This is a genomic window from Shewanella sp. AS16 (genome assembly GCF_021412365.1).
Lineage (GTDB): Bacteria > Pseudomonadota > Gammaproteobacteria > Enterobacterales > Shewanellaceae > Shewanella > Shewanella salipaludis.
On sequence record NZ_JAKCLK010000002.1, the window covers coordinates 749374 to 860365 of the forward strand.

The 110992-nt window shown below is 54.6% G+C and carries 93 protein-coding genes (1 of these 93 cut by a window edge); 35 read left to right on the top strand and 58 right to left on the bottom strand.

Features of this window, described 5'->3' with window-relative positions:
• Nucleotides 1–958: the 3' portion of an acyltransferase family protein gene (locus LZP73_RS08050; protein ID WP_234234035.1), read on the top strand. Its footprint begins 275 nt before the window's first position; the window shows 958 of its 1233 coding nt (coding positions 276–1233); the start codon falls outside the window, past its left edge; it ends in the stop codon at nucleotides 956–958.
• Between the two features lie 13 nt (nucleotides 959–971).
• Entirely contained in the window at nucleotides 972–1274 is a 303-nt protein-coding gene (locus LZP73_RS08055) for a hypothetical protein (RefSeq protein ID WP_234234037.1), read from the top strand.
• Between the two features lie 561 nt (nucleotides 1275–1835).
• Here LZP73_RS08055 and LZP73_RS08060 read toward each other — a convergent pair.
• Complete coding sequence (locus LZP73_RS08060) at nucleotides 1836–2870, bottom strand: transposase (protein ID WP_234234039.1); 1035 nt, start codon at nucleotides 2868–2870, stop codon at nucleotides 1836–1838.
• On the opposite strand from LZP73_RS08060, the gene LZP73_RS08065 reads away from it, so the two are divergent.
• Together LZP73_RS08065 and LZP73_RS08070 are read left to right on the top strand one after the other, a co-directional pair.
• Complete coding sequence (locus tag LZP73_RS08065) at nucleotides 2869–3456, top strand: hypothetical protein (RefSeq protein ID WP_442800722.1); 588 nt, start codon at nucleotides 2869–2871, stop codon at nucleotides 3454–3456. The genes LZP73_RS08060 and LZP73_RS08065 overlap by 2 nt on opposite strands.
• A gap of 902 nt (nucleotides 3457–4358) precedes the next feature.
• Entirely contained in the window at nucleotides 4359–4775 is a 417-nt protein-coding gene (locus LZP73_RS08070) for an ester cyclase (RefSeq protein WP_234234043.1), read from the top strand.
• Nucleotides 4776–4951: 176 nt separating this feature from the next.
• On the opposite strand, the gene exeM is transcribed toward LZP73_RS08070, so the two are convergent.
• A complete protein-coding gene (gene exeM / locus LZP73_RS08075; protein WP_234234044.1) occupies nucleotides 4952–7564 on the bottom strand; it encodes an extracellular exonuclease ExeM in 2613 nt (870 codons plus the stop codon).
• Nucleotides 7565–8317: 753 nt separating this feature from the next.
• Between exeM and LZP73_RS08080 the strand changes: the two genes are divergently transcribed.
• A complete protein-coding gene (locus tag LZP73_RS08080; RefSeq protein ID WP_234234045.1) occupies nucleotides 8318–9268 on the top strand; it encodes a YeiH family protein in 951 nt (316 codons plus the stop codon).
• A 56-nt stretch (nucleotides 9269–9324) separates the two neighbouring features.
• Here the strand turns inward: LZP73_RS08080 and LZP73_RS08085 are convergent, their stop codons facing one another.
• From LZP73_RS08085 to LZP73_RS08095, 3 genes are all read right to left on the bottom strand, one after another.
• Nucleotides 9325–9483: a hypothetical protein gene (locus LZP73_RS08085; protein WP_234234046.1), complete on the bottom strand. Its 159-nt coding sequence runs from the start codon at nucleotides 9481–9483 to the stop codon at nucleotides 9325–9327.
• A gap of 102 nt (nucleotides 9484–9585) precedes the next feature.
• A complete protein-coding gene (locus LZP73_RS08090) occupies nucleotides 9586–10206 on the bottom strand; it encodes a paraquat-inducible protein A (protein WP_234234047.1) in 621 nt (206 codons plus the stop codon).
• 60 nt (nucleotides 10207–10266) lie between these two features.
• Nucleotides 10267–11451: an HD-GYP domain-containing protein gene (locus LZP73_RS08095; protein WP_234234048.1), complete on the bottom strand. Its 1185-nt coding sequence runs from the start codon at nucleotides 11449–11451 to the stop codon at nucleotides 10267–10269.
• 413 nt (nucleotides 11452–11864) lie between these two features.
• On the opposite strand from LZP73_RS08095, the gene LZP73_RS08100 reads away from it, so the two are divergent.
• Nucleotides 11865–13220, top strand: a complete 1356-nt coding sequence (locus tag LZP73_RS08100) for an isochorismate synthase (protein ID WP_234234050.1) — start codon at nucleotides 11865–11867, stop codon at nucleotides 13218–13220.
• Here the strand turns inward: LZP73_RS08100 and LZP73_RS08105 are convergent.
• Nucleotides 13188–13889 carry a substrate-binding periplasmic protein gene (locus LZP73_RS08105; RefSeq protein WP_234234052.1) on the bottom strand — a complete coding sequence of 234 codons (702 nt, stop codon included), beginning with the start codon at nucleotides 13887–13889 and terminating at the stop codon, nucleotides 13188–13190. The two genes, LZP73_RS08100 and LZP73_RS08105, sit on opposite strands and share 33 nt — an antisense overlap.
• Before the next feature lie 226 nt (nucleotides 13890–14115).
• Between LZP73_RS08105 and LZP73_RS08110 the strand changes: the two genes are divergently transcribed.
• From LZP73_RS08110 to mutM, 4 genes are all read left to right on the top strand, one after another.
• Nucleotides 14116–14778 carry a 7-cyano-7-deazaguanine/7-aminomethyl-7-deazaguanine transporter gene (locus tag LZP73_RS08110; protein ID WP_234234054.1) on the top strand — a complete coding sequence of 221 codons (663 nt, stop codon included), beginning with the start codon at nucleotides 14116–14118 and terminating at the stop codon, nucleotides 14776–14778.
• Between the two features lie 60 nt (nucleotides 14779–14838).
• Nucleotides 14839–15297 (top strand): GNAT family N-acetyltransferase, encoded by a 459-nt coding sequence (locus LZP73_RS08115; protein WP_234234056.1) that lies wholly within the window; start codon nucleotides 14839–14841, stop codon nucleotides 15295–15297.
• Nucleotides 15298–15602: 305 nt separating this feature from the next.
• Entirely contained in the window at nucleotides 15603–16052 is a 450-nt protein-coding gene (locus LZP73_RS08120) for a hypothetical protein (protein ID WP_234234058.1), read from the top strand.
• 50 nt (nucleotides 16053–16102) lie between these two features.
• Nucleotides 16103–16918, top strand: coding sequence for a bifunctional DNA-formamidopyrimidine glycosylase/DNA-(apurinic or apyrimidinic site) lyase (gene mutM / locus LZP73_RS08125; RefSeq protein WP_234234061.1), 816 nt, complete (start codon nucleotides 16103–16105; stop codon nucleotides 16916–16918).
• A gap of 60 nt (nucleotides 16919–16978) precedes the next feature.
• Here mutM and LZP73_RS08130 read toward each other — a convergent pair whose 3' ends face one another.
• The 5 genes from LZP73_RS08130 to coaD form a co-directional block, all read right to left on the bottom strand.
• Nucleotides 16979–18703 carry an ArnT family glycosyltransferase gene (locus tag LZP73_RS08130; protein ID WP_234234063.1) on the bottom strand — a complete coding sequence of 575 codons (1725 nt, stop codon included), beginning with the start codon at nucleotides 18701–18703 and terminating at the stop codon, nucleotides 16979–16981.
• On the bottom strand, nucleotides 18700–19377 hold the full coding sequence (locus tag LZP73_RS08135) for a TVP38/TMEM64 family protein (RefSeq protein WP_234234065.1): 678 nt from the start codon (nucleotides 19375–19377) through the stop codon (nucleotides 18700–18702). Before LZP73_RS08135 ends, LZP73_RS08130 begins: the two co-directional genes overlap by 4 nt.
• A gap of 1 nt (nucleotide 19378) precedes the next feature.
• The gene (locus LZP73_RS08140; protein WP_234234067.1) at nucleotides 19379–20110 is read right to left on the bottom strand and encodes a glycosyltransferase family 2 protein; all 732 of its coding nucleotides are present in this window, start codon (nucleotides 20108–20110) and stop codon (nucleotides 19379–19381) included.
• Nucleotides 20111–20472: 362 nt separating this feature from the next.
• Entirely contained in the window at nucleotides 20473–21987 is a 1515-nt protein-coding gene (locus LZP73_RS08145; protein ID WP_234234069.1) for a capsule assembly Wzi family protein, read from the bottom strand.
• A gap of 25 nt (nucleotides 21988–22012) precedes the next feature.
• Complete coding sequence (gene coaD / locus LZP73_RS08150; protein WP_234234072.1) at nucleotides 22013–22519, bottom strand: pantetheine-phosphate adenylyltransferase; 507 nt, start codon at nucleotides 22517–22519, stop codon at nucleotides 22013–22015.
• Between the two features lie 296 nt (nucleotides 22520–22815).
• Here coaD and LZP73_RS08155 point away from each other — a divergent pair, with 296 nt between their 5' ends.
• Nucleotides 22816–23886 (top strand): glycosyltransferase, encoded by a 1071-nt coding sequence (locus tag LZP73_RS08155; protein ID WP_234234074.1) that lies wholly within the window; start codon nucleotides 22816–22818, stop codon nucleotides 23884–23886.
• Between the two features lie 165 nt (nucleotides 23887–24051).
• Here LZP73_RS08155 and LZP73_RS08160 read toward each other — a convergent pair whose 3' ends face one another.
• From LZP73_RS08160 to LZP73_RS08175, 4 genes are read right to left on the bottom strand one after another with little or no spacing between them, the layout of a single operon-like run.
• Complete coding sequence (locus LZP73_RS08160; protein ID WP_234234076.1) at nucleotides 24052–25131, bottom strand: CDP-glycerol glycerophosphotransferase family protein; 1080 nt, start codon at nucleotides 25129–25131, stop codon at nucleotides 24052–24054.
• A 22-nt stretch (nucleotides 25132–25153) separates the two neighbouring features.
• Nucleotides 25154–26239 (bottom strand): glycosyltransferase, encoded by a 1086-nt coding sequence (locus LZP73_RS08165; protein ID WP_234234078.1) that lies wholly within the window; start codon nucleotides 26237–26239, stop codon nucleotides 25154–25156.
• Nucleotides 26230–27321 (bottom strand): hypothetical protein, encoded by a 1092-nt coding sequence (locus tag LZP73_RS08170; protein ID WP_234234080.1) that lies wholly within the window; start codon nucleotides 27319–27321, stop codon nucleotides 26230–26232. The genes LZP73_RS08165 and LZP73_RS08170 overlap by 10 nt, the downstream gene beginning before the upstream one ends.
• Nucleotides 27299–28393, bottom strand: a complete 1095-nt coding sequence (locus tag LZP73_RS08175; protein WP_234234082.1) for a glycosyltransferase family 9 protein — start codon at nucleotides 28391–28393, stop codon at nucleotides 27299–27301. Before LZP73_RS08175 ends, LZP73_RS08170 begins: the two co-directional genes overlap by 23 nt.
• Nucleotides 28394–28479: 86 nt before the next feature.
• Between LZP73_RS08175 and LZP73_RS08180 the strand changes: the two genes are divergently transcribed.
• A complete protein-coding gene (locus LZP73_RS08180; RefSeq protein ID WP_234234084.1) occupies nucleotides 28480–29208 on the top strand; it encodes a 3-deoxy-D-manno-octulosonic acid kinase in 729 nt (242 codons plus the stop codon).
• Here the strand turns inward: LZP73_RS08180 and waaA are convergent.
• Complete coding sequence (gene waaA / locus LZP73_RS08185) at nucleotides 29197–30456, bottom strand: lipid IV(A) 3-deoxy-D-manno-octulosonic acid transferase (protein ID WP_234234086.1); 1260 nt, start codon at nucleotides 30454–30456, stop codon at nucleotides 29197–29199. The genes LZP73_RS08180 and waaA overlap by 12 nt on opposite strands.
• Before the next feature lie 128 nt (nucleotides 30457–30584).
• Here waaA and LZP73_RS08190 point away from each other — a divergent pair, with 128 nt between their 5' ends.
• From LZP73_RS08190 to glpG, 5 genes are all read left to right on the top strand, one after another.
• Nucleotides 30585–31223, top strand: coding sequence for a TetR/AcrR family transcriptional regulator (locus tag LZP73_RS08190; RefSeq protein ID WP_234234088.1), 639 nt, complete (start codon nucleotides 30585–30587; stop codon nucleotides 31221–31223).
• Between the two features lie 289 nt (nucleotides 31224–31512).
• Nucleotides 31513–32706, top strand: coding sequence for a glycine C-acetyltransferase (locus LZP73_RS08195; RefSeq protein WP_234234091.1), 1194 nt, complete (start codon nucleotides 31513–31515; stop codon nucleotides 32704–32706).
• 10 nt (nucleotides 32707–32716) lie between these two features.
• Complete coding sequence (tdh, locus tag LZP73_RS08200) at nucleotides 32717–33742, top strand: L-threonine 3-dehydrogenase (protein ID WP_169565432.1); 1026 nt, start codon at nucleotides 32717–32719, stop codon at nucleotides 33740–33742.
• 97 nt (nucleotides 33743–33839) lie between these two features.
• Nucleotides 33840–34148: a thiosulfate sulfurtransferase GlpE gene (gene glpE, locus LZP73_RS08205; RefSeq protein WP_169565433.1), complete on the top strand. Its 309-nt coding sequence runs from the start codon at nucleotides 33840–33842 to the stop codon at nucleotides 34146–34148.
• Entirely contained in the window at nucleotides 34145–34984 is an 840-nt protein-coding gene (gene glpG, locus LZP73_RS08210; RefSeq protein WP_234234093.1) for a rhomboid family intramembrane serine protease GlpG, read from the top strand. The genes glpE and glpG overlap by 4 nt, the downstream gene beginning before the upstream one ends.
• A gap of 27 nt (nucleotides 34985–35011) precedes the next feature.
• Here the strand turns inward: glpG and elbB are convergent, their stop codons facing one another.
• Nucleotides 35012–35665: an isoprenoid biosynthesis glyoxalase ElbB gene (gene elbB, locus LZP73_RS08215; RefSeq protein WP_234234095.1), complete on the bottom strand. Its 654-nt coding sequence runs from the start codon at nucleotides 35663–35665 to the stop codon at nucleotides 35012–35014.
• Between the two features lie 386 nt (nucleotides 35666–36051).
• Here elbB and polA point away from each other — a divergent pair, with 386 nt between their 5' ends.
• Complete coding sequence (gene polA / locus LZP73_RS08220; protein ID WP_234234097.1) at nucleotides 36052–38814, top strand: DNA polymerase I; 2763 nt, start codon at nucleotides 36052–36054, stop codon at nucleotides 38812–38814.
• 619 nt (nucleotides 38815–39433) lie between these two features.
• Here polA and yihA read toward each other — a convergent pair.
• Nucleotides 39434–40090 (bottom strand): ribosome biogenesis GTP-binding protein YihA/YsxC, encoded by a 657-nt coding sequence (gene yihA, locus LZP73_RS08225; protein ID WP_234234099.1) that lies wholly within the window; start codon nucleotides 40088–40090, stop codon nucleotides 39434–39436.
• 167 nt (nucleotides 40091–40257) lie between these two features.
• Here yihA and LZP73_RS08230 point away from each other — a divergent pair, with 167 nt between their 5' ends.
• The 5 genes from LZP73_RS08230 to hemN all read left to right on the top strand — a co-directional run bounded on the left by LZP73_RS08230 (nucleotide 40258) and on the right by hemN (nucleotide 45074).
• Nucleotides 40258–40881 carry a c-type cytochrome gene (locus LZP73_RS08230; protein ID WP_234234101.1) on the top strand — a complete coding sequence of 208 codons (624 nt, stop codon included), beginning with the start codon at nucleotides 40258–40260 and terminating at the stop codon, nucleotides 40879–40881.
• An 829-nt stretch (nucleotides 40882–41710) separates the two neighbouring features.
• Nucleotides 41711–42376, top strand: coding sequence for a class I SAM-dependent methyltransferase (locus LZP73_RS08235; RefSeq protein ID WP_234234103.1), 666 nt, complete (start codon nucleotides 41711–41713; stop codon nucleotides 42374–42376).
• 64 nt (nucleotides 42377–42440) lie between these two features.
• Entirely contained in the window at nucleotides 42441–42986 is a 546-nt protein-coding gene (yihI, locus tag LZP73_RS08240; protein WP_234234106.1) for a Der GTPase-activating protein YihI, read from the top strand.
• Nucleotides 42987–43066: 80 nt separating this feature from the next.
• A complete protein-coding gene (locus LZP73_RS08245) occupies nucleotides 43067–43534 on the top strand; it encodes a DUF2489 domain-containing protein (protein ID WP_234234107.1) in 468 nt (155 codons plus the stop codon).
• A 163-nt stretch (nucleotides 43535–43697) separates the two neighbouring features.
• Entirely contained in the window at nucleotides 43698–45074 is a 1377-nt protein-coding gene (gene hemN, locus LZP73_RS08250; protein ID WP_267960102.1) for an oxygen-independent coproporphyrinogen III oxidase, read from the top strand.
• Nucleotides 45075–45138: 64 nt separating this feature from the next.
• Here the strand turns inward: hemN and add are convergent, their stop codons facing one another.
• Complete coding sequence (add, locus tag LZP73_RS08255; protein ID WP_234234109.1) at nucleotides 45139–46134, bottom strand: adenosine deaminase; 996 nt, start codon at nucleotides 46132–46134, stop codon at nucleotides 45139–45141.
• Nucleotides 46135–46366: 232 nt separating this feature from the next.
• Here add and LZP73_RS08260 point away from each other — a divergent pair, with 232 nt between their 5' ends.
• Nucleotides 46367–48151 carry a DUF885 domain-containing protein gene (locus LZP73_RS08260; RefSeq protein ID WP_234234111.1) on the top strand — a complete coding sequence of 595 codons (1785 nt, stop codon included), beginning with the start codon at nucleotides 46367–46369 and terminating at the stop codon, nucleotides 48149–48151.
• A 47-nt stretch (nucleotides 48152–48198) separates the two neighbouring features.
• On the opposite strand, the gene LZP73_RS08265 is transcribed toward LZP73_RS08260, so the two are convergent.
• The 24 genes from LZP73_RS08265 to flgB form a co-directional block, all read right to left on the bottom strand.
• A complete protein-coding gene (locus LZP73_RS08265) occupies nucleotides 48199–48486 on the bottom strand; it encodes a hypothetical protein (protein ID WP_234234113.1) in 288 nt (95 codons plus the stop codon).
• Between the two features lie 10 nt (nucleotides 48487–48496).
• Nucleotides 48497–48937 carry a pilus assembly protein PilZ gene (locus tag LZP73_RS08270; RefSeq protein ID WP_169565445.1) on the bottom strand — a complete coding sequence of 147 codons (441 nt, stop codon included), beginning with the start codon at nucleotides 48935–48937 and terminating at the stop codon, nucleotides 48497–48499.
• A gap of 8 nt (nucleotides 48938–48945) precedes the next feature.
• On the bottom strand, nucleotides 48946–49947 hold the full coding sequence (locus tag LZP73_RS08275) for a flagellar motor protein MotB (RefSeq protein ID WP_234234115.1): 1002 nt from the start codon (nucleotides 49945–49947) through the stop codon (nucleotides 48946–48948).
• Nucleotides 49937–50803, bottom strand: a complete 867-nt coding sequence (gene motA, locus LZP73_RS08280) for a flagellar motor stator protein MotA (RefSeq protein WP_234234118.1) — start codon at nucleotides 50801–50803, stop codon at nucleotides 49937–49939. The genes LZP73_RS08275 and motA overlap by 11 nt, the downstream gene beginning before the upstream one ends.
• 25 nt (nucleotides 50804–50828) lie before the next feature.
• Nucleotides 50829–51545, bottom strand: a complete 717-nt coding sequence (locus LZP73_RS08285; protein WP_234234122.1) for an RNA polymerase sigma factor FliA — start codon at nucleotides 51543–51545, stop codon at nucleotides 50829–50831.
• Nucleotides 51546–51555: 10 nt separating this feature from the next.
• On the bottom strand, nucleotides 51556–52014 hold the full coding sequence (locus LZP73_RS08290; RefSeq protein WP_234234124.1) for a flagellar basal body-associated FliL family protein: 459 nt from the start codon (nucleotides 52012–52014) through the stop codon (nucleotides 51556–51558).
• A 15-nt stretch (nucleotides 52015–52029) separates the two neighbouring features.
• Complete coding sequence (locus LZP73_RS08295) at nucleotides 52030–53196, bottom strand: flagellar hook-length control protein FliK (RefSeq protein ID WP_234234126.1); 1167 nt, start codon at nucleotides 53194–53196, stop codon at nucleotides 52030–52032.
• A complete protein-coding gene (locus LZP73_RS08300) occupies nucleotides 53186–53512 on the bottom strand; it encodes a hypothetical protein (protein WP_234234129.1) in 327 nt (108 codons plus the stop codon). The genes LZP73_RS08295 and LZP73_RS08300 overlap by 11 nt, the downstream gene beginning before the upstream one ends.
• Nucleotides 53481–53861 (bottom strand): flagellar export chaperone FliS, encoded by a 381-nt coding sequence (fliS, locus tag LZP73_RS08305; RefSeq protein WP_234234130.1) that lies wholly within the window; start codon nucleotides 53859–53861, stop codon nucleotides 53481–53483. Before fliS ends, LZP73_RS08300 begins: the two co-directional genes overlap by 32 nt.
• A 13-nt stretch (nucleotides 53862–53874) precedes the next feature.
• Nucleotides 53875–55227 (bottom strand): flagellar filament capping protein FliD, encoded by a 1353-nt coding sequence (gene fliD, locus LZP73_RS08310; RefSeq protein WP_234234133.1) that lies wholly within the window; start codon nucleotides 55225–55227, stop codon nucleotides 53875–53877.
• 297 nt (nucleotides 55228–55524) lie between these two features.
• Nucleotides 55525–56322 (bottom strand): flagellin N-terminal helical domain-containing protein, encoded by a 798-nt coding sequence (locus LZP73_RS08315; RefSeq protein WP_169565454.1) that lies wholly within the window; start codon nucleotides 56320–56322, stop codon nucleotides 55525–55527.
• A 198-nt stretch (nucleotides 56323–56520) separates the two neighbouring features.
• On the bottom strand, nucleotides 56521–59256 hold the full coding sequence (locus tag LZP73_RS08320) for a hypothetical protein (RefSeq protein WP_234234135.1): 2736 nt from the start codon (nucleotides 59254–59256) through the stop codon (nucleotides 56521–56523).
• A 231-nt stretch (nucleotides 59257–59487) separates the two neighbouring features.
• A complete protein-coding gene (locus LZP73_RS08325; RefSeq protein ID WP_234234138.1) occupies nucleotides 59488–60501 on the bottom strand; it encodes a hypothetical protein in 1014 nt (337 codons plus the stop codon).
• A gap of 11 nt (nucleotides 60502–60512) precedes the next feature.
• Entirely contained in the window at nucleotides 60513–61430 is a 918-nt protein-coding gene (gene flgL, locus LZP73_RS08330; protein ID WP_234234139.1) for a flagellar hook-associated protein FlgL, read from the bottom strand.
• 11 nt (nucleotides 61431–61441) lie between these two features.
• Nucleotides 61442–62815 carry a flagellar hook-associated protein FlgK gene (gene flgK / locus LZP73_RS08335; RefSeq protein WP_234234141.1) on the bottom strand — a complete coding sequence of 458 codons (1374 nt, stop codon included), beginning with the start codon at nucleotides 62813–62815 and terminating at the stop codon, nucleotides 61442–61444.
• Entirely contained in the window at nucleotides 62812–63216 is a 405-nt protein-coding gene (locus LZP73_RS08340) for a rod-binding protein (RefSeq protein ID WP_234234143.1), read from the bottom strand. The genes flgK and LZP73_RS08340 overlap by 4 nt, the downstream gene beginning before the upstream one ends.
• Nucleotides 63216–64331, bottom strand: a complete 1116-nt coding sequence (locus LZP73_RS08345) for a flagellar basal body P-ring protein FlgI (RefSeq protein ID WP_234234145.1) — start codon at nucleotides 64329–64331, stop codon at nucleotides 63216–63218. Before LZP73_RS08345 ends, LZP73_RS08340 begins: the two co-directional genes overlap by 1 nt.
• Nucleotides 64332–64345: 14 nt before the next feature.
• Entirely contained in the window at nucleotides 64346–65011 is a 666-nt protein-coding gene (flgH, locus tag LZP73_RS08350; protein ID WP_234234147.1) for a flagellar basal body L-ring protein FlgH, read from the bottom strand.
• Nucleotides 65012–65021: 10 nt separating this feature from the next.
• Complete coding sequence (gene flgG / locus LZP73_RS08355; RefSeq protein ID WP_169565461.1) at nucleotides 65022–65807, bottom strand: flagellar basal-body rod protein FlgG; 786 nt, start codon at nucleotides 65805–65807, stop codon at nucleotides 65022–65024.
• 11 nt (nucleotides 65808–65818) lie between these two features.
• On the bottom strand, nucleotides 65819–66553 hold the full coding sequence (locus LZP73_RS08360) for a flagellar basal body rod protein FlgF (RefSeq protein ID WP_234234149.1): 735 nt from the start codon (nucleotides 66551–66553) through the stop codon (nucleotides 65819–65821).
• An 11-nt stretch (nucleotides 66554–66564) separates the two neighbouring features.
• Nucleotides 66565–67773, bottom strand: a complete 1209-nt coding sequence (gene flgE / locus LZP73_RS08365; protein ID WP_234234151.1) for a flagellar hook protein FlgE — start codon at nucleotides 67771–67773, stop codon at nucleotides 66565–66567.
• A 22-nt stretch (nucleotides 67774–67795) separates the two neighbouring features.
• The gene (locus LZP73_RS08370; RefSeq protein WP_234234153.1) at nucleotides 67796–68452 is read right to left on the bottom strand and encodes a flagellar hook assembly protein FlgD; all 657 of its coding nucleotides are present in this window, start codon (nucleotides 68450–68452) and stop codon (nucleotides 67796–67798) included.
• Nucleotides 68453–68872 (bottom strand): flagellar basal body rod protein FlgC, encoded by a 420-nt coding sequence (gene flgC, locus LZP73_RS08375; protein WP_169565465.1) that lies wholly within the window; start codon nucleotides 68870–68872, stop codon nucleotides 68453–68455. It abuts the gene before it with no gap.
• Nucleotides 68873–68880: 8 nt separating this feature from the next.
• The gene (flgB, locus tag LZP73_RS08380; protein WP_234234156.1) at nucleotides 68881–69231 is read right to left on the bottom strand and encodes a flagellar basal body rod protein FlgB; all 351 of its coding nucleotides are present in this window, start codon (nucleotides 69229–69231) and stop codon (nucleotides 68881–68883) included.
• A 95-nt stretch (nucleotides 69232–69326) separates the two neighbouring features.
• On the opposite strand from flgB, the gene flgA reads away from it, so the two are divergent.
• The 3 genes from flgA (at nucleotide 69327) to LZP73_RS08395 (ending at nucleotide 70904) form a co-directional block, all read left to right on the top strand.
• Entirely contained in the window at nucleotides 69327–70064 is a 738-nt protein-coding gene (flgA, locus tag LZP73_RS08385) for a flagellar basal body P-ring formation chaperone FlgA (RefSeq protein WP_234234158.1), read from the top strand.
• Between the two features lie 110 nt (nucleotides 70065–70174).
• A complete protein-coding gene (gene flgM, locus LZP73_RS08390) occupies nucleotides 70175–70447 on the top strand; it encodes a flagellar biosynthesis anti-sigma factor FlgM (RefSeq protein ID WP_234234160.1) in 273 nt (90 codons plus the stop codon).
• Nucleotides 70440–70904 carry a flagellar protein FlgN gene (locus LZP73_RS08395; protein ID WP_234234162.1) on the top strand — a complete coding sequence of 155 codons (465 nt, stop codon included), beginning with the start codon at nucleotides 70440–70442 and terminating at the stop codon, nucleotides 70902–70904. Before flgM ends, LZP73_RS08395 begins: the two co-directional genes overlap by 8 nt.
• 11 nt (nucleotides 70905–70915) lie before the next feature.
• Here LZP73_RS08395 and LZP73_RS08400 read toward each other — a convergent pair whose 3' ends face one another.
• The 8 genes from LZP73_RS08400 to LZP73_RS08435 are packed head-to-tail and all read right to left on the bottom strand — an operon-like array spanning nucleotide 70916 to nucleotide 78606.
• Nucleotides 70916–71335 carry a flagellar FliJ family protein gene (locus LZP73_RS08400; RefSeq protein ID WP_234234164.1) on the bottom strand — a complete coding sequence of 140 codons (420 nt, stop codon included), beginning with the start codon at nucleotides 71333–71335 and terminating at the stop codon, nucleotides 70916–70918.
• Complete coding sequence (locus LZP73_RS08405) at nucleotides 71316–72650, bottom strand: FliI/YscN family ATPase (protein WP_234234166.1); 1335 nt, start codon at nucleotides 72648–72650, stop codon at nucleotides 71316–71318. Before LZP73_RS08405 ends, LZP73_RS08400 begins: the two co-directional genes overlap by 20 nt.
• Nucleotides 72640–73350, bottom strand: a complete 711-nt coding sequence (gene fliH, locus LZP73_RS08410; RefSeq protein WP_234234168.1) for a flagellar assembly protein FliH — start codon at nucleotides 73348–73350, stop codon at nucleotides 72640–72642. Before fliH ends, LZP73_RS08405 begins: the two co-directional genes overlap by 11 nt.
• Nucleotides 73350–74336 (bottom strand): flagellar motor switch protein FliG, encoded by a 987-nt coding sequence (locus tag LZP73_RS08415; RefSeq protein WP_234234274.1) that lies wholly within the window; start codon nucleotides 74334–74336, stop codon nucleotides 73350–73352. Before LZP73_RS08415 ends, fliH begins: the two co-directional genes overlap by 1 nt.
• Before the next feature lie 19 nt (nucleotides 74337–74355).
• Nucleotides 74356–76041 carry a flagellar basal-body MS-ring/collar protein FliF gene (gene fliF / locus LZP73_RS08420; protein ID WP_234234170.1) on the bottom strand — a complete coding sequence of 562 codons (1686 nt, stop codon included), beginning with the start codon at nucleotides 76039–76041 and terminating at the stop codon, nucleotides 74356–74358.
• A 12-nt stretch (nucleotides 76042–76053) separates the two neighbouring features.
• Nucleotides 76054–76392, bottom strand: coding sequence for a flagellar hook-basal body complex protein FliE (fliE, locus tag LZP73_RS08425; protein WP_169565475.1), 339 nt, complete (start codon nucleotides 76390–76392; stop codon nucleotides 76054–76056).
• Nucleotides 76393–76417: 25 nt separating this feature from the next.
• Nucleotides 76418–77728 carry a sigma-54 dependent transcriptional regulator gene (locus LZP73_RS08430; protein ID WP_234234276.1) on the bottom strand — a complete coding sequence of 437 codons (1311 nt, stop codon included), beginning with the start codon at nucleotides 77726–77728 and terminating at the stop codon, nucleotides 76418–76420.
• Between the two features lie 14 nt (nucleotides 77729–77742).
• Complete coding sequence (locus tag LZP73_RS08435) at nucleotides 77743–78606, bottom strand: MotY family protein (protein ID WP_326490333.1); 864 nt, start codon at nucleotides 78604–78606, stop codon at nucleotides 77743–77745.
• Nucleotides 78607–79270: 664 nt separating this feature from the next.
• Here LZP73_RS08435 and LZP73_RS08440 point away from each other — a divergent pair.
• The 8 genes from LZP73_RS08440 to LZP73_RS08475 all read left to right on the top strand — a co-directional run bounded on the left by LZP73_RS08440 (nucleotide 79271) and on the right by LZP73_RS08475 (nucleotide 86652).
• Nucleotides 79271–80152 (top strand): FliM/FliN family flagellar motor switch protein, encoded by an 882-nt coding sequence (locus LZP73_RS08440; protein ID WP_234234173.1) that lies wholly within the window; start codon nucleotides 79271–79273, stop codon nucleotides 80150–80152.
• Nucleotides 80145–80501, top strand: a complete 357-nt coding sequence (gene fliN / locus LZP73_RS08445) for a flagellar motor switch protein FliN (protein WP_326490334.1) — start codon at nucleotides 80145–80147, stop codon at nucleotides 80499–80501. Before LZP73_RS08440 ends, fliN begins: the two co-directional genes overlap by 8 nt.
• Before the next feature lie 2 nt (nucleotides 80502–80503).
• On the top strand, nucleotides 80504–81232 hold the full coding sequence (fliP, locus tag LZP73_RS08450) for a flagellar type III secretion system pore protein FliP (protein WP_169565480.1): 729 nt from the start codon (nucleotides 80504–80506) through the stop codon (nucleotides 81230–81232).
• Between the two features lie 3 nt (nucleotides 81233–81235).
• Nucleotides 81236–81505 (top strand): flagellar biosynthetic protein FliQ, encoded by a 270-nt coding sequence (locus LZP73_RS08455; RefSeq protein WP_169565481.1) that lies wholly within the window; start codon nucleotides 81236–81238, stop codon nucleotides 81503–81505.
• Between the two features lies 1 nt (nucleotide 81506).
• Entirely contained in the window at nucleotides 81507–82286 is a 780-nt protein-coding gene (gene fliR / locus LZP73_RS08460; RefSeq protein ID WP_234234176.1) for a flagellar biosynthetic protein FliR, read from the top strand.
• Nucleotides 82283–83413, top strand: a complete 1131-nt coding sequence (gene flhB, locus LZP73_RS08465) for a flagellar biosynthesis protein FlhB (RefSeq protein WP_234234178.1) — start codon at nucleotides 82283–82285, stop codon at nucleotides 83411–83413. Before fliR ends, flhB begins: the two co-directional genes overlap by 4 nt.
• Nucleotides 83414–83428: 15 nt before the next feature.
• The gene (gene flhA, locus LZP73_RS08470; RefSeq protein WP_234234179.1) at nucleotides 83429–85510 is read left to right on the top strand and encodes a flagellar biosynthesis protein FlhA; all 2082 of its coding nucleotides are present in this window, start codon (nucleotides 83429–83431) and stop codon (nucleotides 85508–85510) included.
• Between the two features lie 131 nt (nucleotides 85511–85641).
• On the top strand, nucleotides 85642–86652 hold the full coding sequence (locus tag LZP73_RS08475) for an alpha/beta fold hydrolase (protein WP_234234181.1): 1011 nt from the start codon (nucleotides 85642–85644) through the stop codon (nucleotides 86650–86652).
• Nucleotides 86653–86930: 278 nt separating this feature from the next.
• On the opposite strand, the gene LZP73_RS08480 is transcribed toward LZP73_RS08475, so the two are convergent.
• The 7 genes from LZP73_RS08480 to LZP73_RS08510 all read right to left on the bottom strand — a co-directional run bounded on the left by LZP73_RS08480 (nucleotide 86931) and on the right by LZP73_RS08510 (nucleotide 110936).
• A complete protein-coding gene (locus tag LZP73_RS08480; protein WP_234234184.1) occupies nucleotides 86931–87842 on the bottom strand; it encodes a transglutaminase-like domain-containing protein in 912 nt (303 codons plus the stop codon).
• Nucleotides 87823–88578, bottom strand: a complete 756-nt coding sequence (locus LZP73_RS08485) for a hypothetical protein (RefSeq protein WP_234234186.1) — start codon at nucleotides 88576–88578, stop codon at nucleotides 87823–87825. The genes LZP73_RS08480 and LZP73_RS08485 overlap by 20 nt, the downstream gene beginning before the upstream one ends.
• Nucleotides 88579–88601: 23 nt before the next feature.
• The gene (locus LZP73_RS08490; protein WP_234234189.1) at nucleotides 88602–93656 is read right to left on the bottom strand and encodes a golvesin C-terminal-like domain-containing protein; all 5055 of its coding nucleotides are present in this window, start codon (nucleotides 93654–93656) and stop codon (nucleotides 88602–88604) included.
• Nucleotides 93657–93705: 49 nt separating this feature from the next.
• Nucleotides 93706–94059, bottom strand: a complete 354-nt coding sequence (locus LZP73_RS08495; protein ID WP_234234190.1) for a glutaredoxin — start codon at nucleotides 94057–94059, stop codon at nucleotides 93706–93708.
• Nucleotides 94060–94127: 68 nt separating this feature from the next.
• Nucleotides 94128–94721 (bottom strand): DUF4304 domain-containing protein, encoded by a 594-nt coding sequence (locus LZP73_RS08500; protein WP_234234192.1) that lies wholly within the window; start codon nucleotides 94719–94721, stop codon nucleotides 94128–94130.
• Nucleotides 94715–99574: an RHS repeat-associated core domain-containing protein gene (locus LZP73_RS08505; protein WP_326490338.1), complete on the bottom strand. Its 4860-nt coding sequence runs from the start codon at nucleotides 99572–99574 to the stop codon at nucleotides 94715–94717. The genes LZP73_RS08500 and LZP73_RS08505 overlap by 7 nt, the downstream gene beginning before the upstream one ends.
• Nucleotides 99474–110936: a fibronectin type III domain-containing protein gene (locus LZP73_RS08510; RefSeq protein ID WP_234234195.1), complete on the bottom strand. Its 11463-nt coding sequence runs from the start codon at nucleotides 110934–110936 to the stop codon at nucleotides 99474–99476. The genes LZP73_RS08505 and LZP73_RS08510 overlap by 101 nt, the downstream gene beginning before the upstream one ends.
• Nucleotides 110937–110992: the final 56 nt, after the last annotated feature.

Sequence of the window (110992 nt, forward strand, 5' to 3'; positions counted from 1 at the left end):
GCCCTTCGCCTTGTTCTGGCCCCTGCTTTTTGTGGCCATGTCCTTACTGATCAATGTGTATATCCAACTGATGAAAACCGGCCAGCCCGGCCTGGACCTGTCGCTGCTGGGTAAAGGGACCGACACCCGGGCGCCGGGGGGCGATCGCCCCTTTATCAATACCTTGCACTTGTGGTTTATCTACTACCTCTTGTTATATTGCCTGCTGGCGTTGCCCGTCAGTCGCCTGATGGCAAAGCTGGGCAGCGGTTTCAAGCGCAATCTGAGCGGTATTGGTGACACCTTGATTGGCCATTGGTGGGGGTTATTGCTCTTGTCTGTGCCCCTGGCGCTGGTGGGCAGTGCCTACCCCTATGGCATGGTGACGCCGGATGGCTCCTTTGTGCCCAACATCTATGAATTTCTACACAGCGGGGTATTTTTCCTGGTGGGCTGGCGTTGCTATCTGTGCCGGGAAAGTCTGTTTGCGGCCTGGAACAGATACCTTTGGCGCTTGCTGACGGCCGCCATCCTTTTCTTTATTGCATCCTTGGTCTGCTTCGAGATAGCCAAGCAGGGAGTGCTGCCGCAATGGCAGGGGCGGCTGTTGATAGCCTATGTGTACAACTGTTCAACCTGGCTGTGGAGCTTCTTCTTCATCGGCCTGTTCTTGCGCTATGCATCGGGCAACAACAGGGTAATGCGCTACCTGTCTGACAGTTCCTATTGGGTCTATCTGGTGCATATGCTGGGCACCCTGGGGTTTGGCATCTTGCTGTATCAGGCGCCGCTGTCGGCATTGGAGAAGATGGCCGTCAATACTGTACTGACAAGCTTGGCTTGCCTCATCAGTTACCATCTCATGGTGCGTTATTCTGTCATCGGCAAACTGCTGAACGGGCGAAAATATCCGCGCAATCAAAGCGGGCAAGTGCAACAGGGGACTGGTGCCCCGGATTTAAACGAAAATAAGGGGTAACTAAGGGGTAACAATGACAAAGGAATACATCAGGAGCACCCATGCCATAGTGCACAAGGGCATGGCCAGAGCCGACGGCAGGCTGACACTGAGTGACGCAGCCTTGTGCTTCGAACCGCTCAATAAACAGTTCGGGCTCGGCCCCTACCGGATCCCCTTGGGCGACATAGCCAAGGTCGAGACGTACAGCCTGCCGCCCTTTATTCCCGAGGGCATCAAAGTCACCCTGAGCGACGGCAGCTATCGCCGTTTTGTGATGACAGATTCCAAGGGCTGGGTCGTAATGCTCCGAGAAACCTTGGCGGCGCAAGGTTAACTGACATGGGCAGTTTGTAACTCCAAGGCCTCACAGCTCACTGCTCACTGTATTAGGTGCTGTGGGGCTGTGGGCCGTCTTCATAGGGGAGCCACTGAAAGACAGGGCATCCAGTTCTGCCAAGGCAAGTCAAGCTCTATGCCGCCACGATCAACAGGCACACGGCGAGTGAAGCAAAGCTTCGAGCTTACGAGCGGGAGGCAAGGATGAGCATGGCGTCACCCGTATAACGCGAACGAGAGGCCGGGAAACCGAGCTGGCCGTTTTATATGGACATGTTTCCTAACTGGCTGTTAAACATGGATGTGGTTGCGAGTCCTTCCATGGAGCAGCACGTATACAGGACATCCTAAACTTCTTGCACTTTGTTTGATATCCCCTCGTTGCACGCGGAAACCTGTCACAATCTATGTCTGAGACAGGCAATGGATGAAATGACCAGGAAGTGCCGGTTATTCTTGGGACCTAAGAAGTCTAAGCTGCTTTAGGTGCAATTCGGCATGCATTGGGCCACAGAGCGGGCCTCTGTAACAATCATTATTTGAGGGGTAACCGAAGATGTCAGTGCGAAGGATGCAAGGCTTCACTCTGCTGTTTGCCCCGGCACCATTTACCACCGACCTTGGCCTTCAGCGCGCACATGGCATCCCAGCGGCCGCTGATACCGCTGTACTGACGCCGGAACTCCTTCGCTGAAGTTATCCAGGCATCCAATTCGATACCCAACTCGTTCAAAAGCTTTGGTCTTGTGCTATCAATGAAGCCCCGCTTGTCCTCCCGTACGGCCCTGCCGGTCCAGTCAATCAGTTCCAGATAATCGGCAAAGTGAAACGGAATGCCACTTTGCTCTGCAAAGTGGACCGCACCATCAAACGCTAACAGGGGGTTGAGGGGAAATGCCGCTTCTGCTTCTCGTCGCGATACAGCTTGGGGTGGTGTTTCTGTCGGGCTAGCCTCAGACAATTCGATGAGGCGCTCTTGGATTGAAGTAAAATCAGAGTCTTGCAATGAGTCAGCAATACCTGCCCGAATGGGATTCAAATCCACATACATCATGCAGGCCAGCAGTGCTTGCTCATCCAACAACGCCAGGGACTTGAACCGCCCTTCCCAAAATACCCCTTTACAAGCATCTTCCTTATTAGCCTTGCGGGCTATTTCCTCGTTCAGACAACGCATAAACCAGGAAATACTGCCAAGCCGCTCCTGCCACTCAGCGATAAGGCCATCAAGCAACATGTGTTCACCGTCAGACACACTGTCACCGTTGAGATATTGGGTTGCCACAGGATGCCCACTGAACAACTGCGTCCAACGGGCTATCACCTGGTGGGGCGACAAAGCCCGCTGGGCCGCCACGTCAATCTTCAGTACCAGGTGGTAATGATTGGACATCACCGCATAGGCGCAGATGTCGATACAGAAAATGGCCGACAAGACCTTGATTTTATCGACAATCCAGCCGCGCCTGTGCTCATAGCTCTTACCGGTGAGTTGATCCTCGCCACACAAGAAAGCCCTGCGTACACAACGATTTATCACGTGATAAAACGGCGTCGCCTGTGGATCGATCAACTGTCTTCGTGCGGAAGTCATGGCACACACCTTTCAGGTCAATTCCAGTGACCTTAAGCCTAGCCAGGATGGCACGAAAGCACAAAATGTTTTGGCTGTCCTGTCTCCTCTTCACGGGCCAATCGCGGCTCTTTGCGGCCAGGCATTTGAGGGCCGGGTCGTCTCCAATGACAGCGCAGATAAAGACATGGCGCAGCAACGCCTGGTCATGCACGTGCGGGAGTGCACCGAGACCGAGCTGAAGGTGCCTTTTCATGTGGGTGAGGACAGCTCACGTACCTGGGTCATCAGCAAAACGGCTAACGGCTTACAGTTGAAGCATGATCACAGGCACAAAGATGGCAGCCCGGATGCCGTGACCTTCTATGGTGGTGAGACACTTCCCGGGGATCTGGGTAGCCCTATAGCCCAGTCTTTCCCCGTGGACGCCGAGTCCATCGAAAGCTTCAATGCCAACGGGCTGGCAAAGTCTGTGACCAACGTATGGCACTTGTATCTTTCACCCCAGATGTTCACCTACAGACTGAGCCGGGAGGACAGGGAGTTCAGGGTGGATTTTGACCTGAGAAATCCGGTCACCACACCAGCGGCGCCCTGGGGGCATTAAGCGCAATTATTCAGATGCCCCATCCTGAGAGAAACGCAGACAGCCATAGATATTCCAGCAAAGCTACAAACCTTAACGCTTAACTCTCCGCGCCATGGGTGAGCATCGCGAAGCAATACACGGGAGCGACTATGAGTAACTGTATCAGGTCAAATTTAATCCAGTACAGCTTATCGTCGCACCTTTTCCTGCGCTTTGTGCAATCGCTTTCTTTCCCGTGCCGCGTCCATGCAATCGACACATTTGTTGGTGAAAAATGTCTTCCAGTTAGACGGGGCATCGGCCCATATGAGCCCCCTCTTACAGCTAGGGCATTTTACCCAAGCCATACCAACAAAGTTCATCCCCAATATCCATATCAGGAAGAACACCACAGAAAACCAAGGATACATGAAGGAAATCATTAACCCAGATATCCCTACACAAAATAGTAAAAAATAGTAAGTTCTGTATTTCATGTACGACACTGCACTCCGTCAGTCTTTAGTTTGGCCTTGTTTAGTGGGCAGCCAGGACAGGCCAGGCTTTCTCGCCATCCCCGGCGTATACAGGACGGCGTATACAGGACATCCTAAACTTCTTGCACTTTGTTTGATATCCCCTCGTTGCACGCGGAAACCAGTCACAATCTATGTCTGAGGTAGCCAATGGATGAAATGACCAGGAAGTGCCGGTTATTCTTGGGACCTAAGAAGTCTAAGCTGCTTTTGGTGCAATTCGGCATGCATTGGGCCACAGAGCGGGCCTCTGTGACAATCATTATTTGAGGGGGGCCCGAGGGTGTCAGTGCGGAGGATGCAAGGCTTCACTCAAACCATAACGCCATTATCAAATTTCCAGCGGCGCGGGGAAATTGTCATAGACTTGATGATACGAATAGCTGCGTCACCAAGGGGCATGAAATGAGTGCAATGTTGGAACAGGCCAGGCAGTTTTTTGAGGCATGTGAAACGGGTCAGGGTTGGGAGGTGTGCAAGGCATATTGCCACCCGGATGCGAGCTTCTCGGCACAAGCGGCAGCCTTGGCCGATATCGACAGCCTGCAAGCTTATACCGAATGGACGAAGAACATACTCACACCCATACCGGATGGGCATTACGAACTGCGCTGCTTTGCCGAAGATAAAGAACGCCATTGTGTTATCGCTTACGCCGTATTTCATGGCACCCAAACCGGCCCGGGTGGCCCGGGTGAGCCTACAGGTAACACCATAGCAGCCGACTATGTGTACGCCATGCAATTCGAAGGCAACCTCATTCGCCACATGACCAAGATCTGGAATGATGCCGTCAGTCTGCAGCAGTTGGGGTGGGTATAGCGCGACTGGGGCCGAAAGCGCCTGAAAAGCGCACGAACAGCCGGGTGGAGCGGATATCTGAATAGTAGCTTTTCAGCTAAAAAAGCTGCCATGGAAACCCATGGCAGCTTGATTCAGCATGTCAGCTCGGCGCGGTTGCCGACCCTGTCAGTCGCCGCGCCTGAACCTACCGGCCGTTAGCGGCGACGGCGCTGCAAACCCAGCAGAGACAGCAACATGAGTCCGAAGGCACCCAGGGCGCCGCCGTTGTTGCCCGCTTCAGGAGCCGGTTCCACAGGGGCGACGGGAGCCGGGTAACTCAGGGCCAAGATCACAGGATCATGGTCCGAAGCCGAGAAGGCGTTGGCCGATTTCTCCAGGCTGCCTGTGTATTTACCCGAATATTCGAACAGGTTGGATTCCACCGCATTGATATGCCAGTCTTCGATATCCACCAGCCTCGCCGCCAGGCTGGTATTGCCCAGGGCATGGTCCAGGTTACCCAATTCGCCGTTATAGCTGTAGGAATAGGTATCGACACCGTGCGCCTGGGTGTTGAGGTTGACCAGGCCGAAGCCCTTGTCAATCTTGCTGCCCTGACGCTCGAATACCTTACCGTCCAGCGTGGTCCAGGAGGCTGTCATTATGTCGCGGTCCGATTTGGCGGCGTCGAAATCTGTCAGCACCCGGATAGGATCTTCCAGGCCATAGGAATTCATGTCGCCAATCACCAGCAGATCGCCTTGCACATCCTTGAGCGCATCGCCTATGACCTTGGCCGCCGATACGCGGAAGGCATTACACTTGCCCTGCATATCCGCGGGATCTGTCTTGTCTTCGAAATTCTGCCAGTCCTCAACACAGCCCGAACCCTTGGACTTCAAATGATTCACTACGACGGTTAGACGCTCGTCATGGATCTTGAAGCTTTGTGCCAGGCTGTGGCGTTGGTACTTGTCATACGCAGGGCTGGTTTCGAGCTTGTCATCCTTTTCCCGGCTGGCCGCGCCTGCGCCGGCGTGCTGCTCAGGGGTGGCTATCACCCTGGCGGCGCCATCCAGGCTCACCCGCGCCGCACGATACAGCATGCCGACAGTGATGGCATCCGAGCCGAAATATTTGCCATCGAACTTATCTTCATCGGCTATCTCGACGAAGCTATAGGCCTCATCGGCAGTCAGTTCGGCATTCAGGGCATCGAGCAGATTCTGAATGGCACTGTCGGCACCGAAACCATTGTTGCCAATCTCCATCAGGCCGACGATATCTGCGTTCATGGCCGTGATGGCACTGACTATCTTGGCGCGCTGCAGCAACATGTCCGCTTCTGTCAGGGCGCCCCGGTTATCACCGGATGGATTGGCCGCGCCACCGACCACATCGTTAAAGAAGTTCAGTACGTTGAAACTGGCAACCCGGATATCTCCCTTGGTCGCTATCTCAGGGGCCGAGGTTCTGTCATGGGTGCGGAGGAAATCACCCGCGGTTATGCTGTTGGTCGCCACCAGGCGATAGGCACCATAGCTGTAGCCGACCATACCTTGCAGATTGGTCAGTTGATCGCCGACACGGATATAGCCGGTTTCCGCATTGAAATCTGGGAAGTAGGGCACTACACCGGCGGTGGCCTTATGGTCGGACTCGACGAAGAGCTGGTTCACGCCGTTGGCTTTGGCCAGGGCCAGGGCTGCGTCTGACATGGCAGGGTACATCTGGGTCGGCTTCATCAGCGGAGCCTGGTATGACAACAGCAGGTTGTTTCTGCCGGCGGCATAATCGAAGCTGAAGCTGCGACTGACCTTCATGTCGCTGCCGGCATCCAGCATGATCTTCATGCCTTCGTAGCGCTCCAGCGCCTGCGCCAGGGTTTCGCCATCGGCAACATAGAAGGCCGCCGGGGCGGGCGCCTGAGTCGTGGCACCAAGCTCAAACTTCTTGTCTGCCTTTATGTCTATCTGGGTCAGACCATAGTATTCCTTGACCTTGCCCTGGACACAGACTTCCACGCCAGGCTGGATCGCCTCGGGAGCGGCCTCGCCCAGGAATACGAACACCCCGTCCGAGGTGAAGGGAGAATTGTCACCCTGGAGATCCTGCAGGTAGAAACCCTTGAACAGGCTGTCGCCGCGGGCCGTAACCACACCGCGAACCGTGACTTCGGCATCGGACTCGAAACTCCCTGCCGGCACCAGGGGGCTGGACTCACCGGCGCCCTGCACTTCATAGATGGGCACCAGCTGCGCGCCGCTGCAACTGAACAGCGGCGTTTCCGGCTCGGCGGCAACGGTTAAACTGCCAAGACCCGAGAAGCTGTCCTTGGCCACTGTGTCCCATTTCGCCGGGGCGAAAACCGTGTCAGGTGTCAAGGCATCCAGCTTGCGCTGAAAACCTGTGTCCTGACCCCATCCCGCCGGCGTTGGCACTTCACCCAGGATGTCGACCACCACATCATCTTTCACCAGGGCAACGGCATCACCGCCATTGAAATATAAATCACCCGTCATGGAGTCGACGCCGGCGGCCAGGGTTATGGCGGCGCTCGGATGCAGTATCACCTTGGTGGACTCGGCCGCGATTTGCTGACCGTCGAGTGTCACCATATCGAGTGAGGTGCTGGCGCCGTCTTTATAACGCACCAATTTATAGCCTGCTAAATCGACAGCGGCAGCGCCGCTATTATAAAGTTCGATCGCCTTATTATTTGAGCTGCCTTCGACATACTCGCTGATCATCACGTCGGCACTTGCCATCATAGGCAAAGCGGCGGCTACTGCCAGCGAAATAGCCGTCAGCTTGTTAACATGTTCCATTTTCCAACCCCATTATTATAATATTCGCGTTAACTATTATTAACGTGCGCGGGATTGTCCCAGAGATGCAACCCGAAAAGAAGCAGCCACAACGGCAGCTTTCGAAAAACTAAAACACTATGCCACTGATATTAAACAATAAGATTGTTCTCCCATGAAAACGGGCTGCCGGGTAACATTGCCCAAACCCAGATGAGACAAGCATAACCAGAAAACAAATGCCAAGATCAAGCCTGGCTGAAAGGATATTTCAAACAAGGCATACCAGATATTATTTTTATATGAGATGAACCGATTGACGATATTTCAGACTGAAATATATAGCATGGCAAACCGTATATTGAGGCGGCTGTTTTCCAATATTCGCGATTAAGGTTATTTAGGCAGCCTGAGCCTTCAGGCGAATAAAAAATGTCGATTAAAAGCAAAGGCAAAATGACCGGCAAGAATCACAGATAGCAATGCGTATGCTCTCCCAGAGCCCCTGTTAATTTAAGCACTGCTTCCCTGGGATAGGCGAGCCGGCTTAAATCCGGCTTATGGCGACTGCCGGGCAGAGCCGGCACCTTGAACCTGCGCCCGAGTCGCTACCTGTGCAGGCATGGCTCATGATATTCAAAATCCAAGATATTCAAAATCCAACGCATTCAAAACTCAATGCATTCAAAAATAATTACTGGCTGAATAAGTTCAATTGATTTCATTGAATCTTCATGAGGCCTTATACTGACGTCTCATTCCTGAGGCCTGTATATGACAAGTTACATCCGCCACTTCCGCGACATCCGGCTTACATCCTGGCTATTTATCCTGGTCGGACTCCTATGCCTGACGCCTGTGATCTCATCGCCCATGGCGCTGGTGCTGGGGTTCAGCCTGGCGAGCCTGGGTTGGGTACCGGAACAGTGGCCGATAGCCACCCTGACCAAGAAGTTGCTGGCCTATTCTATCGTGGGCCTGGGATTCGGCATCCAGCTGCAAACGGCAATAGCCATCAGCCTGGATAACCTGGGGCTCATCTTAGGCTCTATCCTGTTCACCCTGGCGCTGGGCTCACTGCTGACCCGACTGCTGAAACTGGATATCAAGACCGGCCACCTTATCGCCTGCGGCACAGCCATTTGTGGTGGCAGCGCCATCGCGGCTGTGGCACCGGCCGTCGAGGCCCGCAGCGAACAGACGGCGCTGGCACTGGCCTGCGTGTTTATCCTCAATTCTGTCGCCTTGTTTGTGTTCCCGGCCATAGGCCACCTGTTGCAGCTGAGCCAATATGAGTTCGGCGTCTGGAGTGCCATCGCCATCCACGACACCTCATCCGTGGTGGGCGCCGCCTCGGCCTATGGCGATGAAGCCCTGACGACGGCAACCACCATCAAGCTCGCCAGGGCCCTGTGGATAGTGCCTGTCGCCCTGTTAAGCGCCCTCGCATTTGGTGGCAGCAGCCGCAAGATAGCTGTGCCTTACTTCATCCTCTTTTACTGTGCGGCGATCGCCATGGCCCAGCTATTTCCCCAGGGAGAGGTGTGGTACCAATTGGCGTTCGGCCTGTCCAAGCGGATGCTGGTCTTGTGTTTATTTCTGATAGGTGCCGGGATCACGGCCAGGAAGATGCGGGCCAACGGACCCAAACCTTTGCTGCTCGGCGTGCTCTTATGGTTGGCCATAGGCAGTGGCTCGCTGCTCTATATTCTCTATTGGCATTAAGATGCCTGAGCCCAGGCGCGAGTCAGGAGGGATGGGAAGGAGCTGGGACATCAAGACTAGTGTGTTTTTTGAGACGAGTCTCTCTGGCCGCCCAGCACCAACCAGAGCAGACAGCCGAAGGCAGCCAATTCTATGACTGAACGCAGCAGGCCCGTGGTCTGGGTCGAAGCCAACAAGGCCCCCAGGCAGGATGAGATGATTAACCACTTTTTCAATAACTTGCTCCACTGAGATACTCAGGGATTATTATTGGGCAGTTCCTGGCTCGTCACCAATATCGATTTCCACTAACAAATAGCCATAAGGGCTAAGCCGGCTCACTTGTCCAAGGCGCGCATACGTCTGCCCAGCAGATAGCCGCTCAGGATGGAGAAGAGGCAATAAGAGGTGAAGTAGTAGAAGCCCACTTCAAACTGGCCCTGGGTCTGCAACCTTTCCCCCATACCCGCCGAGGCATTTCCCGTCATGTAGGTGATGATCAGCGCCACCACAAACACATCCGCCATTGACCACTTGGCTATCAGGTCGATCACCCTGGCGAGCCTATGCTGCAGCTGCAACCTCATAGGCAAGTGCATCAGCAGCATGAGGCAGAGTTTCAACCCTGGCACCGCCACACTGAATAAGATCACCAGCGCGGCCACCAGACTGTTGCCCGACTGGTGCAGCTCGGTGGCCGTCCCCCAGATGCTGCGGGTCTTCTGGAATACTTCCACCTCCCCCTGAGCCCTATCCATCCCCAGCATGCTACTGACAAAGCCCAACATACCGCGGGTGTTGTCCGTATCACCCAGGTTTTCGGCCAGCATATCCAGGCCGGCGGCGGTCAATTGGGACTTTTCTATGCTGCCGCTGATGCTCAGAATAGGTTGGGTCACTCCTGGGATCAGCAGGGCGAGCGAGATGAGTATGACTGAGATAGATAAAGATGATTTCATATGTAATCCAAGAAGATAGCAATCGCAGGCCAGCCTGGACCTGCGTGGCGCTGCCAGGGCTCAATAAAAAGGAGTGGGGTCTATCTCCAGGCTGCTGGGTGATACGCCCCTGTCTATATTGAGATCGACCTTGAGCAAGTCGACCATGGTGACGTCGATATAGCGTTTATGTTTGAGAGAATAGAAACATTTTACCACAGGGTGCAAGGCGTCCCGCCCAGTGGATTCCCAGACGATGCCTATGCGTCCATCTGAGAGCATCACCAGAGAGCCCACGGGATAGATGCCGATACAGCGGATGAACTCATAGACCAGGCCCTGATCCAAATGAAAGGGGGTCAGGCTGAGCAAGATCTTGAAGGCGGCGGCCGGGCTCATGGCCTCCTTGTAACAGCGGGTCGCGGTCAGGGCATCGAAAATATCGACTATGCAACTCATGCGGCCATGCAACGGCAGCTGTTCGTCTTTCAGGCCCCTGGGGTAGCCCTTGCCATCAAGCTTTTCATGGTGCATCAAGCATACGTCTTTGCTCGTCTGGGACAGGCCCTGGGTTTCGGCCATGATCTCCAGGGCATACACCTGATGCAGCTTTATATGTTCAAATTCTTCCTGGGTGAGCTTGCCGGGTTTATGCAGCACCTCATTGTCTACCTTGATCTTGCCTATGTCGTGCAGGATCCCGCCTATGGCCATCTGCCGCAGGGTTTCCCGCTCGAGTTTAAGGTATTTGCCGAAGGTGACCAGCAGGAAGGCGACGTTGACCGAATGCTCGAGCAAATAGGCATCCTTGGATCTCAGCGCCGACACACACTTGAGCGCATCGGCATCCAGGAGCACGGCTTCGATCATGTTGTCGGCCAGGGCCTCAAAGGGGGCCACTTCTATGGCCTTGCCCTCGAAGGTTTCAGATAAGACCTTACGAATGAGGTGTTTGGCTTCGCCGAGAATTTTTTTGGCTTGGGTCTGCTGCAGATCGCGACTCGGGACAAGCTTTTCGGCACTCGGCCTGGGCGGCGTGATGGTTTTTTTCTTCAGGCCACAGCAGTCTGAAGAGCGCTGGGCGTTGACCCAAACATGTTTGATGCCATTCTTCACCAGCTTGGTGATGGCCTCTTGCCCCCGTATCCGGCCGGCATTGGCTATGGCCACCTTGCCGTGATTATCGACGGCGCAGACAAACATGCCCAGCGTCAATTCAGACACGGGAACCTTGATCAACGCCTGAGATTCAGTCGAATCACCCATATATACCCCCCAGGTGACAAGGGCTCGAGTCGAGCCCCGTCCGGCATGCTTGCGCGCCTCGGTGGCGCAGCTTGTTATCATGATATTATCAAGCGCCAAGACGCTCATTCTATTCCCGGGTGAACAAAACCACCATAGCCGGCTCGCTCGAAACGCAACCCAAGTCTGCCGCCCAGCCCAGAAAATGGCATGGCATGGCTCATGCCCGCCGCCCCCATATGTCGCGTTTCGCTAAGGGCAAACCCGATCCTGGTTCGTGTTAAAAATAAAAAATAATGATATATTCACAACAGGTTAGCTAAGTTATTGACAGAAAATACCTGGCTGCTTAAGTTGAAACCTCTGAGTCATTCCCCGGCTAAAATCCCCAGGACTCAGCTCTGTCCATGGCCACTCTTTATTTGGAGTCTTATTTGTCAACCGCCGTTTTTTTAGCCGCCTTAGGCACGCTCGAGGACAGACTCAAACGCCTGCCGGCCTCATCTCAGCCACGGCTCCGACTGACGGTCGACTGCGGCGCCGTCAACCCCATGGAGTGGCTGGCCGGACAAGCCCTCTACCCTCGCCTTTACTGGTGCGGGCGTGACAATGGGGAAGAAGTCGCGGCCGTGGGTATCTGTCAGGACTTTCGCTTCGAGTCTGCCGATGATCCGGGGCTCGCAGCCCTGTTGCAGCACACTGCGGCTCACACCGGCAACGCCCGTCTCTACGGCGGCGTCGCCTTCGATGCCACCGGCCCTGCCTGGTCAGAATTCGGTTATGCCAGATTTGTGTTGCCGCGGGTTGAACTCACACGCCGGGCTGGCAACTACCAGCTATCCGTCAACCTGAATAGCGAAAACGCGGGACTGGCGGCCGAACGCGAGGCGGCGCTGGCGGCCCTTCTGAGTCTGTTGCCGCCTCGGCCACTGCCCCAGAGGGAAGCCTCTGCCGTTGTGGGCCGCAGCCATAACCCTGAGTTTCCCCGTTGGCAGACGTTGGTGACGCAGATCACCTCGGCCAACTTCAACCGCCATACCCCCAAGGTAGTGCTCGCGCGCCAGACCCGGCTCGACTTCGAACGGGATCTCTGTCCCTGGAGTCTGCTGCGCCGCTGGCAGCAACTGAACCCCGGCTGCTTTCAGTTTGGTTTTCAATTCGGTCCAGGCGCCAGCTTCATCTCCTGCTCACCCGAGCGCCTGTACCTGCGTAGGCGCAACTTGCTCCAGAGCGAAGCCCTGGCAGGCACCGCCCGCCGCGGTGCCAACGAGGCCGAAGACACCAGCCTGGCCAATGAACTCTTGGCAGACAGCAAGAATGCCGAAGAGAACCTCTGGGTCAAACAGGATATTCTGACCGCCCTGGCACCACTGAGCGAACGAGTCGAGGCCGAGGCCCATCCCAGGATATTCAAGCTCGCGCATGTGCAGCATCTGCATACGAGCATTCACGCCCGGCTCAAACGGGAGACGGGGGATCGGCAATTGCTGCAGGCATTGCATCCCACCCCTGCCGTCGGCGGCTATCCCCGCCAATCGGCGATGACCTTCATCCGTGGGCACGAGACAGAGCCCAGGGGCTGGTATGCCGGCGCCTGTGGTTATTTGAGTGCGGATGAAACTGAGTTTGCCGTGGCCATTCGCAGCGCCTACCTCCAAGGTAAGCAGGTATGCCTGTATGCCGGGGCCGGCATAGTCGCAGGCTCTCGGCCGGAAGCCGAATGGCGGGAACTGGACAATAAGTTGGCGACCGTACTGTCAATTCTGCTCGACGGCAAGGCGCTGGCTTAGCTTCTGCTGCCATGCGTCGAATAACGCCGCCCGCTCGCCGGAGGCTATCAGGGCCTTATGTTGCAGATCGAAGTGAGCCTTCAACCTCCTGCCCTTGGCGTTGTCGGCGAAACCGAAATACACTTCGGCCCTGAGCACATCCGGAATGAGCACATAAGCCTGAGGACGCTTCAGTTGCCGGCTCAAGCGCCGGATCTCCACCCGGTAGTCCAGGACGGCATCTATGCTGCCGGCATTCAACTGATTCAACATGTCCAACAAGTTGCTGCCTTCCTGATAGTCCATGGCGATCTTGGTCAGGGAGTCGTACCTATAGCCCTTCATGGCTCGCACCTTTTTCGCCTTCAGGCTAGCGACGCCTTGCCAGTTGGCGGCGAGTCCGGGGCCAACCGCGGCATCTATCGTCTCAACTTCGACCCAATCCTCGCTGTAGAGACCCGAACCCAAGTCGCCTCGGTAGACGCTCAGCACTATGTCGGCGCGCTGCCTGTCCAGCATATACAGGGTGCGGGCGAAAGGCAGGAAGTGCACCCGCAGCGTCCAGTCCTCGGCGGGAAACACGCGCTCGAGCAAGGCCAGGTAGTAACCTTGCTCAGCTTCATCTACCGCGTACCCTTGCCAACTGGCCGTGACCACATCCACAGGCATGGGCCCGGCCCCGACAGTCATTGACAGAGCACTCCAAACCAACGCCCAGAAACACGCCCAAATCGGTTGCATACTTTGGCCTCCCAGACTCCAAGTGTAGGCGCCACTCTGGTATTTGCTATGCTTGACCGGCAGGCAACTTGCATCATGGGCCAGCATCTCTATAATGTGCCGCCCTGAACAAGGGCAGATTGTCTGCCAGCTGCGGGTTCCCTCACCCCGCCGGACTCACTAAAAAGGCCACAAGATGTTAACGCTATCGACCGCGCAATTTCGCCGCGCCCTCATCCTATTGTCGGGGTTCCACATACTCGTCATTTGCGCCAGTAATTACCTGGTACAGCTACCCTTTCAGATAGCAGGACTGCACACCACCTGGGGCGCCTTCAGCTTCCCCTTCGTCTACCTGGCATCCGATCTTACTGTGCGCATTTTCGGTCAGGATGCCGCTCGCCGTATCATCTTTCGTGCCATGCTGCCCGCGCTTGTCATCTCCTATCTGGTCGGTGTGCTGTTCCACCAGGGTGACTTTCAGGGTGCCCAGACACTGAGTGAATTCAATACCTTGGTATTTCGCATCGCCTTCGCCAGTTTTGCCGCCTATCTCCTGGGACAATTGATGGACATACGGGTATTCGCCCACCTGAGACGCAGTGCTTCATGGTGGCTGGCGCCGACGGCTTCGACCCTGATAGGCAATCTGCTGGATACTTCGGTATTTTTCGGCCTCGCCTTCTACGCTTCCTCGGATGATTTCATGGCACGGCATTGGCCGGAAATCGCCACGGTGGACTATGGCTTTAAACTCGTCGTCAGCCTGGGACTCTTCCTGCCAGCCTATGGCCTGCTGTTGAAATACTTGCAGGACAAGATCTTGCATGAAACGCCCGTAAACCTGCTCTCCCGTTGAGATCTAACTGGCCGGACCTGTTATAATACGGCCGGTGTTATCCCCAGGATGAGAGTTAAGATGTATTCCATAGAAATTGAAGCTATTACCCAAATTGATGCCGCTCAGCTATCCCTGCTGGGTGACCTGTTTGCCCAGATCCCCGAGTTTGACTCGCCCAGATCCCACGAGGAATACAGCGAGCGCTTGCCGTCGGGGCACAGCCTCTTGCTGTTGGCCAAGATCCAAGGGGAACCAGCCGGCTTCAAGTTGGGCTATGCGCTGGATGACAGCACTTTTTACAGCTGGTTGGGGGGCGTCTTGCCCGACTTCAGACAACTGGGACTGGGCAAAGCGCTCCTGACCTGTCAGGAAGACTGGGCCAGGACTCAGGGTTATAGGAACATTCAAGTCAAGAGCCGCAACCGCTTCCCCGCCATGCTCGGCATGCTGCTGAGCCAGCAATATCGCGTGACATCATTGCAGACGGACGCACGGGACACGCTGGATAATAGATTGACGTTAAACAAAAATATTTAACGCTCAGGCTATTTCACATCATTTCCAACAATTAGCTTGCAAACACAAATGATAATGATTATTATTTGCTTGCGTTCCAAAACTCACCTCGCTCAGAGTATCAATGGTCTTCTCCGGGTGCAGGGCTCCTGAGTTTGCAAGCACGACATTGCTCACACACTCTTTGTGGCCGGATTAATCATCCGGCTTTTTTTTATGTCATGCCACGGCAGCGCTCGCCGGCATAGCCTCCTTTCGAAGCAGGTTTTTTCTCCCATAGAGTGATAGACTTAGCCTAAGTAATAATCGCCCCAGTCTCATCCATCATGGCATTCACCCGTAGACAGTGGAACAACATCATCATCATCGCCAGCATTGTCATGGTCGCGGTACTGTCTTTTCTGCAATCCAAAACCGGACAAATGCCCGCCGATACCAGGCCACTGTTCGACGACGCGGCCCCCCTGGCCCAGCTGCAGCTCGACGGCCTCTGGTTACAGCGCCGGGCCACGGGTTGGCAATGCGACCCCCAGGTACTCAACTGTGAACAATGGGCAAATGCCTGGCAGGCGGTGAGCATATCGGCATTGGAAGGCACTCCCACAGTCGGCGGAGAACCCCGGGAATTGCTCATCCAGATCGCCGGAATTCCCCAGTCACAACTTTGGCTCTACTTCCCGGCCTCCGGACTGCTCAAATCCCCCGCCGGCAATTGGTATCAGATCCCCCCCAGCCTCAGGGAAACACTGCAACCCATTCTCAGCGCCCAGCCATAAACGAAAGTCATAAGCGAGAGTCATAAGCGAGAGTCATAAGCGAGAGTCTAATGCCAGAATTACCCGAAGTCGAAGTCACCCGCCAGGGAATAGCCCCTCATCTGCTCGAGCAGCGAGTCACAGATCTCATCATACGCAATGCCTCGCTGCGCTGGCCCGTGCCCGAGATAGCCAGACAGATCGTAGGCCAGACCATACGCGCCGTGCGGCGCAGGGCCAAGTACCTGCTGATAGACACAGATGCGGGCACTACGATAGTCCATCTGGGCATGTCCGGCAGCCTGCGCATCCTGCCGCGAGGCACCCAAGTCGAGAAGCACGATCACATAGATCTCGAGCTGGCCAACGGCCGCATATTGCGCTTCAACGATCCCCGCCGTTTCGGCGCCTGGCTCTGGTGTGAATTGCCCGAGGAAGCCCATCCCCTGCTATCCAAGCTGGGACCCGAGCCCTTGACCCTGGGGTTCAATCCGCAGCAGCTGGCCGCCGCATTGAAGGGCAAGAAGAAGGCTATCAAGCTATGCCTGATGGACAATCACATAGTGGTCGGCGTGGGTAATATCTACGCCAACGAGGCCCTGTTTGCCGCCGGCATACACCCACAAGCCGAGGCCGGCAGGATAGACATGGAACGCCTGACCCTGCTGACCGCCGAGGTGAAGCAGATTTTGGCCAATGCCATCCGCCAGGGCGGCACCACCCTCAAAGATTTCACCAACGCCGACGGCAAACCCGGCTATTTCGCCCAGAAGCTGCATGTCTATGGCCGCGGCGGCGACAGCTGCACCGCCTGTGGCAACCTGCTGAGTGAGATTCGTCTGGGCCAGCGCACCACAGTCTTCTGCGGCATCTGCCAGACAAAATGACCCTGCCGGTGACACACATAAAAAACGCCTGCGATTGCAGGCGTTTTTAGTTGTTTGCAGCTACTCTGTCATCCAGCGACCCGGATGCTCAGTGAAGTAACGATACTCACGCTCGGGCGCCTGGCACTCAGGCAAGCGATTGGCCTCGGACAGGAGGATCCAGTTATCCCTGTGGGCCATGCCCATGTTCTGCCCGGCAGCCAGGTCGAAGCAGCTCAAGGTGGCTGTGTCGGGCACCAGCAGATAACGCCTTTCACCCTGTTGGATCCATTGCCAGGCATTGCGCTCCTGCTCTTCGACACTCGCCAGATAGCTGAAGTGGGTGATGCTGACGGGTGAGAACAAGATAAATTGTTCCTTGAACTTGATCAGTCCCAACTCGGCATCCTCACCTATCACCCGGGCCGTATGTGCCATCAATGCCTGAGGCGTGCGCACAGGATCCAGCAAGCTGTAACCCCAGGTACTGATCAACCCCCAGGCCAGCGCCATGACGGCCGCCACCCGCACCAGGGAAAGCTGCTTTCTCAGGAACCAGAGCAAGGCGGCCCACAGCAGTGCCAGGCAGATGAACAGATAGCCAATGCCAGACAGATCGTCGCTGTAATCCCTCAGCGCCTTGACCAGTGCCGGATAATGGCTCAACGCCAGCACCCCGGCCAGCATAAGCACACAGCCCAGGAACCACAACAGGCCGGATACCAGCGTCTCGAACCACCTGCGCGGCGCCTCGCCTGTCAGGGCGGCAGAGATGAGCAGCGCCATCATGGGCAGGGCCGGCAGTATATAGACATCGCGCTTACCCGGACTGATGCTGAAAAACACCAGTACCAGCACCACCCAACCCAAGAGTATCGCGATATTCGGCTCGGCCTTGACCTTGGTCACTAAGCGTTGCCAGTGAGCCAGAACGAGCAAGGGAATGGGAAACCACATCATGGGGATCACGGTCAGGATGAAGTAATACCATGGCTTGATATGATGCCAGGCGTGGGCATAGCGTTCACCCGTTTGCTTGAAGAGTATGTTGTTCTGATACTGGAGCAACTCGTGACTGCCCTGGGATTGCACCGTCAGCACCATGGGTACCAGCCAGCAGGCGATCACCGCCAGCATGGCCACAGGCCCTGCCAGGCAAGTCCAGGTCAGCCTTCCCTTGAACAGGGATCTGTCTTTCAGACCATAGGCCAGGATAGGGATCAGCATCAGCAAAGGCAGGAAACCTACGCCCTTGGTGATCACCCCCAGTCCCATGAAGGCCCAGCCGGTGAAATACCAGCGCCAATGGGGGCCGAGCATGAAATGACGTATCAGGCCATAACAGCCGACGGTGATCCAGCACATCACCATGGCATCTATCTGGGCATTCTTGGCCTGTATCAGGAACTGGGGCACTATCAGCAGCAGCAAGGCGGCATTGCGGCCGACCCGCACGTTCCACAGCCTGGCACCCAGGTCGAACACCAGAAATACGGTCAACAGGCCACAGAGGGCGTTGGGCAGCAGGAAGGCCATTTTAAGGCTGCCGGTCAGCAGATAAAACAGGGCTATGGCCCACATGAATACCGGCGGCTTGTCTGGATAATACTCACCGCCCCGGGTCGGAAACAACCACTGGCCCGAGGTCACCATCTCCCTGGCGACTTCGACAAACCTGGGTTCGTCGGCGGGCCAGGGGGAACGAAAACCTATGCCAACGAATAAGATCAACAGCGACAGGGTGAGCAAGGGCCAGAGTACCTTGTAATAGTCCTGACTATTCAATGCCTTCAGTGGCGAGGTCATACACTTTCCTTATCCAGAGTCTCTATGTCTTCCACCTGCTTGCGCAGCCGGCTACGGTAAAGATGGGCACCTATCAGGGAGGAAACCACGAACAGGCCTATGCTGGTCGCCAACTGATAATGATCCGACAGGCCGATACCGGCACCGGCAAAGCTGAAGATCAACATCTGCGGCAGGTAACCTATGAAGCTGCCGAGCAGGAAGCCGGTTGCCCCTACATGGGTGGCACCGGCAAACAGATTGGTCAACAGGTTACTGCCGACAGGCAGCAGGCGCACCATCAGCACCTTGACCCAAGTCTGCTCTATCAGCAACGCCTCGAGCCTGTTGATACGGCGCCCGAAGCGTCGCTGCAACGGCTTGCGTATGGTGAAGCGTGCCAGATAAAAAGAAATGCCGCAGCCCAGCAGGGTAGACAGAGTCGACACCAGGGCGCCGCTCGGGCCTCCCAGGGCGAAGCCGAAGACGAAAGCGATCACTTGCCTCGGACCACCGACTGCGGTGAACAGGGCGCCGGCGGCAAACAACACGGCCAGGGCCTGCAAGCCTTGCTCACGCACATAGCCTGCGACCCAGTTGCTGTCGGTAATATGTTCGAACATGCCCTGCTGGGCGGCTATCGTCAGCAGCAAGAGTATGCCGACGACCACACACGCCTTGAGTAACCGCTTCATCTTATTGAGCCTTGGTCGTCTCGGTTTTTATTACCTTGGGCAGACGGGTGCGACTGTTGAGCCACATGACCCCGAAAATATCCACTATGCCGACCCAGACACGATTCCAGGCTGTGTATTTGGACACACCTTCCATGCGGTCCCTGTGATTGACCACCACCACATGCACCTCGCCACCATGACGGCGTACCAGTGCGGGTATGTACCTGTGCATATGATCGAAATAGGGCAGTTTGAGGAAAGTCGACTTGGGAAACAGCTTCAGGCCACAGCCCGTGTCGGGCACACCATCGTTCAACATGGCGTTACGCACCTTGTTGGCCAACTTGGATTGGAAACGCTTCCAGGCGGTATCCTTGCGGTGCTTGCGGTAACCCGCAATGCAAAAATCGACCTCATGAATGCCGTCGAGTAACGCCAGCATGGCAGGAATGTCGGCCGGGTCATTCTGACCGTCGGCGTCCATGGTGACTATGTATGTGCCTTCGGCATTCAATATGCCTGTATGCAGGGCCGTACTCTGGCCTGTGCTCTTCTCATGGCGTATGGCCTTGGTGGCACAACCCAGGCGTTCACCCGTGCGCAGCAACTCACCGAAGGTATCGTCACTGCTGCCATCGTCGACAACCACCACTTCGAAAGGGGTCTTGCCCTGCAATGCCTGGTGAATTTCTGTGACTAACTGGCCTATGTTGGCCTGCTCGTCTTTGGCTGGTATTACGACTGAAATCAACTTGTTACTCCCGACATAACTCATAGGTTATGTTAATATTGCCAGATAAAATACCCTTTCATTCGGGTGATTTGTCCCTTATCCGGCGTCCAAAACCCACTCGAATGCCAACACAAACAGACCCCAAATAACCAGAGTTCATCCGGGTTTATGGCTTCTTCGAACCACCTATCCTGAATGAATCTTGAATAGGATACTCATCTATCCTGAAGCGTCAACATGATATCTAGGTGACAAGCCTGGCGGGGCGCGTCATCAATCGCCGTTAGCTCAGCACCAGGTAAGCGCTATTTGTGTCATTCCTGAGCACTACACAACAAAAAGCCAGGATAAATATCCTGGCTTTAGGGCAAAGCTCAAACTTAGAAACGATACTCATAGGTACCAAACAGGCTGGCATGGGTCTTGGTATCTTGAGTCACAAAGTCGGACTCGGACAGAGTCCCCCCCAGGCTCGCCATCCCCCTCCAGAGCGGCAGGCGGTAGCTGAGCTCCAACATGAGTATGTCTTCCTTGAGCGGTTGCGGTGCCCAGAGGCCGCCACGATTTTTGCCGTCGTTATTCAGCTTGGCGTAGCGCAAGATGGAAGTGAAGCCCTGACTGTCGGCGAACTGGCCCACCAAGCCCAAGGCATAGACCTTGGCATCACTGTCGTAGGTGCTGCCCAAGGCGCGGCCATAATAACGCGAGCCGCTCTGATAGGTACTGTGCTCATAGAAGCAGTTAAAGGCATTGAGGTTTTCACCACAAGCCACCAGGGTATTGGTGTATTCGAAGAACAACTTGTATTGCTGCTGCTCAAAATTGATGCGGGTATCGGCACCGAGCAACTTAGCGCAGTCGGCCAGGTTCCAGGGCATAGAGCCACTGGAGTCTTCACAGGTGCGCTCCAGATACAGGCCAACCGGCATGCCGAACCAGGTATCGCCATAACGGGCATCGAAGCCGGCCATCTGGTTGCCAATCTTGGTATGCATTGCGGGATCGCAGCTTGCGCTGCCATCGGCGCATTCGGTGCCGCCGGAAATCGCATCAAAAAAGGTGCCGGCATCGCATTCCTGCCCTTCACCACAGAACTGGGTGGTCCAGGACACGCCCATTTCCAGCTGCCTTATGGGTCTGATGCCTGCGCGAAAACTCCACAGCGCGGTTCTGGGCACTGCGCGTTCCTTCTCCAGCAGGCTGAAACCCGTCGTCAGGGTCCAGGGACCTATCCAGGACAACCAGGGGGTCTCGAAGCCGGCGGCATTGTTGCGGCTCAGCATCAGGGACGGCAGGGGTCTGGCATTGGTGGATTTGTGCAGCGCCGAGTCGAAGCCGGGTCCCCACCACTGCTCTATGGCGCCGGCGGACATCACCCAATTACCCAAGATCACCGCCAGATAGGAATCATCCAGACGAAAATTCCTGCCATCCTCGGGATCATAGCTACCCGAGGCCGCCGCCTTGAAAGCAAAATTCCCGCCCAGATACTCATAGGAGCCTTTCAGCTCGCCCTGCTCGCGGCTATCTGAGCCGAAATGGCGAAAGCGGGCGGCGTCGGATGCCGCCACGGCCTTGATACTGGCATTGCCGCGGTTTGCGACTGCGTTGCGATAATAAAAATTCACCCGGGCGAAGGCTTGAGCGACGCTGGGAGAGAGGGTCTCAGGTTCCACCTTGGCCAGATCTGCACCTATGCCGGACCACATGAGTGGGAAAGTATTGACAGGTACTGTAATGGCACCGGCATCGGCCAGAGCCTGGATGTCTGCGCGCAGATAGATGTCAGAGGCATCTATCCAGGGAGCGGCCATGGCCGCCGATGAAAAACACAGACCTATGCCCCCCACAAAAGTAACGAGAGAGGCAACGACAGAGGTATAAAAAGCTTTCATGATATCCTTTACTACAACTTGAGGTTCAGTCCTTCGAAGATGACTTATTGGTGGATGATGTTTTTGACGCCAGGGCCAAGGCGACTTCAGGGTGAACAAACTGGCTGACATCTCCTCCATGGAGTGCCACTTCCTTGACCAAGGTAGAGGAAATAAATGAATTTTCTTCTGCCGGAGTCAGGAATACACTCTCAAGCTCAGGGCTTAACCTGCGATTCATGTTGGCCAACTGAAATTCGTATTCGAAGTCGGATACTGCGCGCAGGCCACGCACCAGCACGCTGGCCTTCTGCTCCCGGGCAAAGTCCACCAGCAAGCCGGTAAAACCTACCACTTCGACATTGTCCAGGTGGGCCGTAACTGCATTCACCAGTGCGACCCGCTCTTCCAGGGTGAACCTGGGCTGCTTGGACGGATTGGCGGCTATGCCTATGACCACATGCTGGAATAACTTGGCAGCACGTTCGATCAAATCGGCATGGCCATTGGTGATGGGATCGAAGGTTCCCGGATAAATCGCTCTGGTATGCACTTTACTGACTCAACTCACCTAAATGCCCTACAATCATTGCCGCCAGTCTACTCGTTTTAGCCAGGCGAGTGAATAGTTAGGGCAAAAACGCCGCTATATGTCCGTGAGAAACCCAAATATCCTTAAGCACTCCGGCAATTGAACCCAAGTCAGGCTGCAAACTGATATAATGCCCCCACGCAACATACTGGACTGAAGCTAACCAGAGATGATGTCACTTTGTCAGTCAACTCGCGCCTCGCGCAACAGCTTGATGCCACATGACGACATTCAGCTCCATGCATAAGAGCACTCATATGAAGAAAATCGCAATTTTTTGCCATAATTTTTTCTCCAACGGAACGGTTAAAGTCGCCCTATCTCAGGCGGAAATGTTACAGGACGCAGGCCAAGAGGTGCATTTGTTTGTGTTTCATCAAGCAGGAGATTTCAGGCCACCAGAAAACGTGACCATTCACTACCTATTCGACGCAGATCAAAAGCCTTCGCTACATGAACAAAGAGCACAACTCGAGGCGAAGGTGAGTGCCGCCGAAACAACCGGCAAATTCTCCCTCTTCCTAAGTAATTCAACCGATTGTGATATCGTGGTTTCCGGCTGTCATTTCGAACCTTGTTACTACTTCTGTCACTGTGCTTTAAAACAAGAGTTGCTGATGGAATTAAAACGCGGGCCGGTACACTTCTGGCGGCGCTGGAAAAAGGCCAAGGCGCTGATCGGCAAACAAATCATCACTGTCTCCCATGGCATTGCCGATGAACTCAGACGTACCTCATGGTTAACCCCCCGGAGCGTGCAAACCATATACAACCCCTTCCGTTTAGCTGAGATCACAGCGAAAGCCCAGGAAGTGATCGCCGAGATCCCACGCGAACCTTATATGATCCATGTGGGGCGGGTCACCCGGCAGAAACGCCATGACATTCTCTTCAAAGCCCTCAGAGAGATGCCAATGGCCCCCAAACTGGTACTGCTATGTAACAGGCCAAACAAGGCACGCAAACTGGCCAAAAAATATGGCGTCGAACACCGAATTATCACCCCAGGATTTCAACAAAATCCCTATGCGTGGATCGCCAAGGCGGAATTAATGCTGTTGAGTTCCGATTTTGAAGGTTTACCCACAGTATTGATCGAATCTTTGGCCTGTGGCACCCCTGTGGTCAGCACAGACTGTCCGCACGGTCCCAATGAAATCCTCACCGGGCACTTAGCCAACTACTTAGTGCCTGTGCGTCAGCCGGCATTGCTGGCACAAAAGGCGCTGGAATGCCTGGCATCCCCGCCATCACTCGAAGATCTTGATATTCTGAAAGCCGTGGACAGCCAATACATTGCCCAGCAATACTTGAACTTGGCCGGATAAATCGCCTGACGCTGACCAGACGGCAACTCTGTCTCTGCCACCGACAGGCTTGCTGTCTCTTTGGCCGCCGCGCTTCAGGCCGGGGCCAAGTGAGTCCAACACCGCTCAGCGCCTAAAGACCCGGTACCGCATCCTCCTCGACTCATTCTCAACGAGGATCACTTGTCATATTTTCCAATAACCCAGCTTGCGGCGCATTTTAAAATGCCGCAATAAGTTCAATGGCTTAGCCTTGAGCCAATCCGTGCCCTTGTCAATCAAGGCGTCTGTGGCGGCCAGAACACGCTGGCTTGACCGGCCATCGCCCGTGGGATGAATTTGATTACAGTAATCATGAATATGCGCCATCAAGTCATCAGGACGGCTCAGTGCCCGCATCAAGGCAGGCTCTATATCATCGACCTTGCGAATATCGATTAAGTGCGCTTTAGGTGACTGATTCTTAAAGGTCACGACCGGCTTACGCTGCATCAAGAACATCAACAGGATAGAGGAAGTATCACACAACATCACATCCCCAGCTTGCAGTAAGGGGATCACATTGTCAGTCTCAACAAACTGTAAATTCTCGTTCTCCAACGCCTTGTATTGGCTAACTATGTCAGGGTTCATTTTGGGATGAAACTGCACTAACCAGCGCCATTGCCCCTTCTGTGACAAGGCCTTGATCTGCTCAAAGACCACAGGAGCGCAGGTCAAGCTATGGGAGAATGTCGAACAAAAAAGCACCACTGGCCGCGGATCATCCGGCTTAATATAAGGATTGTCCTGATGCTCAAGAAACAGGGGGTCGAGCGCCGGCCAGCCCGTTTCTGCCACGGTAAAGGTCCTAAACTTTTTCTCAAGCTTCAGAAAAGGCAGCGTCGTTGCCGGTCCTTGGGTGCAGTACAGATCGAAACAATCGCGAATTTCGAAGTGGTCCTCGCGGCCCTTGTGATTCATTTTTCCTGCGTTAAAGCCATGGAAAACACCGACCTTAACGCCAGGAATAAAACTGGGTACCACGTTCCCCGGGACAAATACCGCATCGGGTTGCCAAGCTTTCACTGCGTCGATGTCAGGCAAACGTTGCTCATTGGCCTTTAGAAATTTAGGATCAACCTCCCCCCCCTCTAAAAACCAACTCACCTCGTCGCCTCTATCCAAAATAACTTGCTGAAGCGGCCTTAACATCGCATAGGAATAGTTCTGCGCTATATAGAATAAATAACGTCTTCTGGCTTGTTTTAACACTCCCACAAGCATCCTCCCTCAACACACTATTGAATTACTTTGCTAATGCCACATATTGTTCAGCGATCAAGCTGGCATCCACCTTGGCCAAGATCTCAACCTGCTCAAGGGACGGCGGCTGGTTAAGCACTTCATCTATCTTTTGGGCCAAGGCTTGAGGGGCACGGCGCGGCACCAGGTAAGGCGCTAACTTCCCGGTTAAAATTTCGCTAGGTCCATGGGGGCAATCGGTACTGACGACAGGGGTGCCACAGGCCAAAGATTCGATCAAGACTGTGGGCAAACCTTCAAAGTCAGAACTTAACACCAATGCCCTGGCCCGCTTTATCCATGGGAAAGGATTGCTTTGAAAACCGGGAATAATCACGCGCTTTTCAATACCAAATTTTTTAGCCGCTTTCATTGCTTTCTTGTGGTTATGGCACAGAAGCACCACAGGGAGTTGGTTTTGCGTTAATCTCAGCGCTTCAAACAACACATCATGGCGTTTTTGCTTGGCGAAGCGACCGACATGAATAAGATAATCCCCCTGCGGGATCTGGGAATTTTCTTGCCGGGATTGAGCGCCTATCTCGTCAAACTCGAATGGATTATAAATGGTCTGCATAGAGGCGGGATGTAAACGGCCTTTGTCCTTAATTTCCTTCGCTATGCCATTTGATACAGTGATCAGATGTTGGCCATTGAGGGCTTTTTTGGCGCTGAGTTTCTTCAAATAGGCAAAGGGCCCCAGCTTCAATTGGCGACTCAGCTCCTCTTCAACGGAAGAATGCACTATCACATACAGTGGAGACACACACGTTTTGGTCATCATCAAGTTGGTTTTATCTAAGTTAGACAAGAATAAGTCGAATTTCCCCACCTGAGATTCGATCTCTGTGATTTTGGCCCTGAGTTTATTCACCGAAGCCTTCAGGCGGCCAAAGTGATCGAAATCTTTGTCCTTAGGAGCAAAACATTGATGAACGGGTAAATTTTCCGGTGTGTCATAATAACGATTGTCTTCCATGACTAAAAAATGCGGCTCATGCCCTAAGCGAATAAATTGCTTGGCCAAGGTAATCATCACCTTCTCGGCTCCGCCACCCGCTAAACTGTCGATGGCAATGGCTATCCGCATGATTTGTCTCCTAAATGATCATATACATTTTTCATCTCACGCATTGCAACGACTAAGCCATTTAATTCTGTGGTGCTGCATTGCAATGCCTGTCCACTTTTGTCTTTTACTTTTTTGATTAACATGGCGACTGCGGCTTGTATTTCAGTCGATTTACCCGCACAGGTCATCACCAGCAGTCTTGATGCACAAGCCGCAATTCTATCGGACTGATCTTTGGAAATGGGCACTGCCAATATGGTTTTATGCAATGTGATTGCCTGTAACAGTGTATCCCCACCGCCCAATACCGCCGCTTTGGCTGCAGCTAACAGATTGATAAACTGCTTATTATCCAGCTGAGATATCCAGATGACGCCGGCTGCGTTAGGTAATTTTTTAGGATAGTTAGGTCCAAACACCATCACACTGACGATGCCAGATTCAACGAAGCAGTCCTGAGCCGCTTTAGCAAAAATATCGGCGGCCAACTGGCCATTAATTTTATGACCACCGGAGCCGGCATTGAATAATACAAACTCATTGCGAGTCAGTTGATATTGTGCCAATAGCCTGGATTGAGTGTCATTATCGGGTGGAGTAAAAACAGGGCCGATATTCAGAGGTTCTGGTTTCTTAATTAACTTCAACTTAAGACGATCTAACCAACTGATAGGGCCTATCACAAACTCAGGTTGCACAACCCAATGACAATCTGTCACTAAGGCGCGACCAATTTTCATGCCGCGATTGCGTTTACGCCTGTGCTGACTGAGAAATATGACCTTGGCGCCCATTTTATGGGCATGCGCCAACTGTGATTTTCGACCAGAGGCGTCAAACAACACTATGTCTGGTCGAAAATCAGACATGATTTGATTCACTGCTTTAACTTGTTTGGTCGGCGTATCTTCAAGCAATTCGACGGGATAATGGCATTGAGCCGCATAGGGTGCTTGTTTACTCAAAATAAACTTGATGTCTGCCGTGGGCCACACTCGTTTCACCTCATCGGCGATAATCATAGAACGCATATATTCACCAATGCCTTCAGCCGACGAGACGGGAATAAATAAAAACTTAGAGACCATTTTGGCTGTCATAAATAACCTTATTACACATAAGTTCAGTCTGGTGCCTGCTAGCATTCGCCACAAGGTCAAACTTTTCGATTACGGCCTCAATACTAATCAACGCCATCAAATCCCCGCCCTTGGCACGGGTCCCCCAGGGCACTGGGCCCTGGTGCTGCGATGCCATGGCCTCATCATAGACGCTGACCACAGAGTCGCGAAACAAATAGGGACCGGTGCGCCCCGGATTCGAGTGGGCATACAGGCCTATCACCGGGGTGCCTTGGGTCACTGCCATATGAAGCGGGCCTGTATCAGGTGCCAGCACTATCGAGGCGCGCTTGAGCAAGGCCAGCAGTTGGGTCAGGGAAGTCCTGCCCACCAGGTTTTCCAGGCTGGCAGCGCAGGCCTGCTCTATGGCACCTGCCAGATCTTTCTCCAGTGCTGTGGGGCCGCCACAGAGCAGCACCCTATAGCCTTTACCCGCCGCATGCTCGGCCACGGCGGCGTAGCGCTCGGGCAACCAGTTGCGCTCGGCCTTGCTGGCGGCGGCGCAGATGACCAGCACCTTTTCACCATCGGCAATCAATGCTTGGGCAAATTCGCTATCCGCCGGGGGCACGGGAATATCCCACCTAGGGGTCAGATCTGTCACCCCGAGTTCGCGGGCAAAGCCCATGAAGCCATCGAGCACATGGGGCTGCGCCAGGGGCGCGACCCTGTGGTTGGTGACCAGCCACTGACCTTCCTTGGCCCTGGCCCTGTCGAACCCCATGCGCACCCTGGCCGAAATCGCCAGGGAAGCTATGCTGGCCCTCAGTGCCACCTGCATGTGCAGCAAGACGTCGAAGCGCCTGCCCTTCAGGGCCCGATATAAGTTCAGGTAACTGCGCCAGCCCTGGGACTTGTCGAAGATCACAAATTCGATACCGGGCAGGTGCTTGAGCAGTTGGTACTCGACCTTGCCCAGCACCCAGGTGATCTCTATGCCGGGCTTTTGCCTCTGTATCGCCTGCACCATGGCCACCGCATGGCAGACATCGCCGATGGCGGACAGACGCAACAGACAAAGGGATTCTATGGTATTCAGATTCAAGCTCATGGGCACTAAGGTTATTTGGCGCAAGCCGAGGATCTTAATGTAGAATGACCGCTTGTGCCACGCTTTGACTAACATTTATCCCTATTATGCAGATTAATCACACCCGCAATGGCGTTATCGCACTCTGTCAGGATACCCCTGCCACACTGGCACGGGACTGGTTCAGCGTCGATTATTGGCGGGCGAAAAATGCCGTGGTAGGTTCCTCCAAGGGCAGATACACCACCTGGTTCGTACAGGCATACGCACAGGCAGAGCGTCCGCACTGGGTGCTGCGTCATTACTGGCGCGGCGGTCTGATGGAAAAAATCAGCCGGGACGCCTACTTCTATACCGGCCTGAGCCACACCCGCGCCATGGCTGAACTCGCCTTGCTGGATATTCTCTATCGCGAGGGCTTCTCAGTGCCCAAGCCCATAGCGGCCAACATAGAGCGCCACGGCTTATGCTATCGCGCCGATATCATCATAGAGCGGGTTGCCGGTGCCGAAGATCTGGTCGCCAGATTGTCCAAGACACAGATGAGCGACTCGGAATGGCAGCGGCTCGGCGCCAAGCTGGCCCAGTTTCACCGCCGCGGTGTGTACCATGCGGATCTCAATGCCAAGAATATCCTGATCACAGCCACAGACTTCTACCTCATAGACTTCGACCGCGGCGAGCTGCGCTCCCCCTCGAAAGGCTGGCAACAGGCCAACCTGCAACGTCTGCTGCGTTCCTTCAATAAAGAAAAGTCAAAATGTCCTGCGCTGGCGTTCACCGAGGCGAACTGGCAACTGTTATTGGCCGGCTACAATTCAGCCTTAGCCGATTAACGCTGCAACCAAGGCAAATTGCTTGTCCAGGGCGCCACGATTGCGGTTCACTACTTCCATGGCGGCCCGACTCGCCTGCTTCAGTGCACCGGGTTCGGCAAAATAGGCCTGCAATGCCTGCCCCAGTTCTTCCCCTGAGCCCACCAGCCTGAGGGCGCCGGCTGCATGCAAAAGAGCTGTGATCTCGGCGAAGTCCCAATGGTTGGGGCCCATCAACACCGCCAGTCCCATGGCGGCCGGTTCCAGCGGATTATGGCCGCCGTTGGCTATCAGGGTACCGCCGACGAAGGCCTGATCCGCCGCGCCGTACAGGCTAAGCAACTCCCCCATGGTATCGCCGAGCAACACCTGGGTTCCGGCGGTCAGCTGCTGCCGACTGCGGCGGGTCAATTCCAGGCCCATTTGCCGTATCTTCTCGGCGGCGGCCTCGAATTGTTCCGGATGACGCGGCACCAAGATCAGCAGGGCATCCGGCCAGACTGACAACAAGTGTTTATGGGCACTCAATACCGCCTCGAACTCCCCAGGATGAACACTGCCGGCGACCCACACGGGCGCAGCTTGCCGGCCCCAGCTCTGTCGCCAGGCGAGCGCCCGGGCGCGCTGTTCCTCGAGGATCTGGATATCGAATTTGACGCTGCCACAGACATGCAGCCTGTCGGCCGCCACGCCGAGCGCCTCGAAACGCTCCGCCTCGGCCCGGGTCTGCACCGCCAGCAGATCCAGTGTCTGCAACATGGGGCAGTTCAAACCCGGCCAACTTTGATACTTGCGTGCCGACTTGGCGGACAAGCGGCCATTGGCCAACATCAATTTGACCCCGGCCTTAGCGGCATGGTGCAACAGGTTCGGCCACAGCTCGGTTTCCATTATGATGCAATACTTGGGCTGCAACTGCGCCAGGAAGCGTCTGACACTCATGGGAAAATCCAGCGGCAGATAGCAATGCTGCACTGTGTCGCCAAGGGCCTTGAGCACCTCCGCCGAGCCCGTCGGACTTGTGGTGGTGACTGTGATATGCAGCCCGGGATAAGCTGCCTGAATGCGGCGGATCAGGGGGATGGCCGCCAGGGTTTCCCCCATGGACACAGAATGCACCAGCAAGTCGGTCTTCTCGAGCCTATGGCAGCCGAAACGCTCGCCCCAACGGCCACGATAGTCGGCACTCTTGAGGGCGCGAAACGCCAGATACAGGACAATCAGGGGCGACATAAGATAAAGAAGCGCCGAATAAAGGATACGATGCATGGAATGAGCTGCTTAATTGGGTTTTGCCTGATGAATGGCCACAATGCTAACATAACCGCCAAATTAGGGATAATGTACCGGCAACGACGGTAAATCTCCCGTCCCGCCGACACTTCAGTGGAAACAAGATGAAAACCCGTGACAAGATAATCCATGCCAGCCTGGAGCTCTTCAACGAGCACGGCGAGCGCAGCATCACCACCAATCACATAGCCGCTCATTTAGGCATAAGTCCGGGTAACCTCTATTATCACTTCCGTAATAAAGAAGACATAATCCGCTCCATTTTCAGCTTGTATGAGAGTCACTTGGAGTCTGGGTTCCAACCCTATGAAGACGGGCCAGTGGATGTTGAATTGCTGATCGGCTATTTCGACGCCATGTTCTATACCCTGTGGCAATTCCGCTTCATGTACGCCAATCTGGCCGACATTCTCGCCAGGGATGAAGTGCTCAAACAGAGATACCTCAAGGCGCAGCAACAAGTGCTGAGCCGTTCCAGCCATGTGCTGCATAAGCTGAAACAGGATGGCTTCCTGAATGTGGACGAGGACAAGATCACCCCTCTGGCCGATACCATAAAGATGCTGGTCAGCTTCTGGATAGGCTATCAGCTGACCCAATCCAGCACGTCCAGCATCACCAAGGCCACCCTGTATGAAGGCGTGTTGAGGGTGCTGATGATCTTCAAGGCCTATGCGACCCCGACCTCGGTCGATACTTTCAGCCGCCTGGAACAACATTATCTCGCCCTCGCCGGCCAATGAGCCAAGTGCGGATGCCACCCGGCATCCGGGCTTACAAAACCGTCAATAGCTTCTACAATCAGACTAACCATGAGACGCAGCAACGGCGCTTTTTCCAGGTATTGGAGTGAGCGTGCCGCGTCGAATCGGGTTCGGCATAGATTAGTTTTTTAGATGCGAAAATCCCATTAGCCCTAACCTGAATTATCCGGCCCGCGCCCTTGAAAAAAAGGCTGTAGGGCGATTGGGTTTAAGGTTAGAATGCCGCCACTCCCAAAACCAGAATAAAGTTTAACTAAGGAGATTCACGTTGGCCTCAACCTCATTCTACGACCAAATCAATCAACAGCTTGCCGAAGTCAAAGCGGAAGGCTTATACAAGAGCGAGCGAGTGATAGTTTCTCCTCAGCAGACTGCAATCCGGGTAAATGACAAGGAAGTAATCAACTTCTGCGCCAATAACTACCTGGGGTTGGCAAACCACCCTGAGCTGATCAAAGCGGCCCAGCAGGGCCTGGCGGATCACGGTTTCGGTATGGCATCGGTACGCTTCATCTGCGGCACCCAGGACATACACAAACAACTCGAGGCCAGCCTGAGCGAATTCCTCGGCATGGAAGACACCATACTCTATTCTTCTTGCTTCGATGCCAATGCCGGCCTATTCGAGACCCTGCTCGATGGCGAAGACGCCATCATCTCGGACGCCTTGAACCATGCCTCCATCATAGATGGTGTACGCCTCTGTAAAGCCAAGCGTTTCCGCTACGCCAACAACGATCTGGCCGATCTCGAAACTCAGCTAATCGCCGCCAAGGCCGCCAACGCACGCAACATACTGATCGCCACCGACGGGGTATTCTCCATGGATGGGGTGATAGCCAACCTCAAGGGCATCTGTGATCTGGCGGACAAATACGGCGCCCTGGTCATGGTCGACGATTCCCACGCAGTCGGCTTCATAGGCCAGAATGGCCGCGGCACCCATGAGTATTGCGACGTCATGGGCAGAGTCGACATCATCACAGGCACCCTGGGCAAGGCACTGGGTGGCGCCTCGGGTGGTTTCACCGCGGCGAAGAAGGAAGTGGTCGACTGGTTGCGCCAGCGCTCACGCCCTTACCTGTTTTCCAACTCTCTGGCCCCTTCCATCGTCACGGCCTCTATCCATGTGCTGGAGATGCTGAAATCCGGCCAGGCGCTGCGGGAAGCGGTATGGGAAAACAGTCGTTATTTCCGCGAGCAGATGTCGGCGGCCGGTTTCACCCTGGGCGGCGCGGATCACGCCATCATCCCTGTGATGATAGGCGATGCCAAGCTGGCCGGTGATTTCGCCAATCGCCTGCTGAAAGAGAATATCTATGTGATAGGTTTCTCCTTCCCTGTGGTCCCCAAGGGCCAGGCACGCATCCGTACCCAAATGTCGGCGGCACACAGCCGTGAGCAGTTAGATAAAGCAATCTCTGCCTTTACCCGCATAGGCAAAGACATGGGCATTATTTAGGACACACAAGATGAAAGCTCTCAGTAAGTTAAAAGCCGAAGAAGGCATTTGGATGGTCGATGCGCCCAAGCCGGAAATGGGTCACAACGATCTGCTGATCAAGATTAAGAAGACCGCCATCTGCGGCACCGACGTGCATATCTACAACTGGGATCAGTGGTCACAGAACACTATCCCAGTCCCCATGGTCGTGGGTCATGAATATGTCGGCGAAGTGGTCGGCATAGGCCAGGAAGTGCGTGGTTTCACCATAGGCGACCGCGTATCGGGTGAGGGCCACATCACCTGTGGCCATTGCCGCAACTGCCGTGGAGGCCGCACCCATCTATGCCGCAACACCTCGGGTGTCGGCGTAAACCGCGATGGCGCCTTCGCCGAATACTTGGTGATCCCGGCGTTCAACGCCTTCAAGATCCCGGATGATATCAGCGACGAGCTGGCCTCCATCTTCGACCCCTTCGGTAATGCAGTGCATACCGCCCTGTCGTTCGACTTGGTGGGTGAAGACGTGCTGATCACGGGTGCTGGTCCCATAGGCATAATGGCGGCGGCCGTGTGTCGTCATGTCGGTGCCCGTCACGTGGTGATCACGGATGTGAACGAATACCGCCTGGAGCTGGCCCGCAAGATGGGGGCTACCCGAGCCGTCAATGTGGCCAAGGAGAACCTCAAGGAGGTGATGCAGGAACTCGGCATGACCGAAGGCTTCGACGTGGGCCTGGAAATGTCCGGCGTACCTGCGGCCTTCCACTCCATGCTGGATACCATGACCCACGGCGGCAAGATTGCCATGCTGGGGATCCCTGGCGGCGAGATGGCGATCGACTGGAGCAAGGTGATCTTCAAGGGACTGGTCATCAAGGGGATTTATGGCCGCGAGATGTTTGAGACCTGGTACAAGATGGCGAGCCTCATCCAATCGGGTCTGGACCTTTCCCCCATAATCACGCATCACTTCAGTGTCGACGACTTCCAGCAAGGCTTCGATGCCATGCGCTCGGGACAATCGGGCAAGGTCATACTCAGCTGGGATTAAGCCAGCTTCTGTTGCCCTAAAGCAAATCCTCAAGGGGCTGTACACTCACAGCCCCTTGTTGCACACTAACCCTATCGAATTTGTCATAGGTTTTATTATGTCCGCCTTCACACACCTGAGCATCAATCAGCTCATCCAGATGCATGAGTCCCAGCCTGAGCTGCAAATTGTCGATATCCGCGATCCCGCCAGCTTCGAGGCCGGCCATATTCAGGGGGCGACGCACCTGAACAATGAAAACCTGGCGCATTTCATCGCCGATGCGGATATGGATAAGCCCCTGGTGGTGGTCTGCTATCACGGCATGAGCAGCCAGAACGCCGCCCAATATCTGCACGAACAAGGCTTCGATCAGGTTTACAGCCTGGATGGTGGCTACAGCGCCTGGCATGAGGCCCATGCATGACAGAAATAGGCCGACTCCCCAACAGCAGAGCCGCTCAGGCATTTGTCGATTACCTCAAGGGGTTGGACATCGACTGTCGAGTGGTGCCGTTGGAACGGGGTTTCGCCTTGATGGTCACCCAGGATAGCCAGCTGCAGCAAGCGCAACAAGAATTTGCCCACTTCATGGCCCACCCTTACGACAACAAATACCTGCAGGCCTCGTGGGAAAATGGCGATACCCATACCAAGCTGGATTACGGTGCCCCGACCCTGCAGCTCGTCAGCCAATTCATCACAGGTTCGGGCCCGGTCACCCTGGTCATCTTTTGTGCCTGCGTGCTGATCTTTGCCGCCATGAACCTGGGCCTGGCCGAAGAGGTATTCAATGCCCTGTCTTTCTTCGGCGCCGTGCCCGAAGCCGATTTTGGCCAGTTCTGGCGCCTGTTCACCCCTAGCCTGCTGCATTTCTCCGCCATGCATATCATCTTCAACTTGCTCTGGTGGTGGTACCTTGGGGGCAAGATAGAGACCCGGCTCGGCAGCAAACCTTTGCTCATACTCTTGGTGGTGGCCGGCACCCTGCCCAACCTGGCACAGTTCTATGTCGGCGGCCCCTATTTCGGCGGCTTATCCGGCGTCGTCTATGCCCTGGTGGGTTATACCTGGATCTTGGGTCAGAGGAGGCCAGACGCCGGCATAGGGCTGCCACCCGCCTACATGGGCTTCATGCTGTTGTGGCTGGCACTGGGCTTTACCGACATATTCGGCCTGGCAATCGCCAATGGCGCCCATATCGCCGGCTTGCTGATCGGCCTGGCTCAGGGCCTGCTGGACAGCAGCAGACGCCCGGCCTGAGCCGTCCGCTGCCCGACTGATACCCGGCTATGCCATGGCCAGCACCTTGGCCACCAGCTTTTCTATTCCCGAATGTGCCTCGGCGATGGAACCCGCCAACATATATGCCGGCGTACTCACCACCTTATTGACTTCATCGACCACTATCTCATGCACGTTGGCATTCTGGTGCTCGCCGCCCATCAGGGTAAAGGCCTCGGCCGTGTCCTTATCCGTGCCTATGGTGCCCTTGGCCCCATGACCGTACAGCAAGGGGATCATCACGGGCGAGATACAGATGAAACCTACGGGTTTCTTGCTCAGCACGAACTCGCTGATGAAGGCGGCAACATCCGGGTTGATGCTGCATTCACTGCCATTGGTGGCGAAGTTGCATAGATTCTTCGCCGCACCGAAGCCACCCGGGAGGATCAAGGCATCGAATTGAGTCACATCCAGGCTATTACAATCCTTAATCTCACCCCTGGCTATACGTGCGGATTCCACCAACACATTTCTCACGGCGCCTGACTCCACCTGCCCCGTCAGATGATTAACCACATGCAGCTGCTCCATGTCGGGAGCGAAACACTGATAATCCGCACCCGCCTTGGACAGAGACAACAGGGTCAATACTGATTCATGGATCTCTGAGCCGTCGAATACGCCACATCCACTAAGAAGAACTGCGATGTTTGTCATTAAAAATTCCCTCTTATGCCATTAAGGTTTAACAAATGGATTACAAATGTGTTGATCTGATTAAAATTCATGCTAAGTTAGTCCCTCGAATCTAGCAAGTGCTGCAAAATAAGCCAGGATTTATCCTCTTTAGTACCAAGGAAGAAAAAAATCCACATACAAGGAAGATATTTATAAATCAATGACTCATCACACAAAATAAAAAAAACAATTATAAATCAACGTTATAAATTTGGTTTTACCTGTCGTAAATAAAACCCTCATTCTTTGTTGACTTTTTCACTCACAGACTTATCCACAGGCTGGGAGCTATTTTGCCGTGGCCGAAACCCAGCGTCTGTGGCATGCTAGCCCACCTCAGACCAATGCAAAACGAATACTGACTTATGCCGACAATTGCCAATAACCCACTCGTGCTGGTGGACGGTTCTTCTTATCTCTACCGTGCCTATTATGCGCCACCTCACCTGACAAATTCGAAGGGCGAAGCCACTGGGGCAGTCTATGGCGTGGTCAACATGCTCCGCAGCCTGCTCAACCGTTATCACCCTAGTCATATCGCAGTGGTATTCGATGCCAAGGGCAAGACCTTTCGCAACGACATGTACAGTGAATATAAGGCACATCGCCCCGCCATGCCCGACGATCTGCGTTCGCAGATCGAGCCATTGCATCGCATCATCAAGGCGCTGGGGCTACCCCTGGTATGTGTTCCCGGCGTCGAGGCCGACGATGTCATAGGCACCCTGGCCCGCAGTGCCAGCGCCGAGGGACGGGCGACCCTGATCAGCACAGGCGACAAGGACATGGCGCAGCTCGTCGATACCAATGTCACACTGATCAATACCATGACAGATACCATAATGGGGCCCGAGGAAGTGCAAACCAAGTTCGGTGTCGGACCGGATCTCATCATAGATCTGTTGGCACTGATGGGAGATAAGGCAGACAACATCCCGGGGCTTCCCGGTGTGGGCGAGAAAACCGCACTGGCCATGATCAATGGTGCAGGCAGTGTCAGTAAGTTGTTGGCCGAGCCAGACAAGGTCGCCGAGATGGGTTTCAGGGGCGCCAAGACAATGCCCACAAAAATCAAAGACAACGCCGAGATGCTCAAGTTGTCCTATGAACTTGCGACCATAAAGACGGATGTCGAACTCGAACTGGATTGGCATGAGTTGACAGTGCAGCCGGCGGACAGGGATGAGCTGATCAAGTCCTACGGTGAGATGGAATTCAAACGTTGGTTGGCCGAAGTGCTGGACAACAAGACGGACACCAAGACCCAGGCAGCAGATGCTGCCACGGCGCAAAGCCCAACCCCTACTGTCGCCATAGACACTCAGTACGACACCCTGCTGACGGAAGAAGAGCTGGATGCCTGGTTGGCCAAATTGCAACAGGCCGAGCTGGTCGCCGTCGACACTGAAACCACCAGCCTGAATTACATGGAGGCCGAACTGGTCGGCTTGTCTTTTGCCATCGAAGCAGGCAAAGCCGCCTATCTGCCTTTGGGTCATGATTATCCCGACGCCCCGGCACAACTGGACAGGAACCTGGCGCTGGAAAAATTACGCCCCTTCCTGGAAAATCCCGGAATTAAGAAAGTCGGCCAAAACATCAAGTACGACATGAGCATACTGGCCAACGCCGGAATAGCGCTGCAAGGCGTAGCGTTCGATACCATGTTGGAATCTTATGTGTTCAATTCGGTCGCCTCACGCCACGATATGGATGGCTTGTCACTCAAGTACCTGGGTCATAAGAATATCGGCTTCGAGGACATTGCCGGCAAGGGGGCCAAACAACTGACCTTCAATCAGATCCCACTGGAGACGGCGGCGCCTTATGCGGCCGAAGATGCGGACATCACCCTGAGGTTGCATCAGCACCTATGGCCGCGGCTGGCAAAAGAGCCGGAACTGGCCTACGTCTTCAGCGAACTCGAACTGCCACTGGTCAGCATACTGTCCGACATAGAAAGACGCGGTGTATTGATCGACAGCATGTTGCTCGGACAACAGAGCGGCGAGTTGGCACGCAAGATAGATGAGCTGGAACAAAAAGCCTACGAGATAGCCGGCGAGAGCTTCAACTTGGGCTCACCCAAACAGTTACAGGCACTGTTTTTCGACAAGCTGGGTTATCCCGTGCTCAAGAAGACCCCCAAGGGGGCACCCTCGACGGCGGAAGAGGTGCTGGTCGAGCTGGCGCTGGACTATCCCTTGCCCAAGATCATTCTCGAGCACCGCAGCCTGTCGAAGCTCAAGAGTACTTATACAGATAAACTGCCACTGATGGTCAATGCCAAGACGGGCCGGGTGCATACCAGCTACCATCAGGCCAATGCCGCCACCGGCCGTTTATCCTCCAGCGATCCCAACCTGCAGAACATTCCCATCCGCACCGAGGAAGGCCGTCGCATACGTCAGGCCTTCATAGCCCCGGCAGGCAAAGTCATACTCGCCGCGGATTACTCACAGATTGAGCTGCGCATCATGGCGCATCTGTCACAGGATGCCGGACTGCTCAGCGCCTTCGCCGCGGGCAAAGACATCCACAGGGCCACGGCAGCGGAAGTCTTCGGGGTGGATTTCGATTCGGTCACCACAGAACAGCGCCGCCGCGCCAAGGCAGTCAACTTCGGCCTCATCTATGGTATGTCGGCGTTTGGCCTGGCACGCCAGCTCGATATTCCCCGCAACGAAGCCCAGAGCTATATAGATACTTACTTCGCCCGTTATCCAGGAGTGCTCAAGTATATGGAAGAAACCCGGGCGAGCGCCGCCGAATTGGGCTATGTATCGACCCTGTTCGGTCGCAGGCTCTACCTGCCCGAGATCCGGGATCGCAATGCCATGCGCCGTCAGGCCGCCGAACGCGCGGCGATCAACGCCCCCATGCAAGGCACGGCCGCCGATATCATCAAGAAAGCCATGATCTTGATTGCCGATTGGATATCCCAGGATACCCAGGGCGAGATCGCCATGATAATGCAGGTACACGATGAACTTGTGTTCGAGGTCGATGCGGACAAGGCCGATGAGATTAAACTCAAAGTGTGCGAACTGATGGCAAAAGCCGCCAACTTGGACGTGGAGTTGCTGGCCGAGGCAGGCACGGGCAACAATTGGGACGAGGCACACTAGTCCCCAACAGCCCCGCCCGGGCAGTACAAAAACTCGCCAACCAGCCCTCGAGAGATCAGTTTTGAGGGCTAAGGTACTTAAAAGCGTCATTTCCCATGCAGAATAGGCCCTTAGCTGAAAGTTTCAGATCAAAAGCAGGCGATTTTTGCCGCATCTTTTGAGAGGAAATTCACACTATTATCGTTTTTTATGAAAAACAGTTTTTCATATTGTGATAAATGGGGTATTATTCTCGGCGTAGGGTACAGAGGTTAAGATGTTCTATCTTTCAAACCTTTATTTCACTTGATAGTGAGTAAGCCAAATTCTGGCGCCCCAGCAAGTATTTGCTGGGGCTTTTTTTATGCCCAAAATAATTTTTAGAGTAATTACTTTAATTGTGCCGAGACTTTAGGTATGCTGTCTGTATTGAGGGTCGTTAGAGCGATTTAGTGACACTTGAGTCTTGTTGAATTTAGCTTCTCCCCAAAAGAGCTAATTATTTTTTGCCGGTGACTCTGTCGTCGGCTTTTTTTTGTCTTAATTCAGCCAGATGAGGCAAGAGATGAGCGGGAGGGGACGTTCTACTATAACGGGCAAAGAAGGACGCCCGAACGGGCCGCCCTCTTGCCGGTGAAGCTCACTCTTCCAGACTGGCCTGATCTTCTTCTGTCAGCCACTGGGGGTGGCACCACTCATTGAGTATGTTCAATACCTTAGGCTTGCCCGTGCCCTTGAGCGATGAGAAAGGCTCCACCTGTACCCAGTCACCGAAGTCGGCCAAGGCCTTGCGCACTTCATTTACCGTCTTCATCTTGGCGCTCTGGGCCAGCTTGTCTGATTTGGTTAACAGGGCCAACACAGGGATCTCGCTGGCGACGGCCCATTCGATCATCTGCATGTCCAAGTCTTTCAACGGGTGGCGTATATCCATCAAGACCACCACGCCACTCAAACAGGCGCGCTTCTGCAAATATTCGCCCAAGGCTTGCTGCCACTTATGCTTCATCGCCAGCGGCACCTGGGCAAAGCCATAGCCGGGTAAATCCACCAGCCTGCGTTGCTCATCCAGTTCGAAGACGTTGATCAACTGGGTTCGCCCCGGGGTTTTACTGGTACGCGCTAAGCTCTTTTGTTCAGTCAAGGCATTGAGCGCGCTCGACTTTCCTGCATTTGAACGTCCTGCGAACGCAATTTCAATTCCCAGATCACCAGGGAGATATTGGTCCAGATGTGCAATGTCCGGTGCACTGATTAAAAACTTCGCCCTGCGAAAGTCGATCCGAGATTCAGTCACTGTTAACTCCAATTTTTTGCTACGCAATACCATAATTATTGAACAATGGCTTACTTTTCCACGTTTTCGTGTAAAATATTCACCGATCACATTGAATCTATTTTACCACGCTTGCGGGTCAGCCTAGTAAGCTCAGGACAATAATCTTAACAAGAAGTTGGAACGCCATGAAAAAGTTAGCTCTTGCGTTGTCTGTCGTCATCGCCACCTTATCTTCATCAGCTATGGCTGAAGGTAATGCTGAAGCGGGAAAAACCAAGGCGATCATGTGCTCTGCCTGTCACGGTATGGACGGCAACAGTATGATCGACATGTACCCGAAACTCGCTGGTCAACATGCCACTTACTTACAGAAACAGCTGCAAGATTTTCGTGCTGCAGCCCAGACTGGCGGTAAAGAAGGCCGTATGGATCCTATCATGGGTGGGATGGCGGTCGGACTGAAAGACCAAGATATTGAAGATATTGCCGCCTTCTTCTCCAGCCAGACTAAGCTGGTTGCCGACGTTAAAGACGTGCCCGTCCAGGGCGAACAGCTTTACAAGGGTGGTGATGTCAGTCGCGGTATCACAGCCTGTATGGCTTGTCATGGCCCAGAAGGCAAAGGCGCCGGGCTGGCCGGCTTCCCTGCGATTGGCGGTCAACATGCCAATTACATCAAGATCCAGCTGACCAAGTTCCGTAATGCCGGCCGTCATAACGATTTAAACGGTATGATGCAGGATATCGCCAAGAAGTTGAATGATGCGGATATCGAGGCATTATCCAAATATATATCAAGCATTAAGTAAAATTTTGCTTGCTTAAAAAGGGTGGTAATCCACCCTTTTTTACCCAAAAAAGTTTACGTTTACGTCAACTTACCACATTCTTGCTTGACATAGATCACAGATTTAGGTCTAATAGCGCCGTACCGGGATAAACCCATCTGTATGTACAAAAATAAGCATTCCAACATGCAGTTTTCGGTATATTTACATTTAAGATATAAGAATAAAGTCAAACAATAACAATAATATACTTAAGACCACTCACCAATAATAACAATGAGTCGTGATTTCAATTTGAAATCCAGGTCAGAACAACTTGTAAGGATTAGGCCGATAACGCCAACTGCTGCTTAGCACTGCCTTACATTTCAGGGAAACTCGCTCCATCAGGATGCAATTTGAATGATTCAAATTGTGGCATAGGAAGCTAACGCTTTGGATGCACTGGCCGGACGCTGGTTATCACTGGAAGATACTTAGCTCTGACATGGATTGTTCACTAAAGGTCACAGATGACGCCGAGATATGATGAGTCGCAAGACCATCTACGGAAACTGTTGTCAGGATGGCGACGGAATACTAATAAAGTGTCGGGACGACCACGAACTAAAGCGGCGCACGGAAAGCAGCAAAAAAAAGATGGATAATGACCGGGAAAGTCGCATAGCAAGTACGGATACTTGAACTCAGAATAAGGTGCATCAAGCACTGTTTATAAGGCGGCAGTCATACTGCCGCCTTTTTTCTACCTGCTATTTTAAGATAACGCCTGTAAGATCAACACGCTTCCTTATGCTCAGCCGCTTGTGCTGGTATACTCAACTATCCCATAGCAGCTCCGTACCACTCAATGCGTCGATGCCCCCTCTGTCACAGCCAAGATGCCGCTTTCTTCCACCAAGACAAGAAACGTGCCTTCTATGCCTGTGAACATTGCGGCTTGATCTTTGCCGATGCAGGTTCCCACCTGCCACCTGCGGCCGAAAAGCATAGATATGGACGCGCCAGGGCAAACGCCAAGCAACGGCAACTGGCACAGTTTATCCTGCCTTTGCTGTCACAACTGGCGCAGCAGCAGGCGGGACGGCTCAGGGGGCTGAATTTTGGCAGGGTGTTGGATGATGCCAGCCTGAGTAACCTGGAGGCCGCCGGACATACACTCAAGCAGTACGATCCCTTCTTCGCACCGGATCATGAGGCACTGCGCCAGCGCTATGACTTCGTCTGCAGTTACCGGGTCTTCGAACATTTCCAAGATCCCCTCAAGGAATGGTCACTGATCTCACGCCTGCTCAATCCCGGCGGCTGGCTGGCCATTAGTACCCCCTTGCTGACGGACTTAGCCGGCTTCGCCAAGTGGCATTACAAGAACAATCTGACCCATGTCAGCTTCTACCAGAGACGCACCTTCGAATTTCTGGCACAGAAAGGCGATTTTGCGCTATTATTTGCCGCAAAAGACCTCATTTTGATGCAAAAAACATCTGAGTCTGGTATAAATCGCGACCCTATTTAGTACCAGAGAGAGTGACTCACACTCAAGCTTTCTGGCCACACCTTGTAAACCAATTGAGAAAACCATGTCTCGTAGCAAGAAAACGCGCAAGGGCGGCGAGAACAGCCCTAAGTTGCAGCCCAGAACAAAGAAGCAAGACCGTACCAGCGTAATGGCCAAGCGCAAGGAGTCAGGCAACAAGTCCGGCAGTCGTCATAACGAGAGTCTGATCCAACAACAGGCTCCCCAGAGCGACCTGGCCAAGAAAAAAGATCCCCGTCATGGCAGCAAGAAGGCCGTGGTACTGGAATTGCCGGTCAACAAGGTCGAAGCAGCCAAGCCCAAGGCGAAACAGCCTAAGCTGAGCGACGAGCAGAAACTGCTCCAACTCGAAGACGATCCAAGATTGAACGGCTTGCTGGATATGCTCGAAGAAGGCCGGGATCTCAAGGATAGCGACCAAAAGTGGCTGGATCAGCAACTCAACAAGATAGAGGCCCTGATGCATAAGCTGGGGATCACGGATGGGGATGAACCCCAAGCCAAGCCCAAGAGCCTCTCGGATGACGACTTGCTGGAAAAATTTGAATCCGGCGCCGATTTGCTCAAAGATTACCAAGACAAAGACTAGTTCAGCGTTTGGAGCCGATGCCGGCCATGACAGCGGCATCGGAACCCTGCGTATATACGTCATCCCAGAAGGAGTCTCCTGTGTCCACGGCACTCATCATACTCGGCCTCATAGTCATAGTCGCACTGAGTGGTTACGCCACTTCACTCTTGCTCAGACTCAGACGACAGACCCACAGTCAGCGGGAGGCGGCCCTCCTCCGCAAGGCCGAAGCCGATGCCAAACGGGCCGGAGTACTGGACGACATTCGCTACATAGCCACCGCCATGGTGGAAGAGCGCTGTGAGATCTCCGAGGGTGTGGTGCGCATAGTCAAACTGTTCGAGGCCATCTCCTTGAGCGAAAGGGTCAGCCCGGATTATCCGACCTTATTCATGCACTTCGACCGCATCAAGGCACACCCTATAATGGAAGCCCGTCAGGCGCTGCCTAAGCAGGAAAGGATGAAGCTGGATCTGGCCAGAATGAAGTCCGAGGCCGAGCTCGAGGAAGGCATTCTCCATGATGCCCGCAAGCTGATGGATTACCGCCCCAAGGCCATGCACTAGCCAGTCCGCTCGCCTCTCCCCCTAGGTCGCGACTCCCAAGTCAAATTGCGGCCCACTGGGCACCCAGGGTGCGTTTTGCACCCTTTTGCCTGTCTAGATCAAAGTAATTAGTGGCTGCAAGCCCCATACTGACGTCGTTATTACTAGACTCGGGAGAAACGCCTTGCAGCAGCCAACACAAGATCATTGGGATAGTGCCATGATAGAGAAGTATAATTACAGCGGCCCCCGCTATACTTCCTACCCGACGGCGTTGGAATTCGACACAGGTTTCACCGAGCCCGACTTGCTGGCGGCGATCGAAAACAGTGAGACCAACAGACTCTCGCTCTATCTCCATATCCCCTTCTGCGCCAAGCTCTGCTACTACTGTGGTTGCAATAAGATCATCACCCGCCATGCCCATAAGGCGGAACAGTATCTGGCCTACCTGGCAACGGAAATCATAGAACGCGCGCCCCTGTTCAAAGACTATACAGTGACCCAGATGCATTGGGGTGGCGGCACTCCGACCTTCTTGCAGCCGGAACAGATACTGCAACTGACCACTTTGCTTAAGACCCATTTCAACTTCGCCGAGCAGGGGGAGTTTTCCATCGAAGTGGATCCGAGGGAAATAGAACTCGAGATGCTCGACACCCTCAAGCAGGCCGGCTTTAACCGTATCTCGGTTGGCGTGCAGGATTTCAATAAGGAAGTACAAAAGGCGGTCAACCGCGAGCAGGACGAGCAGTTTATCTTCGATCTGATCGCCAGGGCCAAGGCGTTGGGATTCGTGTCGACCAATGTGGATCTCATCTATGGCCTGCCACTGCAGACCCCTGAGAGCTTCGCCAAGACCATAGCCCGTACCATAGAGCTGTCGCCGGACCGACTGTCGGTATTCAACTATGCGCATCTGCCGTCGCGTTTCGCCGCCCAGCGCAAGATCAAGGAAGATGACTTGCCCTCCGCCAGGGCCAAGCTCGCCATGCTGCAACAGACGATCGACGCCTTAACCCAGGCCGGCTACCAATATATAGGCATGGATCACTTCGCCAAGCCGGAGGATGAACTCGCTGTGCTGCAACGCGAAGGCAAGCTGCACCGTAACTTCCAGGGATACACCACCCAGCCAGAGTGTGACCTATTGGGACTCGGAGTCTCCTCCATCAGCCAGATTGGCACCTGTTATGCCCAGAACCAGAAAGACATACAGGCCTATTATCAGTCGATAGATGCCAGCCGCCAGGCATTATGGCAAGGCTGCAGCCTGAGCCGGGATGATGAAATCCGCCGTCAGGTCATCAAGCAGTTGATCTGCCATTTCGAACTGGACATGGCCAAGGTAGACGAGGCCCTAGGGATCGACTTCGAAGACTACTTCGCCGAAGATCTCAAACTGCTGCAGACCTTCCTCGACGATCAACTGGTCAGCATCCAGGACAGAAAGATAAGCATCAATCCCACCGGGCGCCTGTTGATCCGCAACATCTGCATGTGTTTCGATGTTTATTTCCGCCAGAAGGCGCGCCAGCAGCAATTTTCCCGGGTGATTTAATTTCTCGGCAACATAAAAAAACCGGCAAGCATGCCGGTTTTTTTATGCAGACAGAACCAGGACATCAGGCCTTGGCGGCGTAGAGCGCCTTGCGTTCGCTGTCCGACAGGAAAGCCATCTCGACACCATTGCGCTGCAACTGTGCCAGCTCGCTGTCGCTGAAGCCCATCTCGGACTTGGCCACCCGATATTCATGGGCTATATCTATGTTGCTCACCCCGGGATCGTCTGTGTTGAGGCCGATAAGCACCCCGGCTTCCATGAAGGTACGCAGCGGATGAGTATCGTAGGAGGCCACGGTGGAGGTGTGCAGGTTGCTGGTCGGGCAGGACTCTATGCCGATCCTGTGCTTCGCCAGATACTCCATCAGCTTGGGATCATGCACAGCATTCACCCCATGACCTATACGGGTCGCCCCCAATTCCTGGATAGCCTGCCACATGCTCTGGGAGCCGGCAGCCTCACCCGCATGGGCCGTGATAGCCAAGCCGGCATCGCGCACCCGCTTGAAGTGATCATTGAACAACTCACCCGGGAAGCCCAGCTCGTCGCCGGCAAGATCCATGGCCACCAGATGATCTCTATGTGCCAGCAGACCATTCAGCTCCTGCATGCAGGCTTGCTGTCCGAAGGAGCGGGACAGTATGCCTATCAGCTTGACCTGGGCCTTATGGTCCTGCAAACCGGCACGCACACCGTCGATCACAGCCTCGACCACGCCTTCGATGGGCAGTTTATGATTCATCGCCATGTAATAAGGGCTGAAACGCAGCTCGGTATAATCCAGTCCGGAAAGAGCGGCATCGGCCACGTTTTCGTAGGCGACCCGCTTCACGGCATCGAGATCGGCGAGCACGGCCACCATCCAGTCCAGCTTCTTCAAGAAAGCCACCAGACTCGATTCTTTACCCTGAATTTGTACGAAAGGCGCCAAGCCGGCCAAGCTGTCGGCGGGTAAGGCAATGCCATGTTGGTGTCCTAAATCCCAAATCGTCTCGACCCGGACATTGCCGTCCAGATGACGATGCAGATCCACCAACGGAATGGATGTATCAATCATAATTAACCCCTTGTGAACTACCCTGCCAATGCTGTTGTTATTTGGTCCTGGGTGGAAGGCTAGTTTAACACGCATTCGCCGCCACTTTTTGGCCTGTGCCGATATTTATCTGAGGGGCGACGAGCCGGCCGAAATACATTTGGTCACATTTGCCCCGGCCCCATGGGCTGCCCTCTCGGCTGACGATAGGGCATAATCGGCCAGACTAGAATGAATAATAAAGGAAAATTGCATGTACAAGCCTCTCATGCCCCTGCTGCTGGCCGCTTCCCTGTGCGCCTGCCAAACTCTGCCCCCTGCCGACGCCGGCCAGGCCCCCTGCACTCAAATCCAACAACCAATAGCGCCTGGCTTGCAGGCGATCATCGACAGAGACTGGCAAATCCAGTTGCAGACCAGCCCCGACCTGGCCTACGGCCAAGGAGATGAGAGCGCCGCGGCTAAGCTGCCGGACTTATCTCCCGAGGCCCTGGCCGGCACCCATGAAGCGCGGAAACGCTTGCTCGACGAGCTCAAGCGACTGGATAAGACAGGCTTCAGCAAGGCCGACAAGATCAACGCCAAGATACTCCAGGATCAGCTGCAAAATAGCGTCGACCTGTACCAGTATAAGGATCACTACCTGCCGATCACCGCCGAGAGCGGCTTCCATGCCGAGATTGCCAACATAGCCACAGCGCGCTTCGCCACCATGGCGGATTATCAACACTATCAGGCTAAATTGCGCGCCCTGCCAGACTACTTCGCCCAGCAGACCCATTGGCTGCGCCAGGGGCTGGCCGCCGGCATCACGCCCCCCAAGGTCACCTTGAAAGGTTTCGAAGACAGCATCAGCGCCTTCATGGTACCTGTAGAGCAGAGCGGTTACTTCAAGCCCTTCACCCAGTATCCGAGTCACTTCAGCGCCGCCGAAAAGGCCCGGCTGACGGCGGAAGGGCGGCAGCTGGTACAGACGCTCGTCTTGCCCTTATACCGGCAGTTTTACGACTTCATGACCCAGGAGTACATTCCCAACGCCCGCACCGACATAGCCGCGTCCAGCCTGCCCGAGGGCGAGGCGTTTTACGCGAACCGGGTCCGTTACTACACCACCCTGGATATGACCCCAGAGCAAGTCCATCAACTTGGGTTAGCCGAAGTGCAGCGCATCCGCGCCGAAATGGATAAGGTCATTGCCAAGGTGGGCTTCAAGGGCAGCTTCGCCGAGTTTTTGCATTTCCTGCGTACCGATCCGCAATTTTACCCCACAAGTGCCGAGCAGCTGCTCAAGGAAGCCGCCTATATCGCCAAGAAGGCCGATGCCATGCTGCCCAAGTATTTCGGCCACCTGCCACGCATGCCCTATGGCATAGCGCCTGTGCCGGCGGAAATTGCCCCCAAATACACCACGGGGCGCTATTCGGGTTCCACCCGCGACGACGAGCCGGGGTATTACTGGGTCAACACCTATGCCCTGGATAAGCGGCCACTATACGAACTGGAGGCGCTGACACTGCACGAGGCGGTGCCGGGACACCATTTGCAAATCTCCCTCAATCAGGAGCTGGACGCCCTGCCGGATTTTCGCCGCTACGGTTATATCTCGGCCTTCGGCGAAGGTTGGGGCCTGTATTGCGAATATCTGGGGCTGGAGGCAGGCTTCTACCAGGACCCCTACAGCAACTTCGGCCGCCTGACCTATGAGATGTGGCGCGCCGCCCGTCTGGTGGTGGACACAGGCATGCATGCCAAGGGCTGGAGTCGGCAACAGGCGATAGACTTCATGGCCGGCAATACGGCACTGTCGATGCACAATGTCACCACGGAAATTGACCGCTACATCACTTGGCCGGGTCAGGCACTGTCCTACAAGATAGGCGAACTCACCATCAAGCGCCTGCGCCGACAGGCCGAAGCGGCCCTGGGGGAGAAGTTTGACCTGCGTAAGTTCCACGATGCGATTCTCGAGAACGGCTCTGTGCCCATGTCGATCCTCGAAGCCCAGATCTCAGACTTCATAGCGTCACAGCGCAAGTAGCCAAACTAAACGGCAAGCAGGCCTATCGCCTGCCTGCCCTAGGAATGTCAGATGAAGAAGAAAAAATAGGTGACCAGCAGGAAGGAGATCAGGGCGCCGGTCATGACAGGGTAGATCATATAGGCATCGTTGGCACGTCGCGCCCGGATACGGCAGAGGTGAGTTAGAAACACGTTATAAACCAGCAGCATAACTGAAATAATCGCGCCATAGCGAAAACTCAGCGACTGCATTTCTATGGCTGTAATGAGCAGCAGCACCCAATCGAGCAATATGAGATACAGGAAAAACTTCTGTAATTTGTCTGCGCCCCTGCGATGGAAAGCAACAGTCATAGCAAACCTCCTAGTCGGCCAGTTGCGGTCTGACACTGTGGATCAAGGCCAGCACCTTGGTAGTATCTGCATCCAACCAGCGTGCGCCAAAGAAATTGAGTCTTCCCTGAACCCTGTGAGTTCGGGTTACCTCGCACCAAAATTTACCCTGCTCGAACTCCAGACAGATATGCTGGCCGATCACCAAAGCCACGCTGCTCAGCAGACCGACACCACTGATACTGAGATCTTTCACACTGGCTGTGCCCAGTTGGCTGACAAGAAACCAGTTTGTCTTCAATATCTTGACTCTTATACCATCACAGGCGAGCGCCAGCGGCACTCTGGGGTTGAGCCTGAGACTGAACCTCTGGTGTTCACGTCTGTTGTCCTGCGGCTCGAGCTCCACCTCGGACACTGCCTGGCCGCCACTACCCGCTTCAAAATGAACAAATTCTTCATGCTTGCTCATGGTATCATTCATTGCTGCTGATATCTCATTCTGGGTTGATTCGCTGTGGCCCGCTGTTTCGCATCCTGCACCTGCACCCCGGCTTCCAGCACTTCTGCCGGCACCCCGACCATGTCGCGGATCAATTGCTCGGTCGATGACGTCAAGATCAAGACTTCGATGCGGCGGTTGGCGGCCGCGGCCGTATCTGCAGCCACATAGGGCACCTGGTCCGCCATCCCCGTCACCTGGATCACCTGCTGGCGTTTAACGCCGCCGTATTCCAGCACACGTCTGGCGAGCAGCGCACGTTTGCTGGACAGCTCCCAGTTGGTAAATAAGCTGCCGGCATAAGGGGCCGAGTCGGTATGACCGGAAATCACCATGCTGTTGTGTATCTTGCCAAGCACGGGCCCGAGGGCCAGCAGCAAGTCCTCGAAGTAGGGTTGCATCTGGGCACTGCCGCGGGTAAACATAAACTGGTCGACGTTGTCATGGATAAGGATGCGTATCCCCTGGGGAACCAGGGTCACGGCTATGTTATCGGCCATGCTGGAACTCTGCACCACGCGGTTCAGCTCGCGGGCCAGCACCGTCAGCTGCGCCTGAGTATCGAACTGCCCTGGGATCATGGCATTGGACTCAGGCCCCAAGCCTGCGTTCGCTTCCGCCTCCCCCACAGGCACATTATTGTAGAGCGCCGGGCCGGCGCGTTCGGCACCGCCGCCGGCGGCCGAGGGCAGCACGGCTTGCTGAATGGCCATGTTGCCTTCCAGGTCGATCAGGGAAGACGACTGGCTCAAGTCGAAGGGGTTCATGGCTCCTGTGGCATACATATCGCCACGCAAATATTGCACTATCCTGGTACGCTCTTCCTGATCGGCAATCTGCATGATCCACAACACCATGAAGAGCGCCATCATGGCCAAGGTAAAGTCGGCAAACGCCACCTTCCAGGCCCCGCCGTGGACCGTATTGCGCTTCTCCCGCCGGCGCCGCTTGATGATGACAGGCTCATTTCTATGGAGCATCGGCTTTTTGCTCCTCCATCCAACGCTCCAGCTCGATGAACGACGGTCGGTTCTCACTCTGGATCTGCTTGCGGCCGGCGTCTATGGCCATCATGGGCGGCTTGCCCTTGGCAAAGGCAGTGAGCATGGCGGCCACGCATCTCAGCTGAGCGGATTTACGCTCGACCAGATGCTCCAGCGCCTTGGACATGGGATCGAAGAAACAGTAACAGGCGAAGATACCGACGAAGGTCCCCACCAGTGCCGCTGCCACCTTGACCCCTATCATGGTGATGGGACCGTCTATGTTGGACATGGTGATGATGATCCCCAGCACGGCAGCCAAGATACCGAATCCCGGCATGGCTTCGCCCACCTTGCTGAATGCCTCCGAGGGTCTGAGTCTGTCTTCCTCGATGCGGTGGATCTCCTCTTCGAGCATGTGCTCGAGATCATGGGGTGAGATCTTGCCTATGGATTGGATACGTAAGTTATCTATCAGAAACAACAGCACATTCGAATGCTTGAGTACCGCCGGATACATGAGAAACAGCGAACTGTCCTGGGGATTCTCTATGTGCTCATCGAGCACCTTCAGCCCCTGGACCTGGATCTTGGCCATCAACACGCCCATCAGGGCGAATAGCTGAGGATACAATTCGGGATCTTCCTGTTCCCGGCTGAAGAGCTCTCTCACCTGGGTCAACATCTCCAGCAGCACCGGCTTGGGGTTGGCTATGACGATAGCACCTACACCCGCGCCAAAAATAATCAAAATCTCGGCCGGTTGCCACATGGATGCCAAGGCGCCACCGGCCCAGACATACCCCCCGAATACCGACATGAAAATAATTATCAAGCCTATTAATTTGCTCATTGCGCTCCCGCCACTCCAAAACTTCTCACTGCTGCAGTATGCTTTTCAGCTGTACTACGGCCAATTTATGTAACTGACAAATCCGGGTCTCGGTTAACCCCAAGGTCATGGCAATTTCTTTTAAATTGAGTTCATGCTGGTAATAAAGCGACAGTATCAGCCGTTCTCTTTCATTTAATTGCGACATGGCCTTGATCAGACTCTTCTTCAACATGAAATGTTCGACGCCACCGGCGGCCGCCACGGGATCATTTCCCAGGCTCAGCATCTCATCCAGGCTCTTCATGGTTTCGGCCTGGGTCGCGTATAAACGCTCCCGGTAAGCCTGCTGATCCAATCCCATGGCCTCGGCCACTTCGAGATCCCCAGGCTCGCGTCCCAGCTGCCGGCTGAGCTGGCGCACTGTATCGTTCAGTTCATGGGCCTGCTGCCTGACGGGTCTGGGACGCCAGTCCTGACGCCGCAGCTCATCCAGGATGGCGCCACGTATCCTCTGTCCGGCGAAGGAAAGGAAACCGTTGTCATACTCGCCCGGATAACGACGCGACGCCTCCAGCAGCGCCATCATGCCTATCTGCTCCATGTCTTCCAGTGCCAGCATGGCCCCACAATGACTGCGCAGCTGAGAAACGGCCCGTTTCACCAGCGGCAAATATTGGCGGATAAGCTGCTGTTCGGACAGGCGCCGCACCGGCGGCTCGTCACATACTTGCTGATAGGCTAACTGACCGGCAGTATTCATCCTCAATCCCTCATTGCATCACCATGCGGGTAAACAGCACTTCGTCGACATCTGAGGCAAAATCATTGTCAGACAAGACCTTGGCTATCAGCACCAAGGCCTCGGCCTGCAGGCTATCTAGCTGATCCGAATCGTTCAATTGCTCGAAACGCTTGCGGGAAAACATCTTCATCAGCGAATTGCGAATGACGGGGTCCGCCTCATCCAACACGCTTTGCAATGCTGGATTGCGGCTCTTGAGGGTCATCTCCAGCAGGAGATAGTGGGGGTACTTATCTCCCGGGATCGAGATGATGAACTTGTCCAACGGATAGTACTTGGCCACCTTGACCTGATCTTCCTCGGAGGGAAAGTGACTCTCGAACCAAGCGGGTCCATGCAAGCCCAACCAGAGCACCGCGGCGGTCCATCCCAGGGCCACTCCCACTATCAGTATCCATCTGACCAAAGCCTTTCTCGCTATTGCCATGCCACTACTCCTGCATTAAGCCAGTAAATTCAATTGACGTTCATCATGGAACGCCTGTCGATGCGCCTGTGTCTCTTGGTCCTGTTCATTCACGCCGGCCATGATGGAGCCGCCCGGCTGTTGCCGGCCTTGCTGCCGTGCCTCTCCCCGGCCCGAGCCTATGTCCAGCTGGATCTGACCACCGTGATCCATGGCCAGCTCGGCCCGCAGCCGCTCCAGTCCGGTCGAGAGCGCATCGCGCACCGCGGGGTTCACCGCATGCATCTGCACATGCAAACGATCGCCATCCAGGCGGATATTGAGTTCGACCTTACCCAGCTCGGGCGGATCCAACCTCAATTCGGCATGCTTGATCTGCTGATCTATCTGGAATCTGAGTTGCTCCCGCAGCGGCGTCAGCATCTCCTGGGCCTGCTGGGTCATGGCGGCATTCGGGGAAACAGACACAGGCCCCCACTGACTGACGCCTGTTTGCAATGCGGCCAGTTGTTGCCCATTCGGGTGCTGCCCACTCAGTTGCTGATAGGACTGGCTGTCGGCCAAGAGACTCGAAACAGGGTCTGACAGGCCAGACGCAAGAGCTGCTGACGTAACCCCCTTGACGCCCGCCGCCGGCAGGGATGCCAACAGCGCGGCGGCCGGGGAAGAAGATGCTGCAGCAGGCACCAAGTCAGAGCCGGCGCCAAAGCCTGTGCCAAAGCTCATGGCGCCGGCAGTGGCTGCCACCGGCACTCCGGTCGGCATGGCACTCACAACAGGGTACGAAGGCGCCGACTGCTGCCTCTGTTCGGGGAAGAGATTGGCGGCATTCGCTGGTGTCGACGCCACTTCGGGGGCGCCACCCCTGGCCAGGCCGGTCGTCACAGACATAGGTGCCAAGGCACTCGCAAGCGACTGGCTCGAGGCCAATGTCGGCTGCGACCTTGCCTCCTGCTGAGCAACAGGGGTAAAGCTCGATGGCATGCCAGCCGCCGTATCTTGGGTGTAGAGGGGGAAGGGCGCCATGCCATAGGCCTGTTCGCCCCGGGCCTCGCCCCCTGAGTCCTGTCCCTGTGGGCGGGCAGGCCTTTCCCCGGAAGCCAGCGCAAACTGTTCCTCGGCGGGCGCGCCGGCGGCGGCTTGTATGCCACTGCCGGTCTGGGCTGCGCCGACCGGACGTGCCGTAATAAGATCAGATATCATCCACTGCCCCACTCATACGGGTTAATTGGTAGGCCGCCAGGCCCTCTTGTTGGTCCTTGAAGCGCTTCATCTCACAGGTCAGCTCGTCACGGGCCTGCATCAGCTCGGCCAGCACTTGGGCATGCAGACGGCGCAATTCGGCTCTGGCCTGCTGCTGCGCCGGACTGGCCGGTGCACCGGCCCGATTCAGCGCCTGGATAAGCAGTTCATTGAGTCTCCCCAGGGCCTGCCAGTCTCCGGTATCGGCATGCTTGCGCATTGCCTGACCGAACTTGCGCCACTGCTCAATTGAGATTGGCCCATCCAGCTCTGACATCTGTGATCACCTGAGTTACCGGGAGGAGCGCCTGCACGCTGTTTTCGACGCTGGCACTGACGAGCTGGCGACTGCAATATTCATAGAGACGATTGAGACTGCCGGCCACCTCGCCGCCATTGTCCAGATCCAACATGGAGTCCAGGCCATGGACTATGTTGAGGCACTTGTTGATGCTGACGCCCTTGGCCTCATAGCGTTGACGCTCCATGTGACCGGCGGCGCGCTCCAACTCCTCCAGCAATCCCTCGAGCAACATGCGCACCATGTCGTGGGGGTTGGCGGCGGCGACTCTGGCGTCCAGCGACGCCTGTTGGTAGGCATTGAAGGGATCGTGCTCATTTAACATTTAGTTTGATTTCCTATTGAAACAAATCGCTGGCGGCGCTCAGTTGGTTGATCGTCGCCTCCATGGCGGTAAACTGCGTCAGGTAGATCTGGTAACGCTGTTCCATCAGATGGTCGTGGCGCGCCATGTTGTCTTCGACCCTGTCTATCTGACTATCCAGGGTCTTCTCTTTCATATCCATGAAGCCATTGAACTCGGTAAAAGGCTTCATCACCTGCTCCAGACGATCGACATAGCTGCCGCCGTCGGTAAACATCGCCTGCACGGCACCGGGATCGTTCTTGAGGGCCTCGGTCAGCTTGGTCTCATCGACCTGCAGCTTGCCGTCGCGGCCCATCTCTATGCCGATATCCGACAACCTCATGCCATTGGGAGCCGCGGCAAACACGCTGTCGCGCATCCTGGCCTGTAACATGCGGATCGAGGAGTCGCCCTTGAGCACCCCTATTTGCGATTCTTTCACCGAGGTCGAGATCTTGTCTTTGTCCTCGCCATCTTTGCTTTTTTCGCTGTCCAGCACTGTGGTGCCCATGGAGCGCGTCAGCTGATTGATCTGGGTCAGCATGCCATTGAAGGACTCGACGAAGTCCTTGACCGCCTCGCTGCTGGTGGCGGAATCGTCCTCGACCTTGATGGTGCTGCTCTCGCCCAGCGCATGGGTCTTGGTCAGTTCCAGGGTCACGCCATCGACCACGTTTTCCAGGTAGTTGCTGGCGCTGCTGATGTCTATGCCATTCAGCGTCAGCTGCGCATCCTGGGCCGCACGGCGCTCTGTCATGCCCCAGTCGACACCATCGAGCTGCACGGTAAGACTGTTGGCGGCACCTGATTCGTTGGCCGACAACATGAATTCTATCTGGCCGCCGGTGCGCACCAGCGAGGCCTGCACCCCGGGGTTAGCGGCATCTTTATTGATCAAATCCCGCAGCTGGGCGACCGTGATGCTTGCGCCGCCGTTGACAGTGGCCAGGTCTATCTCGATGCGATCGGCAACATCTGCGCCCAGTTGAATACTCAGCACGCCGGAGGCCGGCAACAGCTCGTCTTCGGTGGCATAGCTCTTGCTCAGCTGCTGCGCCTGTGCCAGCTGGTGTATGCTGAGATCATAGAGGCCCTTGGGCGCATCTGTCTTGACAGTCACCAGCGCCTTGTCGTCGCTGATGCTGGCTGTCTTGCTCTTGAACGCCTCGGTGTCGAAGGATGTCAGCTTGGCTGTCAGCTTCTTCATGCTGCTCTCGAGCAGTTTGTAGGCATCCAGCTTGGTGTTATAGGTGTTGAGGCTATTCTTGAACAGCTGATCCTTACCCATGCGGTCGGCCGAAATTAATTGCTGGGCAAACTGCGCCGCATTCATACCAGAAATCATGACAATCCCTCCAGGTTGACAGGCTTACAGCAAGCCTAATGCCAATAATTTATCTACTTGTTTTGATATGGATTTTTTAAAAATCAGTCGATGAAAGCTGCGAAGCGTCTTCCGTTGCCGCAATGCAACTGGAAGCTAGGCTTCCGCCCTGGTTTGCCGGGGCGAGGCGCGAATCACTCGATACACTATGAAAAGGCGACCGGAACCGGGCAGAACTGAAATGAAAAGCACTGGGGTTTCGCCGAAACGAAAAAAATAAAAAAGGGGCCGTAGCCCCTTGTCTTGCAACAAAACGGATTAACGCAGCAGACCCATGACCAGGCCAGTGTTCTGGTTGGCCGAAGACAGGATAGTGGTACCTGCCTGCACCAGCATCTGGTTCTTGGTCATGTTGGCAGACTCGACGGCGAAATCGGCATCCATGATGCGGCCGGCGGCCGTCTTGGTGTTTTCCACTACACTGGTCAGGTTGGCAGCCGTGTGGCCCAGGCGGTTGATGTTGGCACCCAGTTTAGAGCGGGCAGCACCCACGTCATCAATGAAAGCATCTACGGCGGCGATGGCTGTTGCAGCATTGCCCGCCTTCACGTCGCCAGCCACGTTAGTAATGGTACCTACTTGTACGTTCAGGGTCTCGGTAGCGCCAGCACCAATTTGAAAATTTACACCAGTGTTCAACACGTCGAACAGATCGTTACCCGCATAGGTAGTTTCAGTCATGATACGATTAGATTCTTTTATCAGCTCTTGGAATTCGGCATCCAGAGCATCCAAGTCGGCGGCCGAGTTCACGCCGTTGGCGGCCTGGGTCGCCAGTTCTTTCTGACGGTTGGCTATTGTGGTCAGCTCATCCATGGCGCCATCGGCGGTCTGCAACATGGAAGTGGCATCTGAAATGTTACGGCCGGCCGCTTCCATGCCCTTGACGTTGGCATTCAAGCGGTTAGCAATCTGCAGGCCGGCGGCATCGTCGGCGGCGCCGTTGATGCGCAAACCGGTAGACAGGCGCTGCATGGCGTCGGTCAACAGGCTGTTGCTCTTGGAAACCGCGTTTTGTGAAACCAGTGAAGCATAGTTAGTGTGAACTGAAAGCATAATTGTTACTCCGGGAAATTAAGTGTTTTTGTTATCCAAAGTAATAAAACGACACTGGTCGGTAAAACTGAAAAAAAACTTGAAAAATATTTTGTCCCTCATGGCTTCTCTCGAAAAAACTTCACTATGGGCCAATATCCAGACAAAGAAAGGCCCGCACTCGGCGGGCCTACTTATTTACTTATTGCCAAGCCAAGACTAAAGACAGAGCTGTGGCTCTCCCCCACCCAAGATAATGGGCTTGTTGGGCTGCCCGGTCGCAATCAGCTTGCCATAGATTTCCACCTTGGCACCGGCTGCAACGGTCAGAGAAGTGTCGGCATTCATGGTCAAGGCGTATCCCTCATCCACCACCAAGAGCGCATTTACCTCCAGTGCCAGCCTGGCCGATTCGGCCACCAGAATATTCCCCTTCGCATTCAGCACGGCAGAGGCGGACACTAAGAGCTGACCCTCTTGCTCTATGGAAAGATCCGCATTGAGCTCGCTGTAACCAACGATCACCAACTCATCCGTGAGTTGCATTCCCGAGTCGATGTTGCCCACAAAGGCACTCGTCATCACCTGAACACCCGCTCGATCCAGCCAGAGTGAGCCGAAGTTCAGCCAGAGGCCGAGCGAAACAGAATCGGCTCTATCATAAAACAACGCATTGATGATGCCGATATCCTGAGCACCCCACCAGTTAAACCTGGCGTCGATCAGGCCTGTGTAGAAACTGGCATCTGTCTGCTCGGCATAGATATTAAACTGGTTGTTCTCCTCGAAGACGTTGTAGTGGGCCCAGAACTTCAGGGTTTGTACGCTCTTATCCAGGTAGATATGAACCGCCTCTAGGTTCTGGGTCAGTCTGGAGTGTTCTATGCTCACATCGCCGTCGGACAGCATGTAGATCCCTGTCTGGGCGTAGGCAATATGTGCATATTCGAAGCTCAGCCGGCTTTGGGCCTTGGCGACTATCCCACGCCAGTATCCCTTACCTACATACTCCTGTTGAAGACCTATATAAGCCAAGGCCGTCTCACTGCCCTGGGCAATCAGGTTCCCCTCAAGGGTGATTTGCGTTCCTATAGCAGTGTAGAGATTGCTGCCTGCCGTGACATTGATTGTCAGGCCGCTGCCTATCACAAAGTCCGCCGACCTAACGATAAGATTTCCTCTAACCTCTATTGAAGCATTACCGCTCACCTGAATTTCGGCACCATCTTCAATGATCAAATCACCCTCGATTACCAGGTTAACGCCGTCATTCAGGGATAGCCTGTTGCCGGCCGAGAGGGTCAGGCTGGCGCCTGCGGCTATGCCCAGGGAATTGGAGATATAGACATCGCCCAGAGTAATGACCGACTCGCTGATATCCCGGTCGAAATAATAGACGATGTCGCCGATGGCTTCCGAGAGACGAATGGCACTGAGATCCACCAACATACCGCCAGCGGCATCCTGACGGTCGTAGATGGCCGCACGGATGGTGGCGATATCGGCACTGCCCCACCAATTATAGCGTGCATCTATCACCCGTTCATTGTTGACATATTTAGCCGTATAGAGGTGATAGTCGTTGTCACTGAAACTGTTGTACTGCAGCACGGGGATTGCACCATTACCCGCATAGTATTCGTAAACATACACGCCATAGTGGTTGTTGCTGAAACGGCTGTACTGCACATCCACAGTGACATTGCTGTTTAACTGATTATTGTAGGCATAGAGGCCATAGTTGGCGTACTGCACATTCACATGACGCCAGCTGACATTCGCACCCGAGTAGGCCCACACCCCCTGCCAGCTCTGGTTGGTCGGCGATGCCAGGCTGGAGGTGAACACTATCTCCTCGACCTCGGTCCCTTCCGCGACCAGGCTGCCGTAAACCTCAAACTTCACCGCCGCGCCGGCACGTATGACGGCACCGGGAGCGATTTCCCAACTGCCATAGACACCAATACCGCCGTTGTCTTCCACAATCAGGGTCGCACCCTGCTCGATGATCAACTTGGCGCCGACGGCAATCTTGAGACTGGTGCCCGCACTTATGGTCAGCGTCGACCCCGAGGTCAGGCGCACCACCTGGTCGGCGGCGATATCCGTGTCAGCAACCAAGCTGTAGCTGCCATTGAGATGAAGCTCCTGCCCGACCAGTAAGGACTCGGGCCAAGTCACCGCGATGCGGCTCGGGTCGATATCGTCCCAGGCGGCGGACAGGCGGTATTGGCCGTAGCCCACCAACATGCCCTTGCTATTTTGCTGACGGTCATAGATTTTCGCACGGATGGCCTCTATGTCGGCGCTGCCCCACCAGTTATAACGCGCATCCACTACCCGTGAGCTTGGAAGCCATTGCAGGGCATAGAGGTGATAGTCATTGTCGCTGAAACTGTTGTACTGCAGCACGGGGATTGCACCATTACCCGCATAGTATTCATAGACATACACGCCATAGTGGTTGTTGCTGAAACGGCTGTACTGCACATCCACAGTGACATTGCTGTTTAACTGATTATTGTAGGCATAGAGGCCATAGTTGGCGTACTGCACATTCACATGACGCCAGCTGACACTCGCACCCGAGTAGGCCCACACCCCCTGCCAGCTCTGGTTGGTCGGCGATGCCAGGCTGGAGGTGAACACTATCTCCTCGACCTCGGTCCCTTCCGCGACCAGGCTGCCGTAAACGCTGATCACAGCGCTCTTACCCGCCTTGACCCTGGCACCCGGCTCGATCAGCAGCTGTGCCCCGGCGGCCACTTTGAGGGAGGCGGACTCTGCCAGCTCGATAGAGCTGCCCGAACTCAGGATCGCCACATCCCCCGTTTGAATCGTCTGGCTACCCTCGACCAACCAGCCGTCCGTGATGACGTACTCCTCTCCCCAACACAGGGGCGAAAGCATCAAGAGTAGGGCGATAAGAAATCGCTGTAATAGCTGTCCTTGCAAAATAGTTACCTCTAAGGTTAAAAAATTAACATGCACTCGAATGCCTGCCGGCATTGAGAAACATTTAGCTCATTGAAAATAATAGATATCCAAGTCATATAGCGACCGGAGAAGGAATAACTGAAACGTGAACTGACGACTCCCCAGGGCTTAGTCTATAGGGTCGACTCAAGATAAAATCCCCCAACAAAAAAGGGGCCTGAGCCCCTTTCCGGTAAAAACTATTTAACCTCAACCGAGCAGGGCCGTCACCTGGTCCCTGTTGGTATTGCCTTGGGCCATCAAGGAGGTCATCTGGTAGGCGAAGGGCTGAGGTTGCATAAACTTATGCAGCTGCTGCAAATCCAGCTGCGGCTGGGCCGATGCCGTCGAGGCTTGCGCCTTGGCGAGCAGCACAGCATGTGACGCGAGTATTTCCTGGATTTGCGTGGTGACTTTTTGTCGCGTCTTGATGATCTTGGCCAGGCTCTGCTTCAATTCCGCCCCGGGTTGCAGCTGCCACTCGCGTGGATCCTGCCAGCCGTATCTCTCCTCGAGGCGGATATTGCGCAGCTCACCGGCCGGCAACCTCTGGCCTTCGCCCATCATCAGCACCCCTTCCTGCAGTCGGGCCCAGGTGGGTCCCAGGGCCTTGAATATCGCCTCACCGGAAGATGAATCGATACTCAGGCCAAGGCTCGCCAACGCCGGCGCCAAGGTGGCGTTCAGTGCTTGCCTGTCTTTGCCCGCAGGCAACAACAGCTGCAGCGACTGCTTGCCCAGCTGGATGAGGATGTTTTCATCCCTCTGTTTGGGCGAGGTTAAATCGACGGACTTGAAGCCGAACACATGGGGCGCGGCGGCCCTGGAGGGGCTCAATAAATTGAGCTGATGATCCAGCAGGGCCCTGCCCTGATACTCGGGCCGGATCCGGGTCAGCTGTCCGCGCAACTGCTCTGCCTGGGTCAGGCTGTCTTCTTGCGCTGCGCCATGGGTCGCGCTCAAGGCCGTCTGCAACTGCGCCTTTAACTGCCCAAGCAGAGTATCAGCCTGCTGCAGGGCTTGCAGCGCGACCTGAGAAGCGCTGATGCCGTGTTGCTCCCGCGCCGTCCTGGCCCAGCGCCCGTAACTGGCCAATCTATGTCTGGAGATCGCCGGTTGGCGCTTCGACGCCACCTGGCTCGGCAGCGCTGGGCCTGCATTGCCCGCCGCCAAGGTTTGGCTCTGGCGCAGCACATTGAGCGAATCGCCTATCCCTTTGATCATCTAATCCGACCCTAGAGGTTGTTGAAGAGCGTGAGCTGGCTTATCTGCACGAAGGTCTGTTGGGTCACCTTCAGGGAAGTCAGCTTGACGTTGAACTCTGCCGTGGCCTTGGCGTAATCCAGCTCCTGGGTCTCGCCTATCACCTGTTTGTTGAACAACACCATTTCCTCATGGGAGCCCTTGGCCAGCGACAGGCTGTTTTGCTTGCCGCCCATCTCTGTGATGGCGCTGTTGATGCTGTCCAGGGTATCGTTCAGCGCGGTCTGCATATCCACACTGACCGCCTGAAAAGCGGGATCGCCCGGTGCCAGACTGGGGTCCTTCAGCACGGCAACATAGTCGAGGGTCTGATTCAGCAGATCCTGACTGGCATTGGAGAAGAGGAAGGCTTCGGCTGTGACGTTGGCCGTCATCCAAGAAGAGGCCGAGGTCTGTACCTCCCGCTGTTTGCTGTCGCCTTGATAGACATAACGGCCGGCAGCATCCGTGCCTACAGTGACCTTATCGACACTGTTGCCGGAAAACAACGAGTTGCCCACATCGTCCTTGGCGTTGACCATGTCTACCATGGATTTGAGCAACTCTTCCATCTCCAGGGCATAGGCGGCCCTGTCTTCCTCCGACAGGCTGGAATTATTGGTGGCGACGCTGAGCTCCCGCATCCTCTGTTGCAGGTCCACCATGCCCGACAGGTAGGTTTCGGCCCTATCCATGCTGGTGCTGAGGGAGTCGATATTCTTCACATACTGCTCGACCGAGGCCAGGTCCCGCTGACTGGCCATGACCCGCACTGTGCCTATGGGGTCGTCCGAAGGTCGCAATATGGACATGCCGGTGGAGAGCATCTGGTTCAACCGGGCAACGGCCGCCGTGGTATTTTGCATGCTGTGAACGTTATTTGTGTACAGATTCTGCATGGTGACGCGCATCGTCGGACTCCTTAAAAGCTGCTAAGCATGGTCTGGAACAATAGGTCGGCGGTGGAGATCACCTTGGCGTTGGCCTGGTAAGACTGCTGATAGATGATCAAATTGACCCCTTCTTCGTCGATATTCACCCCGCTGGTGCTGGCCCATTGGGACTGCGCCTCGGTTTGCAGATCCACGCTGGTCTTGGCGTTGACTATCGCCTGCCGCGACGCCGAACCCAACTGACCCACCATGCTGGCGTAGGATTCGGAAAAACTCGTGCTGGCCCCCAGGCTGGTGAAGTTCAGATCTTTGTTGGCCAAGGCCACCAGCGACTTGAGGTTGGCGTTATCGCCCTGGGTACCATCCAAGCCAAATGCCAGCGCCTCGGGGGGGAAACCGGCAGTCACTGTCAGGCTGCCCGCCGGATTTCCCGGCTGATAGCTGAACAGCGGCTGGGTCGGCGCGGCGCCGGACAGATCCGTACCTCCTGCCAGTGCCGTGTTGAACTCGGTCGCCAACTGCACCGCCAGCTCGTCGACATAACTCTGGGAGTTGGCCAACTGGATATCACGATAATCCAGCAGGGCCCCCATGCTGCCACCCGCGGTGCGCTCCACTGTGAAGTGACTCTTGCCAAACTGGATATCGACCAGGCTGTCCTGGGGATTGGCGGGATCCGGCACCTGTGCCAGGGTCGCAACCGTATTGCCCGACAGCAGCGGTTCGCCCCGTGCCAGGGAGATGTTCACCATCCCCTGGGCATCCTCGACCACCCGGATATCCAGAATCGCGGCCAATTCATCCACTGCGGCATCGCGGCTGTCCTGCAGCGCGGCCGGCACTGTGCCAGTGGCACTGGCGGCCTGAATGTCCTGGTTGAACTTGGCTATGTTCCTCAGCTGAGCGTTCACTTCCTTGGCGGCGGCCCCCAGCTGACCATTGATCTGGCCACGCTGGGCCTCTATGCTCTGGTTGAGTGAATTCACCCGCTGGGTCAAGGCCTTGGCTTCGTTCAGCACCCCCTGGCGGGTGGCGATGACGTTAGGTTGCTCCATGGCGGCATTGAGGGAAGCAAACAGCTGATCCAACCCCTTGGCAATGTTATTGCCTTCCGACCCGAAGACCTGCTCCGCCTGCCCCAGGTAGCTGCTCTGCACCTTGCCGAAACCGACGGCGCTGGTTGTTTGCCACAGCTGGGCCACTTCGTACTGATCCGAGATACGCCGCATGCCATCGACCGACACCCCGGCCCCGCCACCATAGGCGCCACCACCGACTGAGCTGGTCATCACCTGCTGGCGCGAATAGCCGGCAACCATGGCGTTGGCGACATTATTGGAGGTGGCATTGAGGGCCGCCGAACTGGCGAGCAGCCCCGACTTGCCTATGTTAAACATGTTCATTTAGCGTCCTTAGGGAGCGGCGGCACCCTGAGTGCGGGCTGCATCGCTGTCGTTGTCATCTGTTGAGGATCAAAGGCGACAGGATCTGCGCCTGACTTAAGGCTGGCACTCAATTGTCTGGTCATCACCTCGGACAAGCCCATGGTCTGTATCTGGCTCAGACGGCTGGCGAGCTCGGCATCGTGCAGATCCCGGTACAAACCGTCGTTCTTGGACGACAAGGGGCTATCCTCATCGGCCATGGCATCCGAGGCCGAACGCATCTGCTTGAGCACAGTCTGCAGGAACTGAGCTTCGAATTGCTGACTCACCAGCTTGAGCGCCCCCTGCTCTCCGTTGGCCTTGATCAGATCGCCGGCGTTGAGTTGATTCAGGTAGCCTGGGTTATTTTCCAGTTTCATCAGATCACCACCAATTCAGCTTCCAACGCCCCGGCCTCGTCGAGCGCCTCGAGGATCGCCATCAGATCCATGGGTGCAGCACCCAAACTATTCACGGCCTTGACTATTTCTTCTATCGCTATGCCTTCCGGCCAGACAAACATGTGATTGTTTCCTTGCTCTACCGAGACCTGACTGTCGTTGGTGACCACAGTCTTGCCCTTGTTGTCGCCGAAGTAGCCACCGTTGGGCTGACTGACATTCTGCTGCTCGACGATGGTGACTGTCAGGTTGCCATGGCTGACGGCGGCCTTACGCACCACGACGTCGCCGCCCATGACCACAGTGCCAGTGCGGCTGTTGAATACGATTCTTGGGCTGCGGCGCCCCTGGACTATCTGCAATTCTTCGAGCATGGACATGAAGGTCACCCTGTCACGGCTGGACTCGGGTGCATGTATCAACACCTTGGCATGACTCTGGGCGCGGGCCACATCCGGACCGAAGAGCTCGTTCACCGAACGCTCTATGTTGCGCGCCGTCTTGAAGCTGGGCTGTTTCAGGTTGAGCACTATGTCGTCGTTATCGTTGAAGCTGCTGTGGATAGCGGCCTCGAGCAGGGCGCCGTTGGGAATGGTTCCCACGGTCGGCACATTGACTGTGACCGATGAGCCATTGCGGCCCGTTGCCGAGATGCCGCCGACCACCAGGTTGCCCTGGGCTATGGCGTAGATCTCGCCATCGACGGCCCGCAGCGGCGTCATCAGCAAGGTGCCGCCCTGCAGGCTCTTGGCGTCTCCCAAAGAAGACACAGTCACATCCAGGGTCTGTCCCGGACTCGCCATGGGCGTCACAGTGGCATGCACTGCCACCGCGGCGACGTTCTTCAGCTTGGGATCCGTGTTGCCATCTATCTGCACCCCGAACTGCTTCAACATGTTGACCACGGACTGGCTGGTGAACTTGACCTGGGAGCGATCACCGCTGCCATTGAGGCCGACCACCAGACCATAGCCCACCAGCTGGTTATCACGTATCCCCTGGACGTCGACTATATCCATCAGATAACGCGTCTGATCCTGGGCCTGCAACAGGTTGCTCCACAGGAGCGCCAACAATAAACAAAAACGTAGCATGCAAAAATCCTTGGCTAGAGCGGGAACCATGGGCTGTTGAAATAACGCGACGCCCAGCCCATGGCATTGCTGTCGGCTATCGCCCCCTGGCCACCATAGATGATCCGCGCATCGGCAATCCGCTGGGAGGAGATGGTGTTGTCGTTGCCTATGTCATCGATACGGATCAGCCCGAGCAGGCGCAGGAACTCATCGCCCTGATTCAGTCTGAGCCACTTCTCACCGCGGATCACCAGGGCACCATTAGGCAGCACCTTGGCCACAGTCACGGTAATGGAGCCGGACAACTGGTTTTGCTGGGTGCTGGAGCCTGTGCCATTGAAGCCGCGGCTCATGGAGGCATTGCCCTCGGTGCTGAAGTCTTCGCTGCCGGCCGCCCCACTCAGCCCCAGGGCCAGATCCTGCCCCTTGCTGGTCTTGGTGTCGGCTTTCTTGCTCGAGTAGGTCTTCTCATCCAGGGCGACGGTAAGGATATCGCCTTCACGGAAGGCCCGCTTATCCTTGAACAGGGTCAACATATAACCTGGGCGATACAGGCTGCCGTCCTTGGCATCGGGCAGGCTGTAGTCGATCTCGGGCGGCGCCCACTCGGCACCACCAGGCTGAGTCTGGGGCTCGGGAAAGGCCGAGATACAACCAGACAAGAGTAATACCCAGACCAGCAGAGATAAGCAACGCATAGGTTCTATCCTATAGTGACTGGTTGAGGAACTTGAGCATGTCATCCGAGGCAGATACCACCTTGGCGTTCATTTCATAGGCTCTCTGGGTCGAAATCATCTCCACCATCTCCTCGACCACATTCACGTTGGCTCCTTCCAGTGCTCCCTGACGCAGCCCACCCAGGGCCTGATCGCCTGGCACCCCTTCCACCGCCACGCCCGAGGCCGCGGTTTCACGGTAGAGGTTATCGCCCCTGGCCTGCAGGCCGGCGGGATTGGTGAAGTTGACCAGGGTGATCTGTCCCAGTTCCTGGGGATCTGCCTGACCCGCCATCTGCGCCGTCACCAAGCCATCTGTGGCGATAGTCACGGACAAGGCATCCTCTGGGATCACTATGTTAGGCACCAAAGGCAGGCCCTGGGAGGTCACCATCAGGCCCTCGCTGCTGCGATAGAACTGGCCATCACGGCTATAGGCCTGCTCGCCGTTTGGCTCCTCCACCTGGAAGAAACCTTGGCCTTCGATGGCCAGATCCAGCTGCTGGTTGGTGGTTTGCATGTCGCCCGTGGTGAAAATCTTCTGGGTACCCACCACTCTGGTGCCCGTGCCCAACTGCAGACCGGAAGGCAGCTCGTTGAGCTCATCGACCTGACCGCCCGGCTGACGCTGCACCTGGTAGAAGAGGTCATTGAAGGCCACCCTGTCGCGTTTGAAGCCCGTGGTATTCACGTTCGCCAGGTTGTTGGCAATGGCGGTCATCTTGGTATCTTGGGCCGTCAGGCCTGTCTTACTCACCCATAGAGCTGATTGCATGCTAACTGTCCTTACACGTTACGCAGCAGACGATTGCCGGCATCGGCCAGCTTCTCTGCGCTTTTCATTAATTTCACCTGGATTTCAAACTGGCGGCTCAGATCCATGGAGGCTATGAGCTCGGTCACCGCCTGCACATTGCTGGCCTCGAGGAAGCCGCTGTCGACCCTGACCTCACCATCCTGCGCCAATGCCTGGCCGTCGCGGCGATACAGCAGACCGTCCTGCCCCTTCTGCATCTGTGCCAGATCCGAGTTGACCAGCTTCAATCTGCCGACTTCAGCGATGACGCCGCCTTCCGACGGCAAGACGCTGATGGTGCCGTCTTCGCCTATGAAGAGATCTTTGTACTCGGGCAGCACCAGCGGCCCATCGACCCCCAGCACAGGGCGGCCATCTATGGTCAACTGCCCCTCGGCATCGGCCACCAGGGCACCGGCGCGGGTATAGGCTTCAGCGCCATCGGCCATGACACTGAACATGCCCTGATCCCTGATGGCCAGATCCAACTTGCGCCCGGTGGGATTCATCACCCCGCTTTGCTGGCTGAAACCACTGCCCTGGGTCTGTGCCAGCACCCGGGTGTTGAAACTGCCGGCAGCGCCAGGCAAGGGCATGGCCTTGACCCGCTCGAGATCCGCCTTGAAGCCCGTGGTCTCGGCATTGGCCAGGTTATTCGCCCTGATGCTCTGGGCCTCCAGGATGCGCACGGCGCCGCTGGCCGCCGTATAGAGCATTTTTTCCATAGCTATGACCCTTAGATGGCGTTCAGCAAGGCTTGCTGCATGGTGGAGTTAACATCCAGCACCTTGGCATTGGATTGGTAGTTGCGCTGTGCCGACATCAGGTTAACCATCTCGGCCGTGGTATCCACGTTGGAGCCTTCCAGGTAACCGCCTGTGATGGTGCCCATGGTGCCTGTGGCCGGAGAGCCTGTGATGGCCTGGCCGGCGGTGTTGGTGGCCACCCAGGCATTGTTGCTGACAGGCTCCAGGCCGTTGGGATTGCTGAAGTTGGCCAACACTACCTGGCCCTGCAATTGCTCCTGGCCATTGGTATAAGTACCGAACAGCAGGCCATTCTCATCCAGACGCACGCCCTTGAGATCGCCCGAGGTGTAACCGTCCTGACTCAGGCTGGAATTATTGTAAGTGGCGGCATATTGGGTGCTCTTGTCATAATTGACATCGAAGTTCAACGCCGAGGCACCGCCCAGGATAGCCGGATCATTGATGTTCAGCGTCAGGCTCTGGCCGCCGGTCAACACCCCGTTGGAATCGAAGTTCAGCTGATGACCACCGGCAGGGGTGACATCCACCCCGTCCATCATGTAGTGCACGCTCCAGTCGTTGGGCGCCGTCTTGACATAGTACTGGGTCAGGGCATGCTCTGTGCCCAGGGAATCGTAGACACTGACTGTACCCGAGGAATGGTAACTGTCCATCTTGGTCGCATCGAAGGGGGTCACCAGGGGATCTATCACATCCACCCTGGCATCCAGGTTGGATACCAGGCCGACATCCGTGGTGGCCTTGGCGGCCAGGGACGCGGTTTGCACCTGCAGATCCCCCGTGCTGCCCGTCTGCAAGCGGCCGGCGGCACCCACGGCATAGCCCTGCAAGCGATTGCCCACGGGATCTATCACATAACCTTTGGCATCCTGATGGAACATGCCGGCTCTGGCATACATGGCGCCGCCATCCAGGCCCTTGAGCACGAAGAAACCGTCGCCCTGGATCCCCATGTCCAACTGACGCCCCGTATAGGTCAGGCTGCCGCCCTTGGAGAAGTTCTGGCTGGTCGACATCACGCTGACGCCACCCGCATGACCGCCGTTATAGATGGCGGCAAACTCACTGCGGCCACCACGGAAACCCACGGTCGACGCATTGGCTATGTTGTTGCTTATGGTGTTCAGATCTTGGGTCGTCGCCTGCAGGCCACTCAAAGCTATGTTATATGACATCTCTATATCCTATGAAATTGGTTTATGAAACTTCAGAAATATTCAGTACAGACACCACACCCAGGCCATGGCCCATCTCGGCCATCATCATTCCCGAGGCGCTGGAGAAATGAATCTTTTCTATCGGCGCCTTGATGTAGGTAGGGGCAATCAGGGCCGAGTCACCCAGGGTGGCGCTGGCCTTGAGCTCATACTTGCCTTCGGTCAGTCCCAACGCCTTGGGGTCGAGTGAAAAGCGGATATCTCCCGCCTGTTGCGCCCCCAATTTCACCGTCTTCACCACAGTGCCCTGCTGGTTGAGGATCTGGATATCCAGATCTTCGACCGCATTTTCCAGGAACACCTTGCCATCTACGGCCTCATCGCTCAGCTGCAGGCCGGAGGCCGGCACCATGGCGCTCTTGCCGATCAGCGAGGCCGACTGGACTATGCCCAGGTTTTCCATCATCACCATCTGACTCGACTGGTTGTCGCGCATCTTCTCCAGGCTCTCCACCTGGGAAAATTGCGCCAGCTGCGACACATATTCGGCGCTGTTGATGGGCTTGGTCGGATCCTGATTCTTGATCTGGGCGATCATCAGGGTCATGAATTCATTCTTCAGCGAGGCCGCATCGTTGCCCGGCACCTTAAGGGCGTCGGCTGGGTTCTGGAGCTGGCCTGTGTTGGTGATTTCCATCTACTTATTCCCCAATTGCAATAGGCCTTGCTGCATGGAGCGGGCGCGGTTCATCACTTCGACACTAGTTTCGAAGGAGCGGCTGGCCGCCATCATGTCGGCCATCTCCTCGACCGTGTTGACGTTGGAATAGGCCACATAACCCTGGGCATTGGCGTAGGGATGATTCGGCTCATAGCGCATATCCAGCGGCGCATCCGCCTGGACTATGCCGGCGACTTCGACACTGGCTCCCATGGCCTTACCCTGCTGCAATTGGTTATAGACGGTGGCAAAGACGGGTTTCAGCGCCCGGTAGGCCTGCTCCGGGGTCTCGGCGGCGGCGCCTGCATTGGCCAGGTTACTGGCAACCGTATTCAGGCGTATGGTCTGGGCATTCATCCCGGCACCGGCTATCTGGTAGATCTCTCCAAATGACATAGGGGCTCCTAGCGTCCTTCGATGGCGGATTTGAGGCCGGCAATTTTCATATTCAGAAAGGTCAGGCTGGTCTGATAATCCATGGCATTCTGCGAATACCTGGCCTGCTCCTTGCCCAACTCGACCGTGTTATCGTCGGCGGAGTTCTGATAGGGCACACGGTAGCCTATGTCGTAATGGCCCTTGGCGGCCATGCCGGCATCTATCCGCGCCATGACGGTGCTGAAGTCCAGATCTCTGGCCTTGTAGCCAGGGGTCTCGGCATTCACCAGATTGCCCGCCAGTACCTTGCTTCTCTCCACTCTGAAGTCCAGGGTCTGGGGGTGGATCCCCAGCGCCGCATCGAGGTTGATAGCCATCTCAACTCCTAGTAATGTATGCCCATTGATGTCGATAACCATGAGCATCCAATTAATATGCCAATAAATTTTTACAAACAAAAACATAGTGTTAAATGAAATTCACTGCGGGTAACGGAACCTTTGCTTCCTACTTGCTGCTGACGGCCCTGGTTTTACTTCCGCTTGATGCCGGCGCCGCAAGCCAGCGCTCCGCGGCGGAACAGCTGACGGCGGAAATCACCGGGTCGCTCACGGCCGAACTGAGTCGCTGGCAGAGCCAACAGGAGATTGCCAGGCTCAGCCATAAGATCTCGATTCAACTGCCCCCGGGCACAGACACCCTGGCGCCATGCAAACAGGCTTTGCTGGTGGAAGCCGGCCAGGGGCTGCCCTTCGGCCGCCTGCAGCGTAAACTCAGCTGCGCCTCCCCGGCTTGGTCCCTGTATGTCAGGGCCAAGGTCAGCGTCAGCGCCTATCTGCCGGTCGTCACCCATACCTTGCTCAGGGATGAGACAGTGACCGCGGCCGATATCGAGTGGAAGATGCTGCCATTGCGGCCGGTAGATCAGGATCTGCTCACCCGGGAAGCTTATATTCTGGGACGCCAGGTAGTGCGCAGGCTGCGCAAGAACAAACCCATACGCGCCGTCTATCTCAGCGCCCCTCAGCTGGTCAACCTGGGGGATCAGGTGATGATAGAGGCCGGCAGCCAGGGCTTTCATGCCAAGATGAGGGGGGTGGCCCTGGATTCGGGCAAGGAGGGTGAACCCATCAGGGTCAAGAACATCAGCTCGGGCAAGATCATCACTGCCTATCCCTTCGCCAAGGGCAGGGTGAAGACGCAGTTTTGAGCCGCAAAGGGTGTGGAAAAAAAATACACAGCAAAAGCCAAAAAAAATTTCAGTCCCGGCTCCATAGCGTCGCCTATAGGAGGTATTGAGCAGTTTATTGAGTGAATATCATGGAAATACACAAGATCGGCAGTACCTTGAGTACTGAAATGACGTCGGGCAAGAGCAGGGCGAGTGCGCCGCCCCAGGAGATAAGTCATCTGCCGCCCCAACAAGTCATCAGCCAGGACTGGCAATTGCTGGAGCAATCACAGCAGGACTTGGGCCAGCTGGCGGATGTCGACAGCGCCAAGGTCGATGCCCTGCGTCAGGCACTGAAGGATGGCAGTTTCGACCTGGATTTAAGCGCCATAGCCGACAAGATGATCAGCCAGCATGGATAAGGGTCAGGTTAACAAACGCGAGCTGGTGCAGGGACTGATCCGCGATATTCGCCAGGATCTCGAAGGCTACAGCCAGTTGAAGAGCATGCTCAAGTATCAAAGAGAACTGATGCAGCGCACAGACAATCAGGGACTCACGGCCCACAATGCCAGGCAAACTGCCCTGTGTAACAAGCTGGCCCTGAGAGCCAAACAGCGCAGCGATAGTCTGACAACCTTGGGCTTCAAGGGAGATAACAGCGGCATGAAACGGCTGATTTCAGCCCTGCCGGATCACCTGAGGTCCCAGATAAAACTGCAATGGGATAATCTGCAGCTGTCGGTGAAAGACTGTCAGCAAGCCAACGAGGTCAACGGCCGTTTGCTGGTCATGCAGCAGGAAACCCTCAATCATCTGCTCTACCCGGACAGCCAGCATCAGCAGATAGATTATGGCGCGTCACATCCTAATCGCTGACGGCAGACGCATTACACCTTAGTCCTGGCGTAGAAGCCCGCCATATCGTCCACCGCCGCCTGTTCCCGGCGCGCCAAACGTTCGAGCTCGGCCGCCAGGGTTTGGCCCTGCAACCATTTCAACCCCTGTTGCCGTCCCAATTGCTTGCGCCAGAGTCCCTCCATGCGCAGCTGCTCCTGTTGTAACAATGCCTGTTGTTGCTTCAGTTTGGCCTTCATGGGTTCCAGCGTCTGGGCCATCTGGCTGGCGTTTTGCCACAGCATGGCATTGCCACCAAATGACTGGCCTGTGTAATCGACGATAAGCTGGCTGAGGGCCTGGTGCTGCTGGCGGTTCTGTTGCAGACGCCGGGTGAACTCGTCACGCTGCCGCCCAAGTTGGGCCAGCTTCTTCTCTTCCTGCTGGCATAACCTAGACAGTTGTCGGCGCATAGCCCATCACTTCCAGCAGTTGTTGCAGCTGTTGCAGGCTCTGTTCCCTGGTGATCTTATCCTGGGTGCCCTGACGCAAAAATTTGGCCATCTCGGGATAGGCCTGCACCGCCAAGTCCATCTCAGGGTCCTGCCCCGCCTGGTAACCGCCCAGGGGCAAGAGCTCCCTGACTTCGTTATAACGGCTCAGCAGATGCCTCAGTATCTGGCTCTGCTCCAGCTGGCCGGCATCGGCTATCTGGGTCGCCAGCCGGCTCACAGAGGCATTGACGTCTATGGCGGGGAAATGCCCCCGCTCCGCCAGGCTGCGGCTCAGCACTATGTGGCCGTCCAGTATGGCCCTGGCCGAATCTGCGACGGGATCCTGTTGATCATCCCCCTCGGTCAATACGGTATAGAAGGCAGTCAGGGTGCCCAGAGGATGTCGGCCATTGCCGGCCATCTCCACCAGTCTGGGCAACTGGGCGAAGGCGGAGGGCGGGTAGCCCTTGGTCGCCGGCGGCTCACCCAGGCTCAGGGCTATCTCACGTTGCGCCTGGGCGAAACGGGTCAGGGAGTCCACCAGCAGCAAGACCTGCTTGCCCTGATCCCTGAAGCCGCAGGCGATGGCATGACATAGACGCATGGCCCGCAGGCGCATCAAGGGCGTGGTATCGGCGGGGGCGGCGATCACCACGGCCCGGCGCCGGCCTTCCTCACCCAGGGTCTCTTCGATAAATTCCCTGACCTCGCGGCCCCGCTCGCCTATCAGCCCCACCACCACCACGTCGGCCTCGGTGAAGCGGGTCATCATGCCGAGCAAGACGCTCTTGCCGACACCCGAACCGGCAAACAGCCCCAACCTCTGACCTCGGCCTATGGGCAGCAGGCCGTTGATCGCCCTGATGCCGACATCGAGCGCCTGTTTGATGGGTTGCCGCAGCAGGGGGTTATAACTGGTATCTGCCTGGGGCACGCTGGACACCCGGGTCAGCTCGCCCAAGTTATCCAGCGGCTGCCCCAGACCATCGAGCACACGCCCGAGCAAACCATCGCCCAGGGTCAGTGTCTGTTGCTCAAGAATAGGCAAGACCCTGGCCCCTGGCATCAGTCCCTGGGTGGGCTCTATTGGCATGAGGCAGAGTACGTCTTTATGGAAACCAACGACTTCGGCTTCGATGAGCCGGCCATTGCGTCCCTCTATCTGGCAACGGTCCCCCATGCCCAGCTGGCAGCCAACGGCCTCCAGCAGCAGGCCGTTGACCCGGGTCAGGCGGCCATAGACTCGGGCCACCGGGACCTTGGGCCAGTCGAACTGCGGCGCCTCAGGATTCAAGTTCCGCCTCGTTCAGCTTGGCTTCCACCTGCTGCATGCAGGCATCGAGCCGGGTTTCGACCGAGGCATCGGCATCGGACTTGTCGCTGACGATGCGGCAACTGCCGGCAGAAATGGCGGCATCGGCCACCAGGTTCCAGCCGCGTATCTTATCTTCCGCCAACTCCTTGAGCTTGAGCACTGCGGTCGGCTCCAGGTGGATCTTGATGTCCGCCTGATCGTCGGGCAAGGCGCTCAGGGTCTCTTCGACCAATTTGAGGATCTGCTGCGGCTGCAGGGTCAGCTCGCAACGTATGACCTGCTGCGACACCCGCCGCACCAGATCCAGGATCAGCGTCTGCTGTTCCTGTACCTGCCGGCTATGCCCTTCTTCGAGCAACTCCTTGAGGGCCCCCAGCGGCGCTATCATCTCATTGAGCTGTGCATCTATGCCGCTCCTGCCCGCCTGCTGGCCTTCGAGTTTCCCCTGATGGAAGCCGGCGGCATGCCCGGCGGTCCGGCCCTCCTGGGCACCTGCCTCATAGCCGGCGCTCCGCCCCTCCTGCACTCCTTCGTCATACCCCTGATCGAAGGCCTGCTGGTAATCTTGCCAGCCGCTCTCGGCAGTCGAGCCGGGGGCGGCCTCGCTCTGCAGTGGCGGAAAACGGTAGCGACGGGCCAATTTGCCATCCAGGCGCCAACGGGACGCTTTAGTATCCATCAGCTCACCACCTGCTCTTCAAACAGTTGCAACTCTATCTCACCTTCCTGCATCAACTGCTTCGCCAATTCCATTATGTCCTTGCGGGCCATGTTGGCCCGGCTGACGGGCACGCTGCCCAAGGCGTCGACCTGGGTCTCCACGGCCGAAGACATGCGTTTGGGCAAGGCATTGAGCAAGATGGCTTTCAGCTCATAATCTATGCCCTTGAGTGCCAGCGCCAGGGTGTCCGACGGCACCTGACCAAACAGGCTCTGCAAGGTTTCAGACTTCTGGCGTCCGAGAATGATGAAGTCGAACATATTGTCTGTCACGTCGCTGGCCAGCTGCTTGTCGTGCAGCTTGAGCATCTCCATCAGTTGCTCCCTATCGCCTTCGAAGCGATTGAGTATGTCCGCCACCTGCTTGACGCCTGCCACCTGGGTGTGGCTCTTTTCCATCGCCATCAGCATGCAGCGCTCCACCAGCTGACGCAATTCGTCGACCACATGGCGATCCAATTCACCCAACTGGGCGATGCGCACCAGGACTTCATCCTGGCTGACGGCGGGAAGCATTTTGAGGATCCGCGCCGCGCTCTCCGGCGGCAGGAGACCGAGCAGGACGGCCTGCAACTGGCTATGCTCATGGGTGATTTCCCTGGCCAATAACTGAGGTTCGACCCATTCGAGACGCTTCACCAGGGTCTTGATCTCATCGCCATAGATATTGTCTATCAGGCTCTTGGAAATTCTGTCACCCAGGGCAATATCCAGGGTTTTCTGTAGGTAGGAACGCGATGCCCTGGCGATGCCCGACTGTTCCTGATATCGCAGGAAGAACCGGCTCAGCACGGCTTCGGCTTCCTGCTGGGTGATACTGGACAGGCGCGCCATCTTATGGCTCAGGTGCTGCACATCGTTGCGGTCCAGATGTGCCATCACCATGGCGGCGCCTTCTTCTCCCATGCTGAGCAGCAACATGGCGGCCTGGGCATAATTATCCATCTTGATCTCCGGGTCCTTGTTATTCACCGTCTCTGTCACCTATCCAATGGGCTATCACTTCGGCGACACGCGCCGGCTCTTTATTGGCCAACAGGCTCAAATGTTCCATCTTGACCGTCAGGGGAGAACCGGGTTCGGGCAAGCCCTGACTGCCGAGCCAGTCGGCATTGGGCAGCTGACGTTCGCTGTCCTGAGCCGGCTCTGCCGCGGCTGCGGCTGCGACGGCGGCATTTTCCACCGCCAGGGCCGCCGCAACATCGACACCGGCCGCATCCGCATGCTTTTGCGCCGTGCGGGTCAGGTGGGATACCAGGGGACGCAGCACGAAGAGGATCAATCCCAGCCCCAACAGGCCGCCTATGAGGTAGCGCAGGTAGGCCTGGTAATCTTCCGCCTGCCACCAGGGCATGGGGCTGAACTCGGCCACAGTGACTGGGGCGAAGTCGAAGGCGTTGATGCTGAAGCTGTCTCCCCTGGCCGCCGAGAAGCCGATCGCATCCTTCACCATGTTGCCCAGCTTGGTCAGCTGGGCCTCTTCGCCTGTCAGGCCGACGGCCGCTGTGCCGTTGACCAGCACAGACACGGACAGGTTCTCCAGTTGCATCTGCTGATAGCGAATATGGCGCACCGAGCGGCCGACGTCGTATTGACGGCTCTCTTCCTGACGCAAGTTACGGCTCTTCTCGTCCTGGGTCTTGTCGTTGGTTTGCGGCGGTTGATTACTCAGGGCGCCGGGAATGCCTATGGCCGCGCCATTGTCGTTATCATCCAGGCTGGTGCGCTCCTGGGTCATCACGCCCTCGGGATCCAAGGACTCCTTGGTTTCTTCGACCTGGTTGAAGTTGACCTTGGCCGTCACCCGCACCTGGAAATTGTCCTGCCCCAGAATGGGCTCCAACATGGCGGCGGCATTGGTCATCAGGCTATGTTCCAGCTCCCGGGTGTATTGCAGCTGGCGGTCCCTGGCCTGGGTGATGTCCTGGTTTTCCGTCATGGCGGCACTGAGGAAATTCCCGTTCTGATCCACCACCTTGACGTTGGTTGGCGTCATGCCTGTCACACTGCCGGCAACCAGGTTGGCTATGGCCTCGACCTGGGATTCGGTCAGGTTCGAACCTGAATAGAGTTGCAGCATCACGGAGGCGGTCGGCAACTCGGGTTGTTGACGAATGAACAGGGTGCGCTTGGGGATAGCCAGATGCACCCGGGCGGCACGCACGGCTTTCAGGGTCATTATGGTGCGTGACAGTTCCCCTTCCAGGCTGTGGCGATACTTGGCCTGTTCCATGAACTGGCTGGTACCCAGCCCTGTGTTGTCCAGCTCATCCATGCCCGAGGGTACCTTGGCCTTGACGCCCCGCGCCGCCAACAACATCCGCGCCTTACCCAGTTGATCTTCGACCACCAGCACCAATCCAGTGTTGGCCTCCAGCTGATAGTTGATCCCTTCGCTTTCCAGCACTTCTATGACCTGGGAAGTCTCGACATTTTCCTGGCTGCCGTACAGGGGTCGGTATCCCTGGCTCGCGGTCCAGAGCATGAGCACTATCACGCTCGCCACCACGGTTGCCAGCAGGGCCAGCACCATCACCTGGCGATCGCCGCGATTGAAGCGGCGCCATGTTTGCGCCGCACCGGACAGCAGCCCGGGACCCGAGACAGTGCCGTCGAGCTCCTGGCCCGATTGAATAAGAGTAGTAGACATTCAAACGCCTCCTTACACGGGCATTTTCATTACATCGTCAAAGGCTTGCACCAGGCGATTACGGATTTGGATCATGGTCGAAAATGACAGGCTGGCCTTCTGCGATGCCACCATGGCACCGACGAGATCGTCGCTCTTGCCGCTGTCGACGGCCCGCATCAGCATGGAGGAATGGTTCTGATCTTGATTGATTTCGGCAATCTTATGCTTGATCAGCTCGGTAAAAGATCCCACCGCCATGCCGTTGTCGGCCGGATTGGTCGCTATGCTGATCGCCCCCTTGGCTATCTCGCGATGAATACTCAGGGTATCCATCAGGGCATTCGGACTGACGCTCGTCCCATTAACCATATCTATTCCTATTGTTATCTATGCTTCAAGCCGCATGACCGGCACGCTGTAATAATTGATCTACGTCTATGCCGGCATCCCGCATCTGCGCCAACTTGTATCTCAGCGCCCTGGTGGTCATCCCCAGCGCATCGGCGCTGTGGCTGCGATTCCCGCTGCAACGTTTGAGTATGTCGACGATATATTGAAACTCGGCCTGACGCTTGGAGGCCTTGAGGCCAGAGGGAGCAGAGTCTGTCTCGGGCGCGACCGTATCCTTGTCGGCAGTCAGGCCCAACTCGGCGGCCTGAATCGCCTGCCCCCGGCGCAGCACCAGCGCCCGCTGGATGCAGTTTTCCAGTTCCCTGACATTGCCCGGCCACTCGTGTGCCACCAGCAGTTGGCGGGCATGGTCGCTGAAATAGCTGGCATTGCCGGCATCCTGAGTGTCGTATAGGCGCAGGAAATGCTCCGCCAGCGGCAGTATGTCGGCCTTTCTCTCCCGCAAGGGGGAGATCTTCAGCGGCAGCACGTCCAGGCGATAGAAGAGATCTTCCCTGAAGCTGCCCTCGTCGACGGCTTGGCGCAGGTCCTTGTTGGTCGAGGCTATCACCCGGATATCCAGCGCTATGCTCTGGTGTCCACCCAGGCGCTCCACCTCACGTTCCTGCAACACCCTGAGTAATTTGGCTTGCAGCAACAGCGGCATCTCCCCTATCTCATCCAGCAGCAGGGTGCCGCCATTGGCCTGTTCGAACTTGCCCGGCTTATCGCCTATGGCGCCGGTGAAGGCGCCTTTGACATGGCCGAAGAGCACGGATTCCAGCATGCTTTCCGGGATGGCCGCGCAATTGATGGCGACGAAGGCCTTATCCGCACGGGAAGAGTGACGATGAATATAATGCGCCAGCGGCTCCTTGCCTGTGCCGCTCTCGCCGGATAACAACACGCTCGCCTCCGTGGCGGCGGCGCGGTGTGCCAGCATCAGGAGTTGCCGGCTGACGGCGGCGGCGACAACCAGACTTGTGTCGGGTTGCTCCAACCTATGCAATCTGTGGATCAAGGCCAGCAACTGCTCGGCGGCCACGGGGATCAACAGATAGTCCTGCACCCCGGCCCGCATGGCGGCGGCGGCCAATTCACTCTGCTCAGGCGCCAACAGGGCCACCTGATTCTGTCCCGGATGCCGGGCCAGGCGCTCGGCGACATCGCTCGACCGGCAGTCAGACAGGGCGACCAGAGTCAACCAGGGCAACTCCGGGGACTCATCCCAAAACCTCATGCCTGACTGCTGCAGCTCATCTGCAACCCTGGCGGGTAAGTCCAAACCTACGACCCTGATGCTGAGATGACTCATGCCGCTTCGCCCCATCACTGCACTTCCTTAACCAAACGGACGCTCACCCTGCGGTTGGCCAGACGTCCGGACTCTGTGGCGTTGCTGGCCTTGGGATACCTGGCGCCATGACTGCGCACCTGGATCTTGTCCCGGCTCACACCCAGCTCGATCAGGCGCGCCGCTATCTCATCGCTTCTCTGCTTGCTCAGCATGAGGTTAACCAGGTGATCGCCGCTGCTGTCGGTATGACCATCGACCAACACCTGGCTCACCCCCTTATCGGCCAGCACATAGGCACCTATGGCACGAATATCCTTTAAGGCCTGCTCATCCAGCTCATCCGAGCCCTGGGGGAAACGAAACTCTCGTTGACGCACATAGGAGAAAGGCTGGGGCAGTAAATTTCGCCGACACTGACGCAGGGCATTGGCCGCGGCCTGGGTCGCCAGCGGACTGGAATCAATTTGGTATAGGGGGATTTCGGCTTGGAAGACGATTAACTGCCAGGCGTTGCCGCGCTCCAAGGCTTCGAGAAACTGTTCCGCATGCTGCGACTCGGTGGCGATATAGGCCTGCGCCGACATGGAGGTCACCAGGCCGCTGCGGGAGTCATGCCAAGCGGGAGCGACTGTCCTGGCCGTGATCCTTTTGTCATCCAGTGGCAACCAATCTGCAACCAGCCGGAATGCCAGGGGTTGACCCGGCAGGGCCAGCAATTGCATCTGGCCAAAACCCGCGACCCTATGGCTGACTTTACAACCGAAGGCATCACCACTAAAAAGCCATTCGGCTGCATCCAGGGGTGTTTTATAATGGCTAACCTCTTGAGCCGCCATCGAAGTATTGAGTTGAAGGACACAATAAAATAAAAACGCAAAACGAACAACTACAGGCATAAACTTATAACCTCTGGCATTATTATTATGTTGAGAAAAGCCTTGGGCTTATCTTATTGCCAATATAGTGCAGATAGTTTTACCACAGAGTGACTTCCCTTCCGAAACAGGGAAAATCCCAAGCTACATAAAAAATCCCATAAAAACAGTACAGATGACGGTATAACGCGAAAGACACAGGGCAACGCGAGTGTTAGCCAATGGTTAACTTTAATGATACGTCAGATATTTTGTCAACAAAACAATATTTTAAAAATAGATGCATTTGCAAGTGTTTAAATCATTGTAACATTTAGGCTTGACTGCTATGTTTGTCGGCCTTATTTCATCAGGCCTTCAAAAGGCTTGTCAAAATAAAAAATGGCAGTCAAAAAAATAACTATTGCCATAAAAATGGCAAACATAGGCATTCGACAAATATTTGACACCCAAGGCTGATCATAAAATAACCAAAAAAACTCGCATGTGTAAATTACAGTGGAAAATAAACATTAAAAATAGAATTATCTATTTCGAATCCAAATGCATTCATGTGTTTTTTATATTTTCAGCAAGGTGTAAAGGTCATTGAATAACAAACGACAATGACTTTAGTATTCATGTTTTTAAAACTAATACTGATTTTTTAAGCATGGCAGATCTTGCCTTTGATGCGGAGTAAAACATGAAGACTACGGCAACGGCCAGGCTCCTCAAGGCAAACACAGGCCCGAGAGTCCGGCCCATCATGCTGGTACAGGAGAAGCTTGCCAGAACGCGTTTATTGCAACAACTGACTCAAAGCAGACGTGCGCTGCTGGACGCGATCAACGCCATTCTGGCCCCACTGGGGCGTGGCGGTCATGGGGCAGCCTGCGCCATGACCCTGACGGAACCCGCGGGTCCACAGTTGCCTGAGCCCCATCACGCCTGGTTTGCCCTCAGATACCAGCAGAAGACGCTCGGCTGGTGGCGAATCGATCGCTGCAGCCTGGATCAGCTGGCCAGCAGCTATTACGGCAGCCTGTCCACCCCGCTGCATTCGCCACTGAGGCAACCCAGTCAATCCGAGTTCAGGTTAGCCAAGAAGCTCTTCACCGCGGCCGTGGCCGAACTGCCAACGACTCTGATAGATGTCCAGCAGCTGGAAATTACACTGGTGGCCGGCACCATGACACTGGATGCACCCGCCGTGTGGTCGATCGATTTCGGCGCCGATAACCTGGCGCCACCCATGTTGTTCTGCATGACGGAGCATTTGCTGGCACTCATGGCCGAGCAACCCAAACAAGCCCAAGCCAGTGGCGACTTGCCCATCAGGTTGAACCAGTGGCTGAAGCACTTGCCTCTCACCCTGCAACTGACGCTCGGGCGACATGGCATGCCGGTGCAATCCCTCAATCGACTCGCAGTCGACGATATCATCCCTATCAATCTGCACCCCAAAACCTTGCTGACCGTAGGGAAACGGCCCTTGTTTTACGCAACGGTACACAGTCATGAAGGACAGATGGTGGCCAAATTGACCCAAGACATATCCCAACAGGAGGACACTAACCTTGGCTGAACAACACACATTAACGGATGATGAGTTTCTGCTGGACGATGACATTTTCGCCGAAGATGATTTCGCCGCCCCAAAGAAAACCAACAAACCATTGAAAGATATCTCTTTCTTTCAACAATTGCCGGTTCAGGTCAGCCTGGAGCTCGCCAGCGCCGAGATGTCTCTGGGTGAACTCACCCGCATGGGAGAGGGGGACGTCATAGCCCTGGATCGCATGGTGGGTGAACCCCTGGATATCAGAGTCAACGGTGCACTCCTGGGCAAAGGTGAAGTGGTGGAAGTCGGCGGCCGTTACGGTGTGCGCCTGTTGGAAGTTGAAGACCTGGGTCTGGGTGGAGCGAGCGACTGACTATGCTGCGAGCGCTGATACTGTGCCTCTGTTTGTTGGCTCCTCAGGTTTATGCATCCGACGGATTCACATTATTCACGCTCGACAATGGTCAGGAGAGTCAGGCCGTCAACATCAAGTTGGAAATCCTGGCCCTGATGACGGCGTTAAGCTTCCTGCCGGCCTTGCTCATGATGTTGACCAGTTTTACCCGGGTCATCATAGTGCTGGCCATACTGAGGCAAGCCCTGGGATTGCAGCAGAGCCCACCGAACAAGGTTCTGGTTGGCATAGCCCTGGTGCTGACCATTTTCATCATGCGCCCGGTCGGCGACAGCATATATAAAGACGCCTACCAGCCCTATGACCAGGGGCAGATAGAATTGACCCAGGCGGTGGCCATTGCCAAAGTCCCCTTGAGCCGCTTCATGTTGGCCCAAACCAGGGAAACAGATCTGGAGCAGATGCTGAAAATTGCCGGGGAACCCACAGATCTCAAGGCCGAGGATGTGCCTTTCTTCGTGTTGATGCCGGCCTTCGTGCTGAGCGAACTCAAGACCGCCTTCCAGATAGGCTTCCTGCTGTTCTTGCCTTTCCTGGTAATAGATCTTGTGGTCGCCAGCGTGTTGATGTCCATGGGGATGATGATGCTGTCGCCGCTGATCATTTCGCTGCCCTTCAAACTGATGATCTTCGTGCTGGTCGATGGCTGGTCCATGACAGTCAGCACCCTGACCGCCAGCTTCGGGTAGCCCATGGACATCAATGAACTGACATCCATGTTCGCCGATGCCATGTACCTGGTGATAGCCATGGTGGCCGTGCTGGTGACCCCAGGCTTGCTCCTGGGGCTGCTGATCGCCGTGTTTCAGGCGGCGACCCAGGTCAACGAGCAGACCCTCAGCTTTCTGCCCAAGCTGATCATCACCCTGCTGATGGTGCTGTTCGCCGGCCATTGGCTGATCCAACAACTGGCCGATCTGTTCGACCGGCTGTTCATGAACATTCCGCACATCATAGGCTGACATGCTCTCCCTCACCTCGACCCAACTCAGCGCTATGATAGGCAGCTTCTGGTGGCCCTTCTGCCGCCTCATGGGCGCCTTCCTGGTGATGCCCTTATTGGGCAACGCCTTCGTGCCTGTGACTGTGAGGATCTTGTTCGCCCTATGTCTGGCGGCGTTGCTGGCCCCCATGCTGCCCCAGGTTCCCCAAGTCGATGCCCTGTCATTGACCGCCTTGCTGCTGGCCATAGAACAACTGCTCATCGGCTTCATGCTGGCACTGTTTCTGAGCCTGATGCTGCATGTGCTGACCCTGTTGGGCACCATAATGTCGATGCAGATGGGCTTGGCGATGGCGGTAATGAATGACCCAGCCAACGGCAACTCCAACCCCATACTGAGTGGCTGGTTCCTCTTGTTCGGCACCCTGATCTTCCTGGCGCTCGACGGCCATCTGGTGGCCTTGGGCGTGCTGGTCGACAGCTTTCGTCTCTGGCCCATAGGCACAGGTCTGTTCGAGTTGCCGCTGCTGGGGCTGGTAGCCAGGGTGGGATGGCTGTTTTCCGCCGCCCTCATGCTGGCCATCCCGGCGGTGCTCGCCATGCTGCTGGTCAACATCACCTTCGGTGTCTTGAGCCGCGCCGCGCCTTCGCTGAACATCTTTGCCCTCGGTTTTCCCATGACCATGCTGATGGGGCTCCTGTGTGTGCTCCTGTCCCTCAGCGGTATCCCCAGCCGTTACAGCGACATCTGCCTGGATGCCCTGACGGCCATGCATCAATTCATCGGCGGTCATCCATGAGTCAGACGGATAAACAGGATAAAACCGAACAGGCGACGCCGCAGAAGCTGCGCAAGGCGAGGGAACAGGGGCAGGTCCCAAGATCCAAAGATCTGGCCGCTTCGGCACTGATCATCGGCTGCTCTGTGATGCTGACCTCCAGTGCCGACTGGTTTGCCACCCAGGTGAGTGAGCTGCTCGAATACAACTTCAGCCTGACCAAGACAGAATTGAATCAGGCCGATGTCATGACCCGTCATCTGGGCGCAAGCTTGCTGCATATGCTGGACTTGCTCGCTCCGCTGTTTATCATGGTGGCCTTGCTCGCCGCCATCGCCGGCGCCCTCCCGGGCGGCCCGGTATTCAGCTTCGGCAATGTCGGCTTCAAATACAGCCGCATAGATCCCGTTTCCGGCATAGGCAGAATATTCTCGAGTCGCTCCCTGGTCGAGCTGCTCAAGTCTGTGCTCAAAATCCTGCTGTTGGTCGGCATAATGCTGACCTTCCTCAACAGTCATCTGCAAGATCTCTTGGGTTACAGCCAGTTGCCTATCAATGAGGCGGTCGCCAAGGGCATGAAGTTGCTGTCCGAGGGCATGTTATATCTGGGGACGGGCTTGCTGCTGATCACTTTCATCGACGTGCCCTATCAATATTGGCATCACCACCAAGAATTGCGCATGTCACGCCAGGAAATCAAGGACGAGCATAAGCAACAGGATGGCAAGCCGGAGATCAAGGCCAAGATACGCCAATTACAGCAGCGCATGGCGCGCTCACGGGCCGATACCAACATTCCCAAGGCGGATGTGTTGATGGTCAATCCAACCCATTACGCTGTGGCATTGAAATACGATCCCGCTCTGGCGGATGCCCCCTATGTATTGACCAAAGGCACCGAAGAGTTGGCCCTCTACATGCGCCGGCTGGCCAAACAGCATAATGTGGAGATCATCGAAATTCCGGCATTGACCAGGGCCATTTACCATTCGACCCAGGTAGATCAACAGATCCCCGGCGCCCTGTTTACCGCCATCGCCCATGTACTCAGTTATGTGATGCAGATAAAAGCGTCACGCCAGGGCCAGCAACAACGGCCCGAGCCTTTGCCCCACTTCTTCATTCCTCCTCACTTGCGACACGATTAAAGGATTGCTTAACCTATGAACTGGCTATCACGCACCTTTTCAGGAAATTACAGCGCCATCGGCATCCCTGTGATGCTGCTCGCCATTCTGGCCATGGTGATCCTGCCGCTGCCGGCATGGTTACTGGACGTGTTATTCACCTTCAACATAGTCCTCTCTGTGCTGGTGTTGCTCGTCAGTGTTTCCATCAGACGCCCGCTGGAATTCTCGGTTTTCCCTACCTTGCTCCTGCTGGCGACCCTGATGCGCCTGACGCTGAACGTCGCCTCCACCCGGGTGGTGCTGATAGAAGGCCACGAGGGCGGCGACGCTGCCGGGCGGGTGATCCAGGCCTTCGGTGAGGTAGTGATCGGCGGTAACTATGTGGTGGGTGCCGTCATCTTCCTCATCCTGATGATCATCAACTTCGTGGTCATCACCAAGGGCGGCGAACGCATCTCCGAGGTCTCGGCGCGTTTCACCCTGGATGCCTTACCCGGCAAGCAGATGGCCATAGATGCGGATCTCAATGCCGGCACCCTGACCCATGAGCAGGCCAGAGTCAGACGCCAGGATGTCGCCAGGGAAGCAGACTTCTACGGTTCCATGGACGGGGCGTCCAAGTTTGTGCGCGGTGATGCCATCGCCGGCCTGCTGATCCTGGCGATCAACATAATAGGCGGGATCAGCATAGGCATCTTCATGCATGACTTGAGTGCCGCCGAGGCCTTCAAGACTTACGCCCTGCTGACCATAGGTGATGGTCTGGTGGCACAGATACCTTCGCTGTTGCTGGCCACCGCCGCCGCCATCATAGTGACCCGGGTATCCGACGCCGAAGAAATGCCCGCCCAGCTGACCCGCCAATTACTGGCCAATCCCAAGACCCTGGGCACAGCGGCCATAGTCATGGGGATCCTCGGCATCACCCCCGGCATGCCGGCGCTGGTATTCCTGTCGTTCGCCGTGCTGCTCGGCTTCGCCGCCTGGCGGCAGAGCCGCAACTTGCCCCAATTGAGTGACGATAGTGCCGATGAGGTGCTGGAACACAATCTCACCGAACCCTCGGCGCCGAGCTGGGACGCTCTGCCTTTCACCGACATAATCGAAGTGCGCCTGGGTTATCGACTGGTGCATCTGGTCGAAAAAACCAAGGGCGCCGAATTGCAGAAACGCCTGACCGGCATACGCCGCACCCTCTCGGAACAGGCAGGCTTCCTGTTATCCGAGGTCAGGGTGCGCGACAACCTGGCGCTGGCACCCAATGCCTATCAAATCAACTTCATGGGCACCCAGGTCGCCTATGCGGAACTGGAGCCAGAGCACTTGCTGGCCATCAAGAGTGGTCCTGTCTATGGCGAGATAGACGGCATACTCACCAAGGAGCCAGCCTACCAGATGGATGCGGTTTGGGTCGCGCCCGAGCTCAAGGCCAAGGCGCTCAACCTGGGTTACTCTGTGGTCGACAACGCCACCGTGATAGCGACCCATGTCAGCAAGCAGCTGAGGGAGTCCCTGTCGGAGCTGTTGCAACACGACGATATAATGCAGCTGACCGACAGGCTCAGCAAACAGGCGCCCAAGTTGGCGGAGTCCTTGACCACGGCCCTGACGCCTATCCAGTTGCTGAAGGTGTTCCGCTTGCTGCTCAAGGAACAAGTCCCACTCAAGGATATCCGCACCATAGCCACCACTTTGCTGGAGTGCAGTGAACAGAGCAAAGATCCTGTGCTGTTGGCGGCCGATGTGCGCTGCGCCCTGCGCAACAGCATATTGCAACAGATTGCCGGCAACAGCGCCAAGCTCAATGTGCTGACGCTCACCCCTGAGCTGGAACAGACACTGATGACGGCACTGAACCAGTCGCAACAACAGGGCAAGGTGGCATTGGACAGCTTCCCGGTCGAACCCAACCTATTGGCACAGTTGCAGCAGCGCATGCCACAGCTGCTGAGCGAGACCAAGGACAAGGGCCACAGCCCCATCCTGCTGGTGTCACCGCAGCTCAGGCCCCTGCTGGCGCGTTATGCCCTGGCCTTCGCCCGGGGACTGCATGTATTGTCCTACAACGAAGTGCCTGAGACCAAGGAACTGATGATCGCAGGTCAATTGGGCTAAACGTCCGGCTCGCAGCTGAAGCCGGACGGGCGCATCGCAAGCCGGGTGATCGCCGGCCTATCTCTGATACACTGTCAGGCATATGACTAACGGTCGCCGACACAGGCGCTTTCCTGAATGACCTTACTAATATGAATCAAATGACAGAAGTCACTCAAAGCCATACCGCCAGCTTCGGCTCGGAGCAGACCTTGGGCTCGCCTGAGCTGGCAGCCTTCTGGCAGGGCATAGACAGCGACTTTCTCAAATTGGACGACAAGCTGCATCTGGCTTACATGTCGATATCCCATCCCCAGAGCAAGGGAACCCTGGTTATCAGCAACGGCAGGGTCGAGTCCTATGTAAAGTATCAGGAACTGATATTTGACTGTTATCGGCAGGGTTACAGCATCTATGCCCTGGATCACCGGGGCCAGGGGCTATCGAGCCGGCTCACGAGCAATCCCCATAAGGGCCATGTCGAACACTTCGATGACTATGTGAATGATTTGGCCTTGTTCATCGACCTGGTGGTGTTGCCGGCACAAACACCCGGCACAGCACTCTTCCTGATAGGTCACTCCATGGGCAGTGCCATAGCCACCCTGTACTTAGAGCGCCATCCGGGCGTATTCAAGGCGGCCGTGCTTTGTGCTCCCATGTATGGCATCCAGTTGCCCATGGGTAAAGGCTTCATACGCTGGTTAGCCAACAAGCTCGATGGGGTCAGACAGAACGGCGAGCCCAGCTATGTTCCCAGGGGCAAGGACTATGTTGCCGTGCCCTTTGCCGAGAACGAACTGACTCACAGCGAGATCCGTTACCAGGCCTATCGCCGGCTGTATCAAACACAACCTGAGCTGCAGCTGGGCGCACCGACCAACCATTGGTTAGTCCAGGCGATAGATGCGGGCGACAGATGCATAAGAGCTGCCAGGCAGAGTAAAACCCCGATATTGATACTCCAGGCGAGTGAAGACACAGTGGTGGACAATGCGGCGCAGAATCTGGCCATAGGCCCGAACTGCCGGCTGTTGACCATAGAAGGTGCCAGGCATGAGATATTCATAGAGTCGGATAAGATCAGGGATCTCGCCTTAGAGGCCTTATTCGACTTCCTGAAATGCCACGCACCAATGAATACCCGGGCCATTGACGCCTAACCCTAGACTCGTTCTCCCCATATTCCAAGAGTTGGAAACACAAAAGCCTTGGCAGTCATGCACAGGCTTCTGTTTATTCGCAGAGGAAACACGGATTTTCTATCAGAATCCGCGCAGGCTGATGTGAAAACATTGACTCACCCAATCTCATAAGTTGAGCCTGTTGAGTTCGAAAGGATCTGCTGCCGGGGTAAACATTCACTCTCCCCAGAGAATGCATCTGCGCACATAATGGGCTTCGGCAAGCAAGCCTCTCTTGTTCCAATTCATATATCGATTTAAAACATTTTTACAACCACATCATCAGATGCTGAAAATTTTTGTCCCCGATGCAGTGTCAAGGAATCTAAATATGCCATCTCAATATAATCCTTATCATTACCCATAAAATGCTCTTTTTGGGCATCCACGACCCGCCATTCTCCGTCAATATACGCTTCCACCCAGTTATGATAATCGGCAGCAACTGCGATCAAACTTTGAGCATATACATAACCGGCAACCAATCTGGCTGGAATGCCATTCCCTCTTAAAATGGTCGCCAATAAATACATATATTCGGTACAGTCGCCCCTCGCTTTCTCCAGGGCATACAGAGCACCGTATTCATTGGGTAAATACCCCGTATAATGCATGTGCTTGATGACCCACAGATAAGCATTTCTCGCAGTGTCCAGATCTGTTGCCCCTTTGACAAGCTGGATGGGTTCGGAAAACTCAGCCATCTTGAATGGTACTGCTTCAGTTTCAGCTAAAAATAAAGATAGATTTCCAGCCGTGTCGAGATGAAGCGGACTGGTATTCGTTAGCTTAACTTTGACTGTTAAAATTTTGCTGGAAAATGGAGGTAAACTCTGTAACTCCATGATGTACTTCTGATTCCCTAGTGAATCCGTTTTTATGTGCCCATCAATATTCGCGTCGAGTCTTTCGATATTATGCCTAACAGAATCAGCAACAGGGATGGCAACTGATACTTGAACGTTATCGAGCAACCTGTCGCTGGTATTTTTTATTTCATATCTGAAAATAATTGATTGGCTGGCGTCCGGCTCATTTCTTACGATTTCAGAGGCCATGTTTTCCTCAGAAACAGCAGTGAAACCAGATTCTACATTGCCATCCGAACATGAGATGACTGAAAGTAAAAACAAGCAAGGCAGGAGGTTTCTATAACGCTCTTCGTTCATTACATCTCTCATGGGACTCTCGGTTTTTCTTCGCGGTCAGTATAACACCTTGTTGGTAAGCGTATTTTTCAAGGGAGTTGATCCCATCCTGCAGCAGAAATATCGAAAGTATGGCGTTCACAGGAGTAGTGTCTTTTAATTTCAACTCAGGATTGATGACTAGATACCTATCAAGTGTCTTTACAGTGGTTAACACATGCACAGCGCTCGACAAGGCCTCTTCGGTATCAATATAAATCCACTTCCCCCTATCTGCTTCAGATACAAATTCTGCGGCACTGATAGTCAGCGGCGCCATAACGGCAGTGTTACCGGTAAGATATGACCAATAGTCCTTTCCTCCCAGCCAAATTTTAACATCTGCAGCCATATTTTCCTTCAGCCACTGAGCATTTTGCTCCAGCACAGCATAATTTTTCCCAGTCCCTAACAGTAATACTTTTTGCTCTTTAAGAAATTTCTTATGCTTCAGCGTATGGGCCTGAAACTTCAATGTGTTGGGGATAATGATGTCACTCAACGTAGTGTCGATCACAATCCAGTCCGCAGTGATTTTGTGACGGTCAAAAATATACAAACTACGATCCCTGGCTTTTGGCGTCGACGTAAACATTGAAAAATCAAAACCGTATTTATTACCGGCATCGGCGAAGGCATGGCATTGCTGAAATACAAACTCCCCTTCCGTTTCCGTATTCAGCAGATCTTCGGCCCAAGTCGAATCGCAAAAAAACATACAGACTATCAATAGCCACAATCTCACTGAGTCTCCTCCACATCATTCTTCTCATCTCTCTTTTCGCCAACTGGCCCCGTCAATAACCTAGTGACCTTGGTAACTTTGATGGCATCAGAGACCAGGAATCCTGAGCCTTTATTTTCCAGCATGACCCTGAGTTCATTTGAATCAAATTGAAATTCACCCAGCAACTGCCAGGCGCCGCCGTTTTGCCGTTGGCTAACCTTGGTCTTGCCCAAGACTGTGCCGGCTGAAGTTACCGAATATAATGCCTTGCCTGTATGAAAAAGGTGGGCAGGCCATCTTGCCTCGATTCGATATGTACCGGCTTCCGGCAGTTGCATATGCCACTGGGCCTGACCGAACAGGGAAAACTGATAGTCCTGGCCGATAAAGCCATCAACCAAGCTACTGCGGGTCCACCAGCCACGGATTGTAGAAAACTGCTCGGGAATGTTATCCAAGAGATAACTTTTATCTGTTACCTGCTTAAATCTGATGGCATCGGCAATAACACATCCATTGGCGCCTCTGGATGTTGTCGACACAGACACCTTGGCCGCATCGAAATCATATACTCCCAAGGACTGCCAGCGACCACCATTTCGGCGTTGGTTTACCTGAACCGACGTTTCTTGGGCCTGCCCGATACTGGTGTAAGACAGCCTGAATCTGGCGTTTGAGGCGCGATTGGGACTGGAGGTCCAATTGCCAAAGACCTCATAGGTGCCGGGATCCGGCAAGAACATTCGCCATTCGGCGGTGGCATTGTGACAACTTGCCACATAATCAATGCCTTCATAACCCGCTACTGATACACTCGATTTCCAATCGCCACTGGAGGCAAACCCCACAGAGCGGTTGTCTATGGTGATATCATCACCGCCTGCTACCAGCACTCTTTGTATCTCTACGGCGTCTACTGCTGCCTTGCCCTGACCGGATGCGCTGATCACCAACCGATATTCACCTGCATCCAACCACAATTTCTTCAGACTGACCCAGATTGCAGTATCTGTATCCTGAAGACCGTCCAAGGTGACGCTGTGTTCGCCAGAAACCAACTCGAAACTCAGCATTCCGGCATCATAACCGGGCAAGTTACGGAAGTTAATTGAATGCCATCCCGTCGTGGTTACCCCAAATTGCCACGTAAAGTGGGCCACCGGTTCATTCGGTGCCGATGTCAGTTGTATTTCATGGATATCATCCCCCAGCGCACCACCTATGGCGGGTGCCAGAGTCCAATCGCCTTCATAGAAAGCATTGGCATCACTGTTATCCAATGTCACCTCGGCCGCAGGGCGCAAGTTGATGACGAATGGCGACGAGATTGATACCTGTTGGGATGCGTCCCGGATCCGGGCCAATAATTGGTATTGTCCAGGTACCAAAGAGTGCGTATCCCAGAGGTAGCTGTCGGCATCTGAGTCCGGCGTCTCGGGTAAATCCGAGGCTATGAACTGCTCGGGTACATCTATCGGAATAAGGCGAACCCTGTCTGCAATCAAGGCGCGTTTCTTGTGACCTTCGCCCTTAAGGAAAATAGCAAAATCACCGCTGACCAACCTATGCTCGCCCAGGCTGATCCAACCCGCACTGGGCTTGCGGATCTTCCGGGTTATTAACACACTTCCGCTATCTTGTTGAACCGCGAAGGCATAAGAGACTTCTTTGGCATATTTCGACTCAATTTGTGGCCAAAATACTTGTACTTCGTAACGTCCCGCCATCTCCAATGGCCGCTCCCACTTGGCCAGGGCATCCACATTGCGCGCCTGCAGCACATGATATGACGAGCCATCCTCGCCGGGGGCTTCAATTTCCCAGCCATCGCCATAGGCAGTAAAACCAGAGTCACTGTCATCCATCACTATGGCATCTTGCGGACGGACATAAGACAGAGAAATCAGCGCATCGCTGTCGGGATCTGTATCCTCCCAGCCCAAGGTAATTTTCTCACCCACCGCTATCTCGATATCTGCCTGTGGCAGCGTCCACACGAATGTGGGCGCTTCATCTATGCCTTGATCATTGACGAAGAAGCGCGCGACAGGCGACCAGGCGCCGCGAATATCTGCGCTGTCAACGGCGCGAACCCGCCAGTAAGCCCAGGCATTGTCCTGCAATGGCACTGGTACCTCATAAGTCGTATTCGCCAGCTCATCGCGGGCAACTAACTGAATCAACTCGGCGTCGCCATAGACCTCATATTCGTACGCCACTATGGGTCTGTCACTGTTCGCCACCCCATGAATAGAGAGCACAGGCATCAGACTCTGCACCCAAGAGCCGTCACCCGGGTTATCAATCACGGGAGCGACAGGCGCGGTCAAGGTCAGATTGACACTGAACTGTCCGAGCATGGGCTCACTTAAACCTCCCAGACTGTCTTCGGCTCTCACCCGCCAGAAATATTGACGGCGATCCGCCAGGTCGCTGACAGACCAGACCACATCCTCCTCCCCGATACCGGCGAGGGTTTCCATGCGCTTATCGGCAGAATCGAAAGTCGCGACTGTATCCAGCTCAAAATGATAACTCAGGGCATCGCCCTCGGGATCGAGCGCCCGTTTGACAATCAAATCCACATAGTCCAGCCCTATGGTTGCATCGACGGTAGGCGCCACCAAGGTAGGGGCCGTGGGCAACTGATTGGAACTATAGACACTGAACCAGAACAGATTGCTGGCACTGCTCAAGCCGCCGGCATCTTTGGCAATCGCCTGCCAGTAATACTGGCTGCCCTCATCCAACGCCTGGGTCACACGCCATTGGGTCACTCCTTGCGGATTGGCCACTATGTCGCCGGAACGCGCCACCAGGGTCAGCTTGTCCTCATTGGCAAACACGCTGAACTGATATAACAGCTCATCACCATCGGGATCCGAGGCGTTGACCACACTCAGCAGTGGCATGGTGTTGTCGACTTCCGAGCCCACCACAGGGCTATTGAGCTGCACCACGGTAGGCGCCTCTGGAACACGGTTGATGAAAAATGTCGCATTGGACCAAGGGCTGTATAAGATGCCGTTATAGCTGCGCACCCGCCAACTGTAGTGCTGATTCTCCAGCAGGGCCGATGGCAGCAGCCAGCGGGTCTGCTCTACCCCTTCGGCAACCGCTTCTGAGCTGAGCACCAGCTGGCTCATCTGGGGATCGGCATAGACCTCGAAGAAATAGCTCAGGCTCTGTACACCCAGGTTGACCGAATTGTCCACCACCAGGCTGATATCGGCATCGACTATGGCCTCCGCATTCGGACTGACCACTGCCGGTGCCAACGGGCCATTTTGCAGGGTGGGATCGGTTCCTTTATCAAACTCTTCCCTGTCGCTGATACCATCACCGTCGAAGTCACCGCTGCCATCGCGGCTCAGATCGCCGAAATGCAGCCGTTCCCAATCATCGTCCAGACCGTCACCATCTGTGTCGTTTTCAGGATACACAGTCAACATCACGGCCTGGTTGGTGAACAGAGCCCCATCCGAGGCGGTCACTGTCAGCGGATAATGGCCGGCCTGCCCGACGGCTATGGGCCAGTTGAACCGCACCTTGCCCGGCTCTATCTGAGTCAAGGAGGCGCCACTTGGCAAAGGGTTGACCGAAAGGCTGACGGCATCGCCATTGGGATCGCTGGCCTCCAGCAAGAAACCTATCTGGCCCCCTTCGGCTCCGGTCCAATTGGGAATAAATTGCAGCACAGGAGCCGCAGCCACGACGTCCGGCGCGGTAAAGCTCAGGATGTAGTTTCCCGTGGATTGAGTATCGAACAGATGCAGGCTATGCAGCCATTGATGCAGCCCCTTGTCATAGGTCTTGGATTGCCAGACGTTGGCTTGCGGCAGCACCTTGCCGTCACTGCGCACGGCTTGCACCAGTTGTTGACTGCCATCCGTGACATCGGCAAGTTGCACATACACGGCACCCACTTCGGGAGCAAATGCCAATCGATATTGGCCGGCGGCAGACGGCGTCAGCACAGCGCTCGCCGAATGATCCATCACAGGGGTATCAATGCTGTCGGATTCAAAAGCCGTCAAAGCGCCCGCCTGACGCACCAGAAAATCCCGCACCGCATCACGGCCTGGCAAGTCGACCTGAACGTCGTGCACCAGCAGATGGGCATTGACCGACTCGATCAGCGAGGTGAGTGACCCGCCCAGTTCATCGGCATGGCTGAAGGAGGCATCGAATTCGGTGAATCTGCCGCTGAGACTGGTTTGCATTATCCAGCGGCCGGTGGCGCTGTCGTTACTGGCGATATCGCCAAAATCCAGCAACAGAGAGTTATTGACCGCGGCTTCATCAATGAAAGAGTCGGTGATCTTGAAATCAATCAACAGCCCCTGGTTATTCTCGACTATCTTGGGCTGGGCGGATGCTATCTTGACCTTGTTGGCGGCAGCCTTGCCGTTATTGCGGACCCTGACCCCCAGGGTAAAAGGCACCACAGGCTCGATCTCACTGGTCAAAGGGTCATCGGCATAGACATCTGTCGGCAGAAAGTAATCCAGGGTCAGCTTGGGCATGGGTTTAACAAAGATGGTATCAGGCGCGACATCCAACGACTCATCCAACCCATTGAGACGATAAGACAATTTTGCACCGACATAATACAAGGTACCGGAGGCGATATCGCCGCCGGTACCCGGCGCCGGAATGATCAGCCAATGTATGGTGGCGCTGCTGGCGGCGGCCAGCTCGCCCGTACCGGCAACATTGTCTATGCCCTCCAGCGTGGCGATGCGGATGAAAAATTTGGCATTGGGATGATTGGGATCGCTCGAGGCCACCACGACATCGCCGGCGGCATCCTGAAACAAGACCTCGACCGCCACATGGGTCAAGGCACTGTCTTCCAGGGCATTATTGATCTTCATGATCGCCTCAAAACCCTGACGCTCCAGGGTCAATTCTTGAGGAATTTCGATCTTGACCACGGCGCAGATAGTGTCCTCTGCCGCCCAAGCCCCAACAGGCGCTATCAACAGTGTCAGCAGCAGAGAAATGAGCGTCAGCTGCAAATACTGCCACTTTACCTGCCAAACTTGTTTCCCTATTCCCTGTCCCATCACGCCTTTTCCTTTAACAATCCATCAATCATCTAACCCAAAAATTTGGCTAATTTGTTGCCTGTAAATCCGCGCGCACCCCGGCAAGTGGCGGGCGTATGCTGAATTTGGCGTTGACGTCCACCACAGGCAGATCGTAACGCTTGGTCGACATTCCCTGACTCTCCATGCGCTCATGCAAGCTATCGGCGACTTCTGCATCGTCGACATTGAAATAATGCGGCGCCAGCCCCTCGCGGCGCAGTTCACGCAGCAGCCTCTGGGTATGACCACAGGAATCGCGACCATAGACGGCCACATAGGGCGCGTCATACAAGGGCACCAGCGCCGGCCTGGGGCCGAAATCCTGCCAGCCCTGGTAGACACAGAAACCTAACAGCAAGATCAACATCAGGTTTTTCATGACAATCAGCCCTTAAATGTCCTTTAATTTGTCTATAGCAAAGAGATAATCAGAACTAGACTTCTCATTCACTCCACAATAGAAAATCTCTTATAAATTTTCTCAACCCTTGCTCCCCACACCTCGGAGTGTCTAAATTCAGCCAATATACCTTTTGCACGCTCAATTTCGCCATTGAACAGAAGCAAAGTTGCATACGATATTTTCTCAGCTGGCATTCTCGGCATTACTTCATTAGCTAAAGTCAGGATATCTTGAAGCGTGAAAAGACTATCCAGCATAGGAAGGCATTTATTTTTTAAAGCTGCTTCAACCTCAGCTCCAACAATATCCACGTCATCCTCTGAAGACAGGTTCCACCATTCGTCTACTTTTTTTATATCAAATCCGGCCAATAAACGCTTGAGCCGAAACCGTGGGAAACACTCTACCTCTCCCACAAATCCATTTTTTTTCCCATCAAAAAATATTGGAAAAACGTCTAAATTAAGTATCCCAATATTAATTGTAAAACTAGTACGATTTTTTACATAACTGGAAAATTGAATATCAATAACCTGAACAGCTCCAAAGAGCTCTCTATTCCAAGTCATCCCCTTCTTTTTAAACCCTGACAACTTTAGAACTGGGTTAATATATTTTTTTATTAGAAGACTCAACATGAACCACCTCGATATTTTGACGCATCATACAACAATAACCGGCCCTTCTTCCCAAGTGCTTTTTCATACTTCTTGAGTTGTCGTTTTCCCGCTTTTCTTCCTGATGGAGTATCCGGCTTTAACTCAATAGGTCGGCCATCACCAGTAATTGCATCGGGTATACCATACTTCCCATTGCCATAATCAACTCTGGTTTTAACACTCCAACCTCGAGCTCGTGCTTTATCCTCAAAATCCGAATGAGCTCTCCTACCAGCTTCCGCGTTAGCTGATTCACCTCCAGCCCCCGATGTAAACTGCCCCTTTTCGTTTCTCGGTTGACCAAGACCCTGACCGAGTAAGTCTCCAGCGGCACAAATGCCACACTTCCCCTTCTTGGCATTATGCACCAAAACTTTATCTTTGCCGATGAAGTAAGTGTTGGCGTTGGCGACGCTGAGATTGTATACGGTTTCGAATCTGCGCTCACTCTCAATGGCCGCAATGGAAAGGGTGCCCCGATCGCCACGATACAGAGGATAACCTACCTTGAGGTCTTCGGCCTCCACCCAACCCATGCCGAGAATATAAAAGGGGTGTTGACTGGTACTCTCTATGACTTCGCCACTATCCAGGGTCAGCTTCAGCAGCTGATATTCCTTGGTATTGGTGATGATGTCTTCTACGGATTCGAATAACTCCTGGCCATTCCATTCGGTAAAGGCCCGAACCTTGTCGCCAACTTTAATATCTTTAATCGGCCTTTCGCCCTGCTCCGTATGGACCAGCGTCTCGCCGGTAAAGCTATTTTTCTTGCCACATCCCGCCAGCTTTGCCAGTTTCGCCAGTTTACCCGCACCGCAGAATGCGTCACCTATAGCATCGCCTATGCCATAACTGAAGCAATCACCGGTGATCTTGGAGCGGGCATATTCCATTGCCACCCCGGTAACGATCCCCAGAATGCCGCATTCACCGTTGGGATCGATGCGGTTGATGGGATCCGCATCGGCATAGGTATAAAGGTTGGCTCCGCCCAGCAGATCTATGGGGTCGGCGCTGATATAACGTCCGGTTTCAGGGTCATAGTAACGACGCCAGTTGTAGTGCAGGCCGGTTTCGGCATCGAAATACTGACCAGGGAAACGCAGCCTATTTTCTATCTGGTTGTTATTCGCCAGCAGGGCATTGCCGAAACTGTCGAAGCGGGTATCCCAGACCACGAAACCGCTGCTATCGGTTAGCTTGAAAGGTGTGCCAATCTGATCGTTGTGATAATAGAAATATTGTTTACCACTTACCGACGCCTGCTTTGACTCTGTCAGTAAAAAAACAGGCGCTGTTCCCCATGCAGATCCGGGACGGTAGCCATAACTGTTGATGGCGGCACCTTGCTGATCATATTCGGCGATCAAGCCCTCGTTGGCATAGAGGAAATAGGTAGTTACCCCGGCGACCGTCTTGCTCAATCTGCGGTCGAAGGGATCATATTCATAAGTTGCAATGACATCGGCTTTGTCATTTTCGACCCGGACCAGACGATCCTTCAGATCATAGACAAACACCAGGCGGGAATCGGTACTGCTGCGTAGCGTCTGATTGCCATTGGCATCATAGCTGTAGTCAACCTTGGCTGCATCTGTGCCGCGTTGCACCAGCTGTCCGGCGGCATTATATTGCCAATCGGCCAGGCTATGACTGCCAATACGATTGCCGTTGGCATCCAGCTGATAAGTTTCACTGCGTACCTGACCGTCAGGCCCTGTGGTCTGCGCCTGCTGTAAACGATACACATCGTCATATTGGTATTCGGTCGCAACACCATCCTGAGTACGCTGAGTGATCTCCTGAGCCAAACCATATTGGTAGTCCAGTTGCAATACGGACTGACCTTCAGAGGTTTCAACTTGCAGTTTCTGGGTATTCAACAGGCTGGTATAGGAAATACTCCTCTTCACGCCACCAGGGAGGGTTTCCTGGCTGGGGGCCGTCCAGTTGAACTCATTGACCCTCAGTGAGCCTTCGCCAGGGATCTGCAAACGGGTCAACTGATTGTTGTTGTCATACTCATAGCCATAGACAGTGCCATCCGGCATGGTGAGACTCTTGATGGTGCCGTTGGCATAGTAGGCATATTGATACTGCTTGGAAAATGGCCCGTAATTAATATTTTCCGAGAGCAACAGACCATTCTTGTCACTGACATATGTGCCTGAAATAGCACCCGATTGCCAAGAGGAGAGATTACCATTGGTATCGTATTGATAGGTGACTGTCTTGATGGGGTCCACATCCGCCGAACCAGCTTCATCAGATATGGCCTGTGTGTACCATTGCTCCTCAATCAACTGATCTGCTTTATCATAGAAATAGCGAATCTCCTGCCCTTTGGGATCGATCGCGGAAATCAGGTTATCGTTTGCATCATAAGCATAAGACCAAGTGCCGAACCCGGCCCTTGATTTACTGATAACACGTCCAAAATCGTCATAGGCCAACTCTGTCTGATAGTTATTTCTATCAGTAAACTTAATCAGATCGCCAAATGAGTTGTATTCATACTGAGTAATTAATCCAGATGAATCTTCCTCAAGCAGATTACCTCTGGCATCATAGCTATAGTAAATACTGTGCCCATTGGGATCGGTTTGAGCTATTAGCTGTCCAAGTGGATCATATCGATAACCATAGGTATTGCTTCGTTCGGCCTCCAGTATGGTCAGTTGAGTGACTTGTTTACGATTGTTGTATTGATATATCTGGCTGTAGGTAGGGTATTGTACCTTTGTGAGATCTTCAAATGACCCCTCACCCGTTTCGGCATCTTTGCCTATGTAAAATCGAGTCGTTGAATTGTTGCCATCGACCCTGGAATGAGGCCGACCGGCTCGGTCAAACAGTAAAGAATTAACCTTACCCAGTTCATCTTTGGCTTCGACGATATATCCTGTTGAATTATGCTTATAGTACCGTTTATTGTCATATGCATCCGCCGCAGAACTGACTTGATCACGCGCGTTATAACTGTAAACAAATGTGGTTTCATTTGGTTCGGTAATTTTCACCAGATTACCGACTTTATCATATTGATAGATTGTAGTTTGATTCAGCGGATTGGTTTCGGATAACGGCCGACCTTCTGCATCATATTCCGATTTCCAGGTATTTCCTCGACCATCAATATATATTTTCGCGGCACCTGTAGGAGTAAAATCCTGATATTGATATACGGTACTTTCATTGATTGTTTCTTTTGTCAGATTGCCATAGGTATCATATTCAAAATCATAACTACGGACCTCACCATTATTTCCCCGGTACTCGGTTCTTATCAGCTGCTTATTGTCATCATATTCCAATGCAACTTGTAGCGACTCTGGTTTTCCTTTCGCTTCAATGACAGACGTGGGCAAACCATTGTCATCATAGATGATTTCTGTAATGACACCATTCTCATCGACAGAACGAGTCAATAAATTAAATTGCGTGTGATAGGAGTTTGTTTTCGCTGAACCATCAGCGTTCAACATTTTTACTACGTTGTTGTATTGGTCATAAGAAACCGTTGTTCTATTGCCCTGAGCATCGGCTTTAATGAGGGTCCCGTTCACCTTCGCCTGGCTGAAGACCAGCTCATCACCCTTATACAGCTTGGTGAGGGCACCATCTGTGCCCATGACCCTGACCGTCTTGACCCCATCGGCGTCGACTTCAACTATGCCGTAAGACTTGGTGGCAGAATCATAGCCATAGACATAACTTTGTTTGTGACCGTCCTGATCCACCAGAGAATCAAACATCACCTGCCTGGGAATGGGAATGCTCGCACATACCCACTCCCCCGGCACTAGAACAGGCACAACTTCGACCGTAATGGCACCTGTATCGGGATCGACTACTTCTTTGATCTGTGAGCCCCCCCCGCCACCTTTAGGATGACACTCCTGCTTAAAGCCTCCACCGACAACCACATTGTTGATTGTTGTCACCCGGCCTTCGGGATCTGTAATATTTGCCAGTGTATAAGGCAACATGGTGCTGTTGGTCGCATCGAACTCATCGTAGCCATAGAGCCACTCGTTGCCCGAAACATCTGTGACCTTGTTCAACCGCCCCTTTTCATCCCAGGCATATTGCACCGAGCGGCCGCTGAAATCCGTGATTGATTTGAGCTTGCCTCCGTCATAAACCAGCTGGTAGATCAGGGTATTGAACCTGTCTTTGATCTGGGTGATTTGCCCATCTTCATCATGAGAAAATTGGGCAAGGGTGCCCTGAAAATTGCCGTAGGCTCTGATTTTTTTGGCATCTGAATATTCTATCCACTCCCCGCTTCTGTCTTGCCAGCGAAAGCCGTCACTGATTTTTTCAATATAGGTACTGCTGTCATAACGGTAGATGACAGGATCGCTGTCCTGCTCTCGCTTATATTCATAGCCATTACGCACCATGACACTCAAATCATCGACAACATTCGCTTGCAAGCTGCCATCCGGCAGCTTGGTCGAGCCTAAGTTAATCTGCCGATAACTGATACCGTTCCAGGACTGGGCAAAACGCCATTCACCGCGATCCAACTGACGGGAAAAACCAATACTGCCTCCCATGACCTTGGCATTGATGTCTACCACTGTCTGCTCAAACTGGCCCGTGTTGTATTCGGGCCCCTGTTTCACGACAGTCAGTGCCTGAGCAGGCATGACCGGGCAGGCATTAACCAATACCAGTGCCGCGGCCAAAGTCCATTTTTTCATCGAAAATATCCTATTCATATCAGAGATCACCACCGCCACCGTTGGCTTCTTGATCACAGCGATCGCCATTCTCGCGACAACCACCCATGCCTGTATTGCCGGAACCTGAGCCGGAACCATCACCGCCGCCACCGCCCCAGCCTCCCCAGGCGCCACCACTACCGCCACCACCGCCGCCACCGCTGCAGGAATTGGCACTGGAGCGGGTCCAGCAGGCTCTGGATGAGCCGTTACTGGTCGCGCCATTGGCGCAACCGAAGTCGTGGGTCTCGCTGGCACACTGGGTATAGCTCGAACAGCCGGCACCGGTCACATCCCCATTTTCAGCCGGATCCAGGGATTGCAGACTGATCACGCGATAGGGAATAACGACGCTCTGCTTGGCCTCCAGGGTTTCGGGTATAACGGCAGTTAAAAACTCATATCTGAAGAACTCGTCTGACTGAGGCAGATACAGCTTGAGGTTGTCGGCGCGGATCAAACCATAGTTGGTCAGCGTCAGCTCGCCGTTAAGCACATCCCCCTTCTTCATTTCAGGCAGGCTGATGTTGAATGGCTCCATAACCACCACGGCCGCCGGGACATCGGTCGCGAATGTACCTTTCAGCACGATTTCATACCTGTCTTCCAGGGTGATCTCATTGACTACCCATTCCACTGATACCAAGTTAAATGGCATGAAGAGATCCAGGTTGCGTACGACCCCTGGGACTATGTGTATCTGGCCGACCAAATCTTCATGATTGACGGCCGATAAACGATACCGATAATTCCCCGCCTGAATGTCCGGATAGTAGATTTCGCCCAGCACATCGGTTCTGGCCTGGTACTTGATTTCCGGTACATCCAGATTCTGCAGATCGAGCATGACGCCCTTCAGCCCTCGAATCAACTCGCCATTCTCATCCAAGGTCGCGGTATAAATATCGGCTACCTTAAACTGGACGCTGCCAACGCCATCCTCAACCACGGCAATGATCACAGGAATATCTCGAGTGGCATGATTGAGACTGGTCACCCTCAGCTTCAAACGGTAAATGCCAGGAGACACCCTATTTTGAGGATTCATTCTCAGGCCAACAGACACCTTGGCACCCACCTCTAGGTTGCCTAATGATGCGTTTCCATCGAGACTGACCCAATCGGGTGCCAACGAGTTGTCGACAGCCAACAACTGTACCCCGACATTTTGCATCGCAACTGTACCGCGATTTTCAAGTACTAAGGTTTCTGATGCATCCTGAGCCAAAGTGAGACCGGTTTCGATCTGCACTGGGCTGTAGTAAAGCATGGGTGCCGCATCACTGAGCTGATAGCTCAGCGCCAATGTTGCCAACACCTGCACACCCGTACTGGCAGATTTAAGGGCAAAATTCAGCACACCGGCTTCGGCCGCACTTTCATTGGCAGAAAAACCTATGGCAAATGGATACACAGAGTCACTGCCAATATCCATGGCAGACGGCAACTGTATGCCTATCCCTGCCGGCGCTTCACCTTGCAATACCCAATACACACCGGCAAAGTCTGCGCCCAGATGACTGGTTACCGTCATGGGTATCTCGAAAACGGCGCCTTTGGGCAGGCTCAGGCGATAGTTGCTGTAATTGAGAGACAATCTGCCGAGGGCAAATTCACCGTGCTCGGGTCTATCTGTCATGCCGGGATAAATGGCTGAGACACGATAGACGCCATTCTCACCTTGTTGCGGCTGATAGACATACTCAAACAGACCGGCTTCATCTGAAGAAAGGCTCATTATTCGCTCAAACCCATTGGCGTCTATCACCAATTGCAGTGGCACATTCGCCTTGGGTTGCAACGTGGTTGATTCTTTCACCTTGCCGGTTATGGTGATTGACTGATCACCATATGAGACCCTGGGGCTGATGCTGCTCACCTCGGCAAAGTAAGGACTGCTCTGGGTATTCAAATCTTTCCTGGTATTTAAACCCGATAGCCTGACTTCATCCGCCCTGTCTTTATGATAGGTCAGCTGCCCTATCTGCATCTCCAACATGGCTTCGACAGGCGTTGCCGCCGGCAAGGTTACCTCAGCCCATTGAGACACAAAGGTCGTACCTGGTGCGATGCGCGCTATCGTCGCCCCCGACTTAGTCAGAAGTACATTCTCGCCTGTGATCTGCCTGAAACCGGCAAGAGTCAGCACATTGCCATCAGGATCCAATACTTTAAATTGGATCTCACGGGAATCCGCTTGTGCACTGGCGCTGGCAGTCTCGACCTCAATATCCAAAGCCGTGGTGTTTTCCAGCAGGAATCTCACCTTGCCTGTGCCGCCCCGGATAAAGGCATCGGTTTCCAACCGCAGCACATAACCCGATTCCTTCACAGCTAATGTGAAGCTTTTAGTCACTCTGACTTCGTCTGTTACTGTAGGCTTGGTGATCAGAGTGGCCCGTACGACTTGCTGCACATCCAGTGTCGCATAGCCACCCACCACTATGGGTATGACTCTGGATTCACCGGCCGCCAGAGAGAAAGGCGCCGAATGGTGTTCCCGCCCGGCAATGTCTATGCTGAGCTCTGCAGCGGAAAAATCCGTACTCTCCAGATTGGTTACTGAGAAAGACAGTTCATTCATCACGCCTTTTTCTATGACGGAGCCTTCAATCGGTGATATGCCTACCTTGGGCAGTACCAAGTTTCTCGATAAACTTTCGACACCATTCTTATCCACTGCCAGGATGCGGTAGGTACGTGAGCCTCCGCTGAATCCCTCATCGGTAAAGGTTTTCACAGTCAACCTTTGTGGGTTCATTTTCAGGCTGATGCTGCCTTGCTCAAGATAAACATCAAATCCATCAATATCCTGGCCACTGTGGCTCCAGGAAAGCACAGGTTTGCCATCATCGACCTGCTGCAGGTGCAACTGGTTCACCGGCAGCAGACTGATATTCAAATACACAGTATTCGAAGGCGTTGATTCATTGCCGGCTTCATCGACGGCGGTGACAACGTAACCCGCCTTATCCGGATCCGGCACTGTATCCAAGGCTTCCCGGCTGAAGATGTTGTCAATCACAGGTGCCAGGTTTTGAACATCGGTGATCTCGGTTGCACTGTCACGGTAGAGTCGGTAATGCACCGAAGCATCTGTTCCCGCAGGCTGCCAGCGCAATCCAACCCCTTCCCGCAACAGCTCAGCCGTTAATTGCAATGGCGCCGCAGGCGCAACACTGTCAGTGGTCACCTTAACTTCATCACTCAGAGCACTGTTGGTCGTCATACCTTCATGCTGTCGCACGCTGGATACGGCATAAAAATACTCGCCGTCTGCCGTTGGATGATCCGTGTAAGTCTCCACATCCGTCGGTTCTGCGATCAACACCATCTCAGGTTCCGCTGCGGTTCTTCTATACACTCGATAGCCAGCAGCATCTTCGACCTTATACCAACTGAGTTTCACCTTGCCTTCGGGCAACATCTTGGCGTTGAGACCAAAGGGGACAGCCAAAGGCGGTAGCTCACCTTGATATATTTGTACCGATTCAGGCGCAAAATCCGCCAACCGTACATTATTCAATGCGTCTTTGACGTTATATGAGAGGCGCAGATGATCGACTTGCTGCAGCCCATCCTCGGGCTGCAGTACTACTGCGGCCTGCCAAGGGGTATTCTCAATCGGCGCCACAACATCGAGTCTTATCTGTTCTCCTTCGTTGATACGGTAAAACAACTCCAGATTGTCCACCTGTATCTGTTCGTCAAAACCAAAGGAGAAATTCACTGTAACCGGTTCATTGGCATCATTCCTGATCGGACTCGCCGGCTGAATAGCGAAATCTCGTGCCCTAGGGCCTACTGTATCTATTTTGATACGGGTTCCATCCAGCACTTCCGTGCCTCTGTTACCCACTTTATCCCGTGCAGAGAAGAGGCTATAGACATCCGCATTAACATATTCCGCGGGAATATCAATTTCTCCCTTATATTCGTATTCGGTGACTTTAAAGAGATCGACACTCAGAGGGGCAACTCTCTGTGGCGACAGACTCAAGAAAGGCCGGGTCAACAATGGCTCATTAACCATCACTCTTATCTCTATCTTTCCCTGACCGAAGATCTGCCGCTCTGCATCATACTGTCCCAGCGGCTTGAATATGATTTTCTTGGCGAAGGGTAAGGTGCTGTCAGCTGCAACACTGACCTGATCCGATAGCGTTCCCCGGGTACCCAATTGATTCACAGCCAAGACACGGTAGTAATATTGCCCATCCTGCTGCGGCACATCGGAATAAGTTAACGAGGTTAATGCCTGTTGATTGACCTTGGTGGCATTGACTATATCGGTGAAAGGACTGTCGCTGCGATATACCTCATAGCTGACCTGTCCTGCGGTCTGCACCGCTGCCCAGCTTAAATTGATAACACCTGCCTCCTTGGCCCTGCCGGTAAAATTGGCCGGTGCCTTAGGCAAGGACGAATCCAGTGTCACCTTGATAACAGCTGAAGCCTCACTGACCCCACCGCGATTTCGGGCAACCGCACTCAAGCTATTTTCCCCCTCTGTCAGAGTGACAGTAAATAGCGCATTACCCGCATCATCCGCCGTTAACCAGACGCCGGTCTCGCCATTATGCAGCAACTGCACCTCTTGGCCTTTCACCGCCAAGACGTCGACCTGCTGCTGCGCCTTATTGGAAATGCTGCTATCGGACGGCTGCTTGATGACAGGAGCCGCAGGGGCAGACATGGCAATCAAAATGGGGTATTCGGCCTGAGTCACATTGTCGAGTGAGTCATATACATTGACCGTCAGGCTATGTTTGCCATCACTTATAGACTCCAACAACGCGGCAATGCCAAACTGCGATGCGCTATTTGAAGAACGACCGAGACGCACACCATCGAGGGCATATTCAGCAGCAGCTAAGCCACTCTCATCGGATGCTCTGATATAGAGGGTACCACTCTGAGTTATGGCATTTTCGCTCGCCGCATCCAATAACTGCTCACCCCACCAAACGCCCTCGAGCTTAGGCCCCTCGGCATCTTTTCTGGGCGTAACCGTTGCCGTATTGACCAGCTTGGTTTCTGCACCTGAGCTATTGATGACGCTGACACCTACATGGTAAGTCACATCATTTTGCAGACCGTTGATATTGGCCAGCAACTGCCCGGCAATCACCTGTGCCCTGGGCTGCAACGAACCGACGTCGCTGAATGGCTGGGCACTGACATAAACACGGTAACCCGACACATAAGTTGCAGGCACAGACATGTCCCACGAAATCTGCGCCTTGCCGCTTTGTGCCTCTGTAGAGATCCCTGCTGGACTATCGAGCAGGGTAATAAACTCAGACAATGTTCCGGCACTCTCATTGCCACTGACATCTATAGTGGTAATTCTCACCCGGTACTTGGTTGCCTTACCCAGCGCCGTCAATAGATAAGAGTGGCTATGACTGTCCACTGGGATGGCCGGATTCTGATCAACATACAGTCGATATCCTGCCAAATCATCGGCGTTATTGGCAGGTTCACCCCATGTCAGCGTCATCTGACTGAAACCTATGTCAGCCGTCAATGACGACACCTCTCCGGGTGCCAACTCATCGGATAACGTAATTGCCACAGGGATCAACACATCGTCATAATTGTTCGCTAAATCTACCGCCTGCACTGCAACATAATAGGTTTGCCCGCGAATCAACCCGGAAATAACATGCGTCTTGGTCGAATGATCGGTAACGGCGTTTAATACCGCCCCACTGGCACTACTGAAGTTCTGCAGCGCAATGTAGACCCTGTATTTGGCAATATCCCCCCCGTTGGCCCCTTCATCATAGGACTGCCAGTCTATGCTAATTTCTGTCCCTGACTCACCGCCAACCAATAGCGGCTGTACTTTACCCGGTGGCGTATCATCGAAGAAAACTTCAATCGATGAGGGTGAGCTGACATTATTGGCATAATCAAATGCAGTGATCATCAATAGATTGGCGCCGTTGCTCAGGCTCCAGTTGGACTGCCATAGCTGCGCATCATCGGCGGCACTCAAAACCTGTCCATTCACCATGATCCCCGTGCCAGTCTCTTTCATGCCAGAGAGTTTAATGAGTTTCGAATTACTGACATCGGCAATGGGATCCACCACAGGGGTTGCCGGGGGAACATTGTCTATTCTAAATTTGGAGACGGCCTCAGATGAAGCATGGCCGGCCTTATCCACGAGCGTCACTTTCAACTCGTAATTTCCGTCACCCAGTCCAGAGGAAGGTTTAAACAGAATCTTATCGGCTTCAAGATAGAGTTGACCCGCAATCTCATGTCCTTCCAGCAACAACTTGATTGAGGATGCCGCAAGATCCAAACCTGTGCCGGACTCATTGAAACCGATACGTACTTCTGCAGGCGCCTCTTTCACTGAAGCAGCATCCGCAGGAGAGACACTGGTCAAAATTGGAGCGATGGAATCCACGATAAAGTTAACCTGAACCACCTCAGACATCACACCATTGGCGTTGGCGGCACTAAATCTATGGCTCGAATTCCCTTCAGATAGTGCCAGTGCATGGCTCCAGGGCCCACTTCCTGAGGGCACTATCATCTGACCATCATGGTATACAGCCGTGTTATCAGCCCGATCGCCGTTGATGGTCACATTGCGAACTGTGCTGATGTTGGTTTGGGGATAGGGTTGCAATCCAAGCAGTACCGGAGGTTCGGGCCTGATGCTAAATGTAAAGACATCAATGGCATCCAACATCGTGTTCCCACTCAAATCCTCAGCACCCGAGACAGTGACTCTGATAGGTGCCGACATCTGGCCGTCCAAACTCAGAGGGCCGGAAGCATAAGTGTCATTAAGGAATCTAGTGGTACTCCAGCTGCCGGATGCAATGGGTACAGGCACCAGGCCTTCAGAGCGGAACGCCAGCACAGGGGAAGTCGCTGTCTGCATTGTTGAATTGAAGTAAACCTTTAACTCATAAGGGAACTGGGCATTCACGGGACTGTTTTGTGAACCGGAAATCTGCTTGACAACAGGCTTCACCGTATCGAGCAAATCAAGCGCCAAGCTGTTGTCAAATTTATTGCCGGAACGATCCGTCAGGAAGTCGCTCGGAACAACGAGCTCATTGCCCTGAACACTGTACCCTTCGGTAATTTCGACCGCACATGACATGAAATCGTCCGCGCATTCGATAAGGTTGATATCACCATAGGTTTTACCTGCCGGCGACAAATTCCTGTTTGCTTCATCGGTTCCGTTTGAGAGAGCCGAGCCGATAATAGGCTCACTGAATTTGAAGATGTACCTGTCACCCAGAGAAATGGCCTGGTTGCCATCGGCATCATCAAAATCAATCCCTATCATTTTAGGTGCCAGGGTATCTTTGCCCTGCAGTGTTACCTCACCCAATAACGGATTCCCCGCCACATCAGTAACAAACGCATTGGGAGAAACCAGCTCGTCTCCCTGGATCGTATAACCTTGGGTGACCGTTATCGCGACGCTGGTATTGCCGGCAGACCAAGCGAGCTCATTGATAGTACCGTACTTTCTTCCGGCTGCAGGCCTCAAGTTGGCATTGGCATCCGTCGAATTCGTTCTCAGATGCGCCACATCCATGGGTTCGGAGAAGTTGAACTTATAAATATCGCCCGTCGTGAGCTGACCCGAATTATCTGCATCGAACCACTCGACAGAGTCAATGACAGGGCTAACGGTATCTGCTGCATCTATGGTCTGTTTGCCTACCACCGTATAACCGGATGAGTCAACCAGACCCAATACAGACACTGTATCTCCGGCAGCCACGCTAAAGCCGGCCCCCAAGGTCACATCGTAAGAACGACCATCGACCCGTGGCGCGATGTGATTGCCCTCACCAAAGGTCTTCAGAGGACCTATGACAAAGAGCTCGTCTGCAACCAGCTCTTGCCCCGATACCAAACTGACTTCTTCTGACAATGTGAAACGCAATATATCGGCTACCGACAGGGTTCCTGATGCATCACGATCATCAAAATCGATGGCTTCAAAAAATGGCGGTGTAAAATCATCTATGGCCTCCACCAAGAACAACTCAGACAAGCCTATCCTGAATGCTGTCGATGAACTTTCATGATGCAGTCTTAACTCCATTTCGCCATCGGCGTAATAACTCGATGGCAGCACGAATTCATATACCGTTGGCAGATGCTTGGGACCTATCTGGACGGGAGAGATGATATTGCCGTTTCCATCCGTCGTACTGAAGGAATTATTACTCGAATCGCCATTGAAATAGGTTAATCCCAACCGATATTTTTTTGTGCTGTCCAAGCCACTTAGACGCAAGCGAATCATATTGTCATCCACGAGTGCCGTCTTGCCCGGATGCCTTGTCTGCTGATCCCATTCATTCGACAAATGCCCCTGCAGAATCTCCGCTATGGGTAAATTGCCTTTGGCAGTGACAGAAACCTCATCAAAATTGACATATAAGTAATCGAGATCGCCCGCAGGTAAATAACTGGAGAAATCGACATTGCCAATAACCTTCTCACCTGTGGCGCCAGCGGAGTCGGGTGAGTTAGGGCCGGAAGCATCAAAGTCCCCCCACCAGTTATGCTGGGCAAGTGTAGACAAAGCACTGACGGAACTGATTGCCGATACATTATTACCCAGGAATCTTGAATTGGTAATGCTCGGAGCCGCTCCACTGTCAACGGCGATCCCGGAAGCACCGTTCGCCATAAACCCGGAGAAACTGACAACGGGTGCAGAATTTCCAACCAAGTGCATGCCATTTTGATAGTTGGCCCTGAACATGCTGTTGCTGATGGTTGGTGAGGCATTGTCAATGCGGATCCCATCCCCTTCGGAGTTGGCAATCTCAACATTAGCAGCCTCAATATCTGCGGCATGGCTGCTGATCAACAACGCATGGCCATAAGCACCGCCTCCAAAATAGACCTTCGCATTGGACAGTGTGCTCTGGCTGTTATAGGGACCGCCTTCAAATACCAATCTGGCCCAATCACCTTTCTGCGGGGCAGTATCCGAGCCATTTCTGTTGGTGTCACCGACAAAAGTATCATCGTGGTAAGAGGTAAAGACGATGGGCGCGCCGGCGGTGCCATTGGCACTCAAAATGCCTTTCACCCGCCATTGGTAATCACCACTGAATTTAAAGACGGCACCAGGCTGAATCATGACCTTATTGCTTTCAGGCACATCCAAATTCCCATGAACGGCGTAAACCGCAAGCTGCTTTCCTTGCTCATCATAATAAGGGGAAAACACTGCATTATCAGGGATGCTCCCGGCGCGAAGATGAATGCTGTTATCCGTATTGGGGAAAATCTTATTGGTTGCATCAGGAAATATCCTGACTGGTATCATCAGAGCCAGACCATTTTCTACCACAGAGTTTCCGGAGAACAGCTCACCCGAGCTGGAGTCATTGAAATAAATGCCATACTCAGAGTTATTCGAGAACTGAGTATTTTCAATGTCGGGTTTGCTGCTCTGGGAATACAAGCCTCTCTTGTTCCAGGCAACATGGCTGTCACGAATAGCCACTTTATCGACACCGACAAGCGATATACCGTCTCCCGAATGATGGCTCACATTGGCATGGCTAATGGACAACTCGCCGTAATAACTGGAAATGCCAATGCCTTTCCCCTGTGTGACAGTTGCATTTTCAATCAGATGGCTGCCATAGTAATAATACAGGCTGTAGCCACTTGAACCCGCATATGAAATATGCGCGTTCTTCAAAACAATGTTCCCCTTGTAATTGTTGTACAGGCCCCGCCAGGCTCCCGGTGACGGCAGGGTTTTATCCCCATCGGCATTGGTATCGCCGCCGACATCATTTGTCAGTGCCGTAAAGACAGTTGGATGGTCAAGATCGTCATCGGCCGTGCTCAGGCGGCCCTCGACCCTCATACCTACATTGGCAGCAAATTTAAAAATTGCCCCGCCGGATATTTCGAACATAATCCCTTCGGGCACAATCAATTCTGAAGACACATGGAAAATGCCTCCATCTATGTCGAGGTCATGATTGACTCTGCCGCTCAGTAAAATGGCCTTTTCCATACCTGGCGTCACAAAAAATGAAGATATGACCCCGGCACTCTCATTACCAATGATGTCGAGAGTCGTCACTTTGTAGGTATAGTCTTGCCCTGACACCAAGTCTTTTGGCATGTAGTTAAATGTTTTGGCCGTTAATCTAACCGGACTATTTGAGAAGGTCTCCCCCTGATCGTGTGACAGGTAAATTCGATATTCACTGACATCGGCAGGGTTTTCAGCCGGGGCGCTCCACTCGATGAAACCTGTGTAGATACCGGATTCATCAGCACTGTATTGGGCGTTGAGGGAGGCAACATCTTGGGGCGGTGTATGATCGGCTTCTTTCGGTAAATAAATTGGCCCAACTTTATTACTGTCACTGAAATTGCCAGCCGCATTAATGCTCCGGACAAAGTACTCATAACGATTGTCGACAGCGACTGTCGCATCGACAAATACGCTGTCTGTCGCGGATAGCTCGGCCAACGCAGTCTGGTATCCGCCATTAACTCCCCGGTAAACCTGGAGCCGGGCAACGTCATTAGCGTTCAGGATGTTCCAACTCAGCAGCACACGAGCATCACTGACAGTGGCTATGATATTTTCAATCTGGGTTGGTTTTTCAATATTTCCCGTAAGAGTTATCGAATCCGAATAATGATAAACGCCGGAATCATCAAGGATCCGCGCTTTAAGCGTGAAAGAGCCTCCCGTCGGCGGTTTCCAGAGGTAGTTCCACTTACCATTGCCATAATTCAATATTGGAGACCATACGAGCCCCCCTTCGAGGGCAACGCCAATATCAATTCGGTTACTGACATAGGGTGAAACAAAACTCCCCCCGACATGGATCCCTTCGAGGCCAACTTGAAGATTATCCAGAATTGGATCCAATGTTATTGATAGGGTGTCTCCCGAGGCCCCCGCGGCTTTCTTTATCAATAGCACTTCAGACAAATTAGTACGGACACCATTTTCTCTGGCAACGACTAACTTCAAATAGCCATCTTCTATGGAATCAGAAGGTACTGTGACTTGCCTGTTAACTACCCTGTCCTTAGGGATCTTTGTCTGAGCAATTGACAGATATTCGTTTTGATCTTTTAAACTCTGCACCACATCATTTTCGAGTTTATTGTAATAGGTGACAAACAGCTGATAGTTCTTATCTGATTCCAAGCCTGTATATTCTACATCTATGTTTTGCGACTTCTCTTCATAATGTACAGTTTCGTAGGGTCGGGCCCCCCATTGCTGTGATACTATCCCAGTGACTTTTGGCAAAGCCATGCCATAGTTCAGGGAGCCATCACCCCCGGCATTGAAATACGCAAACTCGGTGCCGTCACTGCGGGCCGCACTCACTGTCACATTGGCATTGACCTCATCACCACTGCCTCCCGCGGCACCGCCGGCACCATCGGCCGCGCCCCACCACACATCCTTGGCCTCCAGCCGCGTGCTCGTCTCCGCATACGCACCCTGGCCACCGTTGG

Coding starts and splice junctions, on each gene's coding strand:
- LZP73_RS08505 (WP_326490338.1), bottom strand. CDS start 99,574: ATGGTTCCGGCTCAGGTTCCGGCAATACAGGCATGGGTGGTTGTCGCG.
- LZP73_RS08300 (WP_234234129.1), bottom strand. CDS start 53,512: ATGTCAGAGCTGGATGGGCCAATCTCAATTGAGCAGTGGCGCAAGTTC.
- LZP73_RS08480 (WP_234234184.1), bottom strand. CDS start 87,842: ATGAACGAAGAGCGTTATAGAAACCTCCTGCCTTGCTTGTTTTTACTT.
- flgB (WP_234234156.1), bottom strand. CDS start 69,231: ATGGCTATCAACCTCGATGCGGCGCTGGGGATCCACCCCCAGACCCTG.
- LZP73_RS08055 (WP_234234037.1), top strand. CDS start 972: ATGACAAAGGAATACATCAGGAGCACCCATGCCATAGTGCACAAGGGC.
- LZP73_RS08060 (WP_234234039.1), bottom strand. CDS start 2,870: ATGACTTCCGCACGAAGACAGTTGATCGATCCACAGGCGACGCCGTTT.
- LZP73_RS08070 (WP_234234043.1), top strand. CDS start 4,359: ATGAGTGCAATGTTGGAACAGGCCAGGCAGTTTTTTGAGGCATGTGAA.
- LZP73_RS08270 (WP_169565445.1), bottom strand. CDS start 48,937: ATGAGCAAGCATGAAGAATTTGTTCATTTTGAAGCGGGTAGTGGCGGC.
- LZP73_RS08370 (WP_234234153.1), bottom strand. CDS start 68,452: ATGGAAATCACCAACACAGGCCAGCTCCAGAACCCAGCCGACGCCCTT.
- LZP73_RS08495 (WP_234234190.1), bottom strand. CDS start 94,059: ATGAAAAACCTGATGTTGATCTTGCTGTTAGGTTTCTGTGTCTACCAG.
- LZP73_RS08290 (WP_234234124.1), bottom strand. CDS start 52,014: ATGGCAATAGCGAGAAAGGCTTTGGTCAGATGGATACTGATAGTGGGA.
- LZP73_RS08265 (WP_234234113.1), bottom strand. CDS start 48,486: ATGACTGTTGCTTTCCATCGCAGGGGCGCAGACAAATTACAGAAGTTT.
- fliH (WP_234234168.1), bottom strand. CDS start 73,350: ATGGATACTAAAGCGTCCCGTTGGCGCCTGGATGGCAAATTGGCCCGT.
- LZP73_RS08115 (WP_234234056.1), top strand. CDS start 14,839: ATGTATTCCATAGAAATTGAAGCTATTACCCAAATTGATGCCGCTCAG.
- tdh (WP_169565432.1), top strand. CDS start 32,717: ATGAAAGCTCTCAGTAAGTTAAAAGCCGAAGAAGGCATTTGGATGGTC.
- flgH (WP_234234147.1), bottom strand. CDS start 65,011: ATGCGTTGCTTATCTCTGCTGGTCTGGGTATTACTCTTGTCTGGTTGT.
- LZP73_RS08145 (WP_234234069.1), bottom strand. CDS start 21,987: ATGAAAGCTTTTTATACCTCTGTCGTTGCCTCTCTCGTTACTTTTGTG.
- LZP73_RS08295 (WP_234234126.1), bottom strand. CDS start 53,196: ATGATATCTGATCTTATTACGGCACGTCCGGTCGGCGCAGCCCAGACC.
- LZP73_RS08155 (WP_234234074.1), top strand. CDS start 22,816: ATGAAGAAAATCGCAATTTTTTGCCATAATTTTTTCTCCAACGGAACG.
- LZP73_RS08110 (WP_234234054.1), top strand. CDS start 14,116: ATGTTAACGCTATCGACCGCGCAATTTCGCCGCGCCCTCATCCTATTG.
- LZP73_RS08190 (WP_234234088.1), top strand. CDS start 30,585: ATGAAAACCCGTGACAAGATAATCCATGCCAGCCTGGAGCTCTTCAAC.
- LZP73_RS08395 (WP_234234162.1), top strand. CDS start 70,440: ATGGATAAGGGTCAGGTTAACAAACGCGAGCTGGTGCAGGGACTGATC.
- LZP73_RS08130 (WP_234234063.1), bottom strand. CDS start 18,703: ATGACCTCGCCACTGAAGGCATTGAATAGTCAGGACTATTACAAGGTA.
- glpE (WP_169565433.1), top strand. CDS start 33,840: ATGTCCGCCTTCACACACCTGAGCATCAATCAGCTCATCCAGATGCAT.
- flgK (WP_234234141.1), bottom strand. CDS start 62,815: ATGAACATGTTTAACATAGGCAAGTCGGGGCTGCTCGCCAGTTCGGCG.
- fliD (WP_234234133.1), bottom strand. CDS start 55,227: ATGATTTCTGGTATGAATGCGGCGCAGTTTGCCCAGCAATTAATTTCG.
- LZP73_RS08285 (WP_234234122.1), bottom strand. CDS start 51,545: ATGAATACTGCCGGTCAGTTAGCCTATCAGCAAGTATGTGACGAGCCG.
- LZP73_RS08065 (WP_442800722.1), top strand. CDS start 2,869: ATGGCACACACCTTTCAGGTCAATTCCAGTGACCTTAAGCCTAGCCAG.
- add (WP_234234109.1), bottom strand. CDS start 46,134: ATGATTGATACATCCATTCCGTTGGTGGATCTGCATCGTCATCTGGAC.
- flgA (WP_234234158.1), top strand. CDS start 69,327: ATGAAATTCACTGCGGGTAACGGAACCTTTGCTTCCTACTTGCTGCTG.
- LZP73_RS08175 (WP_234234082.1), bottom strand. CDS start 28,393: ATGAGCTTGAATCTGAATACCATAGAATCCCTTTGTCTGTTGCGTCTG.
- elbB (WP_234234095.1), bottom strand. CDS start 35,665: ATGACAAACATCGCAGTTCTTCTTAGTGGATGTGGCGTATTCGACGGC.
- LZP73_RS08095 (WP_234234048.1), bottom strand. CDS start 11,451: ATGGGTGATTCGACTGAATCTCAGGCGTTGATCAAGGTTCCCGTGTCT.
- LZP73_RS08440 (WP_234234173.1), top strand. CDS start 79,271: ATGAAGACTACGGCAACGGCCAGGCTCCTCAAGGCAAACACAGGCCCG.
- LZP73_RS08340 (WP_234234143.1), bottom strand. CDS start 63,216: ATGAAACTGGAAAATAACCCAGGCTACCTGAATCAACTCAACGCCGGC.
- LZP73_RS08475 (WP_234234181.1), top strand. CDS start 85,642: ATGAATCAAATGACAGAAGTCACTCAAAGCCATACCGCCAGCTTCGGC.
- LZP73_RS08435 (WP_326490333.1), bottom strand. CDS start 78,606: ATGCCTGTAGTTGTTCGTTTTGCGTTTTTATTTTATTGTGTCCTTCAA.
- LZP73_RS08485 (WP_234234186.1), bottom strand. CDS start 88,578: ATGTTTTTTTGCGATTCGACTTGGGCCGAAGATCTGCTGAATACGGAA.
- LZP73_RS08165 (WP_234234078.1), bottom strand. CDS start 26,239: ATGCGGATAGCCATTGCCATCGACAGTTTAGCGGGTGGCGGAGCCGAG.
- LZP73_RS08345 (WP_234234145.1), bottom strand. CDS start 64,331: ATGCTACGTTTTTGTTTATTGTTGGCGCTCCTGTGGAGCAACCTGTTG.
- LZP73_RS08500 (WP_234234192.1), bottom strand. CDS start 94,721: ATGTTGAGTCTTCTAATAAAAAAATATATTAACCCAGTTCTAAAGTTG.
- LZP73_RS08415 (WP_234234274.1), bottom strand. CDS start 74,336: ATGGATAATTATGCCCAGGCCGCCATGTTGCTGCTCAGCATGGGAGAA.
- glpG (WP_234234093.1), top strand. CDS start 34,145: ATGACAGAAATAGGCCGACTCCCCAACAGCAGAGCCGCTCAGGCATTT.
- flgC (WP_169565465.1), bottom strand. CDS start 68,872: ATGTCATTTGGAGAGATCTACCAGATAGCCGGTGCCGGGATGAATGCC.
- mutM (WP_234234061.1), top strand. CDS start 16,103: ATGCCAGAATTACCCGAAGTCGAAGTCACCCGCCAGGGAATAGCCCCT.
- fliE (WP_169565475.1), bottom strand. CDS start 76,392: ATGGTTAATGGGACGAGCGTCAGTCCGAATGCCCTGATGGATACCCTG.
- LZP73_RS08180 (WP_234234084.1), top strand. CDS start 28,480: ATGCAGATTAATCACACCCGCAATGGCGTTATCGCACTCTGTCAGGAT.
- fliF (WP_234234170.1), bottom strand. CDS start 76,041: ATGTCTACTACTCTTATTCAATCGGGCCAGGAGCTCGACGGCACTGTC.
- LZP73_RS08325 (WP_234234138.1), bottom strand. CDS start 60,501: ATGATCAAAGGGATAGGCGATTCGCTCAATGTGCTGCGCCAGAGCCAA.
- LZP73_RS08080 (WP_234234045.1), top strand. CDS start 8,318: ATGACAAGTTACATCCGCCACTTCCGCGACATCCGGCTTACATCCTGG.
- yihI (WP_234234106.1), top strand. CDS start 42,441: ATGTCTCGTAGCAAGAAAACGCGCAAGGGCGGCGAGAACAGCCCTAAG.
- LZP73_RS08105 (WP_234234052.1), bottom strand. CDS start 13,889: ATGACTGTCGGGGCCGGGCCCATGCCTGTGGATGTGGTCACGGCCAGT.
- LZP73_RS08455 (WP_169565481.1), top strand. CDS start 81,236: ATGGACATCAATGAACTGACATCCATGTTCGCCGATGCCATGTACCTG.
- LZP73_RS08230 (WP_234234101.1), top strand. CDS start 40,258: ATGAAAAAGTTAGCTCTTGCGTTGTCTGTCGTCATCGCCACCTTATCT.
- waaA (WP_234234086.1), bottom strand. CDS start 30,456: ATGCATCGTATCCTTTATTCGGCGCTTCTTTATCTTATGTCGCCCCTG.
- flgM (WP_234234160.1), top strand. CDS start 70,175: ATGGAAATACACAAGATCGGCAGTACCTTGAGTACTGAAATGACGTCG.
- LZP73_RS08315 (WP_169565454.1), bottom strand. CDS start 56,322: ATGCTTTCAGTTCACACTAACTATGCTTCACTGGTTTCACAAAACGCG.
- LZP73_RS08160 (WP_234234076.1), bottom strand. CDS start 25,131: ATGCTTGTGGGAGTGTTAAAACAAGCCAGAAGACGTTATTTATTCTAT.
- LZP73_RS08275 (WP_234234115.1), bottom strand. CDS start 49,947: ATGCTCCATAGAAATGAGCCTGTCATCATCAAGCGGCGCCGGCGGGAG.
- flgL (WP_234234139.1), bottom strand. CDS start 61,430: ATGCGCGTCACCATGCAGAATCTGTACACAAATAACGTTCACAGCATG.
- exeM (WP_234234044.1), bottom strand. CDS start 7,564: ATGGAACATGTTAACAAGCTGACGGCTATTTCGCTGGCAGTAGCCGCC.
- LZP73_RS08360 (WP_234234149.1), bottom strand. CDS start 66,553: ATGGAAAAAATGCTCTATACGGCGGCCAGCGGCGCCGTGCGCATCCTG.
- polA (WP_234234097.1), top strand. CDS start 36,052: ATGCCGACAATTGCCAATAACCCACTCGTGCTGGTGGACGGTTCTTCT.
- flhA (WP_234234179.1), top strand. CDS start 83,429: ATGAACTGGCTATCACGCACCTTTTCAGGAAATTACAGCGCCATCGGC.
- LZP73_RS08260 (WP_234234111.1), top strand. CDS start 46,367: ATGTACAAGCCTCTCATGCCCCTGCTGCTGGCCGCTTCCCTGTGCGCC.
- LZP73_RS08120 (WP_234234058.1), top strand. CDS start 15,603: ATGGCATTCACCCGTAGACAGTGGAACAACATCATCATCATCGCCAGC.
- fliP (WP_169565480.1), top strand. CDS start 80,504: ATGCTGCGAGCGCTGATACTGTGCCTCTGTTTGTTGGCTCCTCAGGTT.
- LZP73_RS08135 (WP_234234065.1), bottom strand. CDS start 19,377: ATGAAGCGGTTACTCAAGGCGTGTGTGGTCGTCGGCATACTCTTGCTG.
- LZP73_RS08430 (WP_234234276.1), bottom strand. CDS start 77,728: ATGAGTCATCTCAGCATCAGGGTCGTAGGTTTGGACTTACCCGCCAGG.
- flhB (WP_234234178.1), top strand. CDS start 82,283: ATGAGTCAGACGGATAAACAGGATAAAACCGAACAGGCGACGCCGCAG.
- flgG (WP_169565461.1), bottom strand. CDS start 65,807: ATGCAATCAGCTCTATGGGTGAGTAAGACAGGCCTGACGGCCCAAGAT.
- motA (WP_234234118.1), bottom strand. CDS start 50,803: ATGAGCAAATTAATAGGCTTGATAATTATTTTCATGTCGGTATTCGGG.
- LZP73_RS08400 (WP_234234164.1), bottom strand. CDS start 71,335: ATGCGCCGACAACTGTCTAGGTTATGCCAGCAGGAAGAGAAGAAGCTG.
- fliS (WP_234234130.1), bottom strand. CDS start 53,861: ATGTTAAATGAGCACGATCCCTTCAATGCCTACCAACAGGCGTCGCTG.
- flgE (WP_234234151.1), bottom strand. CDS start 67,773: ATGTCATATAACATAGCTTTGAGTGGCCTGCAGGCGACGACCCAAGAT.
- LZP73_RS08170 (WP_234234080.1), bottom strand. CDS start 27,321: ATGACAGCCAAAATGGTCTCTAAGTTTTTATTTATTCCCGTCTCGTCG.
- LZP73_RS08090 (WP_234234047.1), bottom strand. CDS start 10,206: ATGAAATCATCTTTATCTATCTCAGTCATACTCATCTCGCTCGCCCTG.
- LZP73_RS08490 (WP_234234189.1), bottom strand. CDS start 93,656: ATGGGACAGGGAATAGGGAAACAAGTTTGGCAGGTAAAGTGGCAGTAT.
- LZP73_RS08235 (WP_234234103.1), top strand. CDS start 41,711: ATGCGTCGATGCCCCCTCTGTCACAGCCAAGATGCCGCTTTCTTCCAC.
- fliR (WP_234234176.1), top strand. CDS start 81,507: ATGCTCTCCCTCACCTCGACCCAACTCAGCGCTATGATAGGCAGCTTC.